The 115343-nt window shown below is 38.9% G+C and carries 81 protein-coding genes (2 of these 81 running past the window's edge); 33 read left to right on the forward strand and 48 right to left on the reverse strand.

Annotation, left to right across the window (positions count from 1 at the left end; translation table 11 throughout):
* The 4 genes in view from BMY50_RS01645 to BMY50_RS01660 are tightly spaced (at most 22 nt apart) and all read left to right on the forward strand, a layout consistent with a single transcriptional unit that may run on beyond the window.
* Positions 1 to 2247, forward strand: partial view of a DUF1553 domain-containing protein gene (locus BMY50_RS01645; protein WP_093317386.1) — the 3' portion only. Its footprint begins 489 nt before the window's first position; 2247 of the gene's 2736 nt are visible here — the last part of the coding sequence; its start codon lies beyond the left edge, outside the window; it ends in the stop codon at positions 2245 to 2247.
* A gap of 4 nt (positions 2248 to 2251) precedes the next feature.
* Entirely contained in the window at positions 2252 to 3760 is a 1509-nt protein-coding gene (locus BMY50_RS01650; protein ID WP_093317391.1) for a DUF1501 domain-containing protein, read from the forward strand.
* A gap of 22 nt (positions 3761 to 3782) precedes the next feature.
* Entirely contained in the window at positions 3783 to 4703 is a 921-nt protein-coding gene (locus BMY50_RS01655) for a sugar phosphate isomerase/epimerase family protein (protein WP_093317399.1), read from the forward strand.
* A gap of 4 nt (positions 4704 to 4707) precedes the next feature.
* Positions 4708 to 6108 (forward strand): c-type cytochrome domain-containing protein, encoded by a 1401-nt coding sequence (locus BMY50_RS01660; RefSeq protein ID WP_093317401.1) that lies wholly within the window; start codon positions 4708 to 4710, stop codon positions 6106 to 6108.
* Between the two features lie 12 nt (positions 6109 to 6120).
* Here the strand turns inward: BMY50_RS01660 and BMY50_RS01665 are convergent, their stop codons facing one another.
* Positions 6121 to 6969 (reverse strand): helix-turn-helix domain-containing protein, encoded by an 849-nt coding sequence (locus BMY50_RS01665; RefSeq protein WP_093317404.1) that lies wholly within the window; start codon positions 6967 to 6969, stop codon positions 6121 to 6123.
* A gap of 150 nt (positions 6970 to 7119) precedes the next feature.
* Between BMY50_RS01665 and BMY50_RS01670 the strand changes: the two genes are divergently transcribed.
* A complete protein-coding gene (locus BMY50_RS01670; RefSeq protein ID WP_093317407.1) occupies positions 7120 to 8130 on the forward strand; it encodes a zinc-binding alcohol dehydrogenase family protein in 1011 nt (336 codons plus the stop codon).
* Positions 8131 to 8541 (forward strand): DoxX family membrane protein, encoded by a 411-nt coding sequence (locus tag BMY50_RS01675; RefSeq protein WP_093317410.1) that lies wholly within the window; start codon positions 8131 to 8133, stop codon positions 8539 to 8541. It begins immediately after the preceding gene.
* A gap of 71 nt (positions 8542 to 8612) precedes the next feature.
* Here the strand turns inward: BMY50_RS01675 and BMY50_RS01680 are convergent, their stop codons facing one another.
* Together BMY50_RS01680 and BMY50_RS01685 are read right to left on the reverse strand one after the other, a co-directional pair.
* Positions 8613 to 10097, reverse strand: coding sequence for a SusD/RagB family nutrient-binding outer membrane lipoprotein (locus tag BMY50_RS01680; RefSeq protein WP_093317413.1), 1485 nt, complete (start codon positions 10095 to 10097; stop codon positions 8613 to 8615).
* Positions 10098 to 10108: 11 nt separating this feature from the next.
* Positions 10109 to 13345, reverse strand: coding sequence for a SusC/RagA family TonB-linked outer membrane protein (locus BMY50_RS01685; RefSeq protein WP_093317416.1), 3237 nt, complete (start codon positions 13343 to 13345; stop codon positions 10109 to 10111).
* A 388-nt stretch (positions 13346 to 13733) separates the two neighbouring features.
* Here BMY50_RS01685 and BMY50_RS01690 point away from each other — a divergent pair, with 388 nt between their 5' ends.
* The 3 genes from BMY50_RS01690 to BMY50_RS01700 all read left to right on the forward strand — a co-directional run bounded on the left by BMY50_RS01690 (position 13734) and on the right by BMY50_RS01700 (position 16798).
* Complete coding sequence (locus BMY50_RS01690) at positions 13734 to 14174, forward strand: RrF2 family transcriptional regulator (RefSeq protein ID WP_093317420.1); 441 nt, start codon at positions 13734 to 13736, stop codon at positions 14172 to 14174.
* Between the two features lie 76 nt (positions 14175 to 14250).
* On the forward strand, positions 14251 to 15465 hold the full coding sequence (hmpA, locus tag BMY50_RS01695; protein ID WP_093317423.1) for an NO-inducible flavohemoprotein: 1215 nt from the start codon (positions 14251 to 14253) through the stop codon (positions 15463 to 15465).
* A gap of 184 nt (positions 15466 to 15649) precedes the next feature.
* Positions 15650 to 16798: a trans-sulfuration enzyme family protein gene (locus BMY50_RS01700; protein ID WP_093317427.1), complete on the forward strand. Its 1149-nt coding sequence runs from the start codon at positions 15650 to 15652 to the stop codon at positions 16796 to 16798.
* On the opposite strand, the gene BMY50_RS01705 is transcribed toward BMY50_RS01700, so the two are convergent.
* From BMY50_RS01705 to BMY50_RS01765, 13 genes are all read right to left on the reverse strand, one after another.
* On the reverse strand, positions 16763 to 19486 hold the full coding sequence (locus BMY50_RS01705; protein WP_093317432.1) for a CHAT domain-containing protein: 2724 nt from the start codon (positions 19484 to 19486) through the stop codon (positions 16763 to 16765). The two genes, BMY50_RS01700 and BMY50_RS01705, sit on opposite strands and share 36 nt — an antisense overlap.
* Before the next feature lies 1 nt (position 19487).
* Positions 19488 to 19877 carry a hypothetical protein gene (locus BMY50_RS01710; protein ID WP_093317435.1) on the reverse strand — a complete coding sequence of 130 codons (390 nt, stop codon included), beginning with the start codon at positions 19875 to 19877 and terminating at the stop codon, positions 19488 to 19490.
* Positions 19878 to 19902: 25 nt separating this feature from the next.
* The gene (locus BMY50_RS01715; RefSeq protein ID WP_093317438.1) at positions 19903 to 20619 is read right to left on the reverse strand and encodes a tetratricopeptide repeat protein; all 717 of its coding nucleotides are present in this window, start codon (positions 20617 to 20619) and stop codon (positions 19903 to 19905) included.
* The gene (locus tag BMY50_RS01720) at positions 20603 to 21229 is read right to left on the reverse strand and encodes an RNA polymerase sigma factor (protein WP_093317444.1); all 627 of its coding nucleotides are present in this window, start codon (positions 21227 to 21229) and stop codon (positions 20603 to 20605) included. The genes BMY50_RS01715 and BMY50_RS01720 overlap by 17 nt, the downstream gene beginning before the upstream one ends.
* A 271-nt stretch (positions 21230 to 21500) precedes the next feature.
* Complete coding sequence (locus tag BMY50_RS28660) at positions 21501 to 21845, reverse strand: four-helix bundle copper-binding protein (RefSeq protein ID WP_093317451.1); 345 nt, start codon at positions 21843 to 21845, stop codon at positions 21501 to 21503.
* A 348-nt stretch (positions 21846 to 22193) separates the two neighbouring features.
* Positions 22194 to 24590 carry a sugar-binding domain-containing protein gene (locus tag BMY50_RS01730; RefSeq protein ID WP_093317457.1) on the reverse strand — a complete coding sequence of 799 codons (2397 nt, stop codon included), beginning with the start codon at positions 24588 to 24590 and terminating at the stop codon, positions 22194 to 22196.
* A gap of 13 nt (positions 24591 to 24603) precedes the next feature.
* The gene (locus tag BMY50_RS01735) at positions 24604 to 26304 is read right to left on the reverse strand and encodes a RagB/SusD family nutrient uptake outer membrane protein (protein WP_093317461.1); all 1701 of its coding nucleotides are present in this window, start codon (positions 26302 to 26304) and stop codon (positions 24604 to 24606) included.
* A gap of 18 nt (positions 26305 to 26322) precedes the next feature.
* Entirely contained in the window at positions 26323 to 29490 is a 3168-nt protein-coding gene (locus BMY50_RS01740; RefSeq protein WP_093317465.1) for a SusC/RagA family TonB-linked outer membrane protein, read from the reverse strand.
* Positions 29491 to 29642: 152 nt separating this feature from the next.
* Positions 29643 to 33785 (reverse strand): hybrid sensor histidine kinase/response regulator transcription factor, encoded by a 4143-nt coding sequence (locus BMY50_RS01745; RefSeq protein ID WP_093317469.1) that lies wholly within the window; start codon positions 33783 to 33785, stop codon positions 29643 to 29645.
* A 216-nt stretch (positions 33786 to 34001) separates the two neighbouring features.
* Positions 34002 to 35690, reverse strand: a complete 1689-nt coding sequence (locus BMY50_RS01750; protein ID WP_093317473.1) for a RagB/SusD family nutrient uptake outer membrane protein — start codon at positions 35688 to 35690, stop codon at positions 34002 to 34004.
* 32 nt (positions 35691 to 35722) lie between these two features.
* Positions 35723 to 38686, reverse strand: coding sequence for a SusC/RagA family TonB-linked outer membrane protein (locus BMY50_RS01755; protein WP_093323466.1), 2964 nt, complete (start codon positions 38684 to 38686; stop codon positions 35723 to 35725).
* Positions 38687 to 38702: 16 nt separating this feature from the next.
* Positions 38703 to 39986, reverse strand: a complete 1284-nt coding sequence (locus BMY50_RS01760) for a glucuronyl esterase domain-containing protein (RefSeq protein ID WP_093317478.1) — start codon at positions 39984 to 39986, stop codon at positions 38703 to 38705.
* 330 nt (positions 39987 to 40316) lie between these two features.
* On the reverse strand, positions 40317 to 40910 hold the full coding sequence (locus BMY50_RS01765; protein ID WP_202907724.1) for a hypothetical protein: 594 nt from the start codon (positions 40908 to 40910) through the stop codon (positions 40317 to 40319).
* A gap of 322 nt (positions 40911 to 41232) precedes the next feature.
* Between BMY50_RS01765 and BMY50_RS01770 the strand changes: the two genes are divergently transcribed.
* Entirely contained in the window at positions 41233 to 42021 is a 789-nt protein-coding gene (locus BMY50_RS01770) for a carbon-nitrogen hydrolase family protein (protein ID WP_093317483.1), read from the forward strand.
* A gap of 584 nt (positions 42022 to 42605) precedes the next feature.
* Here BMY50_RS01770 and BMY50_RS01775 read toward each other — a convergent pair.
* From BMY50_RS01775 to BMY50_RS01790, 4 genes are all read right to left on the reverse strand, one after another.
* Positions 42606 to 43337: a LytR/AlgR family response regulator transcription factor gene (locus tag BMY50_RS01775; protein WP_093317488.1), complete on the reverse strand. Its 732-nt coding sequence runs from the start codon at positions 43335 to 43337 to the stop codon at positions 42606 to 42608.
* A 68-nt stretch (positions 43338 to 43405) separates the two neighbouring features.
* Positions 43406 to 43993: a Crp/Fnr family transcriptional regulator gene (locus tag BMY50_RS01780; protein ID WP_093317493.1), complete on the reverse strand. Its 588-nt coding sequence runs from the start codon at positions 43991 to 43993 to the stop codon at positions 43406 to 43408.
* 82 nt (positions 43994 to 44075) lie between these two features.
* Positions 44076 to 45395 carry an OmpA family protein gene (locus BMY50_RS01785; protein ID WP_093317498.1) on the reverse strand — a complete coding sequence of 440 codons (1320 nt, stop codon included), beginning with the start codon at positions 45393 to 45395 and terminating at the stop codon, positions 44076 to 44078.
* Positions 45396 to 45709: 314 nt separating this feature from the next.
* A complete protein-coding gene (locus BMY50_RS01790; RefSeq protein WP_093317501.1) occupies positions 45710 to 47995 on the reverse strand; it encodes a hypothetical protein in 2286 nt (761 codons plus the stop codon).
* Between the two features lie 238 nt (positions 47996 to 48233).
* Here BMY50_RS01790 and BMY50_RS01795 point away from each other — a divergent pair, with 238 nt between their 5' ends.
* The gene (locus BMY50_RS01795; protein WP_093317506.1) at positions 48234 to 48725 is read left to right on the forward strand and encodes a DoxX family protein; all 492 of its coding nucleotides are present in this window, start codon (positions 48234 to 48236) and stop codon (positions 48723 to 48725) included.
* A 98-nt stretch (positions 48726 to 48823) separates the two neighbouring features.
* On the opposite strand, the gene BMY50_RS01800 is transcribed toward BMY50_RS01795, so the two are convergent.
* Entirely contained in the window at positions 48824 to 49618 is a 795-nt protein-coding gene (locus BMY50_RS01800; protein ID WP_093317509.1) for an SDR family oxidoreductase, read from the reverse strand.
* A 127-nt stretch (positions 49619 to 49745) separates the two neighbouring features.
* On the opposite strand from BMY50_RS01800, the gene BMY50_RS01805 reads away from it, so the two are divergent.
* The 6 genes from BMY50_RS01805 (at position 49746) to BMY50_RS01830 (ending at position 57262) form a co-directional block, all read left to right on the forward strand.
* A complete protein-coding gene (locus BMY50_RS01805; RefSeq protein ID WP_093317513.1) occupies positions 49746 to 50111 on the forward strand; it encodes a winged helix-turn-helix transcriptional regulator in 366 nt (121 codons plus the stop codon).
* Between the two features lie 96 nt (positions 50112 to 50207).
* A complete protein-coding gene (locus tag BMY50_RS01810; RefSeq protein ID WP_093317516.1) occupies positions 50208 to 52364 on the forward strand; it encodes a GH92 family glycosyl hydrolase in 2157 nt (718 codons plus the stop codon).
* Between the two features lie 270 nt (positions 52365 to 52634).
* The gene (locus BMY50_RS01815; RefSeq protein ID WP_093317524.1) at positions 52635 to 53882 is read left to right on the forward strand and encodes a ribulose-bisphosphate carboxylase large subunit family protein; all 1248 of its coding nucleotides are present in this window, start codon (positions 52635 to 52637) and stop codon (positions 53880 to 53882) included.
* 1 nt (position 53883) lies between these two features.
* Positions 53884 to 55281, forward strand: a complete 1398-nt coding sequence (locus tag BMY50_RS01820) for a four-carbon acid sugar kinase family protein (protein ID WP_093317528.1) — start codon at positions 53884 to 53886, stop codon at positions 55279 to 55281.
* A 13-nt stretch (positions 55282 to 55294) separates the two neighbouring features.
* On the forward strand, positions 55295 to 55957 hold the full coding sequence (locus tag BMY50_RS01825) for an aspartate/glutamate racemase family protein (protein WP_093323472.1): 663 nt from the start codon (positions 55295 to 55297) through the stop codon (positions 55955 to 55957).
* Between the two features lie 9 nt (positions 55958 to 55966).
* Positions 55967 to 57262, forward strand: coding sequence for a bile acid:sodium symporter family protein (locus BMY50_RS01830; RefSeq protein ID WP_093317533.1), 1296 nt, complete (start codon positions 55967 to 55969; stop codon positions 57260 to 57262).
* A gap of 47 nt (positions 57263 to 57309) precedes the next feature.
* Here BMY50_RS01830 and BMY50_RS01835 read toward each other — a convergent pair whose 3' ends face one another.
* Positions 57310 to 57807, reverse strand: a complete 498-nt coding sequence (locus BMY50_RS01835; RefSeq protein ID WP_093317538.1) for a DinB family protein — start codon at positions 57805 to 57807, stop codon at positions 57310 to 57312.
* 179 nt (positions 57808 to 57986) lie between these two features.
* On the opposite strand from BMY50_RS01835, the gene BMY50_RS01840 reads away from it, so the two are divergent.
* On the forward strand, positions 57987 to 58445 hold the full coding sequence (locus BMY50_RS01840) for a YciI family protein (protein WP_093317543.1): 459 nt from the start codon (positions 57987 to 57989) through the stop codon (positions 58443 to 58445).
* A gap of 72 nt (positions 58446 to 58517) precedes the next feature.
* Here the strand turns inward: BMY50_RS01840 and BMY50_RS01845 are convergent, their stop codons facing one another.
* On the reverse strand, positions 58518 to 59006 hold the full coding sequence (locus tag BMY50_RS01845; RefSeq protein WP_202907725.1) for a hypothetical protein: 489 nt from the start codon (positions 59004 to 59006) through the stop codon (positions 58518 to 58520).
* Between the two features lie 293 nt (positions 59007 to 59299).
* Here BMY50_RS01845 and BMY50_RS01850 point away from each other — a divergent pair, with 293 nt between their 5' ends.
* From BMY50_RS01850 to BMY50_RS01860, 3 genes are all read left to right on the forward strand, one after another.
* Positions 59300 to 59635: an ArsR/SmtB family transcription factor gene (locus tag BMY50_RS01850; RefSeq protein WP_093317551.1), complete on the forward strand. Its 336-nt coding sequence runs from the start codon at positions 59300 to 59302 to the stop codon at positions 59633 to 59635.
* The gene (locus BMY50_RS01855; protein ID WP_093323474.1) at positions 59622 to 60113 is read left to right on the forward strand and encodes an SRPBCC family protein; all 492 of its coding nucleotides are present in this window, start codon (positions 59622 to 59624) and stop codon (positions 60111 to 60113) included. The genes BMY50_RS01850 and BMY50_RS01855 overlap by 14 nt, the downstream gene beginning before the upstream one ends.
* A gap of 120 nt (positions 60114 to 60233) precedes the next feature.
* Positions 60234 to 62264 (forward strand): ATP-binding protein, encoded by a 2031-nt coding sequence (locus BMY50_RS01860; RefSeq protein ID WP_093317554.1) that lies wholly within the window; start codon positions 60234 to 60236, stop codon positions 62262 to 62264.
* Between the two features lie 22 nt (positions 62265 to 62286).
* On the opposite strand, the gene BMY50_RS01865 is transcribed toward BMY50_RS01860, so the two are convergent.
* Positions 62287 to 63813 carry a glycosyltransferase family 39 protein gene (locus tag BMY50_RS01865; protein ID WP_093317557.1) on the reverse strand — a complete coding sequence of 509 codons (1527 nt, stop codon included), beginning with the start codon at positions 63811 to 63813 and terminating at the stop codon, positions 62287 to 62289.
* 220 nt (positions 63814 to 64033) lie between these two features.
* Between BMY50_RS01865 and BMY50_RS01870 the strand changes: the two genes are divergently transcribed.
* The 3 genes from BMY50_RS01870 (at position 64034) to BMY50_RS01880 (ending at position 66257) form a co-directional block, all read left to right on the forward strand.
* Positions 64034 to 64363, forward strand: coding sequence for a hypothetical protein (locus BMY50_RS01870; protein ID WP_139202164.1), 330 nt, complete (start codon positions 64034 to 64036; stop codon positions 64361 to 64363).
* 210 nt (positions 64364 to 64573) lie between these two features.
* Positions 64574 to 64819: a Blp family class II bacteriocin gene (locus tag BMY50_RS01875; RefSeq protein WP_093317564.1), complete on the forward strand. Its 246-nt coding sequence runs from the start codon at positions 64574 to 64576 to the stop codon at positions 64817 to 64819.
* A 193-nt stretch (positions 64820 to 65012) separates the two neighbouring features.
* A complete protein-coding gene (locus BMY50_RS01880) occupies positions 65013 to 66257 on the forward strand; it encodes a hypothetical protein (RefSeq protein ID WP_093317568.1) in 1245 nt (414 codons plus the stop codon).
* A 199-nt stretch (positions 66258 to 66456) separates the two neighbouring features.
* Here BMY50_RS01880 and BMY50_RS01885 read toward each other — a convergent pair whose 3' ends face one another.
* The 5 genes from BMY50_RS01885 to BMY50_RS01905 all read right to left on the reverse strand — a co-directional run bounded on the left by BMY50_RS01885 (position 66457) and on the right by BMY50_RS01905 (position 72239).
* On the reverse strand, positions 66457 to 67716 hold the full coding sequence (locus BMY50_RS01885) for a glycoside hydrolase family 76 protein (protein WP_093317573.1): 1260 nt from the start codon (positions 67714 to 67716) through the stop codon (positions 66457 to 66459).
* Positions 67717 to 68104: 388 nt separating this feature from the next.
* A complete protein-coding gene (locus BMY50_RS01890; RefSeq protein WP_093317576.1) occupies positions 68105 to 69199 on the reverse strand; it encodes a metallophosphoesterase in 1095 nt (364 codons plus the stop codon).
* Between the two features lie 90 nt (positions 69200 to 69289).
* Positions 69290 to 69820: a molybdopterin adenylyltransferase gene (gene mog, locus BMY50_RS01895; RefSeq protein WP_093317579.1), complete on the reverse strand. Its 531-nt coding sequence runs from the start codon at positions 69818 to 69820 to the stop codon at positions 69290 to 69292.
* A gap of 77 nt (positions 69821 to 69897) precedes the next feature.
* The gene (locus tag BMY50_RS01900; RefSeq protein WP_093317582.1) at positions 69898 to 71160 is read right to left on the reverse strand and encodes a DUF819 family protein; all 1263 of its coding nucleotides are present in this window, start codon (positions 71158 to 71160) and stop codon (positions 69898 to 69900) included.
* A 26-nt stretch (positions 71161 to 71186) separates the two neighbouring features.
* The gene (locus BMY50_RS01905) at positions 71187 to 72239 is read right to left on the reverse strand and encodes a dipeptide epimerase (RefSeq protein ID WP_093317585.1); all 1053 of its coding nucleotides are present in this window, start codon (positions 72237 to 72239) and stop codon (positions 71187 to 71189) included.
* Between the two features lie 516 nt (positions 72240 to 72755).
* Here BMY50_RS01905 and BMY50_RS01910 point away from each other — a divergent pair.
* Both BMY50_RS01910 and htpG read left to right on the forward strand, forming a co-directional pair.
* Entirely contained in the window at positions 72756 to 73307 is a 552-nt protein-coding gene (locus BMY50_RS01910; RefSeq protein ID WP_093317588.1) for a hypothetical protein, read from the forward strand.
* A gap of 157 nt (positions 73308 to 73464) precedes the next feature.
* Positions 73465 to 75354, forward strand: a complete 1890-nt coding sequence (gene htpG / locus BMY50_RS01915; protein WP_093317591.1) for a molecular chaperone HtpG — start codon at positions 73465 to 73467, stop codon at positions 75352 to 75354.
* 72 nt (positions 75355 to 75426) lie between these two features.
* On the opposite strand, the gene BMY50_RS01920 is transcribed toward htpG, so the two are convergent.
* The gene (locus tag BMY50_RS01920; protein WP_093317594.1) at positions 75427 to 76875 is read right to left on the reverse strand and encodes a glyceraldehyde-3-phosphate dehydrogenase; all 1449 of its coding nucleotides are present in this window, start codon (positions 76873 to 76875) and stop codon (positions 75427 to 75429) included.
* A gap of 157 nt (positions 76876 to 77032) precedes the next feature.
* Positions 77033 to 77893, reverse strand: a complete 861-nt coding sequence (locus tag BMY50_RS01925; protein ID WP_093317596.1) for a sigma-70 family RNA polymerase sigma factor — start codon at positions 77891 to 77893, stop codon at positions 77033 to 77035.
* 475 nt (positions 77894 to 78368) lie between these two features.
* Between BMY50_RS01925 and BMY50_RS01930 the strand changes: the two genes are divergently transcribed.
* Positions 78369 to 79568 (forward strand): acyltransferase family protein, encoded by a 1200-nt coding sequence (locus tag BMY50_RS01930; RefSeq protein WP_093317600.1) that lies wholly within the window; start codon positions 78369 to 78371, stop codon positions 79566 to 79568.
* 108 nt (positions 79569 to 79676) lie between these two features.
* Here the strand turns inward: BMY50_RS01930 and BMY50_RS01935 are convergent, their stop codons facing one another.
* The 12 genes from BMY50_RS01935 to BMY50_RS01985 form a co-directional block, all read right to left on the reverse strand.
* Complete coding sequence (locus BMY50_RS01935; protein WP_093317604.1) at positions 79677 to 81170, reverse strand: sodium:solute symporter; 1494 nt, start codon at positions 81168 to 81170, stop codon at positions 79677 to 79679.
* Positions 81171 to 81222: 52 nt separating this feature from the next.
* Positions 81223 to 82038 (reverse strand): N-acetylmuramic acid 6-phosphate etherase, encoded by an 816-nt coding sequence (gene murQ, locus BMY50_RS01940; RefSeq protein WP_093317607.1) that lies wholly within the window; start codon positions 82036 to 82038, stop codon positions 81223 to 81225.
* A gap of 90 nt (positions 82039 to 82128) precedes the next feature.
* A complete protein-coding gene (locus BMY50_RS28390) occupies positions 82129 to 82782 on the reverse strand; it encodes a polysaccharide deacetylase family protein (protein ID WP_238383645.1) in 654 nt (217 codons plus the stop codon).
* Between the two features lie 50 nt (positions 82783 to 82832).
* Entirely contained in the window at positions 82833 to 84647 is a 1815-nt protein-coding gene (locus tag BMY50_RS01945; protein WP_238383646.1) for a glycoside hydrolase family 9 protein, read from the reverse strand.
* Between the two features lie 3 nt (positions 84648 to 84650).
* Entirely contained in the window at positions 84651 to 86486 is a 1836-nt protein-coding gene (locus tag BMY50_RS01950) for an outer membrane protein assembly factor BamB family protein (protein WP_093317610.1), read from the reverse strand.
* A 9-nt stretch (positions 86487 to 86495) separates the two neighbouring features.
* Positions 86496 to 87737: an exo-beta-N-acetylmuramidase NamZ family protein gene (locus tag BMY50_RS01955; RefSeq protein WP_093317612.1), complete on the reverse strand. Its 1242-nt coding sequence runs from the start codon at positions 87735 to 87737 to the stop codon at positions 86496 to 86498.
* A 59-nt stretch (positions 87738 to 87796) separates the two neighbouring features.
* Entirely contained in the window at positions 87797 to 89515 is a 1719-nt protein-coding gene (locus BMY50_RS01960) for a RagB/SusD family nutrient uptake outer membrane protein (RefSeq protein WP_093317615.1), read from the reverse strand.
* Between the two features lie 10 nt (positions 89516 to 89525).
* Complete coding sequence (locus BMY50_RS01965; protein WP_093317618.1) at positions 89526 to 92825, reverse strand: SusC/RagA family TonB-linked outer membrane protein; 3300 nt, start codon at positions 92823 to 92825, stop codon at positions 89526 to 89528.
* 705 nt (positions 92826 to 93530) lie between these two features.
* A complete protein-coding gene (locus tag BMY50_RS01970; RefSeq protein WP_093317620.1) occupies positions 93531 to 95165 on the reverse strand; it encodes a SusD/RagB family nutrient-binding outer membrane lipoprotein in 1635 nt (544 codons plus the stop codon).
* Positions 95166 to 95182: 17 nt separating this feature from the next.
* Positions 95183 to 98266: a SusC/RagA family TonB-linked outer membrane protein gene (locus BMY50_RS01975; RefSeq protein ID WP_093317624.1), complete on the reverse strand. Its 3084-nt coding sequence runs from the start codon at positions 98264 to 98266 to the stop codon at positions 95183 to 95185.
* Positions 98267 to 98653: 387 nt separating this feature from the next.
* On the reverse strand, positions 98654 to 99958 hold the full coding sequence (locus BMY50_RS01980; RefSeq protein ID WP_238383647.1) for a RagB/SusD family nutrient uptake outer membrane protein: 1305 nt from the start codon (positions 99956 to 99958) through the stop codon (positions 98654 to 98656).
* A gap of 31 nt (positions 99959 to 99989) precedes the next feature.
* Positions 99990 to 103067 (reverse strand): SusC/RagA family TonB-linked outer membrane protein, encoded by a 3078-nt coding sequence (locus tag BMY50_RS01985; protein WP_093317629.1) that lies wholly within the window; start codon positions 103065 to 103067, stop codon positions 99990 to 99992.
* 321 nt (positions 103068 to 103388) lie between these two features.
* Between BMY50_RS01985 and BMY50_RS01990 the strand changes: the two genes are divergently transcribed.
* The 3 genes from BMY50_RS01990 (at position 103389) to BMY50_RS02000 (ending at position 106425) form a co-directional block, all read left to right on the forward strand.
* Positions 103389 to 104132 (forward strand): DeoR/GlpR family DNA-binding transcription regulator, encoded by a 744-nt coding sequence (locus BMY50_RS01990; protein WP_093323476.1) that lies wholly within the window; start codon positions 103389 to 103391, stop codon positions 104130 to 104132.
* Between the two features lie 165 nt (positions 104133 to 104297).
* On the forward strand, positions 104298 to 104573 hold the full coding sequence (locus BMY50_RS01995; protein WP_093323478.1) for a hypothetical protein: 276 nt from the start codon (positions 104298 to 104300) through the stop codon (positions 104571 to 104573).
* Positions 104574 to 104802: 229 nt separating this feature from the next.
* The gene (locus BMY50_RS02000) at positions 104803 to 106425 is read left to right on the forward strand and encodes a S41 family peptidase (protein ID WP_139202165.1); all 1623 of its coding nucleotides are present in this window, start codon (positions 104803 to 104805) and stop codon (positions 106423 to 106425) included.
* A 39-nt stretch (positions 106426 to 106464) separates the two neighbouring features.
* Here BMY50_RS02000 and BMY50_RS02005 read toward each other — a convergent pair whose 3' ends face one another.
* Genes BMY50_RS02005 through BMY50_RS28065 form a run of 3 tightly spaced genes read right to left on the reverse strand, consistent with a single transcriptional unit; the run spans position 106465 to position 111231 of the window.
* The gene (locus BMY50_RS02005; protein ID WP_093317634.1) at positions 106465 to 107415 is read right to left on the reverse strand and encodes a M28 family peptidase; all 951 of its coding nucleotides are present in this window, start codon (positions 107413 to 107415) and stop codon (positions 106465 to 106467) included.
* Positions 107416 to 107469: 54 nt separating this feature from the next.
* A complete protein-coding gene (gene smc, locus BMY50_RS02010) occupies positions 107470 to 111009 on the reverse strand; it encodes a chromosome segregation protein SMC (protein ID WP_093317637.1) in 3540 nt (1179 codons plus the stop codon).
* Positions 111010 to 111057: 48 nt separating this feature from the next.
* Positions 111058 to 111231 (reverse strand): hypothetical protein, encoded by a 174-nt coding sequence (locus BMY50_RS28065; RefSeq protein ID WP_162276509.1) that lies wholly within the window; start codon positions 111229 to 111231, stop codon positions 111058 to 111060.
* 109 nt (positions 111232 to 111340) lie between these two features.
* On the opposite strand from BMY50_RS28065, the gene BMY50_RS02020 reads away from it, so the two are divergent.
* The gene (locus BMY50_RS02020) at positions 111341 to 111745 is read left to right on the forward strand and encodes a hypothetical protein (RefSeq protein WP_093317642.1); all 405 of its coding nucleotides are present in this window, start codon (positions 111341 to 111343) and stop codon (positions 111743 to 111745) included.
* 64 nt (positions 111746 to 111809) lie between these two features.
* On the opposite strand, the gene BMY50_RS02025 is transcribed toward BMY50_RS02020, so the two are convergent.
* Together BMY50_RS02025 and BMY50_RS02030 are read right to left on the reverse strand one after the other, a co-directional pair.
* Positions 111810 to 112589, reverse strand: a complete 780-nt coding sequence (locus BMY50_RS02025; protein WP_093317645.1) for a nitrilase family protein — start codon at positions 112587 to 112589, stop codon at positions 111810 to 111812.
* Positions 112590 to 112694: 105 nt separating this feature from the next.
* Complete coding sequence (locus BMY50_RS02030; protein WP_093323481.1) at positions 112695 to 113846, reverse strand: methionine aminotransferase; 1152 nt, start codon at positions 113844 to 113846, stop codon at positions 112695 to 112697.
* Between the two features lie 235 nt (positions 113847 to 114081).
* On the opposite strand from BMY50_RS02030, the gene BMY50_RS02035 reads away from it, so the two are divergent.
* Together BMY50_RS02035 and BMY50_RS02040 are read left to right on the forward strand one after the other, a co-directional pair.
* Positions 114082 to 115053 carry an ABC transporter substrate-binding protein gene (locus BMY50_RS02035; RefSeq protein ID WP_093317648.1) on the forward strand — a complete coding sequence of 324 codons (972 nt, stop codon included), beginning with the start codon at positions 114082 to 114084 and terminating at the stop codon, positions 115051 to 115053.
* 13 nt (positions 115054 to 115066) lie between these two features.
* On the forward strand, positions 115067 to 115343 hold the start of the coding sequence (locus BMY50_RS02040; RefSeq protein WP_093317650.1) for an ABC transporter permease. It continues 599 nt past the right edge of the window; 277 of the gene's 876 nt are visible here — the first part of the coding sequence; its start codon is at positions 115067 to 115069; its stop codon lies beyond the right edge, outside the window.

Raw genomic sequence — 115343 nt, forward strand, 5'->3', positions numbered from 1 at the left:
AAATTAACACCATCAACTGAAGCAGATAAAGCTACATTGTTGAGACGATTGAGTTTAGATCTGATTGGCATGGCTCCCCCAATTGAGCTCGCTAAACAGTATCTGGATGGAGCCCATCCGGATCAGGACTATGAAAATTTGGTGGATACTTTATTGGCCTCACCTGCTTTTGGAGAAAAATGGGCATCGATGTGGCTTGATGTGGCACGTTATGCCGACACGAAAGGCTATGAATCTGATGGCGAACGAAATATATGGAAGTACCGTGATTGGGTTATCCGTGCATTTAATGAAGATAAACCTTACGATGAATTTATTAAGGAACAGATTGCAGGTGATTTTTATGTAAACCCTACTGACGAACAATATATCGCGACGGCTTTTCATCGCAATACAATGACGAATGATGAGGGAGGTACCAGTAATGAAGAGTTTCGCGTGTCGGCCGTAATTGATCGGGTAAATACAACTTGGGAGGGTTTGTTGAGCACTACTTTTGCTTGTGTACAATGCCATAGCCATCCCTACGATCCGGTAAAGCATGATGAGTATTATAAGTTTATGGCCTATTTTAATAATACAAGGGATGAAGATTTGGCCAGCGAATACCCGTTACTGAAGCAGTATGATCCCGTTATGGAAGGGAAACTAGGGCAGTTGACTGCTTGGTTAAAGGAGAATGTTTCGGAAGCAAAATCAAGGGCGGTGTATAAATTTTTGAAAACAGGGCAACCAACAATCAACTCTACTACTACCGATAGTTTACGTAATGCGGTGATTGGTAATAATAACATTGCACTTTTTTTTCGGAACAATGGGGTTGCAAGGATTGCAGCGGTAGACCTGAATGGGGTTGACCAAATGCTCTATCATTTCGCTTCAAAGAGTCGTGGTGGCAAGATGCAATTGCATTTGGATAGTGCCAATGGCCCTGTTATTGGCAATTGGGCTGTACCGGGGAAAGATGGTTACCAGATCCAGGCGGTCGATGTGACGTCCCAACAAGGAATTCATGATCTCTATATCACCTATCAAAACCCAACAATAAAGGGCAACGAAAACGTGTTAGTATCTTTTGACTGGTTCTATTTTACGAATCAATTTCCTGGAAAGGGTAAACCTGATTACGAAAAACAGAAGGAGATTTTCTGGACGCTTCTGCAAGCACCGGCTAGTACAACGCCCGTAATGGTTGAAAATCCATCTAATCGCCTTCGTAAAACCTTTGTTTTTGAAAGAGGTGCTTGGACTTCGCCCGGCAAGGAGGTGGAGGCAGATGTACCTGCAGCTTTTAAATATGCAATGCCTAAAGGTGCTCCGAAGAATAGAATGGGATTGGCCATGTGGTTAACCGACAAACGAAACCCACTGCTTTCCAGAACGATGGTGAATCGTGTGTGGGAGCAGCTGTTCGGAACTGGTATTGTTGAAACCTTGGAGGACATGGGTACGCAAGGTATGGATCCCACACATAGGGAGCTTTTGGATCATTTGTCGTGGCAGTTTATGCATGATTATCAATGGAGCGTGAAGACCTTAATTAAGGAGATGGTCATGAGTGCTACTTATCGACAAGATTCCCGTCTGAGCGAGGAGCTTAAACAGAAAGATTTGTTTAATAAATTTTATGCCCGTGGACCAAGGATACGATTGAGCGCCGAACAGTTACGTGATCAGTTTTTATCGGTCAGTATGGCGCTTAGCCCCACAATGTACGGTAAAGGCGTTATGCCTTGGCAACCGGAGGGAATTTGGAACTCCCCCTATAATAGTGCAAAATGGCAAAATGCAACTGGTGAAGACCGTTATCGAAGAGCTATTTATACGTATTGGAAACGATCGGCACCATATCCTTCTATGATTAATTTTGATGGGGCACAAAGAGTGGTCTGTAGTCCGCGGCGAATTCGTACCAATACACCGCTGCAAGCCTTGGTGACCTTAAATGATTCGGCATACATAGATCTTGCGAGACATTTCGTAAATCGAATGCAGGATGAAGGAGGAGAGCAGGTAGAGCAACAAATTGCTAAGGGCTACGAATGGATGATGTATAAACCCATCCCAAAGGCGAAACTACAAATTTTCTCCAATTTATATCAAACCGCCCTGAACGATTATAAAGCGCATCCCGACCGTGTAGATAGCTTGTTGCGGGATGATAAAGAAAATGGTGCACAGCGTGCCGCTTTGTTGGTGGTGGCCAATACGTTGTTCAATCTAGATGAGGTAGTTACCAAAAATTAGTGTTATGACCCGAGAAGAACTGAATTTACGACGCTTGATGAAAGAAGCGAACCATACCCAATTGAATGCCTATACACGCCGCCACTTTTTGAAGGAAAGTGCAATGGGATTGGGCGCACTTGCTTTTGGATCATTGTTGGGAAGCTGTGGTTCTAAGCCGAATGAACCGAAACAGATTGTATTCGATCCGGCACATCCACTTTTACCTAAGTCACCTCCCTTTTTGGGAAAGGCTAAAAGTGTGATTTACTTACACATGGCGGGCGCCCCCTCGCAGTTGGAACTGTTTGATTACAAACCGGAGCTGGAGAAGATGAGCGGACAGGATTGTCCGGAGTCGCTATTGAAAGGAAAGAAGTTTGCTTTTATCACCGGTGTTCCGAAAATGCTGGGGCCGCAAGCGAAGTTTGCTCAACATGGCCAAAGTAGGGCCTGGGTAAGTGATAACCTTCCTCACTTTTCGACGATGGTGGACGAGGTAACCTTTCTAAAGGCGGTAACAACAGACCAGTTTAATCATGCGCCTGCCCAATTACTCATGCATACGGGTAGCGCACGTCTAGGCAAGCCAAGTATGGGTAGTTGGGTCACCTACGGCTTGGGAACCGAAAATCAGAATTTGCCTGGTTTTGTGGTGCTTACCAGTGGTGGTAGTTTTCCGGACGCAGGGAAAAGTATTTGGGGCAGTGGTTTCTTGCCTTCTGTTTACCAAGGTGTTCAATGTAGGAGTGAAGGAGATCCTGTACTATTCATAAAAGATCCAAATGGCATGGAACGGGATTTACGAAAAGCGACCATTGATGCGATCAATGCAGCTAATGAGCAGGAATATGCTTATTATAATGACCCGGAGATCCTCTCGCGGATATCGCAATATGAAATGGCTTTTCGCATGCAGGTAGCAGCACCTGAGGTGATGAATATTGATAACGAACCGCAATATATTCATGATATGTATGGAACGCAGCCCGGAAAAGCTTGCTTTGCCAATAATGTATTGCTGGCCCGCAAACTTGTGGAGAAGGGGGTTCGTTTTGTGCAGCTTTTTGATTGGGGGTGGGACGCGCACGGCGATGGACCGCAGAATTCGTTGAATATTGGTCTAAAGAATAAATGCCGTAGTACCGATAAGCCTATTACTGCCCTGTTACTCGATCTAAAGCAACGTGGACTTCTGGAAGACACCTTAGTTGTTTGGGGAGGTGAATTTGGGAGGACACCCATGTTGGAAAACAGAAACGGGGTGAAAAGTCCTTATAATGGCCGTGATCACCATACAGAAGCATTTACGATGTGGATGGCCGGTGGTGGTATAAAAAAAGGCTTTACCTATGGTGAAACGGATGAAATTGGCTATAGTGCCGTTAGCGGGAAGGTGGAGGCCTTCGATATTCAAGCAACTATTTTAAACCAGTTGGGTTTTAATCATGAAAAATTTACTTACGACTTTCAAGGCAGGCCTTTCCGATTAACGGATGTATTTGGGAAGGTAATCCATGATATTATTGCTTAACAAAATTAAATGAGAACCTAAGATGGCGCATAACCGACGACATTTCTTAAAGGCGGCAACTGCCGGCTTATTTTTACCTATGGAAAGCCTTTTAACTGATTTACATATGCCGATCCTCTCAAGTGTTGGTTATTCGCTTACCTTTATGGCCACAGATTGGGGTTTTCAAGGAAGTGTTGAAGCTTTTTGTGCGGCGGCAAAGAAAGATGGTTACGACGGCATCGAAGTATGGTGGCCCGGTAATATCGACGCTCAAAAGGCTTTATTTTCAGCGCTTGAGCAACACGGATTACAGGTCGGCCTAATGTGCGGTGGTGCCGGTTCCGATGCTGAACGACACCTGACCGGTTTTGTCCAACAAATTGATGCTGCCTCCAGCAACACTTATCAAAGGCCGCTTTATATTAACTGCCATTCGGGTAAGGATTATTTTACCTTCGCTGAAAACGCAGCCTTTATTGACTACACCGTGAAAAAGTCGAAAGAAACAAAGATTCCGATCTATCACGAAACCCATCGCGGTCGCATGTTGTTTGCTGCTCCTGTTGCACGACAATTTATCGAAAAGCATCCCGATTTGCGTCTTACATTAGATATTTCGCATTGGTGCGTAGTGCATGAAAGTTTACTGGAAGACCAGGAGGAGACGGTTAAGCTGGCACTCGCCCGAGCAGACCATATTCATACTCGTATTGGACATGCCGAAGGCCCGCAAGTGAATGATCCACGGGCGCCTGAATGGAAACGTACGCTAGAAGCGCATCTTCATTGGTGGGACCAAATTGTAGCGCGAAAGAAACAGAGCGGCGAACCCATGACCATGCTCGCCGAATTTGGACCTCCAGATTACCTACCTACCTTACCCTATACGCGGCAACCCTTGGCCGATCAATGGGCAATCAATGTTTATATGATGCAATTACTTCGAAAAAGATACCAATAGGCAGATGCAGCTTCTTAAAATTTCACAATTCTTAGGGCATTTTCATCCGGTTCTTGTGCACTTGCCAATCGGTATATTGGTGCTTGGTGGGCTATTTCATTTACTGAGCGCAAGCAATAGATACGCTTTTCTCTACCCAGCTGTTCGTATTACCTATTTATTGGGTGCGATTGGAGCCATTGTATCTTGTATTAGTGGCTATTTGCTCTCGCAAACGAGTGATTATGATGCAAAACTGGTAGGTTTACACCAGTGGTTGGGCATTGGCGTCGCCATGGTGGCTCTGTTGCTTTATGTACTGCTAACACTTCGTGTAAATGAGCTGCTTTTGCGTTTGCTGACTGTGGTGGTACTAATTAGTATCACGATTACAGGGCATTACGGAGGATCACTTACCCATGGTTCGGATTATCTGTTCACAGCCTTGACAGCAGACGTTTCCAGCGGCGTGGCCATACCTCCTGTGGCCAATATACAACAAGCAAAAGCATACCCGCAGCTCGTTGAACCCTTGCTTAAGAATCGATGCTATAGCTGCCATGGCGCCGAGAAGCAAAAAGGTAAACTTCGGTTAGATAGTAAGGATTTCATGATAAAAGGCGGAGAGGGAGGACCGTCACTTGTGGAAGGGAAGGCCGATGAGAGTGAGCTTATTAAGCGCCTGTTATTGCCTTTAGATAATGATGATCATATGCCGCCGAAGGAGAAGCCACAGCTTAGTCAAGAAGAAATTGCACTGTTGAAATGGTGGGTCAATCAAGGTGCTGATACCCATAAAACTGTTATGGATCTGAAGCCGACGCCGGAAATGAGCGCCATACTTCCTCTTTTCCAGTCGGGTGCCGTTAAACCAAAGGAAACAAAAAGCAGCCTGCTGGATAAAGAAGTGGAAGCAGCAGCAACTGAAGCCTTGAAAAAATTGAAAGATGCCGGCGTTGTGGTGCTGCCCATACATCAAACAAGTAATTATCTATCGGTAAATTTCGTTACAACAGATGTGACACCCGCTTTACTGGATGAACTTAAAAAATTAGATAAACAATTAGTTTATCTAGAACTAGCTTATACATCTCTAAACGATGAGGGTATGAAAACATTATCATCACTTAAAAATTTACTGCAGCTTAATTTGAGAGGAACGGCTATTACAGATAAGGGACTCGCTCACTTGAAAGACTTAAAACAATTGACTTTGCTTAATTTGGTTGAAACGAAGGTGAGTGCACAGGGTATAGCCCAATTAAAGGATTTTAAGAACCTAAAAAGTATTTATCTTTATAAAACGGGTGTCGATAAACAGGGACTGACATCTTTGAAGACCGTGTTTCCTAATAGCTCGCTTGATACCGGGGGATACCGTGTACCTACGTTAGCTAGCGACACTACAGTTGTTAAGGTACCTTAAATAACAATGAAATTATCCAATACGCTGTACTGATTTCGGACTGGTGCCATTATACTTTTTATATATTTTATTAAAATGGCTAGCGTCCGTGAAACCTAATCTGCTAGCTATCTCATTCACGTTATACCTGCCATTTTTTAATAATTGATCTGCCACTTTCAGCTTCGTTTGGATAATATGTTGTTGTATGGATAAACCGCTATGCTTTTTTACATAGATACTGATATAATTGGCTGACATCGCAAAGTGTTTAGCAATATGCTCCACGCGCATTTTTTCTGCATCCAAGGCATGAAGTCGTGTATAACTTAGAATCTGACTTAGTTTGTCTAATTCCGTGTTAATGGGACATTGCTCGCCAAATTGTGTGGTAGCTTGCGCTTTGGCAATCATCATCATTACTGCACCAAAAAGTTCAAGTAGCAGTTCACGGCTATATGAACATTTATTAGAAAATTCAGATAATAGGATTTGTAATAAGTTCTTCAACTTCTCTCTGTCGCTATTATCTGTTATTAGGTCTCCATTCGCCATAGAGGGAGCTTGTAGTAATGTTTTGACAATATTGAGCCACTTGGCTGTTTTGCTTCCTTCGAGCTTCTCTATGAATAATTGTTCTGTGAACTTCATAAATATGAATTGAGAGGGCGCCGCTATTTCAAAAGAATGAGCATCTTCTGGCCGTAGCAAAAACACATCTCCCGGACTGTATGGAATCAATGCATCATTCAGTATATGGTTACCACTACCTTGCTCTACAAAAATTAGTTCGTAAAAATTGTGATTATGTTTAGTAAATTCCCAGGTATCGCTATGGTACCGGAATATATTTAATGAATGATAGCTATTGAATCTTTCCATTGTAAACAATATATTTTTACAAACATACAATGAAATGATACCATACTTTATCGTGTGTTAGTCATAATTTTGTTTAAATGATTTTAGATGAATGGTACATCATGAACATGTTTGCCATATCACATTTTATTAGATAAAGGAGAATTTATTATGAAAGCAATAGGATTTAAAACTTCATTACCCATAACTGATAACGACAGCTTTATCGAATTTGAAACAGCAAAACCAATACCCGCCGGCCGGGATCTTTTAGTAAAGATCGCTGCGGTTTCTGTGAATCCCGTCGATTTTAAAATACGTCAAAACAGTGCTAAAGATATGGTTTTAGCATCTCCGAAGATTATCGGATGGGATGCTGTAGGGGTGGTGGAAGCAGTGGGAGAGGAAGTTAGTTTGTTTAAGATAGGCGATGAAGTATATTATGCTGGTGACATTACACGATCGGGAAGCGATGCCGAATACCAGCTTATTGACGAGCGTATTGTTGGTGAAAAACCAAAACCGTTAAGTATCGAAGAAGCTGCTGCTATGCCACTTACGGTACTTACTGCTTGGGAGATTATGTTCGATCGTCTTCGAATCAATGAGAAAGACAGAGGAAAATCCATTTTGATAATTGGGGGAGCTGGCGGCGTCGGATCAATCGCCATACAGATTGCCAAAAAAGTAGCGGGTCTTACCGTGATTACTACAGCATCAAGACCAGAAAGTGTAGCGTGGTGCGAGCAACAGGGTGCAGATTATGTGGTTAATCATAAAGATCTATTAAATGAAATACGTAAGGCTGGTTTTCGGTATGTAGATTTTATACTTGATTTTGTTGATACTAATTTATATTGGGATAGCATGGTAGAATTGATCAAACCACAGGGACACATTGCCTCCATTACAGGATCTTCCACACCGGTGATGCTCAATAAGCTTAAGAATAAGAGTGCAAGTTTCTCTTGGGAACTGATGTATACCCGTTCGACTTTTCAAACAGACGATCTAATTGAACAGCACTATATTTTAAATAAAGTAGCGGAGCTACTCGGTGACGGTACATTGAAAACAACGTTGAAAGAAACGCTTTCGGGCTTCACAGTTGATAATTTCAAAAGAGCACACCAGCAATTGGAAAGCGGAAAAACGATTGGAAAAATTGTAATAAAGTTTTAGATGGAAAATAATAAAGCATTGGCCTATCTATTTTTAAGGTTAGGTATAGGCATCAGTTTTTTGGGACATGGTATTGTTCGATTGTCAAAAATCCCGGCATTCCGTAGTTGGATGATCGGCTTGTTTAACACCTCACTCATGCCAGAGATATTTGCATATTGGTTTGCTTCGGTATTACCCTTTGTAGAATTACTGTTGGGTATACTGCTCATTATTGGTTGGCACACGAGGGTAGCCTATATCTTGGGCTCTGCGGTTATTTGTACATTAATATTTGGATCCTGTCTTATTGAAAACTGGGAAGCTGTTGCTTTCCAGTTAATATATGGGCTGTTGTTCTTCATCCTATTGTTTTACATGGAATACAATAAATATGCCCTTGAAAAATCTTTCAGTGGTAGAAAGGAATAAAAACAAAGAACCTGTATGATAATCATGATACAGGTTCTTTATATTAATCAGGTAATGTTTTGTTGTCAATATTAGTTAACACCTGTTCTGGTATCCCACCACATTTGTTGGCCCCAAACATAATCTTTTACATTGGTTAACGGTACATCTAGATTTTCTTTATTGAATAGATATTCATTGTTCGGATAGGGGAGCCGGAAAGGCTGATCATTGTGGGCATCCCCATATATAGAATTCAATGAAGGGTAGTTTGTTGAAGGTATGCCTGTTCGACGATATAACGCCCAAGCCTCGAAATTATCTTTGAAAAGTGCTACCCACTCGTCCCACCAGATACGCTCTTTTGTATTATCCCATTTACCTTTTCCAGCCAGATAGGCATCAGTGGCGGTTTGGTTAATGCCGTTATCTTCCATGGATAATCGTACGGCTTTTTCGTATGCCTCTTGCGCACTGATACCAACGGAATACCCTAACATCGCCGCTTCTGCCATGATATAATAACTTTCGCAGGATTTAAAGAAGGGTGTAAAGCCCGCAGCATTATTCATATATCGATCTCCTATATAAGAAATACGGGTTAATACTGGTGGAGGGGTTTTTGCACCATTCTGATAACCACGATATTCGCCATCTGACGCAGTATTGGCCACACTGGCGATACGGGGATCTTCCATTTCTTTTAGATGATCAATAAAGATATCGGCCATACCAAAATTGTTTACACGTGAATCTCCTGTATATCCTGTTTCATACCATGGTTCATAATAAGGTGCCGCACCAGGCCAATATAGGTAGCAATTCTCTGCATTCGAAGTAATTACGGGATATTTATCAGGCTGGGTGCAAATTTCTTCGATCGTGCTTTTGGCCATTTCGGGAGAAACACCAGCTATATGGATGGCCATCCGAAGTCGTAGCGAATTGCAAAAACGCTGCCATTTCTCCATGTCGCCCCGATAAATGAAATCTCCTTCTCCAACTTCATCGGTGCCGAAACCAGCTGCCATTTCATCGGCAATCGTTTTTAAACTAGTCATCACTGCAGGATAAATATCTTCTTGTTTGTCGTATTTTGCTTTTAGTATTCCACCCTCTTCTTCCCCTCCCTGAAGTGCTTCTGAATAGGGCACATCACGCCAGCCATCTATTAAATACTGCCACATATAGCATTGCCATAATCGGGCAACCAAACGAATGTTTTTGTAGGCGTCCGCAGCTTCTTCCGTTTTGGCCAGCAGATCCTTTAATTGTGTGTTGTTATAATAACACGCATACCAACGATTACCATAAGTATTGTTGGTAGGTACAAGTCCGCCCATATAATCCAAATACTGTATCTTAACGATATACCCGGCAAAAGTGCCATACCCATCAATATCACCTCCAAATTGTTCTCCGGAATTCCGTAAGACGTTTGCTAACATATTTGTTGGCGGTACGTCCGGTAGTGCATCTGGATCCGTGTTAACTTCGTCAAAAGTCCTGGAGCATCCACTTATCGCTGCAAATAAAGCAACAATAGCTATTGTCATCAATCTATTTTTTATTTTCATGATTTTCTTTATTAAAATGTAACCCCTAACTTCAATCCAAAACTACGGGATGTAGGTACAGACGCCTGTTCAAAGCCTACACCGCGACTATCGCTCGACACACCTCCTGTTTCAGGATCAAGGCGCATGGTATTTGATTTATGTACCCAGAGTAAGGCCAAATTTGATCCAATGAGTGATATATTAGCTCGTTTAATACCTTTAAAGCGTTGTAGATATTTCTGTGGAACCGTGTAAGTAATAGATGCTTCTCTTAACTTTAAAAAGGATCCATCAAACACATACATTTGGTCAATGCCGCCAGATTCATACCAAGTTTGAGCATCCGTAGCGATGGTGTTTTCTACCCAGGAGCCGTCTGCTGCTTGCATGGCAAAGCGTTCTTCAGGCATTACATCTACACCGGCAACGATTGCCCGTTCGCGTACACCGTTTTCAGCGGTAATTTCTGCAGTTCCCGCTACATAGCTATGGCTCATGGTTTGCGACCAGATATCGCCTCCTTTACGCATATCCAGCATAAAGCCGAAAGAAAAGTCTTTAACGGTAAAATCGTTACGCCAGCTTAGTAAGAAGTCTGGATTGATATTTCCCAAATTCTGACTTGCTTTACTTCTGACTAAACCATCGGAAGTTACTTTGATGGCACCTGCCATTGGACCGTCCTCCACGCGATCATATCCAGGACCAACCAACATTCCCCAGGGTTCACCGGCTCTAGCCATTGTAGCAATACCCCAAGTCCAGCCAATTTGATAATCGTTAACACCTAATTGTGGATACAGCTCGATTACTTTACTTTGATTTTTGGCGAAATTGACTGTGCTTCGCCAATTTAAACCAGTCTCTTTTTTAATAATATCACCATACACCATTATCTCAACACCCTTGTTTTGTATCTCGCCGGCGTTTAAAACCATCCTATTAAACCCTACAACATTGGAAGTACTCACACTCAAAATCTGATCCGTTGTTTTTTTGTAGTAGTAGGTGAAATCTGCGTGTAAGCGATTATTTAAAAAACCTAGTTCCGTTCCTACCTCCCAAGTAGCAGTGTTCTCGGGCGTTAAATTTCTGTTTGGATAGGTCATACTTTTGTACATCTGCGCTACACCACCAAAAGAATTGGTTTGGGCATAATAATACAACTGATTCTGATAAGCGTCCGTTCCAGCACCTATCTCAGCCCAGCTAGCCCGTAATTTCCAAAAGGATAAAGCTGTTCCGCTTAAACTCGGGAAACTTGTTGTTGGTAACCAACTTAAACTAATCGAAGGATAGAAAAAATCGTCTTTAACAGTTGAACTCCAATCATTACGCAGGCTGGCGTCTAAGTATAGTTGATCTCTCCATCCCAAAGATCCTGAAGCATACACAGAATTGGACCGGACGTGGGTGTGATCCATTTCGGTAATGGCATCTCCTTTTTTATTAGCAATGGTATAGACTCCCAACACCGTTAATGCGTCGGCCCCCTGCATTGTTCTTGACCATTTTGCGTCTCGATAGTTGACCCCTGCCATAGCAAATACGCTGAAATCCTTTAGCTGTTTATTGAAAGATGTAATAAAATCAAGGTTTAACTCCGTGTTATCCTGTTTAATGTCTCTGAACATTCCCTCCCGATAAGAGGTATTATAATAATTCTTTTCCAATGCTTTTGACCCGTAGTAATCAAAACCCATTCTACCTTCGAATTTTAAAAATTCAAAAGGTTGATAATACATCGATGTTTTTCCAAAAAAACGATCTCGCTGGAAGCTATTAGTATTTTTATATACATTAAAAAAAGGATTGATATGGTAACTTTGATTCCAATTATAATAGGTATAATCGCCTTTTTCATCCCGCTGATCCCAGTTGGCTTTTAAGCTGGCCATATCAACCTGACGACCGGACCAAATGAACCCATTGATTGGGTTATTTCCATCGTAACCTTGGTTTAATAAATTATCACTCTCGGTTCTTGAATAATTTCCCATCACGTCATAAGAAACCTTATCGCTAATGTTTGTGTTATTATTCAATTGTAGACCGTACCTTCGTTGGTCCGTATTTGGAACAGTACCTTGCTGGTCTCTGTACGACATTGATACACGAGTACTTGATTTATCCGTACGGGAAAGTAATGATACATTATGATTCATCGAATAGCCGGTACGCAAAAATTCCCTCACATTATTTGGATGCGAAATCCAGTCGGTTGCCTGACGCACCCCATCAATTACCGGACTATCAAACTGGGGTAATTTTAAGCCCATATCCAGACGAGGGCCCCAAGATTCATCAAAACCATCATTGACACTGTTTTCATCATTTCCAGTACCATCCACATACCTAAAGCTCTTTTGAGCGGCATAATCCTGATAGCTTAAACCGTCTTCATCCAGTCCATAATGATATTCATCACCATCATGCCCTTGTCCATATAAATTTTGTAGTTTTGGGTAAGTGTAAGCTCGATCTATAGTGAAATTGCCGTCATAAGCTATACTTACTCCATTATTGGCATTTTTTCCAGATTTGGTGGTAATTAAAATAACACCATTTCCAGCACGCATACCATAGAGTGCCGCGGAACCTCCCTTTAATACTGTTATCGTTTCGATATCTTCTGGATTGATATCATTTAAACCCGAACCATAATCGACGCCTTTATAGGTATTATCCCCTGAACGCTGACTATCACCGTTAATCGGCACCCCATCTACTACGATAAGTGGTTGTTGATCGGATTTCAATGACGAGTTCCCGCGGATCGAAATACGCGAAGAAGCGCCTACGGTTCCACCAAACTGATTCACTTGAACGCCTGCCACTTTCCCAGAAAGGGATCCCGTGACGCTTAGTTGTCCTGCTTTTGTGAGGTCTTCAGATTTCACTTCTTGAAGTGCATATCCTAGGGATTTCCGTTCCCTGGATATACCCAAGGCCGTTACCACCACTTCATCAAGCGATTCAGCATTATCACTCAAAACGATTTGCAGCGTTGTTTGCTTAGAAATCGGAAGCTGTTGTTTTTCATACCCGATAGCGGATACGTTAAGTAGGCTAGGCCCATCGTAAGTAATGGAGAACTCTCCATTAGGCCCTGTAGAGGTGCCTTTGCCATTTTCTAGGGTGATCGAAACCCCTGGGATTGGTTTTTTTTCTTTATCTACAACCGTTCCACGCAAAACAGTTTGTGCGTAGAGGACAGTAGATAAGAAAAAACTAGAAACCAAAAGAGTAATGGTTCTTTTTTTCATGTTGTTTAGTTTTTTGTTGAATTGGGTTGATGTTCTTTAATTTTTTGAAAAGTTTTAATCAAATTTATCGTTCTGTTGTTGCTGTTTGTTGTCGGATTTTATCTTAATCTTGCCTTATTTTAACCTGTTTTTAATTTTATTTTAATTTAGATATGATAATTATGCTGTTTAATGCGCTAATCTAACTGAATCCAATACGTAGTTGCAAACGCTAAAATCATGTTGTGCATTTTCTCATTCAAATGGTCTATTGGCGTTGATAAATAAATTAAGATAAAAAAGTCTTTTATTGTTTATCTTTTATATATTTGCTTATATATTGAATGTGTAGAGTGGTGGGCATTTACTTTTTTGAAGTGCATAAACATCCTCTTTATTGATTTTTATCATGGGCGTTTTTTCCAAAACCTGCGAGTATGCGATGAGGGCAGTGTTTTACATTGCGAGCAGTACCATTTCTGGCAACAGGGTTGGCATAAAAGAAATTGCATCAAAAATAGATTCGCCTGAGTATTTTTTAGCTAAAATATTACAAGACCTGAGTAGAAAAGGACTGATCAGTTCCGTAAAAGGGCCTAACGGCGGCTTTTATATAGAGGGTGAAGCATTGAACAGGCCCTTGGCCGATATTGTAACAGCCGTTGATGGAGATGAGATTTTCAATGGCTGTGGAATGGGGCTTGCACATTGTTCTGAAACCAATCCCTGCCCACTGCACCATGAGTTTAAGAAGGTGCGTAATCAGATTACTCATATGTTAACCATTACTACGATTGGACAGTTCAATAAGGAGCTAGGTAACGGTTTGATTAGCCTGAAAAAGAGCTGATTTTTTTATAATAATAAAAGATAAAAAGGTATTAATATATTTAAATAACATACATACATTTTAAACAATAATAGCAATGAAAACAGAACAGAAAGATCTCATTAAGGCAACCGTTCCCATTTTAAAAGAACATGGCGTTTTATTGACTACTCATTTTTATAATCGCATGTTTTCCCATAATCCCGAGTTGAAAAATATGTTCAACATGGGCAATCAGCAAAATAAAAAACAACAGACTGCTTTAGCAATGGCCGTTCTTGCCTATGCAGAAAATATCGAAAATCCTTCTGCATTATTTCCAGTAGTGGATAGTATTGGACATAAACACACGAGTCTTGATATCAGACCGGAACATTATCAGATAGTGGGCAAACATTTAATAGCGTCTATTGCAGAGGTGCTTGGAGACGCCGCTTTACCCGAAATTCTAGACGCATGGTCGGCCGCTTATAGTCAATTAGCACAGCTAATGTCAGGACATGAAGCTTCATTGTACAGTAATCAGGTAAAAAAGACTGGCGGGTGGACCGGATGGCGTCCTTTCTTAGTGAAGGATAAGACAGAAGAGTCTGCAGAGATAACATCTTTTTATTTATATCCAACTGATGGCGGAGCGGTTGCAGATTTCACACCTGGGCAGTACATTAGCGTGCGATTATTCCTTCCGGAACTAAATTTGTTGCAACCAAGGCAATACAGTCTTTCTAATACGCCTAATGGAACCTATTATCGCATTTCTGTAAAAAAAGAAAAAGGAAGTGTACATCCTGATGGTATTATCAGTAATAGGTTGCATGATACCATAAAGGTGGGTGATGTAATAGATGTTTCGGCGCCTGCAGGAAATTTTGTACTAAATGTGACGGTAGATACCCCCGTTGTATTTATAAGTGGTGGGGTAGGACAGACTCCTTTGGTTTCTATGTTGGAGACTTTAATAAAACAAGAACATCAGCAGCCTATAACGTGGATACACGGCTGTAGAGGCGAACATGTACATGCATTTAAAGAAACAATAGCTGCTTGGTCAGAAAAAAGTAATCAACTCAATAGCCATATTTTTTATGATGTGCTGGAGTCAGATTCAACTGATTCAAATATACACGAAGGATGGGTGAATTTAGATCTATTGGATGAAACGATATTGCAGGCAAAGACAAAGTATTACATATGTGGTCCGGCTACTTTTATTAGAAAACACTTTGAATTTCTCACAGCTAAGGGGGTCGATAAAAGTACCATTCACTTTGAAGAATTTGGCCCTGCATCATTGCAATTGCATGGCAACTAGCATGTCATTTCATTAGAAATATTGAACGTACAGGTTCTGATAGATCAAGCTCCGTGTTGTTAGATAGCTCTTTTATTGAAGGAACAAAAAGCTTATCTTAACAACCAATGGCAAGAAATTATATACCGTTGATGAAATATAATTAGGAGCTTGATTTATTGATTTTGAAATAAAAATTATATTGATGAAAAACTTTAAGACATTATGTATCCATCCGTTTGATAATAATCAGCGTGATGAAAATGCAGCCACTGTAGCTGTTCATCCAACAACAGCTTATAACTATTTGGACCAGGAAGAGCTGCAATATCCGGGCTTTTATTCTACTTATAATCAGAAAAGGCTTGCAAAAATAATTGCTAAGCTGGAGGAAGGGAATTGGGGGTTGGCATTTAGTTCCGGAATGGCTGCGATCAGCACGGCAATCCTATCAATGGTAAAACAGCACGAACATGTCATTTTTTCGAGGGACTTATATGGCGGTACTTGGCGATTTGCCGAAGAAGAGCTTCCAAAAAGGACCATCTCTTTTGATTATGCGAATAATTCATTTGATAGTTTTAAAGAGCTGATAAGGCCGAATACTAAACTGATTTATTTGGAGACTCCTTCAAATCCTTTATTGCGCCTTGTTCCATTAAAAGAGATTGCAGCTTTTGCACGTAAACATGGGATCATAACGGTTGTTGATAATACTTTTTCTTCACCGATTAATCAACGGCCACTATCATTGGGTATAGATATCGTGGTACACAGTGGCACCAAATATCTTGGCGGTCACAATGATCTCCCTTATGGAGCATTGGCCTCTGGAAATGATACACTTGAAGCTTCTGTGCTGTCTACTGCTAAAATGTACGGTGGGTCTTTATCTCCTTATCAATGCTACCTTGCTGAACGCAGCCTGAAAACACTCGCCATCCGTATTCAGCAACAGAATCAGAATGCATTGAAAATTGCGGAATATTTGAATGGTCACACACTCGTTGATCAAGTGTATTATCCTGGACTTACCTCACATCATGACCATCAACTTGCGTTGGACCAAATGGACGGTTTTGGTGGCATGCTGTCTTTCGAACTTAACATGGAGGCAGATAGGATTTATAAATTCTTAAAAAGTCTTTCGCTCATTCGCCCGGCTTTAAGTTTAGGTGGAGTAGAGAGTCTCATCTGCTCACCGGCTGAAACCTCGCATAAATCGATGTTAGCGCGTGATCGGTTGGAGCTTGGTATTAAGGATAACCTATTAAGACTGTCGGTGGGCATTGAAGATCAGCATGATTTAATTGCCGATCTAAAACTTGCGATGTCCCAAGCTGTGGCGGATTGAGCGCAGAGCGAACCAAATTCCTCCTAATAGCAGAAAAATGGCAGCAGTATAAAGGAACCATCTATTATTGTGTGGTTCTTCAGGCAAAGCATTACTAGATCCTAATAAGATAATACCTGCCCAAGCATTAGGAAGCAAGCTGCTCCGATCGGCTTTGCGAAGCCATTCTTGTTGCGTTTTTTGCAGGGCAATATCTAATGGTATTTGTTTACTGGCCTTGCTTAGGATTTTATGGGAAAAGATATAGGCGTCTTGATCATTTATATCCCACAGCGTGCTGAAAATGCTTGGTACACCAGTGCCCATGAAACCTCGGGATAGACTAAACACGCCTTCGCCTTTATAGGCTTTGCCTATGCCGGTGCGGCAGGCGGAAAGCATGAGTAACTGTGTTCGTACTTGTTGTTGACTAATATCTTTCAACGACAAACTGCTATCAGCCAAGTAAATGGCTGGTTCGGCAGACTTTTGGTCGGCATAAGCATGACTGATCAATTGTACCACTTTAGCCTGTGGCCATTGGTTTTCAAAACTTGATTTCCTTGCTTCTTCATTAGTTAAAAGCGAAGTAGAGTAAAACAATTTCCGATTGGCGTTTAAGGCATTTTCCGATGTAGACAAGCTGGCTAAGCTGCTTTTATAGGGGAAATGTACCGGTGCAACACCCAAAAAGTAAATACCCTCATTTTTTGCGGAGGACCGCCCCGAATTATTTATTAGGACCCTTGCCGAATAGGTATAGCTGAACGCATAGTGATTTACCAAATAGTCCGCTTGCTTTGCAGAAACACTTAATGCTGCAAAAGGAATAATGGCATTGCTAGTAGCAATAATTACGCGGGATGTTAAATAGGGTTTAAGTGGCGCAAATAATAATTGATAAAAGTAGTTAGAGATTTTTAGATATTCAGGGTATTGCTGATTAAGCAAGTGCCTATCACTAAGGAAAGCTGTCAACTGCTGCCCCTGTTTATTATATACATCAAGATCAATCTTTTTTAACAAACTAGTCTTTGGATTAATAACAAGGACATAAACACCATTCTTGCCCTCGTAATAGGAAAGCAAGCTCTGTTGGCCTCGTGCCAAATACGCTCGTACGACTGAAAGTTTTGGTACGTGATTATTATACCTATATTCATAATAACGAGGATAACGTTGTTCTAAACTCTTTACGTATTCGTCCAATGTTGCCTGCGCTTGGAGAAAATCGTTGAGGCGCTCGTTTGTTTCTTCACTATTTTGATAGTAACTTACTTGCATGCGCAATGCAGCTTCCTTTTCGGCTTCTTCTTTCGACAAGAAGCTCTTTGCAGCATTACTGTTGAGTTGATCGAGCAGCAAAACTGCCCGGCTTTTTTCTAAAAAGTAAAAAGCCTTTTCAAGATCATTTAAATGAAAACAGGTTTCAATGGCCCGCTCATACAAGCTGTTTAATTTTTCTCTCCAAAATAGTTTTGTGCCCATACCTTGATGCTGCCAGCGGATATAGTCTACTAAGGTGTCGAGTAGGAGATAAGTGTTTAGGGCGTAATCTAGATGTATTTTATTGTTTTTATCTAAGGATAGTATTTCCGCTTTATCTAAAAGAGGGGTAAAAGCATAGTCTTTTTGGGATAAATTTTTAAGTTGTTGTGCCGTTGGATTTTTAAAAGAATCTGTAGGGTTAAACACTATAGGAAGTAAAATTATTGCCTGTTGCAGATATTCTTGTGCCTTTACAAACTGTCTTAATTTTTTACATTGGGAAGCCTTTATATTCTGCAACCTGGACAGCGCATATTGATCACGATTATATGTTAAAGCTAATTGCTCAAAGCGTTGGGCATTTACTTTGTCATTTAGTAATCCCGAAGTGTAATACAAATCAACATATATTGGTCCAAGCTCGGCATAGTATTCCGTTTTTTTATAAAGTTTCGCTGCTTTCAAAAAATATAATAGTGCAGTATTATAACGTTGTTTTTTAATATTTATATCGCCAACTAATTTATAGTAAATGCCTTTTTCATAATCGGTGGCGTATGATTTAGCTAAATCTAGTAGCTTAGGTAATTTTAACTCTACCTCTCTTACGCTATCCAAAGCGTTTAGATTAATGCACTCCTCGTAAATGTTTTTAGTTAAATTAATGGAATCACCTGCTTGTTTAGCGATGCGTATACCATTTAACGCATATTCTAATCCTCTTTTGTAATCTTGGCTCTCATAGTATAAATGTGCCAGCGCTTGACATGCCAGCGCCGGAATTCCCCATTTATTAGGTTGCTCTAATCCCAATCTGTACGCTTGGTCATAATGCTTAATAGCCAACTCGAAATGGCCTTGTCGAGCTTTATAATATCCCAGATAAAAATGATATTTTGATAAGTAAGATACGGGTGTTCCTTTTGGATACCTAACACTGATCACAATGGCTTCCTCTAATAAAGAGACAGCTTGTTTGGTATTATTAGTAGCAAATAATGCTCCTGCATATAAAAAGAGCAAATTTGTGTAAGTGGTATCGTTCGTTATTTTTTGTTGAATACATTTGTTTTTAAGTTTTTCAAAACCAGCTACTTGATCTTTATAAGGTAAACTTACTAATTCATGAAAATGCTTCCAAACTTCTTGGTTAAAAGAAGTCTGGCATTTACTATGAAGAGTTACAGATAAGAATACCAAAATAAAGATCAGCCGGCGCACTTTATCTATTTCTAATAGTATCAGCTTTAAAGAGAACCAAATTTTTTAATCCGATTTGCTCAATAGTTATAGTGTTTTTGGATATAAAAACGGGATAAATGGGAGGAGGTGGCGGTGGAATGGGTCTGGAACCCATTGGCTTATTGGCAACTTCATCTTCTAATAAATGTGCCCCCGGAGCAGCAATTAAAAAAATATGTTTATTTTTATTCAATTCTTTCACCTCCACAGTAGCGTTCAATGCCCTTTTTCCTAGCAGGTAATTTACTTGCGCCTTTACTTGTTTGGCAGTAATTGCTTCCGAATACTGAAAGATGATCTGATCTTTAACCAGAAATTCGCTGTTTTTTCGGATTAAAGCATTTGGTAGCGTAGTTGTCAGGCTTTTCATAATTTAGGATTTAAGGTTATATTCTTTATTGCAATAATTTCAAGGCTTCTTGTTTTCCTTCCAGATTCTTTTCGATTACCTCATTTAACAGTTTTTTGGCTGCTTCTTGATCGCCCGGTTGATCGCGCAACAAATAGGTAATCGCTTTGTAGTATTTCCCCGGATTACTATAAAGCTGTGTTTTTGCAGCTAATTGCTGAAAATAGGGTAAGGCTTCATCATATTTTTGAAGCTGTAACTGTGCTAAACCAACCACTTTTAGCGCTTCAGCATCCGAAGGGTGCTGAATAAGGTAAATGACGGCTGAAGCAATCGATTCCTTGTATTTTTGCTGATTATAATTCTGTATTGCTCCCTGTAAAGATTGCTCTTCATCGCTCAAATGTAGGGGCAGTTCTTTTAGATTGTTGGCCAAGTAGTTTTCAGCGCGTACGGATAAATCTTTCTGAAAGGAGTTATTGAAATAGAATATGGAAAGGATAATCAGTAATACCGCTGCAGCGATCCCTATCCAACTGTTTCGCGACAAAGTTTTAGATGAATCCTTAGTAAGGGCGCTCCATTGTTGATGTTTCTTCTTTAATAAATCCTCATGGGCTGCTCGTTGTGCCGCCACACGTGCCTGTAGGTAAAAAGCGGTGTCGTCCGCTAAATCCGTATTAGCCGCCAAATCGGACTCAAACTGTTGCTTTTCTGCTCCCGTCAGTTTGGTATTGAAGTAGTGTTCAATCCGCTCTTCCATTTGTCGTTATTGTTAAGTCCTTAACTGTTTGATACGACTTCTTTAGCTTTTCCAGGCAACGAAGCCGGGATGTCTTCGCTACGGCTGCCGACTGATAGCCTAGCTCTATAGCAATTTCCTTATCATGATAACCGTCTCCCCATGCCGATATAATCTGCCGGCAACGATCATCCATCAATTGAATTCTCCTTTTTAGTGCAGCGACTTCATATTTTTCACACAATTGACGTATCGTGTCCTGTTGTCGATCTGGTAACAATTCCAAGTAATGATCTAGCTCTTCTTGGTTTCCTGTTCTTTTTTTATTTGCTTGTATTGCCCTCAAACTGTCAATACATTTATTTCGATAGATATTGTAAACATATGTTTTTAAAGAACTCCGTTGTTCAAATGTGCCTGCATATATATGTTTGATGGTTGCCAGTATTGTGTCTGAATAGGCCATAGCCGCTTCATCTTCCTGTAGTTTATGCTTCCACACAGCCTCTTTTATCAAATAACGGAATTTCAAATAAAGCTTATTTTCCCAAACTTGCCGCTGTGGATAGCCTTGTTGAATGCCTGTTATAAGATCTTCATCGGTTGCTTGTTTAGCAAATGTAAGCCACATGTTTATTAGCTAAATAACTGATTTAAAGTTAATAATAATCTTGATTTAAAAAAAGAATTTTCTTTGCAGCTTTTTTCTTGATTAGCCTTTTTGGTTGAAAATAAGTAATCTGATGCTAACAGCGGTTATCGTATATACTTAGTTGAAAGAATTCACTTATGTTAACTAAGTTTATTTTTCTTATACAAAGGAGGCCGCTCCAAAGGTGAAGTAAATTATCCTCAAAAGTTGGACACTATAGAGTACACTTCAAAAAGACGGCCTCTTTAGTTTAAATGACATGGGTCATTTCCTCACAGGCCTCAGCGCATTTTCGGCAGGCCTCAGCACATTCGCGGCAGTGTTCCATGCCCATTACGGCGTGTTTTTCACATTCTTCGGCGCAGGCTATACAAATTTCAGCGCAGATCTTACATAGTTCCTCGCTGTAATTACTTCTTAAGCTCATAACTTCTGCTGCTGAGCGGCAGATGGCCGCGCATTCCAAATCTAGTTGAATACACCTTTTAAGATGACCAATTTCTTCCTCATTTAAACATGAAATAGCACAATGACTGCACGTCACTGCACAGGCATTACAGGCCTCGATGCAGTGTTGATAATGTTGGCGTAACATAGTTAAACTGTTTAAGGGTTTAAAAAACTATTCATTACTCCGATTTGCCTATATCTGATTTTTTAATTTTGCTGATTTCTTTCTAGAACAATCGCACAGCTTCTCTCTCTAAATTTTAATACATTGGCTTATCCCGTATATAGTCTGGAAGAAGTTCGGGAATTCTAAATAATTCATTCAAGCTTATGCAATAGCGTGAAATAATCGATATAGCACTCATCTGATATTAATATTACATAACAGAAAAAGTTTTGTTTGAAAGAAATGAAAAAGCCGGTTTAACCAGCTTTGATCAAAGAAAGATAATCTATTCTATATAAATAGACTATCTTCTCTGTAGTGAGTAATTTATAAATCTACTGTGATTGCCGGAAAGGATTTGCTTTTAATATGTAGCTGAATTTTTTTATCTGCTGCTTTTTTATAAATGTATATTAACAGGTTGCCTTTGAATAAACAATTAGTAGGTGAGAGGTAGCTTGCTAGATTTTGATGATCGCTGTTTTCCATTCCCCGAAATTCAGCCTGTCCGTCAATTTGAACCTCGATAGTGTCATTTGCTGAATATACGGGATTATTATTTTCATCTACAGCAGTAATCAATATCTCCTTCAGCAGTGCAGATGGGTCAGTTTCTAAATCCTGATAAGTTAGTTTTACAGCCTTTTTTGAAGTTCGTATCTCATCTTTTGCAACTTCCACACCTTGGTTATAAGCTTTTGCTTCTAGCTTCCCTTCCTCAAATGGAATATCCCAATAAATAAAACCCGTGTTCACTATTTTCTTACTCTTTTTTCCAAGTGATTTTCCATTCAAAAAGAGTTCTACTTCCGCCGCATTCGAGAAAGCCGTCACCCGTTGTTGAGCACCAAAGTCCTTACTCCATACAGGATCAGCCTTCTTATGGCTCCAAATACCATTATCGTCACCATGAGGAACAGGCGAAGTTCCGATGTAGACCATTGGTTTTTCTGCCCATAAACTCTGCCTGAAATAATATTCAGGCTTCGGAAATCCAGCGAGATCTAATAAACCTGCTCCGTTACTTCTATTGGGCCATTTTCCTGCTTCTCCAAGATAGTCAATGCCTGTCCATAGAAATTGACCAGAAATATATTCATTGGTATCAACGGCGAGCCAGGCTTTATACTGCATGCCATTCTCACTACCATAGATAATACGCGCTGGATATTTGGCATGATCTTCCGCATATCGATATTCTTGATAATTATACCCTACAACGTCTACATTCGTAGGGTAGGAGGTTGTATTCGACATTACTACCCCGGCAAGAGCCGCAGTAATAGGGCGTGTAGTATCAATACTTTTTGCCGCATCAACTAAGCTTTTTGAGAGTGATCCGAGCCGACTCGCTGGTGGATGATCGGGCAGGTGGCCTTTTCCGTAGATCTGCGGGTTGTTGCCACCACTTAATACTTCGTGGCTATATGGATCGTTTGGATAGTCTACCTCATTACCAACACTCCATAAAATAATCGAAGGCTTATTACGATTGCGTAGGATCATATCTTTGACATCCTTCGTAGCCCAGTCTTTAAAGTGTTTATGATACCCGTCTTTTCCTGGAGTCCCGACATTCCAACCAGCGATCCATTTGTTTTTTCCGAACTCCCATTCATCAAAGGCTTCATCCATTACTAAAAAACCGAGTTCATCACACAAGGTATAAAAGAAGTCGGCATGTGGATTATGACTCATCCGTATAGCATTTACACCTCCATCTTTAAGGGTTTTTAGACGACGGCGCCATACGTTCTCAAATGTTGCCACGCCCAGTGCACCTGCATCATCATGAATACAAACACCCTTGAGCTTCATGCTTCGATCGTTTAAAAAGAATCCTTTATCGGCATCGAAACGAAACGTTCGAAAGCCAACTTTCTCTTGATATTCATCTACTGCTTTGCCATTAACCCTAACTTTTATCGCCAATGTATAAAGGTAAGGCCTATCGACCGACCAGCGTTGTGGCTTAGCTAAGGTAAAGGCCGTTTGTATTTCCTGTTGTTTATTTCCCGATAGCATTACTTCTTTCTTTTCCTGAGCAACCACCTTACCGCTTCCGTCGAGCAGTGTAACTTCCATCTCAGCTGAAGCTTTAGCAGCATGATCATTTTCTAGGTTTACGCGTACATGTCCTTTAGCTTCCTGATCAGTTACCTGTGGCGTAGTGAATGCTACTCCCCATGTGGCAATGTGCAGAGGATTTTGCTTCAACAGGTACACGTTGCGGTAGATACCTGAGCCGGTATACCATCGAGCGTCGGCGAATTCACGGTGATCTACTTTGACGGCAAGTACATTATTGCCGCTCTTTAAATAAGGACTTAAATCGTAGTAAAAGGAAATAAAACCATTAGGTCGTTTACCGAGATGATGGCCATTGACCCAGACTTCCGCATTTTTGTATACACCATCAAAATAAATAGTCCATTTAGTTTTTTCATCTTCTTTGGGAAGCTGAAAAGTTTTCCTGTACCAACCAATACCACCCGGTAAATAGCCTGTCGCGCTAGCCCACTGCTGTGCAAAAGGGCCTGCAACGGTCCAATCATGTGGCAAGCTTACGTCTTTCCATTTTTGGTCGTTAAAAGAAAGGGCAGCACCGTTGGTGACATCACCCAAATGGAATTTCCACTGATCATTGAACAGAATTTTGTTCTGTTGACCAATTGCCGGTAACCATATAAGGAAGCCTATGAGTAGGCTGATGAGCTGTTTCATAATAGCCTTTTGTTTAATAACCTGGATTTTGTTGCAATGTATTGTTAGATGCCTGAATTTCCTCCCTTGGTATCGGTAACCAATAATGTTTAGCGACAAAGCTCCTACCATCAAGTGCTACTTTCCGTGTGTAAGTCAAGGTATTACCGCTTTTGATAACATCTATGCCATATGCTGGTACATTTTCGGTCTGCTCCGCGATTTTCCAACGACGAACATCGTAAAAACGATGCTCTTCAAAGGCAAGTTCAATCTGCCGTTCATTGCGTATGAGTTCTCTAAATTCCTGTTGACCTACACCAGCGGGTACGGCAGGCATTCCCACACCTGTGCGGGTCCGAATCTGGTTAATCGCATCGCGAGCGGAAAGACTTGCGCCGGCCGGCACAGCATCCGGCCCTGATAACTCATTGGCCGCTTCGGCAAAGTTTAACAAAACTTCTGCATAGCGGAAATAGATCCATGGTTGTAAGCCTGCAATATTCCATGGATTATTGATAGGCATATCTTCATCCGTAAATTTCATTAAGTAATATCCGGTGCGACTGGTATTCCAATTAGAAGGACCATCTTTGCTGTCGCGTCCACCTGGGGTGAAAGTTTCTATATTTCGTTCCCGGTAACTGGCTCCATTGAATAAAATTGTTTGATAAAAACGGGGATCGCGATCAACATAAGGGTTTTGCGGATCATAACCTGATGTAGGATCACTAATAGCTTTACCATTCGCCATGCGATAGGCATCTACTAGATTCTGCAAAGGTACATTGCCACCCCAGCCATCATAACCATTTGGACCGTTAGCAATTTCTAAGGGCACGTGACGCGCACCAACCGAGTAGTAACGGGCAAAAATGATCTCGTTATCATCGCTGGTTTTGCGAAATAGCTGTCGGTAACCACTTTGCGAAATCGCATAGCGATTTAATGTGATGACCGCATTTGCTGCGCTTACCGCCGCTTCCCAAGTACCGGCATTGTACAGCGGACTGGCAGCATAAAGTGCTAATCGTGATTTAAGTGCTAGAGCGGCTCCTTTAGTTGCCCTACCACGTAACCAACTACCATTGTTACTTTCGGGTAGTACGGCAGCAGCCTCATCTAGCTGTGCGAGCACGTAAGCCAAGCTTGTTGCAATATCTTCTCTTTTAAAGAGAGAGGGGTCGCTAAAATCATCGGTGAGCTCCGTTACCTTATCGCCAATAAGCACCACACCTCCATAATTACGGATCAGGTCGTGATAACGGAATGCCCTAATAAATTTCAGCTCGGCTATAATGAGATTTTTATGTGCATCGCTCATGGGTACTTCATTGATATGTGTTAAGGCATAATTGCATTCGCGAATACTGCGATAACTTCGTTTCCATAAGGTGCCTGCTATACCGGTGTTTTCCGGTAATAGCTGTCCACGCTGAATGAACCAAGTATTATCATCATTGTTGTAAACAGATTCATCCGACAAGGATGACCACATCGCATATTCAAATCCTCTTCCGAAGCCGGGGGGGGTGCCTTCATTTTCTTTGTTAACAATTCGTACCCCAAGATAGCGATTTACAACAAAGGCTTCAAACAATACGGAATCGGCCAAGACGGCGGCATCAGATACTTTATCCGTAGGGGTTACATCAAGAAAATCCTTTTTGCAGGCGGTTGTTGTGAAAGCCAGAGCGGCTAAAACAAACAAATGTATTTTATTTATGGTATTCATGTTTTTAGCGTTTAAAGGTTAGAAACGTACATTAGCTCCTATGTTGATGATACGTTGCTGCGGGTAAAACTGGCCACTCTCACTCGATCCTTCCGGATCAAAGTCCTTTAATTTGGTAAGGGTGAAAAGATTAAATCCGCTAGCAAATACCCGAACGGATTTTAGGCCAACTTTACTCAAGAGTGTTTCCGGCAAAGTATAACCTAATTCTACACTTTTCAGACGAACAAAAGCTGTGTTAAACAACCAAAAATCATTCTTATATAATCCACCACTAATAGAAGAGGATGCTCGTTCGTCTACGCGGGGGTAGGAGCCATTCGGGTTTTCAGGGCTCCAGCGATTTTCGGCCCAGGTATTAAAGTAGTTGCCAATGGTTCCTACTTCGGCTAATATATATTGGCGTACTCTGCCTTGGCCTGCAAACACAGCCGAAAGATCAAATTGCTTATAAGAAGCGTTCAATGTTAAGCCAAAAGTGATCTGTGGAATATTACCGAGATCAGTCTGTACCATATCATCAGCCGTGATTACACCATCCTGATTGTAATCTTCCAATATTAAATCGCCAACTTTTGCTCCAGCAACATGCGGATAGGCATCTAAGTCTTCCTGACTACGGAAAATACCCATATTTCGATAAAGGAGATAACTGTTTAATGGACGACCTGTTAAACTTTGATAAGGTAATACGGCAGGCGACTCATCCCTAAATACGACATTGCTCTTAACATAGGTGATATTACCGGCTATGCCGAAGCTTACCGTTCCGCTACGTTGATAACCCAAGGTGGCTTCGATACCCTTATTATCTACTTTGCCGATGTTTTCGGATGGTACCAAGGGAATGTCAGATTCGTCTGCACTTGGTGTTGATGGGTCAGGATCATAAGGGTTAACAATACCTGTACTGCCAGGGATAGAGGCATTTCTAGGCAGTAAGATCTTCGACCTTTTTTCCATAAAATAAATGAATTCCAAGTTGAAGTTTTTCAAAAACTGTGCGTTGAAGCCAACATCCGTCTTCTTCGAAACTTCCCAAGTAATATTCGGATTGGCTAATTTAATTAAGTCGACTCCGGGGTAAATTCCACTACCCAAGGTGTAGTAGTTTCTAAGCTTGTAGTTGTTAATAAACTGATTTGCCCCTACATTATCACCACCTAGTTCTCCATAAGAAGCCCGTAATTTCAAATCATCTATAAAGTGTACCTGATCTTTAAACCAGTCTTCTTGTGAGATACGCCATCCTGCCGAGATACCAGGGAAATAGCCATTGCGCTTACCTTTAGGAAAAATAGAGGAGGCGTCAATCCGTAACTGTGCTTCTATTAGGTATTTTTCGTTGTAGTTGTAGTTAACCCTACTGATAAAGCTACTACGGCTTTCTCTCCAGCTTAAACCCGCATTTGTGCGATCTTCCAATGAAGTACCTCCTTGCGATAATTCTGGCGTCAGTGATGAAGGGAAATTGCGACGCCCTGCTTCCATTCTACTCAAGGTTCTTTCACTTTGTTCATAGGCTGCGAAAGCTTTAACATTATGCGCACCGAAACTACGTTCATAGTTCAATTTGATATGGGAGGTGGTTAAAGAAGTATTCTCCTGAAATTGATTTAACTGTGCTTTGGGTTCACCCACCGTGCGGGGTTCATAGATACCGTTGGTTGCGTTGTAGTTATATACAAGATAGGGTGTGATGAAATTCTTTCCTGACTCTTGTGAACGGTCGATTGCAAAAAAACCGTCCAACATCAATCCTTCCACCGGCAATTGGTAGGAAGCACGTAAGATACCATTGAAAATCTGTTTAGGGTTTTGGTTGGTTCCCCCTGCATCGGTAGCCATCATCACCGGGTTGTTGTTTTCAATGCCGGTAGTAGGCAAGCCATTGGCATAGCGCGGTAATACGGTGGGATAGGCACGATACAGGTTACGGAAAATGTCACCCGCCCCAGTTGTGGGGAATAAGCGCTTTTCTTCACGGCCTGCGAGCGACATGCCTACTTTAAAGCGATCCGTTACATCCAGATCAATATTGGAGCGGAAATTGTACTGCTTAAAATTGGTGACACCGTTTTTGAAAATACCATCTTGCTTAAGTGTACCTGCGGAAACGAAGTATTTAACTTTTTCCGAACCACCATTTACAGATAAATTATGCTGATTCTGAAGGGCTGTGTTGTCCAGCACTTCTTTCTGCCAGTCGGTATTAGGAAAATTTTCGGGATCTGAGCCATTTCTAAACTTTTCTATATCTTCTGCCGAGTAGAATTGAAAGAGGCCTCCTGCGGGATTGTTATAGTAATTGATCTCATTACGGATGGTGGCGTAGGTAGCCGCATCTGCCATCTTTGGTAAGCGGGTAGGAGAGGCAAAGCCTTGGTTAAAACTATAGGAAACGGTTGGCTTACCAGTACCTCCTTTTTTGGTAGTTACCAAAATAACCCCATTCGCAGCGCGACTTCCATAGACAGCTGCTGATGCATCTTTCAGTACACTTACACTTTCTATATCATTGGGATCGAGTCGTTCCAGACCACCAACCTGTCCGGGTACTCCATCCACTACAACTAGCACATCGGTGTTGCCTGTTGTAGATATACCGCGAATGCGTATTTGTGAGCCGTCGTATCCAGGCTCACCACCTCTATTGGTAGCTACTAAGCCTGAAAAGCGACCCGCCAGTGAATTCGATACGTTGGGTTGTGGACTTTTAACTATATCGGCTCCTTTTACTTCCGATATAGAACCGGTGACAGTGGCTCTCTTCTGCGTACCATAACCTACTACCACCACTTCATTCAATGCTTGCGCATCAGGTTGCAGAACGATCCGCATAGCTTGATTACGGACGATGTTTACTTCATGTGTAAGATAGCCGACATAGCTGATGACCAATGCCGTTTCGGTATTAGGTAGCTGGATACTGAACCTTCCCTGTGCATCGGTACTGCCACCGCCTTGCCCTCCTTTGCCCCGAATACTTACCCCTGGAAGAGGCATGCCTTTCTCATCTAACACGGTGCCTACGATAGGACTTTGTTGCTTCACGCCGACCTGCCTCGTTTTAATAAACGGATTGGCAGGAGCCGCTTGTACGTCGTAGCTAACTAAACTATAAATAGCCGCTAAAGTAAAGCATACACGTACAATTCCTCGTTTTTGATTGTAAATAGAATTCATAATACTATTGGTTAGGATAAACAGAACAGATTGAGCCGTTATATAAGGTTATGCTCTACCTGAAGGTTTATGAGGTACAAATCTCGTTTATCCCCCCTTAGTATGGTGAGGGGTAAAATAGAAAAAAAGAGGGGGCAAATATAATGATGGCCTTATTTTACATGATAAATGTTGTGAAAGGGTTTCCGATATTTTTTAATATATTCAGAAGGATTCATTTGATACTGCTTAGCAAATTGTTCTCGGAAATATTTAAGATCGCGCATCCCTACTTGGTAGGCTACCTCATAGATAGTAGCATCAGAGCTCAGGAACATGCGAGCAGCGATGTCAAGTCTAACGGTGCGGATAAAACTGTTTAGTGTAAGGTTGTGTATATCTTTAATTCGATTGCTTAGCGTCGCATAGGTGAGGCCACAAGCATCGGCTAATTTATGTACGTTGAAGTTGGTGTCGGTTAAGTGTTTTTCCACAATCTGCAAACATTTGTCGTGCAACTCTTGATCTTCGGCATTGATTCGCTGGAATTTGGCATTATCAGTGATATGGTGGAAAAAGTAATCTTTAAGATCATTCCTGTTTTTTAATACACCTTGTATTTTGGCAATTAGTACTTCCATATCAAAGGGCTTTGTAATATAGTCGTCCGCTCCACTCTGAATACCCTCCAGCTTTGTTTCGGTGTTATGGGAGGCCGTCAGCAGAATAATCGGAATATGTTTTCTAGTAAGGTCGTTTTTCAATTGTCTGCAAAAATCGATTCCATTACTCTCCTCCATTACAATATCACAAAGTATAAGGTCGGGCAAATTATCTTCTAGCAAATCGACCGCCCCTTGTAGCTCATTTTGAACATATACTTCAAAGTAGGGTGATAGCATCTTTTTAAGATAATCGGTTAAGCTGATGTCATCATCCACTACAAGTATTTTGTTAAAGGAATTGGCAGTTTTTGTTGTCTTGAAAGCCGGTGGAAATACTTCACGTTCGGTGATTGGAATGGCTGTAGATCCATGAGTCATCTCTTGAGTTGGCGTATCTGCCGGGTTTGTTTCAACTTCTTTTACAGGGAGTTCCACGTAAAAGGTGGTGCCTTTGTTCAATTCGCTTTCATAACGTATGCTTCCATCGTGTAATTGAATCAACGATTTTACCATCCACAAGCCAACTCCAAATCCAGATCCTAAGCTACTTTTAGCATACGATTCATGGTGCGCAAAGGGTTCGAATAGTTTATCACCTATACGTTTGTCTATCCCGCAGCCGCTATCCTGTATGCTGAGGAAGACCTTATTCATCTTATGATCAAGTATTAAATTAATTTCTAGACTACCTTCTTTAGTGAATTTAATAGCATTGAAAACGAGATTAAATAACACCATTTCCATTTTTTCACGGTCAATTAATAAGCAAAGCTCTTCCTGGCGGGTATGAAAAGTTACTATAAGGTTCTTTTGTTGTACTTGATGGTTAAAACAATTCAACACTTCTAGGATTAGGTTTACCAAATCAGTTGGCTGTAAATGCAGGTTCTCTTTGGTTAAATTATCTTTTCTAAAGGTAAGTGCTTGGTTAGCCAACCTTAACAGGCGGTTGGTATTTACATATAACGTATTAACAGAAGGATCTTGATTTAAATGGGAATCTTTTTTATTAAGCAATTCTTTAACAGGTTGAAGAATGAGTGTTAAGCTGGAACGAAACTCATGTGATAATCGTGTATAATAATTGATTTTCAACGAATTGATTTCCTGTTCTTTTGTCCGTTCAAGTTGACTAAGCTTTAGCTGATAATCTAGATACTGCTTTTGCAACTGATGGCGTCTATAATAGTATAAAGCACCCCCAACTAACAGTATGTACATAGTATAAGCCCACCAGGTTTTATACCAAGGCGGTAAAATCTCCAAATCGATGTTCTTTAAACTTTTGGGAAGAATATTACCTCCTTGCTCAAGGGCTACCTGAAACGTGTAATTGCCCGGTGGCAGATAACGATAAGTGACAGATTGTTCGTTACCAACATAGTTCCAATGTTGATCCAGTCCTACTAATTTATAGGCAAAGCGATGATCGTCTGACTGGCCGTATTTTAAGGAAGCATAATGCAAGGTAAAGGTCGATAAATTATAAGGCAAGGTGAGTTTCTTGGTATCGTTTAGCGATTGGTTTAACTCGTATATATCCTTTTCTTTACCTAATAAATCTAAACCTGTTAAGGTTATTTCTTGTTGAGGGGTTCTATATTTGACTAAGTTGGGATCAAAATAAGTGAGGCCACCTGTACCGGCAAAAAATAATTGATTCCGATGCTTACTAAAAATGGCCGCTCGCGGATTGAACACTCCCGCTTGGATTCCTGTTGTTGGACCATAATTGACAATAGCTTTTGAATGCAGGTCGATACTCGATAAACCTTTGATTGTACTTATCCAGCAACGTTTGTTTTGATCCTGCTGAATGGCTAGTACGGTGTTGCTAGCCAATCCGTTTTTTTCCTGAAAAGTATGAACTATGCGCCTTTTATTCATATCATATACCAAGAGCCCATTGCTTTCGGTAGCAATCCATAAATTGCCGTCTTCCAAGATCGCTAAATCGTATATTACTTCTGATTTGAGTTTATCGAAGACTGTTCCATCCGGCAAATAGGCATAAAATAGTTCTTTTTGTTGCTCAAAGTAAGTGATGCCAGCACCATAAGTACCAATGATGAGATTTCCCTTTTTATCCTCAGCAATTGATCGAATATCATTAGAGGGGATTGTGCTGTTTTGCGGCACATAGGTGCTGAATTGACGTGTTGATGGATTTAGCCTATTAATACCCCCGCCATTTGTGCCAATCCAGAGCTGATGCCTCTTATCTTCATAAATAACACGTACATCATTAGCACCTAGGGATCCTTCCTCGGTAGGATTGGCAGAGAAGTTAGTGAAGTTATCTGTTTTTAGATTGTAGCGGATTAAGCCGCCACGATAGGTGCCAAACCAAAGCTGGTTATTATGGTCTTTAAATGCAGTAATAATAGCATTGTCTGTGAGCGTATTAGGCGTTTTTTCTTTTTTATAGTGATTTAGAAGGTTGTTGTGACGATCTAATTTAAATATACCATGGCCATCTGTACCCACAAATAGATTTCCGGAAGCATCCTCAATCAAGCCGTAAAATCGTATGTTCTGATATTCGTTGGTATTACTAAGTTGCGATTTATGCAGATTAAAAAACTGGTAAATAGGTTTAGCGATAAGAAACACACCATCGCCGTAAGAACCCACCCATAAGTTTTGATCGCGGTCGAAAAAAAGACTGGTGATAGAACGTTTGGTAAGTCCATTAGGTGTCGAATCAGCATTGCTAAGTTGTGAGACTTTTTTGATATTTATAAGTCCATCGGTATTTTCGTCGAATGTAACATGGTAGCCCCCACCGTCGAGAATACCGAGATAGAGGTCTTGCCGCGTATTTATTGCAACGCTTAAATAATGACTATGAGGGGTGTGAAGTGCTGCGGCTGTAATCCATTGCCCTTTGCCATTACCACGGCGAAAAGTAAATAAGCCACTATCACTAGCTACCCAAACATTTCCAAAAGGGTCCTCAAAAATATGGTGTATGCGACTAAAAGGTTTTTCTCTTAAAGCCGTTTGTAAAGGAGCAAGCGGTTCTAGTGAGGTGTTATTTTGTTTAAAAACCTGTAATCCCGCATCTTGACTTCCTACCCATAATAAGCCTTTGCTATCTTCAAATAGAGCAGTAACCATGTTTGATCGTAAACCGGCAAGATTTTGCGTAGTATACCTTGTGAAAGCACCGGAGTCCTTATGAAAACGGTAAACCCCTAAACCATTAGCAGAAATCCACAATATATCTTGGTTGTTCGAATTGCTAATACAGCCTACGTCCATCTTATATTGACCTTTTACAGAAGCTAAGATTGGATAATGAGTAAAAGATTCCGTTGAACTATTGTATCTGCTTATCCCTTTTCTAGACGAAACCCAAAGTACCCCCTGCTTGTCTACCATGATCGTTTGTACATAATTTCCAAGTAGTCCTTGAGGAGAAGAAGCATCATAGCTAAAATTCTTAAAGGCCTTTCCATCAAAACGACTCAATCCATTTTCTGTAGCTATCCAAATGAAACCGATGCGATCTTGCTTGATATCCCGTATATTATTGAACGGTAAACCATTTTGCAAGGTGTAATTGTATTGTTGATAGATTGCACTGTCACCGACGGCAATTGCCGAAATAGGTAATACCAATAATAATAAATATAGTAGGATAGGCATAATTTTCCCCTTATCATTAACGGGATAAAAATACAAGAAATTTACTCATTTCGGATGATTCTTTATAGGTGGAATCGGTGGTATGAATGGATATATCTATTTTTTATTTGGTAAATGACATAACCCTGTACTTAATCAATAAAAGGGAAATAAAAATATTCTGGCAGTTTTAGGTTGCCAGAATATTTTATCTCTACAAGGGGAAATTATGACACACTAGTTATAACCTGGATTCTGCTTAAAATCGTCTTTGTTAAGAATGGCATCGAGTTGGCTTTGTGGTATAGGCCGTACCTGATGATACTCTTTGATATTGTTTTTTGCGTCAGGGTTATATTGCTGTACATAGGGCAGAAGTTGATGAGTTCTTTTTAAATCGAACCACCGAATCTGTTCGCCTGCCAGCTCACGTGCGCGTTCTTCTAAAATGAAATCGATATTGAGATCTGCTGAACTAATTTCCATGTCCTGTTCTTTCCCTGCTTTTGCCCGTGTACGCCGAAGAGTATTAATGAAGCTGAGCGCCTCATTCGGACTGCTTTGTAGGCTCGCTTCCGCAGCAATGAGGTAGAGCTCTGCCAGGCGGATAACGAATACATCCCTCGAGCTCCATTCTTGTGCTACGGTAAGTCTGGTTGGATCCATAAATTTAGATAGCTGAATAAACTGTGATCGCAAAGCAGGGGTACCATCGGCGCGGTATAAAGTATTCCGATCGTAAATCTTATATCTACCTTTTGCACGATTTGCTTGCTCGTTTGTTACGGGATCTCTTAGTGTTACAATGGCTGTATCTCCAAAAGCCATCTCTGGAAAAACTTGACTGTCCCCTTTTTGCATACCCGCTTTATTGGCTAGCCAAACGGTCTGAAAACTACCGTCATACCGTTGATCAACAGATGGGTTAAATAGCTGAAGAAGGTGTAATGAAGGCATAAAACGCTGAAAAGGACGACCATAATCAATGCTTCTTTGCAGGCCTTCCTGTCGATCATATACCATAATGAAATGTAAATGACTATTGTTACCCTTTCCTGCAACCGCTTCAAAATCACCATTTAACAGATCGTCATTCGTATAATTTACGTAGAAAAGAACTTCACTATTTGTGCTTCCTTCTGCATTGCTCATATCCCAAAGCGATTTATAATCATTAAACAAGGTATATCGCCCACTATTGATTAGCTCTTTTGCCAACGTCGCCGCTTCGGCGTATTTGGCGGCATTTTGGTATTGACTACCTTGCGTGAGGCATACTCGGGCCAGCAAAGCTTTTGCTGCATCTTGTGTGATGCGACCATCCAGCGATTTCCCCTCTTTAAGAGAAGCTATTGCGGCGTTGAGATCATTGTTAATCACGTCGTAAAAGGCTTCTTCCGAGGAACGGGTAGCCGTCGTGACGATCCCTTCTGTTGGATCGGTGTTGAGCACCACACCACCCCAGATCTGTACAATTTGGAAAAGGTAAAATGCGCGTAAAAAGCGTACTTCTCCTTCATATTGTTGTTTGAGGGTTTCACTCAAGGGGGATTCTGGTAAACGTACTAAAGCAGTATTACATACGTTTAGTGCGCGGTAATACATATCCCACATATCTTTTATATTGGTTTGTCCACCGTTTAAATCAACAGTGTAGTCGGATATCTGGTTCGCTTTGTTATCACCTCCCCGAAGCAAAAGGTCTGTGCCGGTTTCTGACAATCCCATACCATGCTCTTTTCCATACCATAGGCGTAAACCTGCATAACAGGCATTGACAGCGCTCGTTATTCCCGCTTCTGTATTGTAAAATGGATCCTCTGTTAAACTACTCTGATTCTTTTCTTCTAAGAACTTCTCGCAGGAACTTAATAGTAGCCCAGTCAGCAAAAGCATTAACCGGCTATAATTCTTTATCGTTTTCATATTTTTCTTATCGTTTAATCATTACATATTGACTATAGGTCTATATTGACACCAAATACAATGGTACGGGGAAGCGGAAAGCTGAGATCACCCCCACGTTCTGGATCGTAATCTTTAACCTTTGTAAATACAAAATAATTCTGTAAAGTGCTGTAAAATCTTATTCGCTGTACAGCCAGACGATCTAACCATTTTTTCGGAAGGGTATATCCTAACGTTATATCTCGTATCTTAACGAAAGAGCCATCTACGTAGCGTAAAGTCGACTGAAAAAGATAGTTACTGGTAGAATAACCGCTATTAGGTCTGGGATAATCATTAGAAGGGTTTTCCGGCGTCCAGTAATTTGCATTCGCACCATTTTCTAATGCACTTGGTTTATATGTTGCACCATATTCATAATTGATATATTGTCCGATTCGACCGAAAACGAAGACGGTTAAGTCAACATTTTTATAGGAAACGCTATTGTTAACGCCAAAAGAATAGCGAGGCACTTGCGAAAATACCGTACGGTCATCGGGATCGCTCACGCCATTATTGTTGCTGTCCTGAATTTTAATATCTCCCGGCCGATAACCTCCAAATGCTTGTGCGGCTTCTTCTTCACCTAATTGCCAGATGCCTGTTTTTTTATAATCGTAATAGATTTTAGTGGGTTCACCCACGATCCATGCGTTGGCTATATTGCGTGTAACCCCATCATTCAGCGCTACAATCTTTTCTCGATTCAGCATGAACGACCAATCAGTTGCCCAATTCCAATTTTCCTGTTGCACATTAATGGTATTAATTGCTACCTCGATTCCCTTATTAGCCGTTTTTCCCACATTTTGCATAACACTTGCATATCCCGTAGACGTTGGTAATAGGCTTGGCAATAAGAGATTGTCAGTTTTTGAATCGTACAATTCGATGGCACCGCTGATTCTGTTGTTGAAAAGGCCAAAATCAACTCCCAAATTCCAGGTTGCGGTGGTTTCCCAAGTAAGGTTGGGATTTACCAGATCGCTTGGCCAGTAACCGAAGGCTGCCGATGAAGCGAAGGCGTAGGCCGATTTCGACAATGATCCTAAAGTAGAATAGGGGGAAATAGCGCTGTTACCTGCTTTACCCCAACTCAATCTAAGTTTTAACTCATTGAGCTTACTGCCCTTTGGCATAAAGGGTTCATCGATAATACGCCATGCACCGGCTACCGAAGGGAAGTAGCCCCATTTATTTCCCTTTGAAAGAACCGACGACCCATCGGCTCTTAGCGATGCCTGGAAAAGATAACGATCTTTTAATTTATAGTTTAGTCTACCGAAAAAGGAAGCTAAGGCGATTTCCTCTAAACGGCTGCCAATATCTTTGGCCGATGTATTAGAACCGATATCGTAAAACCCAGTAAGGTCTGATGCTTGGTTATTACCATAACCCTCAAAAAGCTCATATTTTGATTTGATGGTACTGGTACCCGCGAGGGCACCGATATCATGATCGCCAAGGGTTTTATGATAATTAAGCGTATTTTCCCACGTATATTTTACCATGGTGGTAGTTGAATCGCCGGAAGAAGAGTTCCTGCCTACATTGGCTAAGGTGTTAGCTGCCCGAAAATAGCCATTGCGGATGTCTTGCACATCAATTCCGATTGTGCTCTTAAATACCAAATCTTTATGGAGGTTGATATCTAGATAACCTGACCCGAATAAGCGCTTATCATTAATATTGTTTTTGAATACACCGGCTTGTTCGTCCGCTAGTGGACTTATAAAAGTGCTATACCCTGGGGCGGGATAGAGGTTAAGTGTGCCGTCGTCATTGTAAGGTTTAGCTATAGGTAGATTTTTGTTAGCCATATTCATTGGATTATCCCGCTTGTCTTGGTTTTTAAAAGTGTACTGCATACTTAAACCGAGCTTAAAGATTTTATTCAACGTATGATCTACGCTTAAACGCCCATTATACCGTTTGAGCAGGTCGTTTTTAAACATCCCTTTATCGTGCTGATATCCCAAGGATATAGCGAACTGAGTTTTTTCACTGCCGCCATTCAGGTTCATTTCATAATTTTGCAGCATACCTGTATGAAATAGAAGATCTTGCCAGTTTACAAACTGTCCAGTACGAGTATATTCGAGCTCGGTGGCATTGAAAACGTTTTCATCAGGAACATATTCACCTTCGTTGGTAGTACGATAAGCCTCTCTCTTAAGTTGTGCATAAGTCGGGCCATCCATCATCTGCGGATAGAAAGGTTTGTTGTTAATGGACAGATAGCTGTTGAAGGAGATGTTCGTTCTACCGGATGCGTTACCCTTTTTGGTAGTAATAATGATGACGCCATTTGCTCCTCTGGTACCATAGATAGCTGTCGAAGAAATATCTTTTAATACCTCAATGGATGCAATATCGCTGGGATTGATATCTACAAACGAACCGTATTGGATACCGTCTACCAGCACAAGCGGTTGGTTGTCTGCATTAAGTGAGCGGTTACCACGTAATACGATTCCTACACTGGCTCCAGGTTGTCCTGAACTTTGCGTGATATCTAAACCAGCTACTTTACCTTGCAGGGATTTTAGGGCGTTTGTAGTAGGAATGGCAGTAATGTCTTTTGCTTTAACTGAGGTAACCGCACCTGTTAAATCTCTTTTTCGGACAGTACCGTATCCAACCACCACTACCTCGTCCAAAGCTTCTTCTGCACCTTCCAGCGTAGCCTGAATGGTCGTTGAGAAAGAGCTTAATTCAATCGATTTTTCATTATAGCCAACAGAGTACAATTGTAGTGTTAAAGGTACCTTGCTCTTTGTCTTTAAAGAAAAACGGCCGTTGGCATCTGTTTGCGTACTCTCTTGTCCACCTTTTATGCGTACAGTTACGCCTGGTAAGGTCTCTTTCGACCGTGCATCGCTCACGGTACCTTTTATCTCATTACTTTGAGCAACGCATAAACTTATAGGTGCCCAAATAAAAAAGATTAATAATAAACGTAGTTTAATCATTTTTGTGGTATTTAGTTTATAGAAATTTTTGAAGATATGCGATAAAGACTTTCCAATCTGAGGGAATGGTTCCATGTCCACCGGCATGCATATAATAACCTAAAGCTTGGAATGCTGAGGCCGTGTTGCCACTGTTAGGGAATGTCTTGAGCAAGGGGTAGATACCATGTAGTTGGTAGACGGGAACTGCAGCTTGGGCCGCTAGATATTCACCTTTTGGGTCTGACCAATAATCTTCATCTCCGGTTTGTAGTAGGAGGGGACGTGGAGCAATCAGAGCGATTAGCTCATGCGCATCGACTGGAAAAGCAGCTGCATTGTTTACATACTGATGTCTATTCGGTGCAAATTGGTAGAAATATCGGGACGTGTCTGTCATATGTGAAATACTTTCACCATATTCTCTTCTGCTTAATGCCGCGCCACCTTCGCCCGAACAGCTGGCAATAGTAAGTTTGATACGGGAATCTGAAGCACTTGTCCATAAAGCCGTTTTACCTAAGCGCGAAACGCCAAATAGTGCTATACGTTTGTTATCTACTTCGGGATCTTGACTGAGGCAGTCGATAATGCGTTGCGTCCCCCATGCCCATGCCGCTATTGCTCCCCAGGTATCAGCTTTTATCTGCTTCTTCTCCGTATCCATTAAATGATGCCTGATACCTTCTTTATGAATGGCGTTCTTGTAGTCGGGTTCGATATCGCCATAATAAAAAGTAGCAAAGCCTATGCCTGCAGCCAATAAACTATCGAGAGGCACCTGCGGTGCTTGTGCAGGTGCTAATAATCGTTCTCCAACTTTATTATATATATAGGTTGCTTGAATTGCAGAATCGGCCACTGCCCGGTTGTTTGCTTGAAAAGCAATATGCAATAAAAGAGGAGTTTTTCCTTTCACCTGTTTGGGTAGATAATAAAGTACATTTACGCTTTGTGTTTTATCATCACTTAAGTAAACCCGAACTTGTTTTCTGATTGCTTTATTTGATTTTGCGCTTCGGTTTTCTTCAATCAATTGCCATTCTGCGTTCCTAATGGCCTGTTTTGGAATCTGACCAAATTGATATTCTCCAAAAAAGTTTAGCAATTCTGTTCGGCGTTTTCCTTGCCAATCACTAATACTACGTACGGCTTTGCCATTATTGAAAACAAGTGGATCGGGTAGTTTATATTTGCCGACATGTGCTTCGCTATAATTTACGGGAAAGCCTGCTACAGTGTTTGCTAATCGCTGTTGTGCTTGTACAGTAAAGGCATAGCAGAGTCCTAACAGCATACTAGCTGTTTTATTTTTTATCATGATCACAATGAATTATACTGGTTTACAAGTGTATTGGTGGTGGGATTTTTTATTATAAAGGCGGGCCATCTATCGGATGAGCATCACCTAATGCACGTCTTTTTCCTCGAAAAGCGTCCAGTAATAAATCATTTAGAAAGGAGATTCTTAGCAATTTGTTTGGCATAACTGGTTTTATTTTGGTGGTCTATAAGTGTTACAGCTTCGATCCCGATTGAGGATATGCATGATGGCAAGTTAAAAAAACGGAAGGTATAAGTTAATATTTACTGGAAAAAACTACGCAATCGATACCAAACTTCTTTTGCTAAAATTGCTTATCATTTCATCTCACTGGATGTTAAAGAAAAGTCTATATATATAAGAAAGCTCGTAGACAAAAAACAGCAGTATAAGAATTGCGTGAAAGGTTTTATTGTTTGAATAGATGGCTATTATACACAGAATAAGATGTGTAATATTTCGTATAGGATATTCCCAATTATAATGCTGATGATAATAATCCTGCCCTTTAATAAAAGTATCTATAAAATCCAGTATAAAAGAGAACCCTAATACACCGAAAATCCACTTCTTCCTCGAAAAGAAATATTCTTTATATGATTTATATTCTCCAAGATTTCCAGGAATTAACAGTGCGCATAACACATAATAAAAACTGATATAGAAAAAAAGGAAAAAGTATTCGGCAAAGTTCCAATGCTTAACAATCCGCAATTCTGCTTCCCACCACCAGAAATGTATAATGAGCAGTAATACATAACCGCACCAAGTTAAATGGACCCAATAAGGCTTAATTGATTTAGGGTGTTCTATAAAGTTCACCATTCCTTTTAATAGGTGTGTAATACTTAACCCCAGTATAATAGCAATAATAGTTTTTACATGATCAAAGGTCATGGTAACCTGAAGCAAACTCAACATGGAATAAAATTTTAATAGATCCCTAGAAACGTTATCATAACTAAGTTTTTCAACGCATAATAGACTAAAAATACCATTTTTCTTGGATTATTTAGGCTATTATTTTTTTTTGATCCAATGCTTTAGAGCTGCACAACACAATAAAGTCATCATCCAGTATATATCGCTTTCATTTTTTTAAACTTGTAGCAACGAATTACTATTGATCCTATTTTCATATTACCTTTTTGATACATGATATAAACAACTATTCATTGTCCTAGTTTTGTTCTATCGTTCGGGATTTATTAATTTAGAACTTTCTTATCTTGATTAGTCTTTTATGAAGATAGCTTTGGCATCACCCCCTTTTCCTAAATCGATTAACGATGGTTTGTATTGGCTTGAAAAATTGGTAAAAAATGCTGCCCGCAAAAGGGCTGAAATCATTTGTTTTCCCGAGTCGTTTATTCCAGGTTATCCGGGAATGGGATACGCTATTGAGGAACGCTCATCAACAAAGCTTCAGCTGGCGCTGGAGAAGGTCTGCCTTATTGCAGCTGAAAATGCCATAACTATTATTGTTCCAATGGATTGGCATTTTGCCAATGGAATTTTTAATGTAGCCTATGTGGTTTCGAATAGAGGAGAAGTATTGGGGTATCAAACGAAAAACCAATTGGATCCTTCCGAAGATGATTATTGGACTGCGGGTACGGAACGGAATATTTTTGAAGTAGGTGGAATAAAAATTGGGATTACAATATGCCACGAAGGATTTCGCTATCCTGAATCTGTTAGATGGGCTGCACAGCAAGGCGCGCAGATTGTGTTCCACCCGCATTTTGTAGGAAGTAACATAGAAGGTGTACAACTCACGGAATGGGGAAATAAAGATAACCCTTATTATGAAAAAGCGATGATGATGAGAGCCTTAGAAAACACTATCTATTTTGCTAGCTCCAATTATGCTTCGAGCTACCCAGGCTCTGCCAGTGCTGTGATTGATCCAGACGGTGGTTGCCTTATACATGAAAAGTATGGAAATATTGGAGTCATCGTGGCAGATATAGATACTGCCCGAGCGACTGGTTTGCTAGCCAAGAGGTTTAAAAAAGAACTATATCAATAAGTAATCGGTCTAAACCGCTATTAATATAAATCGTCAACAATGTTATTCTATCAAGCTACAGCACGGTAGTTCGTAAGGTCATTAAGTGAATAAGCTATGAAGTAATAGAAGCCATCCGCAATACACAGCGCGATCGCTAACAAAAAGGCTAACGCTCACTGGCCTTGCAACCTATAATGAGCCTAGCCCCGCTATAGCTTCTTGCTAGGATGACTATAGCTTCTTGCTAGGATGGCTATAGAACGAGTATACAATCTTCCTGCACTGACCCTGCAACGACCCTACAATCATACTGCCTCAGTCCTGTCTAAGCCTTGTCTATATTATAGCAATTCGTTACCAAGGATTACACACTAATATGTAAGACTATGGCATGCTTGCAGGACCGACCTCATAGGGTGAGCGTGAAAAAGTTTCGAGTGGAGTAGGAGAATGATATGAAGGGAAGTGATTGTATACTATGATCTGAGAAGTTTTTTAGCGAAGATTGTGAAGTCGTGAGTTTTGACCCTTTTTGTCAAGAGCGCTCTATGCAATTTGGCGATGGCTATCCTTACTTTATCAAGCAAACAGAGAAAGGGTGGTCAAAAAATCAGCTGCTTTATTGCCGAAAGATAATTTCGTCCGACATTGATCTCAACATCGTTTGGTAAGGTCACAAATAATTTAGAGATGTCTTTATATAAAGTAATGATATGCTCAACATTAACAATATAGGAGCGATGTATCCGGATAAAACGGTTATCCAGTTTTCGTTCTATACTCCCGATGCCAAAAGAACTTAAATATGAGTGGTTATCAAGGGTGTAGATCCATGTATAATCTCTCTCTGCTTTAAAGTAGGTTATATCATGAATGGCAATGCTCTGAAGTCGCCTACCATTTTCAACGAGTATACGGGAAGGCAATTCGCTCTTCGCCAGCGAGTACAGAAGATTTCCGTTCATCAGCGTGATATCATACCATTTTAAATATTTTTCCAATGCAAGATATAAGCGATCCATGTTATAAGGCTTTAGCAAATAGTCGATGGCATTATGCTCAAAGGCTTTTATGGCGTGCATTTCTGCTCTACTGGTGAAAATTACCGGCGGCACATGATCCACATTTGCCAGTACCTTAAAGGCATTCTGCCCAGGTAAATCCGTATCTATAAAAAGCAATTGTGGCGCACGGGCATTAATGTATTTTACGGCTTCCAGGCCATTGGAGCATGCACCGGATACGTAAAACGAAGGGAAAAGCCGCATAGATTCGCAAATCAGCGTACGTTGTGTGTCATCAGCATCTACAATGAGTACAGATATCTTGTTCATGATGTTAGGTTGTTACAGCACAAAGATAAGGGTACATGAAACAGTCAGATCTGACATTTGTCAGGATCTTAATCAGGACGTTTAATAACTTGCTTTCTAATTCTGCTCAGGCTATCCTGATGGATGCCCAAAAAAGAGGCAATATATTTTAAAGGGATCGTCTGTACTACTTCGGGCTGCTGCTGAAGTAGTTTCTGATAACGTTCTTCTGCGGTAAGGCATACGGCATCGATCTGCATATCCTGCAACCAGCTTAACAGTCGGTGCATAATTGCCTGTTCAATTTCATAAGCCTTGGATACTTGCTTTTTAATGGCTTCTACATCTGTTTTGGACCACTCCAGCACTTCAATATCGGTTAATGTTTCCAATGCGCAAGATGATAGCTCACCGTTTAATAAATATAAGGGTGTTGAAATAAAGTCATTTGCCGATACTAATCCTAATGTGTAGTCGCTCCCCTCGTGTACGCGGAACAGCCTTACAATGCCCTCGTTAAGGAAAAATAGCTTTTTTACGATTTTTCCCTGATGCATGACGATGGTATGTTTTGGTATAATTCGATGCCCGGTTACGGAAGAAATCATTTGTACATCCTTAGGCGACATGGATATTCCCCGTGTTTGTAGATATACGCATACTTTTTTAAATATCATGACTATTTATAAGCTTATAGCGCTAGACGGTGATTATTGCTTATAAATATATCAATAATGAATTGAAAAAAAAATATTTGACTTATAGGCGTATAAATTCTACTCGTCTGTTTTGTGCCATTCCCTCTTTTGTTTTATTATCTCCCATGGGGGCAGATTCACCTTTTCCAAGGGCTTCCAGCCGATTGGCGGTAATACCATAGGTATTTTGCAGCTTCTCTTTTACTGCCTTTGCCCTAAGTTCGCTTAATTGCTGATTGGCTTGCTCTTCACCAACTGCATCGGTATGTCCGATAATCTGCACGTTCATATCTTGGTTTTCGGTTAACACTGTAGCGATGGATTTCAATACGCCTGATGAGCTTGCTTTGATATTGGCAGAACCGGTGTCGAAAAGAATACCGGTAGTGCTAAACTTACCTTCTTCTATCAGTTTATGTCTTGTGTCGGGCAAACCTTTTGCAATTTTGATATTGGAGATATACACACCTACCTGATCGTTCTGGTAAGGACTGCTGCTTAACTGGAAGAACAACTGATTGAAGATGCCGTCTATAGGTATGGCCTTAGGCACATCGTATATCTTTTCTTGGTCCATCCATATCCGTAATCGTTCTTTTTGACCTTGCATAGATACATGTACCACTGTACTGTACCAATTTTTGGCCAGGGTACTACGTTGTGGCGGACTATTAAAATGCCTTGTATACTTTTTATAGGTTTCCAGTACCAGATTGGCCCCATCTGAAAGTGGAGACACTTCCATGTAAAAGGATTTATCACCTTTCGGGTCAGATAGTAAGGGGTTCCCGGTGGGGTCCTCCTGGCCGGAGGCCAGCAGGCCAAAACGTACTGAAGGCGGTAACCATCCTTTGAAATCGAACTGTAGAAATAGATCGAATTCCACTGTAAAGTCGGATCCCAGCATTTTCTTATTGTCTGTCAAAGCGACTGTTCGCTGTGCCATGCGCAACCATTGGCCATCCATGCCATCCAGCTTTACAATAACAGAACTTCCGTTGCTATTCCAGTTCCTTGGTAATTCTCCAAGAGCCTCGTTTGAAAAGTCGTTAACATATAATACAGAATCACCGGGAACAAAGTCATACTTGCTGAATGCCTTTACGCTGGATGGTTCTTGGTGGCCATCGGCAGACTCCTTTTCGTTAGAAGCCTCTTCTTGGATGGTTTCTTGGGTAGTACCTGTTCCTCCAATGGCTTTATCTAAATGCTTGCCAACAGCTTTATCCGTTTTATCGAGGATTTTGCCTGTGGCCGCTTGAGTAGCCCTATCTTTTATTTTTTTAAATAGTGACTGCGCGTTCGATGTGCTGGGTAAGGTCATCATAATAGCGATTATGCCGAAACAAAGCAGGATATTTCTGAAAATGAACCTATTCATATGTATTGTCTTAACTAAACTATTATCAAAAATAGGATGCTTTTTATTTAAAATTCAGGTGTTTCTACCAACGCACATTTTAAGCTGACTAAACGACTATAATATCGACCAAACGTTAAATTGCGACGGCTAAAGTTAGGCACGAGAGACGAAACTCATCGATATACGGATCAAGAGAGAAAATCTAATTGCAAATTATCAGAAAGCAGTAGCAGTGTTATATTATAAGGCAGGAACGCGTTAGCGTAAACTTTATAAGGAAAACTGCGTGAAAGGCTCTAAGTCGATCAACTTAGAGCCCTTTATACTTTATATTAACATACCGGAAGTTGAATGGCTTTTAAACCAGAAATGCTCTGAAGATCTTCAACCTCAAATTGTCTTATTTCGAAACTCCTTCCCCTTTTATTTTTTAATCGGTTTATATACCCTAGGTATTCCATTTCTTCTATCTCAGAGCTGTATACGATGGTTATTTTTCCTTCTTGTACAATCCTTTTCTTTGTGTTTTTTATAAAGGCTTTATCAATTCTCTTCTTAACGATTTCATACCGGGCATTATAAGTGCCATCAACATCAAATCTCTTTTCATCCATTCTAAATCGGATTGAAATAGGTGAGTGATATACAAGAATTAACCCGGTAACTCCAAGAGGGTAGGGCAAAGCTGCTTTCTGGTTTTCATGCTTTTCAATCATATCGCTTAATGTCTCCAGTTGCCAGAATCGCAAAGCATATAAATGACGCGCCGTAAAACCTGTCTCAGGTGAAATACTTATACCTACATATAGATTATGATCAACGCCATCTGTTTTAAATCTTTCATAATAATGTGGAATTATTTGTTGGGCTTCCACCTGACTTTTATCTATTGTTTTGCTCAGCCTTTCATTAATAGTGGTGATGGTTTCGTCGTAAAGTCTCCTGTTAAGATGAAAAAAGCCGTCTTTCTGTAATGTGTTCCGGAAGTATTTCTTTATTTCATCCTGAAGATTTGACGCCTGTATACTTTTAAGGAGCGGATGTATTTTTTGCAATAAAAAAGTGGAAATCTCTTGTTCCGTAGATACTTTAAACGTTCCAGTAAGTTCAGAAAAATAACGTTCAGTTGCAATTGCCGCTTCCGAAAGATCAAGCCTCTTAGCATTCTCGGTTTTAATTTTTTCAAGAATATTGCGAACACTTATCAATTGTTTTTTTAAGTCTAACTGAATGCTTCTGTTTCTGGTTTCAGAAGAACCTTTAATATCAATTTGCCCATATAGCGGATATACATCATTGAAAATGATTTCATGTAATTTGTAATCATTGTTCTTTTCTTTTTTTTGAATATAGGCTTCTACTTCTTGTTTAAATCTCCAATATACACTTTTATGAATGGTTGTATATTGATCTTGGATGATGGCTTGCACACGATTTTGGTGTTCGGTGATTAACTCCTGCACCCCCTCGCTGAAGTAGGGCATAAATATTTCTAATTTCTGGGCATTTATACTATTAAGAATTCTATCGCGCGGGCACAAAATTTCAAGGATACCGATGACTTTATTGTCAAGAATGAGTGGCGCCAGTATCAAACTGCCTTTATATTTTAAAAATGTCTTTTTAAATAGGTTATCTTCTTGTAAATGGTTTACCTTATCTAAAGAAGCGAGTGCAAAATTTCTTTTATATGTAAAAAGTAATTTATGTAGATCTGCGTGAAGTGCATTAATGGCGATAAGCTCTGCTGTGTTTCGGAGTAAATAGCTTCGAAGATCAGGAGCAAAGGCCGGCTTACTGAATACATCTTGCTCTTCGTTATATAACATCAAACCACAGCTGATATCGGATACCTTATAGATGGTTTTTAATATACGTTCTGTGTTCTTTAATATGTTTTTAGCATTTTCAGTTGAAAAATTCTCTTTGAAGATGGATACAGCATTTTCTATTGTTGCGTCAAACAGGTTAATGATAGCAAAACCTTTTAAGATATAACTTTCGTTTGGAAATAATTTTTTCCAAAGGGAAATGTCATCAAAGTTATCTATCAGTTGTTCAATATCGGCTTCGGTTAAGGTGATTGATGTGGCTGTAGGAACGATGTCTAAAAAGTCAGCATTATATAAAATGCGATAATGTTTAATGTTTCCATTATTGTCCGGAACATCATAAAAAAGCGGTTTGCTGAAATCAAGTTGAGTTCCGTAAAGCTCATTTAATATGATACAACAGCTCATTATGTAGAATTCGTGCTCACCAAAATCTCTGATATTGATCTCAAAATCAGAGCCGGCCGCTTTTAAAATCTTTTCCAACCGCTTTGTGTGGTTAAAGAATATATTGGTATAAGGGATATTGACAGCTTTAATTTCGTTTTCACCCAGCAATGTTGGAAAGAGTGGCTTAAGTAACTCGGCTAATATAGATTTATGATTTTCGAGTTCCTCAGCATTTTTTATACCACTGCGCAACTGTGGATAGGTATGTACTCGTTGAAGCAAATACTTTTCCTGATCCTTTGCTTCCTGGGTGCTTACTTTTTCCTCCAAATCGCGGATAAGCTGATCGAAAGAGAGTTCAATCCGAAAGGGGGAATCAGTATTGGGCAATATCATGTTAAGGGATTTATTTGATTACAATATTATTCAAATTAACAATAGAGTACAATAGACAAAATTGAAAAAAATGTCAAATACTTTCTGTTTAAATTAGATTTTGCTAATACCCTACTTCGTAATAGCTTCTGTTTTAACAGAATTGATAGCATCTTTAGTATAAGGCTAAAAGAAAAATTCTTAACCTAGGTTCATTGTTTGAATTTATAATGTCATCGATCTTTGTGTAAAAAATATCATGGTTGAAATTGTTTTATTAGTGGTTTTTATTATTTCTTTGGTTGTACTGAAGATATTAAGAAAAGAGTATCAGTTTGCTTTGGCAGGGAAAATTGCGATGTCGGCCATGCTAGTGGTTGCCTTTATTGGGCGATTCAAATTTCCTCACGGACTAGCCATGATGTTGCCTGATGTTATACCTTATCGATTAGAAATGGTATATCTCACAGGGTTTTTAGAATTATTCGCCGCCGTAGGCCTTTTAATACCGCGTTTTCAGGCGCTGACAGCGCGATTGCTCATCTTGTTTTTTATATTGATATTACCTGCTAATATTTATGGGGCTATTCACCATGTAAACATAGAAACGGCTAGCTTTGACGGCCCGGGCCCGGTTTACTTGTGGTTTAGAATTCCCTTACAGCTATTTTTTATCGCTTGGGTCTATTTGTTCGCGCTAAAGAAATATTCCACAATTGCGATTAACAAAAAGCCCGCTCTCTTAAAGTAAATACAAAAAATTGCGGGCATTATACGGTGTAATTATTTTTTCAACAAAGGCTCCAGAAGTGACCATGCACAGTTCCTCTTTCGTTGTTTAATGATACACTAAATTGTTGGAATGGTACCTCCATCAATAATATATTCAGTACCACTTAAGTAGCTTGCTCTTGGGGATACCAGAAATCCTATTAGTTCGGCAATGTCCTCTGGTCTGGATGGTCTCCCCATAGGGATTCCACCTAAACTACTCATCACATTTTGTTTGGCCTCTTCGATAGTGATACCTAATCGTCCAGATATTTCTGTCATCATACCTTTGGCTCCGTCTGTTTCAATCCAACCGGGTGAAACGGTTAATACTCTAACGCCTTTTGGTGACACTTCTTTCGAAAGATTTTTGCTGTAGTTAACCAGTGCAGCTTTGGCAGCTGCATAGGGAAGTGTGGAATCATATAGTGGCAATCTTGCCTGAATAGACGCAATATGTATGATCACTCCTGATCCGTTAACAATCATAGAAGGTAAAAGCCCTCTATCAAGACGAACTGCGGCAAGTAAGTTTGTTTGTAGCATATCTTCCCAATTCTGATCACTTATAACAGCAAACCCTCCTCCTGGTGTAGTTGATCCTCCCATATTGTTTATAAGGATATCCAGCTTATGGTAAGTAGCGATAATTTCATTTATCACTTTAGTAGTGCCCGCTGATTGACTGATATCGGCAGCAATAAAATGGAAGTTTTTTTCAGCAAATGGCGGCGGATTTCTGGCAGTGACGATCACCGTTGCTCCAGCAGCGGCAAGTCGTTCCGCAATGGCCTTTCCTGTTCCCTTTGTACCACCTGTAACTAATGCTGTTTTTCCCGACAGCTCATTATTAAAATGATAATTTATCTGCATATTTATAATATTAAATTGTACAAATGTGACTTATATATACGGTGTTAACAAGTAGGGAAAACCGATTCATATAGGGATAAATTTTTCTCATTTGAATTTAAATAACGTTTACTACTATTTTTGTATTATGTATGAAAGAAAGATACAACCAAGTTTGAATTGTGGTCTCGATTTAATTGCTGAGGTCATTTATGGGAAATGGAAAATACGTTTACTTTGGTTTATCCATCAGGGAAGTAAGCGCCCGAGCGAACTTCAACGCAAAATTCCGGATGCTTCACGACGTGTGTTAAATATGCAGTTGAAAGAATTGGAAGAGCATGAATTGGTAGCCAAAATTATCTACCCACAAGTTCCACCAAAAGTAGAATACAATCTAACGACATTTGGGCAAACCCTTATCCCTGTTATTGCAGCTCTTGGTAAATGGGGCGATGAACATGAAGAACATTTGCGAATGGTAATTCTAAAAAACTTAAAAGGTCCTGCGTAAAATATGTCTTGATAAGATATGATTTACTGTAACATTTCTAACATATATAAGTTAAAATAGGTGTATTATATATATTTGGAGAAGAACCGAAAATAAATGAGCGTCTATACTAAAAACCTTTTAAGCTTTATATTGATACTGCTGCTTACACCAATAGCAGGTAAAAGCCAAACAGAAACCTCTTATACAAAATACGTAAATACCTTTATTGGTACGGCTCCTCTTACTGATCCTAAAATTCTTGGTTATGAATTGCCAGAAGGGTGGAGATCGTGGGCGGGACTTACATTTCCTGGCAGTTCATTGCCTAATGCGATGGTGCAATTAAGCCCTATTACTGAATACGGATCGGGTGCAGGATATGAATATGAAGATACTGTTATTTATGGCTTTACGCACACCAATAAAGGTCATTGGAATCTTTGTAATGTTCCTGTTTTGCCTCTTTCAAATTCCGATGGCAAATTTGGTTCGAAGTTTTCGCATAAAAATGAACATGCCGCTCCTGGCTTCTATCAAGTATATCTTGATGATTACGATGTTAATGTTAGTTTAACTTCTACATTACGATGCGGTTATCATCAATATGAATATAAAAACAATAGAGACCGTCAAATACTTTTTGATCTGGCAAAAGCCAATAATCGCGTATCAACATGGAGTATTGAGCAACAGGGAACGTCTGTTTTACAGGGGTATCAGCAAACGGGGGAAAGAATTTACTTTTATGCTGTCCTGAACACTGCTATTGAAAAATTAGAAAAAAAGGAGGAGGGTAAGTCTACAGGGTTTGCCGTGGCGCATTTAGTTAATGGAAATACAGGCCCCGTTGAACTTAAAATAGGATTGTCATTTGTAAGTGTTGAAAATGCAAAAGAGAATCTGGAAGAGGAGATTGGCGATAAATCTTTTACTGAAATTCGTAATAAAGGAACCCAAGAGTGGGAGAACCTGTTGTCGTCCATACAAGTGAAGGGTGGAACGGATAAACAGAAAGAAATGCTGTATTCTTGCTTGTACCGATCATTTTTATGGCCGGCGTTGCGCAGTGATGTAAATGGAGAATTTACGGATGCAAAGGAAAAAGTAGATAAAGCCGACTTTAATTATTATACGGAGCCTTCTTTGTGGGATACCTATCGGAATAAGGATGTGCTGTTAGGTCTAATTTCACCTCAGGTGACACTTGATGTTATTAAATCAATGAAGGATGTAGGGGACAAAACAGGATTTATTCCTACTTTTTTTCACGGTGATCATGGTGCCTCCTCTATTGCAGGTGCTTATTTGAGAGGAATTGATAATTTTGATGTGAGGGGGACTTATGAGATATTGTTAAAAAATGCTAATGTAGCGGGAGGTGCCCGGCCATATATTGAAGAATATATTCAGAAAGGCTATATCGCTGATCCTGATATTCCCAATCCGCATGTAGAAACAAAGGCAAAGGCAGGCGTCTCGAAAACTTTGGAATATGCCTACGACGATTATTCGGTTGCTCAATTAGCTAAGGAGTTAGGTGACACAGCCAATTATAGGATATTAATGGCTCGATCGAAGAATTATAAAAATATGTTTGATCCAACTACCAGGTTTATGAGGGGCAGATTAGAAAATGGTGATTGGATTAAGAATTTTAATCCGCAGTACCCTTACTATGAATATATGTACCGAGAAGCAAACGCTTGGCAGGTTTCTTTTTTTGCCCCGCATGACATGAAAGGATTAATTGCATTGTATGGTGGAGAAAAAGGATTTGAATCAAAACTGGACTCCCTGTTTACAGTGCCATGGAATCCTACCTACATTGCGAGAAATGTTGAAACAATGATAGGGCAATATTGTCATGGTAACCAGCCGGATCATGAGGCGCCGTTTGCTTATCACTTTATAGGGAAACCGGAAAAGTCTCAAAAAATAATCGATAATATTTTAAATAATCTATACGGAATCGGCGATGACGGCTTGGCGCTTTGCGGAATGGATGATGCAGGTGAAATGTCATCATGGTATGTGTTCAGTGCATTGGGCCTATATCCGTTTTCAGCAACTGACGCCGAATATATTGTTACAGCTCCGCTGTTTGATGAGGTGAAATGGAGAACGAGCAATGGAAAAATGCTAACCATTAAAAAGCCCGAAAAGGGAAGGGCCATCAGCGCTATAAAAGTGAATGGAAAACCAAATGAAGGTTATTTTGTGTCGCATAATTTATTTCGTAATGGTGGCGAAATTACTATTGTTACAAAATAATGGAAAGGCGGCTGTATCTGTTGTCTAGGAATTAGAGGGTGGTTAACCGCCCTTTAATAAGTAAAAGATAATATGCTACAATACCTTGCATATATGCTATAATACGCCTATTGATCTTGCTAATAAATTTGTCAGCATAAATCTAATCTATTTAATTTAATAATGATGGTGAATTATTTATGTAGTTCATCAAAAATTAAGGAGGATAGTTGCGCCTCAATTATAGGCACACGCTACCATTCGAAGGATTAGCTGGTTTAAACTTTATTTATGGAAAGAATTACGGCAAAGTATTATATAGAAACACCTAATGAACTTGAAAAGGCAGCGCATGTTTTGGCCGGTGAGCAATCATCTGGCACTTTTGTAAAGATTCCAGGCGAAACGGAAGAACTGAAGCAACGCTTTGCAGCACGAGTTGAAAACATTACTTTGTTGGAGTCTGTTAAGGAACCGTCTATTCCAAGCAATAAAGTCGTTGCTACTTCATACCATCGTGCAAATATTGAAATTTCTTGGTCGATCGAAAATTTCGGTTATAATCTACCCTTATTGTTATCCACTTTGCAAGGTAATTTGTATGAACTGAGTCAGTTTACCGGACTGAAATTGATGGATATTGATCTACCGCCTTCTTATGAGGAACACTTTAATGGACCTCGTTTTGGTATTGCAGGCTCAAGAAAAAGCATGGATGTATATGACCGTCCTATGATTGGTACCATTATAAAGCCTAGCATAGGAATGTCGCCGGAAGAAACAGCTGTTTTAGTAAAAAAGTTGGCAATCGCAGGTGTTGATTTTATTAAGGATGACGAATTACAATCATCTGCTGCCAATTCAAAGTTTGAAGATCGAGTAGATGCGATCATGAAGGTGATTAACGATCAAGCGGATAAGAATGGGAAAAAAGTTATGTACGCTTTCAATATCAGCGATGAATTGGATAATATGTTACGACGGTATGAATATGTACTAAAAGCGGGGGGTACTTGTGCCATGATCAGTGTGAATAGCGTAGGACTTACAGGTGTGAAGAAAATATGTGATCAGGGAAAATTGGTTATTCATGGACATCGTAATGGTTGGGGGATGTTAAACCGTCACCCACTATTAGGAATTGAATTTACAGCCTATCAAAAATTATGGCGTTTGGCTGGTGTCGACCAGCTCCATGTGAACGGTATTCAAAATAAATTTTGGGAATCGGATGATTCGGTTGTACGGTCAATTGAAGCATGTTTGAAACCCTTATTTAGAGGTGAGACGCTTCTCCCCGTAATATCATCGGGCCAATGGGGAGGACAGGCTTTCGAAACGTATAGCCGTACAAAAACAACCGATTTACTTTATATGGCAGGGGGAGGAATCATGGCGCATCCAGATGGACCTGCTGGAGGTGTAATGGCATTGCAACAGGCATGGGAGGGGGCAGTCAACGGCTTAACCTTGGAAGAAGCAAGGCATCAGTACGCAGAATTTTCTAAATCGGTTCAAAAATTTGGTGTTAAAGCATAAGATGATAGGCAAGCAAGCTCTTTTATTGGCTTACTACGGTGATGATTTTACCGGTTCAACGGATGCCCTGGAATTTCTTAGCCGTGCTGGCGTAAATACAATACTTTTTATTGAACCACCTACACAAGAGAAATTAGCGAATTATAAAGAGGTGCAAGCGATCGGTGTAGCTGGTGCGAGCCGAGCGATGCCACCATCTGTAATGGAAAGGGAATTGTTTGAAGCATTTACAGCTCTGAAGATGCTTGGCGCACCACATGTACATTATAAGGTTTGCTCGACATTTGATTCTTCTCCAACGATTGGCAGTATCGGTAAAGCAGCAGATGTGGGGAAACAGGTTTTTAATGCCGCATTTATTCCATTGTTGGTGGCGGCACCAGCGCTGGGCAGATATTGTGTATTCGGCAACCTTTTTGCGCGTATGGGTATTGGGAGCCAGGGTGAAATATATCGATTGGACCGTCACCCTTCCATGAGCCGCCACCCGGTTACACCAATGGAGGAAGGCGATTTACGCCTACATATCGCTAAACAAACTACACAACGCATTGAATTGATGGATATTTTAACCATTAAATTCAAAAAAGAACTAGCCTACGAAAAATTGCAACAGTATATAGACAAAGGTAGTCCGATCGTTTTGTTTGATGCTTTGTATGTAGATCAGTTATTACCTATTGCACAATTAATGGATGACTTTGCTGACGTAGCTAAGCCATTATTCTCCATAGGCTCGTCGGGTATCGAAATGGCTTTGGGAGAATATTGGAAAGAAAAGGGATTAACGCGAGAAAAAAAAAATTGGGAAGCGGCCGGTAGAGCTCGAAGCATGTTGGTTGTATCCGGTAGCTGCTCGCCCGTTACAGCTGAACAAATAAACTTTGCCCTGGAGCATGGTTTTGTAGAAGTAGCCATTTCCGCGATAGCTACCGCTTCTTCTGTAAATGGAGGCGTAGCTCTACAATATTATGTCGAGCAGATAGTTGGACTTATTCAAAAAGGCCATGCCGTCATTGCACATTCTAGCTTAGGTAGTCATGATCCGAGAATCGAAGAAACATATCATGTCCTAAGCGAACAGGGCCTTACCGATGAAGAAATACGGGCAAAAACAGCACTGCTTTATGGTGAGATTTTGGGATTAATTGCTTTAGGTGTAGCTGAAGAAATACATTTGCAACGCTTAGTGATTGCTGGTGGTGATACGTCTAGCTTCGTTGCTCGTACAATGGGTATCGAGGCTGTGGAGATGATCGCTCCTGTTTCACCGGGCGCACCTTTGTGCAAGGCATACGCACCTGAGTCTGTTGTAAATGGCATAGAGGTGAATTTTAAAGGCGGACAGGTGGGGAGCAAAGATTATTTTATAACTGTACTGGAGGGGAAAACCTCATAAAATTTGAATGAAAATGGAATTGAAAACATTAGGACTTATTCACACATCAGCTACTTTGATACCTGTTTTTCAACAACTCTGCCAACAATATTTGCCTGGTATAACGATCTTCAATATTGTTGATGACAGTTTGGTCAAGAATATTATTGCAAAAAACGGCGAAGTAGGGACATCGATTTATAAACGTGTAGCAGATTATGTCGCTTCGGCTGAAGATGCTGGAGCGGACTATGTGCTGGTAACTTGTTCTTCCATAGGTGCGGCTGTAGAGGCCGCGGCTGAGAAGGTGAGCATTCCGGTATTGAGAGTAGATCAACCCATGGCTGATCTGGCGGTACAAGCAGGTAAGCGCGTAGGGGTCATTGCAACACTGCAGACGACTTTAGAACCTACCAGTGATTTAGTAAAACGTCGAGCCGTCCTCGCTAACAAAGAAATTGAATTGACAGCCAAACTATGTGAGGGAGCCTTTGATGCCCTTATGAGTGGTGACACAGCAAGGCATGATACATTGGTTGCTAATGCGCTGCGTGAACTGTCTAAGCAGGTGGATGTGATATTATTAGCGCAAGCAAGTATGGCGCGCGTGGTAGACACATTAAGTAGTGAAGATAAAAAAGTGCCTATTGTTGCTAGTCCGCCAAACGCCATTCAATACATTGCCAATTCACAATAAACCACTAACATGAAGCTATTGCAAAAAATCTGTTTGAGTATAAGTTTCTTATCGCTCATCGTTTTATTGAGCGGACTGATAATGCACAGTATGTCTGTCTGGCAACCGGCAGCAGTTTGTATGGTGGTTACATTTGCCGTTGGAATAGGGGGGATTGAAGCCCTGAAAAATTACCAATATACCGCGTGGATCATTGTGGCTGTGGTTGCTGCAATGATTTATCCACATGCATTTTTAAAATGGGGAAATGTTGACCTTCGAAATAAGTGGCTCATTCTGATTATTGTACAGATGGTTATGTTCGGAATGGGAATACAGATGAGCATTCGTGATTTTTCAGGATTGGGCAGCACAGGTAAGGGTGTATTGATAGGTCTTATCTGTCATTTCTCTATTATGCCATTAATTGGTTTTCTATTAACGCGTATGTTTGATTTTGATGCGGAGATAGCAGCCGGTATTATTCTAATCGGTTCTTGTTCAAGTGGATTAGCATCTAATGTAATGGTTTACTTGGCAAAGGCAAATCTGGTATTATCTGTTACGGTTACGGCTATGGCTACCTTGGTTGCTCCCTTTTTAACCCCGCTATTAATGCGCTTATTAGCCGGAACGCTCATTGAGGTTAAGTTTTTACCGATGATGCTGGAGATTATCCAAATTGTAATTGTCCCTATCGGTGCCGCACTTTTACATGATTACTTAAAGCAAGCTTCATCGAAAGGCAAGCGTGTAACTGCTGGAATAGCAGTTGTTTGTATATTATGGTTAGTCTGCCAGTATTTATTTTTATGGGATCAGTTGAATAACTATCTATCAGTCCCTTCAATGCAGTCTCTAACGGTATTTAACTTTTTTACAGGAGCCTTTATTGTGGGAGCATTATATCACCTGCTTTATCTGAAGTTTAACCATATAGATCAGTACGTTCCTTACTTGTCTATGTTCGGCATCGTTTATTTTACGACGGTTACAACAGCCGCTGGGAGAGATAATTTGTTGCATGTAGGCTTGTTGTTATTTCTGGCCTCTGTGCTGCATAATGGTGCTGGGTATTTCTTTGGCTATTGGCTTGCTCGCTTATTTAAGCTGGATAAAAATTCGGCTCGTACGATCGCTTTTGAAGTGGGACTGCAAAATGGTGGCATGGCTTCAGGTCTGGCAGGTAGCATGGGTAAATTGGCCACTGTTGGATTGGCAGCAGCAGTATTTAGCCCATGGATGAACATCTCTGGTTCTTTACTGGCAAACTATTGGCGTAAGCATCCGGTAGATACTTCTAAAACGAAAACTGAAAATATTTAATTTTCAGTTTTATACCGTAATTGTATACTTAAATTATGCACAAAATATCAGAATGTGGTATCTGCCGACGGTCCGTAGATTGAAGGTACGCTGATATCATTTAATCGCATGTACACTGTGAGTTGCCCTCGATGATGAACTAGGTGATTTATGGTAGATTCAATGCTTTTACGTTTAGATGTACTAAACATTACCTGACCATTTGCCTTTAATTCGAATTTACCATCAAGATCTCCGCTTTTAATTGAATGCAAAGCTATCTTGGCTTCTTCTACGTTTTCATCAAAATGATTAACTAGGTCTTGCGAATTTTGTGGTTTAAAGTGCTCAAATGTTGCATAGTCAATATTGTTATTCAATATCATATGTGTTATCCATTTTGGAATTTCCGCAACTAATAAAGATAAATAACCCAATTCCATTGATCTTGAATGGGGTTTCCATGTGAATAGTTCTTGTGGAATACGCTCTAAGCACTGTCTTGTAGCAGTTTTCTCGGCCTCTAATTCTCCAATAAAGGCCTTAGCAAAAGTAATATCGTCCATGGCATTAATATTTAGGTTTTAATTCAAGCTATTTAACAATCTTATTAGTTAATAGTTTGAGAGGAAAACTAATTATGTACTACAGATTTCTTGAATAAATAATGTTTCGTTAAATCAATGATTTTTTACAAGGAAGCGACTTCCCTTTGTCCCAATTTTGTAAACAAAAAACATAAGACATGAAACTACCTCATTTATCTGGAATAATGGGCTTGGTGTTACTGGGCTTTTATTCGTATGCTCAAATTGACAACTCCAAAACAAAAATGAAAGAAATGACCAAAATGAAAGAATTTAGCCTATTGGTGCGGGTACCATTAAATTATTCGACCGAACAAGCGAAAGCCGTGGGTCCGGAATGGACTAAAGTGATTGATAATTGGAAAAAAGAAGGTGTATATGTGTATAGCTTTGCTTTTCCCGGTGAAAGTTATGTTGTGGCGGGAGTCGGTAAATTGGTGAAAAAAGAACCTGTTGTTGCTAATAACTTAAGAGTAGTAAGCAATGTTATTCTTCGTGCCAGTGGTATAGAGAATGCACTTAAACTCGCTAAAGACTGTCCGATTCTAGTATACGGAGGGAGTGTTGAAGTACGGGAAATCCCTTCAAGAGCTACTTTTCCAATTGAAAATGATTAATTTATCTGTCGAATATTTTCAATTTTTTTGGATGATGAATGACAAGGGCAAATGTCATGAGGTTTGCTCTTGTTATGTTCTGGGTTTAAAAATAAAACGACCGGTTAAAAAGGAAAGGGGTAATCCTATCATGAAGATCAGTATCAGCAGTTCTTTTACTGCATGAAGGGTATCGAAAGGACTTTTTGGTGTATGACTAAGTGGAACAACGATCAAATTCATAATGGCCCATATAAAAATTCCATACACGATTCCAGTAAAAATTTTATGGTTTGATAGTGATTTTATATGGTAGTAGAGTATGCAAAACAGTATTGTAAATGATAATGCTATAATATAGTGAAGCAACAAGCCCATTAAAATAATAGCGGTACCACCGGCAAAAGCATCGGTCCCTAGTATCCCGCTGCTTATATATTTGAAAATCACCATGGGATTCTTACCTGTTGAAATATAGTAATTTGTCAATGCAGCAAGTATATCAAATGTGCCGACTAGCATGCCGATGTAAAACACTTTTAATCCAATAGCCATAGTAGAAAATGTCGTCTTATTCTCCATAATATTGCTTTTTACTACTCTTACTATATCAGGGTTAGCCAGTACAATTGTACGTTTATAATTGTTGGTGAATAGACATTATGCTTGATCCACTAACAATTATAAGAATTTATTTCGATATCCTAACAAAATTTAGTTGAGGTAATGAATATCTATTGTTATAGGTACCAAGCATTGTTAAACTTATTTATTTCCATTTTTATCGGCTACAAAAATTAAGCAAATTCATTTTTCTTGAAAAATATTTGCGCAATCAAATGATTGCATTATATTTGCAACCATATAGTTGCATTATGATAACAAGAAGAGATGTATTTCAGGCCATAGCAGATCCAACGAGAAGAGAAATTATTCAGCGGCTTGCAAAGGAGCCTTTAAACTTAAACGCTATCGCCGAAGATTTCGATGTTAGCCGTCAGGCGGTGTCAAAACATATTCAGATTCTCACAGAATGTGGTTTGATCATTATTACTCAAAAAGGACGGGAACGATTCTGCGAGGCCCAACTTGGAAAATTGACTGAAGTAGTTGATTGGGTGGAACAGTCTAGGAAGCATTGGATCAACAGATTTGAAAAATTAGACAAATACTTAAACGAATTAAAAAACAATGATAATGGAACAACTTAAAAAAGAACTTTTTATTACGCATCTCTTTGATGCTCCTAGAGAAATGGTATTCCGTGCCTGGACAGATCCGGAACAATTAAATCATTGGTATGCTCCCGATGGTTGTACTATTGAATTTAAAACTATAGAGGTGAAGGAAGGTGGGACCTTCCATTCTTGTATCCATGATCCCATTCACGGGGACTGTTGGATTAAGGGTGTTTACCAGGAAGTTATCTTCCCTGAAAGATTGGTTTTTTCTATGGTGTTAACGAATGAATACGGTTATTCAGTTGAATCAATTGAGGTAGGAAAACCGGATGATTGGCCAAAGGAGACGATCACAACGGTTACATTTACTGCGATCAAAAACCAGACAAAGCTGTCTATCCACCAAACTGTTCCAGAAGAAGATGCTAAACAAACCGGGGCGTACCAAAGCTGGATTAAGATGTTCAATCGTTTAAATATTCTTTTAACAGCGTCTGAAAACGACTAAGAAAAAGGAGTAACTCAAAGCAAAAAAAATCTTTATAATTTTTTGCTAATTTTTTTAGTATATTTGATTCATCCAAGAATGTAAAATAAATCACGGTATTTAAGAGTCTATAGCTAATATATGGAGAATAAGGTAAATATCAGTAACAATAGCGTTGAATCTGCAGGGATTACAAAGGACTATAAAGAAGCTATTGCAGAGTTTGTTTGGAACGGCTTTGATGCCAACGCGTCAATGGTTAATATTGTCTTTAAACCGAATGAAATTAATTATATAAATGAAATATCAATTGTTGATAATGGCTCCGGTATCAACCTGGCTACCTTAGGTAACACATTTGGTTCTTTTCTCGATTCGGTAAAAAGATCATCTTTTAATAGATCTTCATCTGTCAGGGGTAAAAAAGGGAAGGGTAGGTTTTCCTTTATAGCATTTGCTTATAATGCGTTGTGGTCAACCACTTTTTTATACAAGCAGTCTAAAAAGCTTCTTGATTATGAAATAACAATAAGTGCTGCAAATAAAGATATTTATATAGATGAGCACAAAAAAATCTCAAAAAACAAACATACCGGTACAAGTGTCAAACTCTACAATTTACATGATGTAACGGGTTCTTCCTTCGGTAGTAAAGAATTTATTGATTACCTTAAATATGAATTCGGTTGGTTTCTCTTACTTAATAAAAGTAAAGGACTGAAGCTATGCATAAATGGTGATTCATTAATGTATGAAGATATAATTGCGGATAACGAGATGCTTACAAGGATTGTATCGAATGCTCTTAATGAAGAATTCAATTTCAGGATAACGTATGTAAGGTGGCATGAAAAAATAGGCGATAAGTTTTATTACTATTTTTTAAATACAGCCCAGAAAGAACTTTTTAAGCAATTAACATCTTTTAATAATAATGCAATTAACTTTTACCATAGTGTATATGTAGAATCACCTTTTTTTGACAATTTTGCACCTTCTGATAGAGAAAACTCAGAGGGGCTCTTTGGCGCTAATTTAAGCAGTGCGGTTTTTAAATCATTGATAAAAGAGCTTCAGTCGATTATCGAAAATAAACAGAAAGATTTTATTCGTTCTAATGGTGCCGATGACCTGATTGGGAATTTTGAACGTAAAGGTGTCTTTTCGGCCTTTAAAGACAATAAGTATGAGCAGGATAAGAAAAGGGAGCTCGTTGAGGTAATCAAAGAAATATACTGTATACAACCGAAAATCTTTAAAGGATTAAACGAAACGCAGGAGAAAACAAGTGTTGCGTTTATTAATCTATTATTAGATTCGGATGAAAGAGAAAACATACTTTCTATACTTGAAGGGATTGTCAACATTACAGGCGAAGAACGGGAAAGCCTTGCGCTTTTATTGAAGAAAACTTCTTTTAATCGTATAACCAGAACCATTAACTTGATCGAAAATAGGTTCAAAACGATTGAGTTGTTGAAAAAACTTGTGTTTGACCTTAAACGATTTACTACCGAGCGAGATCATATACAACATGCTATTGCGGAGAATTATTGGCTTTTTGGTGAGCAATTTCATTTAGTTACCGCTAACGAAGGTTTCGAGCAACTCTTGTACAAGTATTTAAATATGGTTGACAACGAACATGTAAAGAGGAAATTGAAGCCATTAACTGATAAGGAAAAGAAGAGAAGACCAGATTTATTCATCTGCCGTCAAAGAAGTGTACCCGATCCTACATACCATGATGATGAATTAGAGGAGAACATTATGGTTGAACTAAAGCGTCCAACGGTAGTTATCGGTAAAGAACAATTACGACAAATAGAAGATTATTTGGATTTCATCACGAGGCAGGACGAATTTAATTCGCAGACAAGAGTATGGAAGTTTTTCGTGATAAGTAATAAGATCGATGATTACGTTGTGAAGCAGTATCAGGAGTTCCAAGATAAGGGCAAGCGTTATTTAGTGAAATCTTGGGGTAATCTGGAGATTTTCGCCATGACCTGGGACGATTTATTTAGAAATTTTCAGGTCAAGCATAGGTTTTTATTGGATAAGCTGGATTTTGATAGAAAAGCGATTGAAGAAGAGCTTAAATTCAAAGGAATAGCATTAACGGCGGATGTTGTTGCAGCAGCGGTAGTGCAAAGAAAAGAAGCGTTTTAATCAACTTTTACTGAAGACAATGTTAGCGGTAGTTGATATGCTCGTTAATTTCCTTTTTAATTCTTTTGTTTATATCAATCTTGGCTCCCTTAAAAACGAATATTGTTGTTCCATACTCTCTAGCAAAAGGGTTTATTATGGAATCTGTCGCGGAAGCACTGTTGAAGAAGGGACCGGTTTCCGCTAGTTCATTATTTTTGCCTTCCAAATTTTTAATGCGTATAAGATTGAGATATCTCTTGTTAAGATCAAACCAAGTAATGTAATCTGAATTGAAGGAGACGGCTCTGATTTTTTTATTTTTTGCATAGTAATTTATTGCTCCCGCTTGCCCGTAATTGTCGCAAAGAATGAGTGTTTGATCTTGGTTAGGAAGTTTTGAATAGGCTGCTTCAACTTTTTGTGCTAATTCTTTCCATCCAAGCATGTCTGCGAAATCTTGAGGTAAGGAATGATCTTTACCGTCTTCCCAACGAAGTAAACCAAGTGCTTTATACGAATCGGCATTTTTTAAGATATAGTGAGGGCTTTTATTAGGAAAGACTAGGTTATACATTGGTATGAATAATATAATAGGTATCAATATCGCGATTACCTGCAAATATCTTTTCCCACTTGTTATTAAAATTTTGTCAAGGTATGCCGAACCAAAGGAAATGTAAATGGGGTATAGCCCAATAGCATAGTATCCCTTTGCTCTTAAATAGGTGAATATAAAGAGCGTGAAACAAAATGACCAGAAAAAAAATCTATATTTCTTGAAGGGTGCGTAGACTAATAAGGCATATAGCGCGGCAATAATCACAAATAAGGAGCCGATAAAAAAAAGGAGCTGATCTTTAAAAAAATCCCCTCTGCCTACATTCACCAATTGTGTATCAGTCAGTTCTTTCAAGTGGTGGAAGACGGTAAAGTTATGGGTGTACTGCCATAAAATATTAGGTGAGATGAGTAGAGCACCCAATAAGAGAGAAATGTAAAACTCTCTTCTGAGAAAAATTCTCCGATGTTCAGTTAGTAAAATCGCTGGAAAAAGCCCAATGAGTAAAAAGACTATATTATACTTGTTTAAAAAACCGAAGGCAAATATAAACGCAGCGATAAGAAGCCATCTCGGTTTTTCCGAGTTAATGTATTTAATGAAGATAAAATAGAAGCTTGTCCAACAAAGGACATCCAGTGAGTTTGGCTGATAAAGGATATTTAATCGCAAGAGAGCAGAAAAAAGTATCGCGGTTGCTCCTAGAATTAACGCAAATAAACTTCCATTTAGTTCCTGAATGGCTTTCCATACCACTATTATTGTTAGCGCCCCAAATAAAGCTGGAAAAAATCGGATCCAAAATACGGTATTTCCGAAAAAATAGATAACGCTTGAGATCCAAGACGTAACAGGTGGAACTGATAAATAGCCCCAAGCTAGATGATGCGCTTGATCAAGGTGTAAAAATTCATCTCGCTGTAATTCGTATTCCGGACTTATTAAAGTGTATTGCAGTAAAAATTTTGCAATCACAAAGCAGAATAAGATCGCTTGCTTCTTTGTCATCAAAGGTTATGTGTTGAGGTCGCTACTGTTATCAAATATATGTAAATTCTGTGACGTAATAAGGGGCCAAAGATTTTATTGATTGCTACATCTTCTTAAGCGCATAGGTTTTCCTGTATACAGGAAACTATTTAAAAAAAACAATTAAAATGTTACAGATTATTCATATGTACTAAATAAACTAATGTTAATCAAAACGGTCCTATTAAAAACTTTAATTATGAAAATACAGAAAATAAATTTTTTATGCTATTTGCCATTTATGTTTTTATCCTCTTGTGTTACAACTTCATATATAGGCGATAAACTAGTTCCTACTAATAGAGTGGATGTCTTTTATTCAGCGAAAGATGTAAAAAAGGATTACAAAGTGATCGGACATATATCGTCTGAAACAGGAATGGGAGAGGAGCGAGCCAAACAAATGATTATTGGAAAAGCAAAAATCGTTGGTGCAGATGCAATTATTATTACGGGTATAGATTATACGGGTGGGGAGGATTCATCCCCATATAGCAAAGCGGAGGCAATTAAGTATCATGATGACTAATCGCATTTTGACACCACGTTATGATAATTATCTGTCTGACCTGAAGATTTTTGACATGGTGAAATTATAAGGAAACTCAAATGAAATTCCCATATTCCGCTATATTATTATACCGGAATACAGGTATTGTTATAGGCAATATTATCATCTACTTTTATCTAGGGAATACCGAAACCCTTAATAGTAGGTCTAATTAATTGAAAATTTATTATGAAAAATTTATTTGATTTCAACGAACTAAGTGATCTAAGCCAAGAAGAATCCGTACAAATTTCTGGTGGTGGTAACGCAAAAGCATGCGCCGATTCAATGCTGAGTGGCGGAATGAATGGTGCCGGTATAGGCGCGATGTTCGGTGCTCTTGGTGGTCCAGGAGGTGCATTGATAGGTGCTGGAATAGGCTCCCTAGTAGGAGGTGCACTTGTTGCACGCTACTATAGCGTTTGTCAAGCTTAATATACAAAGGCTACAATATAGTTGAAGGGGTGTAGAGCTCTTCACCCTTTCAATTGTTATATTGCCTCATATCGAATTTCTCTTGTCTTACATTTAACCTTTATCTTAGCTGAGAAATCTTTTTTGAATTTATACGGTGATACGGCATTATATAATTTGCTTAGGTACTTTTTTCAGTCTATGCATATGGTCCTTGACAGGAATAGCTCAAACCGACAAATGGACCGGTACATGGGAAATGCACTATAAGCCTTGGCCACATATTCCTGCAATTGAAATGGAACTGCGAATAGCCAAGCCTGTTAAAAATATGTTGTACCCTGCTAAGTTAATACTCTCTTATCGGGGCTTTCGTGGCGAGTATGAACTATTATTGGTAAAAAAAAATAATAATGAGTTAGGTATCGGCAGAAATAAATATCCGTTAATAGAGAAACCTTTTGACCTAGGGCCATGGATGATGTACTTAAACGGTAAACTAAGTTACCACACAGGTATACCTTCCGATTCATTGGTGCTTCAGCGACTTTGGATAAATAATTTCGGTGTTTTTATGAAGGGATTGTATGATGATGAATTATATACGAATCAAAAAGCATTCTTACGTAATTTTCTTTATAATGAAGGGATAACTCTTTCAAAAAGAGATGACATAGCGTGGACAGATCCCCATATTTCACGTATCGTTGATACGGATACTATTTTTTATGGAGTTTATGACCCGATTGAAGTGAAGAAACCAGCGATACTACTTTCCATGCAGGATGAAGAACGTTATGATCGCGATACGGTGACCGTTGTACATAATGGTAATTTGCTGGCAAACGGACTTGCATTAGAACAAGCTACTAAATTGAATGAATTGGTGTTGGACTCTGGGGAAAATTATATTGCTTTCTTTGCTGAAAATTATGGTGATATCCCACCCAATACAGCTAATTTTCTATTAACAACACAAGGAGAAAAGGGTGGGATGTACTCGTTCAATTTTGCTAACAAATCAAATGTTTTTTCTACAGTAATGGTAGCAAGACTTCAATATAAACCAGTAAAAAATATTATTCAAGAAGATGTTGAGGAAACACGAACGGCAGGTCGGCGTGATGTTCGTATCGGTACCATGGTGGTTCACGATGAAAAATTGACACTTGAATTATGGGATGAACAAGTTGAGGATGGCGATATCATCTCCTTGTATGTAAATGGTACTGAGGTAATAAGTAAGGTAGAAGTACGCAAACGTGTGAAACGATTTACTATTAACCTTCAACCAGGACGTAATCGTATTTTATTTTTTGCTGAAAATCTTGGCTTAATAGCTCCCAATACGGCTGCTCTAAGGATGAAGGCAGGAAGTGTAGAAAAAGCACTACATCTAAGTACAGACATGCAACAAAATAATGTACTAGAAGTGACATGGAATAAAAAACTACCTTAGTCTACTAATCGTCCCTCCGCGCATTAAGCAATCAATTAGTCGGCTTCAGCACATCAAAAACGAAGAACCCATCATAGCTGGTGCGTGCTGAATAAGAAAAGCCTGCGTATCACACGCGATAGCAGGCTTAAGATTCGTAATCTCTAATTTCTTCTAAATTCTAAGTAACTGATGAACTCTTACTTACGGTTAGAAACTTTTATAAACCATCTCTCTCTAAGGCGGCTAACCTAGCCAACATCTCTAAACAAGCCCCTTCGTGGAGAATTTCCCAACTAGTTTGCGTAGTGCCGCCCCTAAAATCGCCATTTAATAGATTTATACCAGGATTTCGGCAATCAGATAGCCAAGCATGCGTTAATGTTTTCTCATAAGCTGTTACATAAGTTCTATCGTTATTAAGTTTATACAACTCAATAAATCCTCTGAACATAATAGCCTGAAACCATACATGGCCAGGTTCTAAAATCTGGAAAGATTCTCCTAATACAGCCGAATTAAATGGAATAAACCATTTGTTGTAAGCAGCACCTGCTATATTTTGAGCATCTGTAAGGTATTGTGCTTCATGGGTAATCTTGTACAAAAGTGACGCTGCCTGCATAGGTTGCCCTGAATTATACGAGTATTTTTCTTTTGCAATCAGGATTTCTGAATTCGGGTCATTTTCATCCGCTAATCGAGCATTATCCCAATATAAATAATCATTTGGGTCTTGCAAAGTTTCTTTACACCAGGCGTATAAGTCTTTAGCACTTTGTAAGTAAGGGGTCTCTTGTGTCGCCTCATAAAGCTTCGCTGCTAAAACAGCCGCTGGTGCTGTAGAACAAGTGTGCTTCGATTTAAGACCTTCTTTCCAGTAAACGCCACCACCCATAATATCGTCGGTACCAGTCAATATAAAATTCCATACCAATTTTGCTCTGTCAAGATATTTACTGTCATTTGTAAGCATATAGAGGTCAACCATGTCAATTCCCACCCAAATATTATCATCAAAGTAGCGTTCATCACCTTCCCCAGGATATACAGCATAAGCCTCTGCACCGCCATTTCTAGTATTTCTAAATTGATCAATAGCTGTTAGTAATCGATTGTCATAATTTGATTCATATTTTGATTTATAGTCTGGAAATCCTTCAGCCGCTTCTTTAATGGCAGTATAGCCAGAGAAAGCAGCACCGTGACCCCATATAACAGCAGCTCCATCCCAATACCCATCTGTACGTGGATAATTTGTGCTCCAGATATCCCTAGGCATACCATTTAAATATAGCTCAGTAATAGAAGAGAATAAAGTGTCTGCTCGTTTTAAAAATATCGGCGCAACTTTTAAACTGTTGGCCGCATTGAGCGCAGTATTTGTTGGACTTAGTTTGGAAGTATCTTTACTGCATGATACAAAAACAAGGGAATAAAGCAGAAACGCTAAAAGGATTGTACATGTTGAATTTTTCATTTTATTTTGTTTTTAGATAAATAGTATATTTAACGTAAACAAGGAAATGATACGGAATCAGGTATGATTTAACCTAAAAACCTCTCCATACAGATATATTTAATCTTGTTTATAATGATCTTTTTTATAATTGGTGAACAATCTGTGAGTTTGTTAAACTGTTCTTTTTATTAAGTCAAATATAAATAAATAAATGATAGATGCATTACTAAAACGATTTATTCTGCAACATACGATGTTCTGATTACAAGATGGCTTAATAAGATAGTAAATATTTACTATATAATAATTGGTGCTCAAATTACTTGTAAATAAGAGATTGAACTTTGTTTAACTTATTTACCATTAAAATGAAATCCCAGCAGAACTCCTACAGTTGGTATGATTATTAGTCGGATTTTTCTAATAAATTCTTTAAGTCATTTTCTTCAAGTACCAAACGTTGTGGTTGCTTTCCATCTATACATTTCCATTCTATAAGTTTTATAGTATGCCTGTCTAATTCAATTCCAGTAATATCGCCGTCACTATAACAACAGCAACCCGTGTTGAAATAAGTGTCTTTTGAATTTTCTAAACGAGGAGAGGTCTCACCACTTACTTTACCTGCTTGTAATATTGCTTCCAGTTTTTTTACTTGCTCTGCATCCCCACTTGCTCTGGCAATATCTAATCTTTTATAAGTACGTTCGAGGTGTGTTAATGAGTTGAAAACAGGTTGGTGCGTATGTCCAGTAATTAAAACAAGATCTTTTTGCTGGGCGGTCCATTCATACATCATCATGTTATGTGCCGATTTTAATTGCTGATCATTGGCTGGTGTGTTGGGATTTATGCGTAGATACGATTGCAATGGTCCCCAAATGGTGGATACAAACCATTTACTGAACCAATTTCCATCACTTTGCAGGTCGCCTTGATGGCCATGTGTTAGAAAAATAGAAAGCGCTCTTTTGTCAATTTCGGCAGACAATAATACACCGGCATATACCGGAATCTTTTTGCCGTATATTTTTTCCAGCATAAAGAAAGCGAGGGGATCATTATCCCAATACAGATCATGGTTTCCCCAAACTTTTATAAACGCATTTCTATCTACAAAGCGTTTCTCCATATCAAAGCTTACCTTATGGTGCTTTATAACCGAAAAGATATTATTTTTCCATAGTTCTTCACTGTCACCTAGACTACAATAGGTATACAATTTGTCATTATAGTAGGTAAGTGCTGCTAGATAATTTTTCTCTGCTAATAAAAAATCATCTCTGTAATCCTTTGCGCCTTTATGATGATCAGAAAAGATAATAAATTTGTCATGCTGGTTAAGGTCTAACAGTAGACCTTTTTTCGTTTTATTTTGTTGAATGTTGTTAAGCAACGATGATAGAGCGTCATGTATTCTTAGTTTATCAGGCCTTGAGGCATATTTGTCAGCAAAACGAATAATGGGCTTTGTTAACAGTTTTTGTAGCAGTTTTTGCATATACACTTAACATCTCTGTGAAAATAATGTTCGTCAAATAACATAGGGTTTTATTTTTTAAGCTTCGATAGGTTGATCTGTTATCTACTGTTATTTAGGCCTGAAAATTTTGATCTTATCTTCATTACATTCAATAAAGGGTCCGTTTAGGAGGTCAATACAATAGGGAACCGCAGGAAAAATAGCCTCTAAACAGGTTTTTATAGATGCTGGTTTTCCTGGTAAGTTAACAATGAGCCCTTCATTTCTAATACCTGCCGTTTGTCTTGATAAAATGGCGGTCGGTACTTTTTCCAGACTTACTTTACGCATAAGTTCGCCAAAGCCTGGCAGCATCTTGCTGCAAACGTTTTCTGTTGCTTCAGGTGTGACATCGCGTAAACTCGGACCTGTTCCACCTGTGGTAACAACCAAGCAACATTTTTCTTCATCGATTAAATGAATTAGATTTTGCTCAATTAAGATTTGCTCATCTGGGATAATTCTAATGACCTTTGTCCAATCAGATTGAATAAATTCACCCAACGTTAGCAGAATCTGCTTCCCGGAAATATCATCGTATATTCCGGCACTGGCACGATCGGAGACGGTTAAAATGCCAATTTTAACTGGTTTCTTCATTTGTTTATTTATTAAAGAAAGTTACTACTTTCGCCTGAATATATAAAATGGAAATAAGTTTTACAAGAGACAGTTTTTTAACCTATTAGGTAAGAAATATACTGTAGAATCAGTCCGCATATATATGCCCCATAAGTTCCAACTGCATAGCCTAAAACTGCCATTAAAACTCCAACGGGTGCTAAATATTTGCTGAATGCAGCAGCCACAATAGGGGCTGACGCAGCACCACCTATATTTGCTTGACTTCCTACTGCAACAAAAAAGAAGGGTGCACGAATTATTCGAGCAACAATAAGCATTATGACGATATGTGTTAAAATCCATATAATGCCAACCAAAAAGAACTTCGGATTATCAAAAAGTGCTTTCAAATCCATACTCATACCGATGGTTGCCACTAAAATATACAGAAACAATGAACCAATGTTAGATGCACCATAATTTTCTAATCTTTTAACTTTGGTGAAAGATAGTAACATACCCAATGTAGTAACTAAAATTATTAACCAAAAGAAGCTGCTGGTTAGCGAGTATTGTGCACTGGAAGGATAATTGACTTCGAACCACGGAGCAATCACATCGGCACATGCATGTGAAACGGCTGTGACACCAAAAGCAATACCCAGCAAAACCATCCAATGGCGAGTATCAGTATTTGTTACTTTCTCTTGTAGATGTAGGGCTTCCATTCGTTCTTCTAATTGGCTTAAGGCACTATTATCTGCCCGTAGCCATTTGTCAATTTTATCTTTACGTTGGGCCCCATAAAGCAGCAGACCCATCCAGATATTAGCTACAAGCACGTCAACTGCAATCATTTGAGCGAAGAGTGTTTTGCTGGCTCCAAACACTTCCAACATAGCCGCTTGATTGGCACCACCACCGATCCAGCTTCCGGCAATAGTGGCGAGACCGCGCCAAGTGTCTTCATTACCGAAATGTAGAATATCGGGAAATGCGGAACCGACAATTGTAAAAGCAATAGGCCCGCCCAGCATTACACCCAAAGTGCCAGCAAAAAACATAATGACAGCCTTAATCCCTAATCTGCGTAGTCCTTTTATGTCTATGCCAATTGTAAGTAGTAATAAACTAGCTGGCAAAAGATAGCGGGATGCCATGTTATATAATGACGATTTTTCCCCAGATATCAGGTTAAAAGTATTGAGTAAAGCTGGTATAAAATAACATAAGAGTACAGAAGGTATAATTTTGTAAAAACGGTTCCAAAAACCACTTTTTAAACCTGAAGTATAAAAAACGAGCGCCAAAATGATCATTAAAATACCAAAGACCACCGCGTCGTTAGTAATTAATGGGCTGCTGATTTGTTCCATAAAATCTATAAAAAGCTAATAATTTTTTAATTGTTTTCAGTTGAGAAGGATTCAATAGCATTCCAGTCGACATTTTTTAATCCAATACCAGGCGTGTTATCAACGTGAATAGCACCGTTTCTACAAGGAAAAGCACCGTAAGGGTCATTGGTGACACCTAAATTTCCGTCAAGATCGATAAATTCTGCTAAACTTCCTAACTGAGCACCGGCTGCAATTGCGCAGGAGGTTTCCGACATGCAACCAATCATTGTTCGAAGTCCTTTTTCCTTAGCTGCCACCAGCATATCGAAGCCCTCTTTAATGCCTGTCGATTTCATCAATTTTACATTAATACCGTGATAAAATAAGGAGGCATTGTTAATATCAGCTAGGCGTTGAATACCCTCGTCTCCAATAATGGGTAAGGCACTGCGATTCTTAAGCCATTGCATACCCTTATGATCATGTTTCGGTAGAGGTTGTTCAATAAAAATACAGTTTTGCTTGGCCAGCCAGTCAATAAACCGAGCAGCTTTTTCAGTGTCAGTCCATCCTTGATTGGCATCGATGTATAAAGGTTTGTCAGTTGCGCCACGGATGGCCTCAATGATCTTGAGATCATGATCAGTTCCTAGCTTTATTTTTAAGTACCGGAAATCTTCCGCTTCTGCTACACGTGATGCCATTATTTCAGGGCGTTCAATACTAATAGTTTTAGCCGTGTGGAGAACATTTGGGGTTAATCCATAGAGTTCGTGAACAGCCTTACCTGTTACTTTTCCCCAAAGATCATGTAGTGCGATATCTATTGCTGCCTTGATAGCTGGGTTGCCGGGAGCGATTGCATCTATATAATCTAAAATAGGAGCTAGTGGAAACGGTTTTTCAAATAAGTCAAAATTTATTTTATTTAAAAAGGCGGTTGCAGTTTGCATGTCTTCTCCATAACGTGGTGGCATAGCCGCCTCGCCAAACCCATCATAGCGTTGATAGGAAATTTTTACTAACATGATGGGGGTCCCTGTTCTTACGTTGTCGGCAATACGAAAGGGGTACTGCATCTTCAAAAAGTAGGGTTTGTAGGTTAGTTTTAACATTAATAAATAAGAATTGTAGTTTGATGGCTGAATTTATGAATTATTTATCTAAAGGGTATAATGAATTAATTTTAATTGCTCAATTGAATTATCATTGTCGGCTACTTTGTTAATATGAATTAATAAGTAGTTTGTCAAATTTTATTGCTTATTTAAAGTGATTTGTCCTGGTGAAAAGCAAATGTCGTCTTTTTTTAAGGATTATAGGTGCGGGTGATTAATAAAATTTGTCTTTTTTGTAGTTAAAGCCTTTCTAACTTGGTTTTCGTTGTAAAAAATATTTGCATGCCAAAAAAAAGAGAATAATTTTTATCAAATTATTCATTTTTAATTGAGAATTCTGAAAAACACAAAAATTACTTGATGAAGAAAACAAAACATAATTTGGAATCTAATGGTATTTTAATGTGATTTGGTAGGTTTTTTGTGGTTAAATTGCTATATTTGAGAAGATAGAAGCAGGGTGGGAGCTGCTTCATTATTGTACTTATTCGTAAACAATTAAATTAAACTGAGATGGTAAATTTTGTGATGTTATTATTTGCAGGAATATTTGCAGATACAAAAGAGCAGGAACATACTGGAGGATTTGTGACAGACCCTAATGGGAAATATGTGGTTTTTCAGGAAGAAAAAAAAGAATTTGAAAGCGATATCGATCTTCAAGATTATGTGCTAGACTTTTTTGATGAAAAAGAAGTTGAGATAGAAAAGGAGAATACTCAACGGGTGAAGATCAGTGGTAAAACAATGCTTAAAAGGCATGCAGGCATAGGTAATTATATTGCCGGAGATTTGAATTATAATATGACATTTGAAAAAACACAAGATGGATATCGTTATTGGTTTACAGATTTGTCATACCAACCATATGTGAAGGATAGATATGGTAAGATTGTCCCGGCAAATGCAAAACCAATCCCTTTGGAAAAAGAAATGAGTAAAATAAACAAAGGTGTTTGGAAAAAGCAGCGGGAGTTTGCCTTCCAAACTATGAATGAGTTTGCCGGAAAATTGAATGATTATTTAGGCAGGGTAGATGCACCCAAGGTAATTGCTATTAATTAGGAGATCAATTTTCTTGAAGATTGAGAAGCCAGATTCAAGTTGAATCTGGCTTTTTTGTCAGTTATTGCCTGTCATACTGGCGCTTGAGAGCATTTGGAACATTGCTTGTGGGGAGTGTTTTGATTAATTGAATTATACCATCAAAATATAGAATAATATGCAAGAAAAAGGAAACATCTCGATCCATACCGAGAATATCTTCCCGGTAATTAAGAAATTTTTATACTCCGACAATGAAATTTTCTTACGTGAACTTGTTTCAAATGCAGTTGATGCAACACAGAAGTTAAAAAGATTGGCCTCTCTTGGACAATATCAAGGGGAAGTTGGTGATGTAACGATAAATATTTCTTTTGATGAGCAGGCGAAAACTATTACTATTTCCGATAAGGGAATCGGTATGACAGCTGAAGAAGTAAAGAAGTATATCAATCAAATTGCGTTTTCGGGTGCTACTGAATTTATGGAAAAATTCAAGGAAGCAAAGGATGCAAATGAGATTATTGGTCGCTTCGGACTAGGTTTTTATTCAGCATTTATGGTAGCTGATAAAGTTGAAATCCAAACGCTTTCTTACCAAGAAGGAGCACAAGCAGCCAAATGGGTTTGTGATGGAAGTACTTCCTATGAAATTAGTGATGGAAATAAAACCGAAAGAGGTACAGATATTATACTGTACATTAACCAAGAAGCTGAAGAGTTTTTAAATAAGTCTAGACTTGAAGAAATTTTAAACAAGTATTGTCGATTTTTACCTGTGCCAATTAAATTTGGAACAAAAACTAAATCTGAACCTGATGGAGAAGATGAGGAAGGTAAGCCTAAATACAAGTCTGTAGAAGAAGATAATATCATCAATAACACTAGTCCTGCTTGGACTAAATCACCTGCTGAACTAAAAGATGAAGATTATTTGGCCTTTTATCGGGAGTTATACCCTTTCGCTGAAGAACCCTTATTTTGGATTCATCTGAATGTTGATTATCCTTTCAATTTAACTGGAGTTCTTTATTTTCCTAAAATCAAGAACGATTTCGATATTCAACGGAATAAAATTAAACTTTTTTCCCGTCAAGTATTCATTACGGATGAGGTAAAAGATATCGTACCCGAATTTTTAATGCTATTACATGGGGTGATCGACTCTCCGGATATTCCATTGAATGTTTCGCGGAGCTTCTTACAAGCAGATAGCAATGTAAAACGCATAAGTAATTATATTACCAAAAAAGTTGCTGATAAACTGAATGAGCTCTTTAAATCAGAACGTAAATCTTTTGAGGAGAAGTGGAAAGATATTGGGCTGTTTGTTAAATATGGTATGGTAAGTGAAGATAAGTTTGCCGAAAAAGCGAATGACTTTGCTTTATTACAAAATTTCGATAAAGAGTTTTATACACTTAAAGAATACGCTGAGAAAGTAAAGGATCTTCAAAAGGATAAGAACGATCAAATAATTTATTTGTACGCTACTGATGCTGCTAAACAGGATAGCTTTATTTCGGCTGCTAAGAACAAAGGATATGACGTCTTGTTATTAGATTCGCCAATTGATGGCCATTTTGTGAATTATCTTGAACAAAAAGCCGAGAAAACACAGTTAAAGCGAGTGGATTCTGATGTGTTAGACAAGCTTATTCAAAAGGAAGAAGATGCAAAATTGGAGCTCAGTGAGGAAGAAAGTAATAACGTGAAGGCTTTGTTTGAGAATGCTATCAAGAAGGATAATATGCAGGTGGAAGTAGCTGCGTTAGCAAGTGATGAGATGCCTGTGACGGTAACAATGGATGAGTTTATGCGTAGAATGAAAGACATGGCACAGAATGGTGGCGGCGGAATGAATTTTTATGGAAGCTTGCCAGATAATTATAAAGTTTCTGTTAATGGCAATCACCCGCTTATTAAACGCATTTTGACTTCTGCTGACGACACTGAGAAGGAAAACTTAGCTAAACAGGCTTTTGATTTAGCTTTATTGTCTCGTGGCCTGCTTACAGGTGCAGATCTCACAAATTTTGTAAAAAGGAGCGTTAGTCTTATAGATTAATTCACCTAAATAAATAATAAAAAAAGCTTAACCCTGGGCATACCTGAGTTAAGCTTTTTTTGATTTGTACCTTTAGTAATAAGTTAAGCGTACTACACCTGCTATTTTTTTTGCTAACCGAACAACCTGTTTACTGTATCCATATTCATTATCATACCATACATATAACACTAAGGATTTACTGTCTGGGCCTATAAGTGTGGAAGGTCCGTCTATAATTGCTGTGTGGCTATTGCCTATAACGTCACTGCTTACTAGTTCTTTCGAGGAAGAATAATCAATTTGTTCCGATAACTCTCCAAATAATGCTTCATTTTTTAAGATTTCTTCAAGTTTTTCCAACAATATCGTTTTGTGCGTACTTAAGTTAAGTATAGCTAGTGAACCATTAGGTACGGGTACCCTAACAGCACTTCCTGTCAATTTGCCCGCGAGGTTTGGTATAACCTTATAAACGGCCTTGGCAGCACCTGTTTCAGTAATTACCATATTTAAGGCAGCTGCTCGTCCTCGACGTTCTTTTTTATGGTAGTTATCCAAAAGATTCTGATCGTTTGTATAGGCATGTATGGTTTCTACGTGACCTTTTTGTATCTTAAAGTTATCATTGATCAGTTGCAAAACAGGAACGATGGCATTGGTGGTACAAGATGCGCAAGTGAAAATATCCTCTTTTTTAAAGTCAACTTTTTTGTCGTTAATTCCTACAACTATGTCTGGAAGATCTCCCTTACCGGGTGCTGTTAGCAACACCTTGCTTATTCCTTTGGCATGTAGATGTTTGCTTAAACCAACTCGATCTCTTAATGTACCGGTGTTGTCTATTAGGAGGGCATTATTAATGCCGTATTTTGTATAATCGATCTCCTCCGGATGATCACTGTTTATAATATGTATACGTTGTCCATTTACAATGAAGCAATTATTGGGTTCGTCAATAGTAATTGTACCTTTGAATTCATGGTGTATAGAGTCCGATTTTAATAAATTTGCACGTTTAGATAAATCTTCTGTCTGAGAGGTTCTGGCAACGATTGCTTTTAGCCTTAATTGCTCTCCTTTACCTGTTTGCGTGATAATCTCTCTTGCTACTAATCTCCCTATTCTACCAAAGCCATAGAGTACGATGTCTTTAGGTTCAATTGAGTGCTTGTCTTTGCCAATATGAGCAGCAAGACGCCTCATTACAAAATCATAAACGGTGGCATATTTGTAATGGCTATCTGTCCATTGCGCAGCTAACGTTCCGATATCAATTCTACTAGGTGCAGAATTGCTGCTTTTAATGGCTTTTGCTATTTCTAGTGTGTCAAAGATGGATATATCTTTATTGCTGATTTCTCGTGCATGTTGATGTATTGCCAGTAACTCACTACTAGCTATATCAACTAAGGTTTTCCTAAAAAGCACCAATTCAATAGACCGCTCTAACCATAGATGCCCTACAATTGCTATCAATTCAAGTGTTTTCTTCTCTTTTTCGATCCAGGTTTGAAATTCTGTTTGGTTGATATTTGTCATTATGAAATTTAAATGGTTTATTATTGACAAATATATAAAATTTAGTGATTTTTGAAGGTATTTTTTATTAAATTGATAATATTGAAATGTAGGCGTAAAAAAAAGCATCCGCCATTTGGAGGATGCTCTCAGTTTTTATATCAAGAAATTTAAAAGCTTATCCTAGATAAGACTTTAATATTTTACTACGTGAAGTATGGCGTAAGCGTTGTAATGCTTTATCTTTAATTTGTCTTACACGTTCGCGCGTAAGATTAAAGGTCTCTCCAATTTCTTCAAGCGAAAGAGGATGGTTTGAGCCTAAACCAAAAAATAAAACAATTATTTCGCGTTCGCGTTCAGTTAAAGTAGCTAAAGACCTTTTTATTTCTTCAGATAGCGACTCATCTATTAAGGAGCTGTCGGTATTTGGATCGTGATTTTCCAATACATCTAACAACGTGTTTTCTTCTCCTTGAACAAATGGAGCGTCCATTGAAACGTGTCGGCCTGAATTGCTCAGTGTATCTGAAATTTTGTCTACCGTAGTTTCAAGTATGTCTGCCAATTCTTCAGGTGATGGTTCGCGTTCATATTCCTGCTCTAAGCGAGAGAAGGCTTTGCTTATTTTACTTAATGAACCCACCTGATTCAATGGTAAACGCACTATACGTGATTGCTCTGCGATAGCTTGTAAGATAGACTGACGAATCCACCAAACAGCATAAGAGATAAATTTAAAACCCTTCGTTTCGTCGAAGCGTTTTGCGGCTTTGATTAAGCCTAAATTTCCCTCATTAATTAGGTCCCCTAAAGTTAAACCTTGGTTTTGGTACTGTTTTGCTACTGATACGACAAAACGTAAGTTTGTTTTAGTTAAACGTTCTAAGGCTGCTTGGTCGCCTTCTCTGATCTTTTGAGCAAGAATTACTTCCTCCTCTGCAGTAATAAGGTCAACTTTACCAATTTCATGCAAATATTTATCTAACGATTGCGATTCGCGATTGGTAATTGACTGGGTTATTTTGAGCTGTCTCATTAATTATTTATATGCCCCTTTCTTTTATAAAGTGTGCAAAAGTACAAAAATTATTTTCTTAATAACGATTGAAAAGCAAAAAAGTTATCTGATTTTTAGGGTTTTATCAATTTTTTTCTGCATAAAATACTCAGCAAAAAACGAGCCAAATAAACGTGAAAAACGGTGATCCAAGCCCGAATGGCTATTGATTAAGTATTTATGAAATGATAATGACAAAATAATTTAATTATCATTTATTTCGTTACAATTATGAACTTATCTAATAGGTTAATATAAAAAAAACACATTGATTTGAAACAAAGGTTAGCAATACTGACTTTGTGTCATCAAACAAAACATTTTCATGGTGAAGGATATCGTTATGAGTAATGCGTTTTTTTGCGTTTTTGTTTATTAGAATTGCAATTTTCAATATTAGTGAGTAGTTTTATGTTAAGCAAAAGTAACTTCATACCAATAACTGATCTTTGTTATGTCGCAACGATATTATTCTTTAGATGTTTTCCGTGGCGCAACTGTCGCTCTTATGATTTTAGTCAATAATCCAGGGAGTTGGAGTTATGCTTTCTCACCGCTTAAGCATGCTCCTTGGCATGGTTGTACAGCCACAGATCTGGTGTTTCCATTTTTTTTATTTGCAGTTGGTAATGCTATGGCCTTTGTCATGCCGCGCCTAATGGATGCTGGCACCCATATATTTTGGAGAAAGATAGTGAAAAGAACGATCTTGATTTTTTTAATCGGCTTATTGCTTAATTGGTATCCTTTTGTGCAATGGACCGATGAGATATTAGTTTTTAAATATTGGGTCAATCCCACCGATGCGGAGAGTGGAATACGCATTTTTGGCGTATTACAGCGGATAGCTTTGTGTTATGGCATTGCTTCTATTATAGTATATTTTTTAAAACCAAAGAGTGTTATAATCGTAAGCGGACTTATTTTACTGATCTACTGGTTTGTTTGTGTATTATTTGGTGGTGTAGATCCTTATAGTTTAAAAGGTTGGTTTGGCACAGCAATAGATGAAAAGATTTTAGGGATTGCACACATGTATAAGGGAGAAGGTGTGGCTTTCGAACCAGAGGGAATTATAAGTACGTTTACAGCCGTTGTACAGGTGATAATTGGTTATTTAGTAGGAAATTATATTGTAAAATATGGGAAAGGATTTGCAAGCGGAAAAGAAAAACAGCACACATATCGAGTAATTAGTACACTTGCGGTTGTCGCGGCATTATTAACGTTAGCTGGTTTGACCTGGGGTTTGGTATTTCCTATTAACAAGAAAATTTGGACAAGCTCTTACGTGCTCTATACTAGTGGTTTGGCAATCACAACATTAAGTGTTTTGATTTGGTTCATTGAAGCGAAACAGATGAAGAATGGATTCACTAAATTTTTTGATGTATTTGGTAAAAATCCACTATTTATTTTTGTAATGAGTGCACTTATTCCTAAAACCTTATCATTGATACGAATTAATAATGGTCAAAATGCAGAGGGAAAAATCTTATATACTTCTCCGCTCAGATGGTTTTATACAGAGGTTTGCGCAAAGTTTCCGGGACCGCCGGAAGTTGGTTCATTTATATACGCCATCTGCTTTCTTACAAGTCTTTGGCTTATTTGTTATATAATGGATAAAAGAAACATTTATGTAAAGGTGTAGGTTGTTCGTTATTGGTTGCCAGTTGTTTGTTGTGAGTTGTTAGGGATGCTAATGAAAGTACAAAAGTTAGCATGGTAGACTGGTCGGACCGACCTCATAAGGCAAGCGTTAAGAAAAGTCTTGAACTTCTTCTTTATTCACTTTATTATTTTTACTAGTGATCAATAGCATTAGAAACGTTAAAAAACCATTAATTAAGATGAGCTCAAATCCCACTATGTATCCGATACTATTTTTCAGCCAGTAATCAACGCCGTAACAGAGGAAAGGTGAAATTAGACATATATACGGCACTAATTTATCTGTAACTGCACGTTTCGTAAACATCCCAAATCCAAATAATCCTAATAAAGGACCATAGGTATAACCTGCTGCAACAAATATAGCTATTACGACGGAATCGTTATTAATAAGACGAAAAATCAGAATAACGCCCAACATGAGTAAAGAAAATATAAAATGAACCTTGTTCCTTGTTTTAACTAAAGCAGGGTCATTTGGATCTATCTTTTTATTGAAGTTCAAAAAATCTACACAAAAAGAAGTCGTTAAAGCTGTTAACGCGGAATCCGTTGTAGCAAAAGTAGCTGCTGTAAGGCCGAGCATAAATATGATGCCTGGAACAACAGCCAAATGATTTAGCGCAATTTCGGGATAAAGGTGATCTGGCGTCTTCAAGCTTGCTATGTCTATATGGTTATTGCTTGCATAGATATATAGTAAAGCTCCTACTGATAGGAAAAACAGATTGATAAAGATGAAAATAGTTGTAAAGGTCAACATATTCTTTTTCGCTTCACCTATTGTTTTCATACTTAAATTTTTCTGCATTAAATCCTGATCTAGACCGGTCATCGCAATGGTTACAAAAATGCCTCCCAAGAACTGCTTCCAAAAATTGGCTTTGCTTCCCATGAAGTCTTCCCAAAAAAACATTTTCGAATAACTGCTGGTTTTTACGGTTTCAATTGTTTGTATCAAATTGAGATCGAGGCTGTCGGCAATAAAATATATAGAGAGCACAACAGATAGCAATAGGAAAAAGGTTTGAAGCAAATCAGTAATAATGATGGTTTTTAAGCCTCCTTTGTGTGTGTATACCCATATGAGCATCAGGCAGATAACAATCGTTAATGCAAAAGGAATATTCCAGGCGTCAAATATAAACCGCTGTAAAACAATTGCTACCAAGTACAAACGAAAAGCGGAGCTTATTGTTCTAGATATAAGAAAAATCATTGCACCTGTTTTATAGCTATAGTAACCGAGACGGTGTTCCAAATAAGCATAAATAGAAACTAAATGCATTCGATAATAAAGGGGCAGCAGAACGAGGGCAATAATAATAAAGCCTACCGCATTGCCTAATACAAACTGGAAATATCCAAAACTGCCATTGCCGACTGCTCCAGGAACAGATATAAATGTAACTCCCGAAAGTGCCGTGCCTATCATTCCGAATGCTACCACATACCATTTTGAGTTTTTATTGGCTATAAAAAACGTTGCATTATCAGATGACTTTCTAGAAGTTAAGTAAGCTATTGCTATTAATATTCCAAAGTATATTAATAGAAAGCTAAGCAAGGTTATGGGAGACATGTAAGGTTAAATTTATGATTTGCAATTTAATTAGAAGTTACATTTTCGATACTTAAGCCTTAATGTTCTGTGTTTGTTCTATGGCTTTACGGACACTTCCGTACTTTTCCAATAATTCATTTGCCTTTTCTTGACTTACACCAGTTTCCTGCATAATAATGCGGGCTCCTCTATTGAACAGTTTGTGATTGGTAAGTTGCATATCCACCATCTTATTGCCCTTAACCCTACCTAGTTTAATCATGATAGAGGTGCTGAGCATATTTAATACTAATTTTTGCGCAGTGCCTGCCTTCATGCGTGTCGATCCGGTTACGAACTCAGGTCCGGTAATAACCTCTATGGGGAATTTGGCTACTTTTGCAACGGGTGTATTGGCATTACAAACTAAACAACCAGTGGTAATTCCTGCGTTATTAGCGGCTGCCAAACCACCTATAACGTATGGCGTGGTGCCAGAAGCGGCTATTCCTATAATAACATCCTTGTCATTAATACTATGTTCCTGTAGATCTTTCCATGCTTGTTGTTCATCATCTTCGGCAAATTCAACAGCTTTTCTGATAGCCGTATCGCCACCTGCTATCAGTCCAACAATCCAGTCAAAGGGCACACCAAAGGTTGGAGGGCATTCAGAGGCATCTAATATTCCTAATCTACCGCTTGTGCCAGCTCCTATGTAAAATAGTCTACCACCTTCCTCCATTTTTTCCACTGTGACATTTACCAGCGCTTCAATCTGCGGAATAGATCTTTCAACTGCTTGCGGTACCGTTTGGTCTTCTTTATTAATATTGGTTAATAACTCGTTAACCGACATTTTTTCTAAATTGTTGTAATGAGATTCTTTTTCAGTTGTATTATCCATCGCTTTTTATACTGTCAAATCTTTTTTATAATATACCAAAAATATGCATTTTTATGCGTTTTTATATTTTAAAACTAAAAAAACATGCATTTATTGTTCCAATAATTCATTTATTTTTTTAAACTGGTAACCTTCAGTCAATAAACTATCAAGCAGCACGGGGAGCTTATGATAAAATTTATCTTTTCTTTGAGGCCCTGCGCCCAAGTGTATCAGCATAATAAAGCCATTGAGTCCATTTATCTGTTGCTTGTAATAGGAAACAACAGATGCTAAAATTTTATCCGACGGGCGATATCTTTTTCCCATTTCAGGGAATGTATAATCAGCCGTTGTGAGCGTTCCGGGCGTAAAGTTAATTAATTGTAAGGCATGATTACTAGTCCAAACATTTATTTCTTTATTGTACCATTCATATGGTGGAAGAAAGTAAGATGCATTTTCTTTACGAATGCCGAAAGAACTCATTTTCTTATAAACCTCATTTAGGTCTGTATCAAACTGGGCTTTGGTAATAAGCAAACTATCTCTTTTATTCCAATCGCAATACAAAAGGTGTTGATCAGAATGCGCACCCAGATAGTGTCCCGCATTTATCATATTCTTTATAAACGGATAATTCTCGGAATTTGCATAAAATCTTCCTGTCAAAAAGAAGGAGGCCTTTATTTGATATTGATTCAATATTTTGAGTATTGTGTCAGTACCTTCATTAAACTCATCTCCCGAAAAAATTAGACTCATATTCTTTTTTTGAATATCACCCCTATAGATAGCCCCATAGCTATCTTTAATTACTTTTTTGCTTGAGCTTCCTCCAGCAGCTCGTTTTCTTTTGCAGCTAAAAGATAAATGAGAGCCGCGGTACCGTCCATCGTGGGCTCATTTGTACTGTAATCACCATAATCGTCATGATAAACTGCAAGATCTGATTGAAATGGTTCATATTCATCAGATTTGACGAGTTCTATCCCAATTAATCCATTGAAGATATTACCATATACCGGGCCATCAACTAAACCGCCATCAATAGGGAAATTTTTTAAATGTGTAAAAGCTGAATGTGGATCTTTTGGCGTGTCACCCCAAGACGGTAAGCCGTAGACCATGCTTGTTCCCCAGGGATTACAGCCGAATAGCCAGTCTATATTTGCCTGCGCTAACGCCGCATAGGAATCATCATTTGTTAGCGTATTATACCATAAACATTGTATCGCTAATGAAACTGTTAGATTATTGCTGCACCAAATAAAAGGTACTCCTCTAAAAAAAGCGTTTTTCTTTGCCCTTGCCCATACTTTTTCAATCCCTTCTTGATAATATGAAATAATTTCTTCACGATCTTTTCCGGTTAATTTTTTAGCGAGCTCGTAATGTCCAAGATTGATGAAGGGATACCACTGATAATGTGAGGCAGTATCTTTCTCAAACCAAGGTGTTATCTTTTCCTGTTTAGCATATTCCAAGGCCTCCTGCTGAAACTTAGGCTCTTGCGTAATCTGCCATTGAGTAGCAGCAGCCAATTCCATATCGTCTACCCAATTTTCCTCAGCATAAATATAGGGTGATTTTACGGAAACCGTTTGGGTCACACCTGGCTTTATTTTGGCAAATTGATATGCGCTTATTGCTTTGTTTCTTAGTAAATTAGCATAAGATGTGTCTATTTGATTAAATAGAAGACTAGCCACGTTGAATGCACTGGCGAATTTTGCAGCAGTAGAACTTGTACCGGTTGTATTATTTAAAAATTTTCCGCGTTGCTGAGGTTTTCCATCTATAAAATACACAGGTCGTTCATGACCACGCCCATAAAGGCTGTCTTGCGCAGGCATACGCATGCCCGCGTGATCTCTATCATCAGCTATTTGGTTGAAAAGTAGGTGAGGTGCTGGATGCATTTTTAACAGCCAATCTAACCCCCATTTAGCCTCATCTAATACATCTGCAATACCGTTTTTTCCATCCAAGCCACCGGCATTTTTTTGATCACTGAAGACGCCTTGGAAGTCACGGTAAGCAGCGAGAAGATGATAAGTTGCATTAGCCGATGTTGTTGAATATTGCAAATAATCGGATGCATCATGCCACCCCCCAACGACATCAATTTTTGTACTATCAACTAATCCTGCTGTTGCAGCATATAAAGTAAAGCCGTCGTGTGTATGGCAGGAATCCTTTAAATAAGGGTTGTAACCACTGCGTTGCTGGCGCATATAACGAAGTGCAAAATCTGCAGTTCCTTTATATACATCCGGTGCAATGCGAAATGTAGGCGACTGAACGTTACCCGCTTTGATATAGTATGTGCCAGTGTCAGAAAAGGATGTGAAATCTAACCGATAGGTTTGCTTAAATGGACCGTATGTTCCATATTCATTGCCTGCTTGTTGTTTGAATACAATTTTGTTCGTTTTTGCTTCTATTACCGTAAAATCCGAAATAGAATGAGCGGTGAGCGCTCCCCAAACGGCTATTTTCATCCCTTTTGGCGTATAGCCTAGTTGATTAATTCTAATAACGGATTCTTGCGTTTTCTCTATTGGCTTTTTTACCGTGCAAGCATACCAGCTCAATAACCCCATTCCTATAAATAGCCATCCTTTCATGTATCAATAATTTAAATTTACAATCCTACCATCCATCGTACTAACAATAATTTGATTTTTTTTGAGTGCTAAAATAGGGTTTACTAAGCAATTGGATATTTTATACTGCCAGATTACCTTTCCCGATTGACGGTTTACTGCCGATAATAAGCCGGAGTTACTTGGAACAAATATTGTTTCGTTATTTTCAATAATAGCCGTGGGGGCCAGTTCATATGGGAGTTGTAAAGATGATTCCCACTCAACTTGCATGTCTTGGGCTTTTGTAGAAATACCTATAAGTTGCCCATCCATTGTTTTAGCATAAACGAGTGAGCGATCACTCGACAGTCCAATTGATTCCCGTACACGATATTCTTCCATTTTTTTTCGCCATATAAGCGTTCCGTTGTTTGCTTGCAAAGCAGTCATATATCTATCGGGGGCTACAATAAAAATTCGTCCATTGGCCGCTACCGGATAGCATGCGGCAGGAGATAGCATTCTGCTTGAAGCGCCATTGCTCCATTGCCATTTTTTAGTGCCTGTCTTAGCATCCAGCGCATAAAATTCATTTCCCCAGGTACCGAAATAAATTGTTCCATTGTAATACAAAGGTTTGGTCGAAACAAAACCCTTTAGTTTTTCGAAGCTCCATAGGAGCTTTCCGCTTTTTATATTGATAGCCCTAAATATGCCGTCTGAAGCACCAATATAAGCTATCCCTTTATGAATAACGGGGGAACCTAGCACCGCTTTATCTGCTTTAATTTTCCATAAAAGCGTTCCGCTTTTGGTATGAATGCCATAAATAAAGTTATCTGAAGAACCGACCACTAAAATGTTTTTCCATACGGAAGGAGTTGAATATATCTTTCCAGCGGTTTTAAAGGTCCAGATTTTCTTTCCGTTTTTAAGGTTCAAGGCATATACTTCACCATTTGTATTGCCTATAAAGACGGTACCTTTACCTTGGGCTATACCGGCACCTATATCACTATTGTCTTCAAAAACCCACTGCTGTTTAACTTTATTGTATTTTTTGTTGACAGCGTAATTTGGTCTTGCATATTGCAGCGAATTTTTTTCAAAGTGATGATTAACTAATTGAATTGTGTGCCAAGGTTCTTGAGTCGCACCGCCGGGGTTTCGTTCCTGATAAACGGCTTTGGAGGGGCTTATCGTTACTATATTATATCCACCACTAGGGCTTTTAGCGCGTAAGTTCGACCGACCCATAACACTAGGTATTCCCTCGAAGTTGTATGCTTTATTTATATGGCCGTGGCCACAGAGAAATAGACGAACATCCTGTTTTTTGATGCGATCTAGGGCTTCATACCAATTGTTTAAAGAGGAATCTTGGGGGTAGTGATTTACGTATATTAAAGGTAACTGGGTATCGACCTGTAATATAGAATCGAGCCAAACTAAATTTTCTCTTGGTACCTGTCCGGGGCTCATACGCATATTTGGGCCTGAGTTGGTTCCGGCAAAGCGATACCCATCATAGGTAAAATAAAATGTTTCGGAACCAAAAATATTTCGAAAACTATTGCCCCCACTTTCGGACCAATTGGTGTCATGATTACCAGGTATTACATAGTAAGGGATAGCAATGCTATCTAGTATTTGCTTAGCAAGTTTCAATTCTTCATCTGCACCAAATTCCGTAATATCACCAGAAACAATAACAAATTTTAAATCTATGTTTTCATTAATATCCTGCACCGTTCTTCGTAGATCATCGGCTCCTGTTTCGCTGCCAACATGTGTGTCTGTTACATGAGCAAATTTAAAGTCTTGCGTGTAGCCTTTACTTGCGATGAAGCAAAGTATTAATAAAATGAACCGTTTCATCTGTTAGTTTTATTCGAAGTCAGCATACAGGAGATATCTTTTGCGCATCTTTTTGTACGCATCTAATTCAGGCTTCCAACTCTCTTTTATTTGATCTTCGGTCAGACCCGAACTGATTTGTTTGATCAACTGATCATTGCCTGCCAGTTTGTTGAAAAAGTCGGGCCTTGCGAAAAACTTATCCGCCATGCCGGCCTTCTCAGCAATATGATAGAAGTCAATCAGGTATTTCAAAGTAAAGGTGCTTTTTTTGGGGTCTTCCTTTCGTAGATCTATGCCATAGCATAAATTATCTTGTTGTTCAACGTGAGCACTCATGCCGGGTTTTGTACCGGGAGTAAATGTAAAACTACCAAAGGAGGGGTTAGGATAACCTAGCACCTGAAAGGGCCAATCAGTACCTCTTCCAACGCTTATATCAGTGCCTTCAAATAAACATAGTGACATATATAAACGTATGGAGATATGATTTGGTAGACTAGGGGAAGGGATTATTGGCAGCTCATAAGGTGTTTTATGGTCCCAATTTTTAACCGGTATGACAGTAAGATCACATTTTTTCTTATTATCTAACCAACCTTCTCCGTTAATCATCTTTGCTAATTCACCTACTGTTAAGCCGTGTATCATCGCTATTTTATGAAAGCTAACGCCCGATTTAAATTTGTCATCTTTCCTCACAGGGCCATCTACCTGATCACCATTTGGGTTCGGTCTATCCAATACAATCATTTTTTTACCTTGGTTAGCACATAATTGCATCACACGATGCATAGAGGATATATAGGTGTAAAACCGAGCACCTACATCCTGTAGATCAAATATCATCACATCAATGGAAGCAACAATCGAATCCGCTTTTTCATTTTTACCATATAAACTATGTAGTGGCAACCCCGTTTTTTCATCTACATCATTAGCAACCTTTTCTCCTCGTTCGATGCTTCCTCGAAAACCATGCTCTGGGGCAAAGGCAAATTTCAGATCTATATTATGTGCCATTAACACATCTACAAGGTGTTTTTTCTCCGGGCCTACAATGGAAGTCTGATTACCCATTAGTCCGACTTTTTTGCCTTTAAGCAGCGGGAGATAAGTGTCAATCTGATCGGCCCCCGTTAGTATTTGTGTTTTATGTTTAGTTGCAGTAGTATTTTCGAAAACCTTTTTCGTTTTTGAAGATCTTTGCGTGCAGCTTGCTTGTGTAAATAGAATAGACGCTATTGTGAAAGTGAGAATATATTTTATCATGATATAATAAATGATGCAATGGAGTAAGTATAAGAAAAATACTCCATTGCGTGAAATGATTACCAGCCTGGGTTTTGCGTTAGTTCGGATCCGTTCTCACGGTATAGTGTTATTTGATCGATAGACAATGGCCATAAGTACACTTTATCGTTGTCAAAAATACGTTGTGACTCAGCTCTGAAAGCGGGAATAATATAGCCGATATCGCCACCTCCTTCCAATACCAAATTGGCTACCCTACTTTTTCCATCACCGTCTAAGTAATCATTTTTATTGATCCAAGCGCCCCGATTGATCGTTATGTTGTTTCTAGTGTCTGTATAGTTTAGTTTTTTCCAACGTCGCAAATCGTCAAATCTAAAGCCTTCCATCATAAGCTCCGCCCTACGTTCACGCCTAATTTCCCATAAGATAGAAGATATTTCAGGGTCTTTTTTAGGATCAGAATAGGGAATATTATTTACCATAGCCGAAGAACCCGAAACCTGCAAATTAGGTAGTTTATTGGGGATCTCTCCTCTACCGCGAAGTACATTAATAGATTTGTCTAAATCCTCTTGTGTGATGGTACCAAGTTCAGCACAAGCTTCGGCATAGTTAATTAATACTTCACCATACCTGATAACCGGCGCATCGGTAGGATTTCCACTTAAGTTTCCTTCTGGAAGATCCTTTATAGATTCGTTTAGAAATTTATGCACGGAATATCCGGAAGTGGAATAATTGGTTGCGATTCCTTGAAGCCTCAACTCTGGTATAACTGTTCCAGCCATTCGAGGATCTCTATCCTTCAGCACATTACCGATTGATTGATCACCTTGATATACTTTAGACAAAGCGACTGGAAGCCCGTCAGCACACAAGTAATTTTCAAGTGCATTTTTGGAAATACCCGCTTGAGATTCTTTGTTGTTATTGCTATGTAAGGCATGAGTTAAAATACCCACTGCGTATTTTCTATATAGAATCATTTCCGGACTTGAACTCAAATCAAGCGCATTGAACAAGGAACGATAATCTGGCCCAAGCGTATACCGACCTGATAACATAAGTTCATTTGCTGCCCATTTAGCAGCTTCCAAGTATGTTTTTGCTTTCTCTTGATCTATGTCATGATATTTCAGCCACGTTCCTTGAAATAAAAATACGCGTGACATAAAAGCTAATACCACATCTTTGTTTACCGTTAGTCCTTTTTCTCCATTTTCAACCCGTACGTTTTCTGCAGCAAATTGAAAATCTTCCAGCATTTTATCTGTTACGAATGTCCGTGGATCCCTCTTTTTATAGAGTTGCTCCGTGTCCAGGTAATCTACAACCTGATCGTACCAGGGCATATCACCAAAGCGACTCACGAGCCGATGGTATTCCATTGCTCTAAAAAAGCGGGCAATCCCTGTCCAGTGATTTTTTGCTTCATCATCCATGGGGACTTGAGGTATTCCAGCTAACATAACATTTGCTCTTCTAACCCAATCAAATGTCCAATCAGCAGCAGCAGCCGATGAAGGAATAATTTGGACAAACTGAGCAGGAGCGGAATTGGCAAAATCATCGTTTAGACTCTCTCCTGAAAAATAATTTCCCCAGCCATTGCCCGCGCCATAGCCTTTGAAATATCGCTCATAAAAGCCATATGAAAATGTTTCTACATTGTTTTCGCTCGACCAATAATCATTATTGGTTAGTTCATCAAGCGGATCCCGTTCGAGGAAATCTTTTTTACATCCTGCGAAAAAGAGGATGGCTAATAAATATATTATTACGTTACTTTTCATCACAATAATTTTATAAGGTTACTTGAACACCTAATGAATACGTTCTTCTATAAGGATAAACTCTTCCAAAAGAATTTGGATCATTTAGGCCCCATGAAGTATAATCTGTCTCCGGATCAATCGGAATGTCTACATTGTCAATCAATTCGAATAAGTTCTCACCGCTGAAAAAGATACGTAAGTTTTGAATTTTTGCTTTGCTTATTAATTTTTGAGGAAGTGAGTACCCAACCGTTAGGTTCTTCACCCTCAGGTAAGACATGTCAAGCAGGTATTTCGTTTGTACGAGAAAATTTTTATTGCTTCTATTCTGCTCGTGATCGGTAGGACGCGGGTAAAAGGCATTTGGGTTTTCAGGTGTCCAGTAGTCCAATTGATGCTGGTACCATCCTTCTGCTGCTCTAAATCCAGGAATTCCCATAGTACCAGCGGCCCATAGATCACGTTTGCCTACTCCTTGTAAGAAAAAACCAAAATCAAATCCTTTATAGCTAAAGTCCATTCGGTAACCATATTGCCATCTTGGAGTGGAATTTCCTATAATTTTCTGATCACCAGGATTATCAACGGTGTTTTCTCCATCACTAATCACACCATCACCGTTTAAATCTTTATATTTAATGTCACCAGGGCCATAAAAGAACCAAGGACTGGTTCCTTCAAACCGCTGTTGGGAGGCTATGCCGTCTACTAAAATATAATGGCCTCTGTCATCGGTTAATAAATTGCCGCTCGCATCCTGTTGAAAATCGTCTCTGGTGAAAAAGCGATCGGTTTCATAACCCCAAATTTCACCACTTATTTGCCCTTCATAGATAGGTGAGGAGGCAATTGTTTGTGTGAAATTCTTCGTTGAATTACCCGGAAATTCGGTCACCTTTTCCGTAAAATCACTGAGTTGGCCCATAGCGCTTATATTCAATCCATTGTCGAACGTATGATTATAACCGACCGTCAATTCCCAGCCCTTCGTTTGCATCTTCCCGGCATTCAGAATAGGGGCTTTAGCTCCGAAAGATGAAGGGAGTGTTAAACTTTCGCTTAGCATATCGCTAACCGTACGATTGTACCAATCAAAAGTTAAGTTGAGTTTGTCGTTAAAAAAATTGGCATCAAATCCGAAGTCGGTAGTGGTTACCCGTTCCCATGTTAAAGTTGGTGCTACAACATTCGGGTTTTGGAAGGTCGGTATGAACGCATCACCAATGAGCCACTTGCCGGCTAGGTTGCTGGTTGGATAGGCAGGCATAATGGGAAGAAAGACATTTTCGCCGATATTTTGATTACCAACACTCCCATAAGATCCTCTTATTTTTAAGAAGCTTAAATAAGGTTTGGCAAAGTCCATGAATTTTTCTTGCGAAAGAATATATCCAGCAGATAATGAAGAGAAGAAGGCCCATTTATCGTTCACAGGGAACCGAGAAGAGCCATCGTATCGGCCATTCAGTTCTAATAAGAATTTGTTTTGGAAAGAATAATTAATACGTCCAAAATAGCCTAAAGTTGACCAATGCCTAGCTCTTCCACCCACTGTTTGTGCACCCGCAGCTAAATTGAGTTCTCCTTTTGATGGATCCATCAGCCCCATCCTTTGGGAAAAATGATTACCGTTCTGAAATACTTCCAAATTTGTTCCTAACAATGCCTTAAAAGAATGGTCGCCATATTCTTTCGCATAGTTTCCATAAGCATTGAAGACGTGTCGATCTTCCCAGCTGGAATTTCTGCTAACCCGATCGTGCGCTGGCGTAGTATAGGTTTCTAAGGTCATGGGGTTTCCATTCCAATAATTCCATCCTTTTGCCGAACCTCCTATAACATGCTCCATGTCGTTCAATTTGGTATACGTATAATCGGCGTCAATAGTGAAACCAGGTAATACTTTAGCGGTTCCTCCAACGTTGATACGGGTCATGTTCGACTTTGTACTGTTCATGTTTGCTTGTTCTACATCAGTAATGGCATTTCTAAACGGTTGCCCTTGATAGGTTCCATAAGGAAATGTTTTAGGCCATCGATATAAATAGAACCAGGGGTCATAGACATCTCCGTTATATGAATAGGGCTCTGTTAATTTGGAGTTTGAATAAAGTACTTTTGTTCGCGCATCTAACCATTTATTTACAGAAGCGTTCACGGCTAAATTCAAATTGTACCGATCGTATTGATCTGGATTAACTTTGAGTACCCCATCCTGATTTAAATATCCAAAACCCATGTTATAGTTAATTTTATCACTTCCGCCGCTAATACTTAAATTGTGATTTTGTTGGGGCGTATACTTTTTCATATACATGCCGGGAGCATCCCAGGGCCTATAAAAAAATAAGGCACCGTCTCTTACTTCAAAATCACGACCTTCAACCATTTCAGGTCCTAAATCTTGCCCACCGTATAAAGTTTCCCATTCCTGCATTTTTTGGATCGCCAATTCGTCGAAGCGAACGCCCAAACTCGAGAAAAAAGGCTGCGAAGGATTTCTTCGCAAAGCAGCATCTAGCGCCATGCGGGTGCCACCAACTGCATCAGCAATTTCAGGTGATTTGGTCGGCTTTTGTAAAGCAAAGTTGTTTGTATAGGTGATTCTGCTGGGCGTATCTCTCTTTCCAGATTTGGTAGTGATTAAAATAACTCCCCATGCCGCTCTAGTACCATAAATAGAGGTAGAAGCTGCATCTTTGAGAACAGATACCGTTGCGATATCATTCGGATTTATCATTTGTAAGGACGGAACCTCCACATTATCTACTAATATTAAAGGTTGGGCTCCAGCGGTGCCTGTGTTTATGGAACCTCTTGCTCCTCTTAGTCGTATCGTTGGATTTGTTCCTAGATTACCGCTCGGAGTGGTAATGGTAAGCCCTGGTACAGTACCTTGTAAAGCGCGTACGGGGTCGGTTACCGGTCGGGTTTCAAATGTCTTTTGGACATCAACAGTAGATACGGCGCCGGTTAAGTTCGCCCTCTTTTGTGTGCCAAAGCCAACTACAACAACTTCGTTAAGTGAAGTTTCGTTTAAGTTCAGTTGAACATTGATGGTATTTTCCCTGCCTACCACGATTTCTCTTGTAGTTGAACCAATATAGGAAAATACCAATGTCTGGCCTTCCTTGGCATTTATGGAATAAGAGCCGGCATCATTGGTTGTAACACCTTGATTTGCCTCTTTGATTTTTACAGATACACCTGGAAGGGGAAGTTTGTCGGTCGCAGAGGAGACTCTTCCTGTGATGTTTCTTTCTTGCGCAAGCGTGACGGCCGACGCAAAAGATAATCCCATAAAAAACAGGAGTAGTTTTTTTTTCATTTCGGGTTGATTTTGATGATTAATAAATAAGAATAATTCAAGTTCATATGATAGTGAAATAGTTTGCAGCAATAATCAAAAGCGGTTTAAATGCTTATGTGCCATAAATAATATCCCTTATCTGCTTAATCGGTTACGGGGCCGCATAAACATGTGGCCTAATAATTGGCTATTCCGTACAATGATAATCAATATATTGATTTATTGCAACTTTATGCATTTTTATTACTACTTACTTTATAAATACGTCATAATTCAACTACTTTATTGCAATAGTATGCATTATTTATTTTGTTTGTATGTTGTTTGTGTTACCGTTTTATTAAATAACTAACGGGTAGCCACTAAGCAGGATACAAATAAAGTTTGTAAGACGGATGTGCTCGAATTTATCACACAGATTATCTAAAAGGGCGGGAGAGGGGGGAGCTTTTTCGGGTGTATATTTGCTTAGATATTGAAATCAGTTGCTATTTTTTTAGTCTGTACCTTTCAATTGTAAATCTGCAATTCGTTTGCGATACGTGATGGGCTTATCTATAATTCTGAATGTTTGCTTGGCGCAATTAGAACAGAAAACAACAATTAAAATAGATGCCCGGATAGTGAAATATTTCATCTTTTAATCACTTTATAGTTTCTTTCAAATGTATAAGAGGGCGTTTTTTAACGTCCCTCTTAATTCTATTATAGATTTCTAAAGTATTAAGGTTGGTCCCACCAAACGGGTTCATTTAAGTAAATAGGGCTCGATGCATTTGGATTTGCTTTTATTACTTGTTCTATATTGTAGTTGATTTCATAACTAGGTACAGCAAACCTTCTTGGCCAATCCGTTTGGCTTGGATAGGCTTCTACAAATGTATGGGATGGTCTCTTAAAACCTTTATATATTCCTATAGTTTCATTATATGCACCGGAGGCGTCAGTGCAATAATTCATTCTACGAAGATCTGACCAAACTTCGGGGGAATAAGATAGTGCTATATACTTTTGAATCATGATGTGACTCAGCGTTAGATTACCCGAGTTTTGCACAACGGATGTGCTATTCAGAAACTGTTCAGTAAGTTCTGCGTTAATTTCCATAAGGTTCATGTGTGAACGGATTCCTGCTTTGTAAGCGGCTAAAGCTTCAGCGGATTGACCAAGGCGTAATCTGACCTCTGCTTCGATAAAACGCATTTCTGCATTCGTTAATAAGAGCCCTTTACCTCCCCGTTTTGTGTACCAGGAGCCTGTAGACAAAATGCGATTGCCTGCTTGAGGCTGAGCGGGATCCCTTCTGAGCTGAACATAAACAGAATCTTTATTTGAAAAACTGTTTGAACTACTAATATATGAATAACTACTAGGGCCCGTTTTTGGCAAATCGGACGACATGTCTACCAATTGTGTGGTTATTAGAACGCCCTCTTTGTTTTGCATGCTAGGAATAAGTAAATCTATCCGCGGATCTGCTACATTGTTATTTCCATTGGGAGCACCTAAATAATTGTTACTTAGATAATCATGGTATAATTTTGTGATGCGGCCGGTCGACCCAATATTTACATATTGTAATGATGCTTTACTATTGTCGACAACCCCCTCCTCATCAACATATTGAATAACCGAACTTTGGTCATCTGTTTGCGGGGCTGCAGCTAATGCGTCTAGAACAGCTTGAGGATTATAGTCAGATTTCTTTGTCAAATGATTTAAAAATCTGGCTTTCAGACCGTAAGCTAAACGGATCCAGTTATCTACTTTTCCATTATTCAGAATATCACCTTCAGCTAGATCCGGTGCTGTAACTTCCTGTGTTTTTTGTAGGTCTGTAATTGCTTCATCTAATAGCGCCAGGATTTTCTCCTGAACATATGCGCCATCGTCAAATTTTGGAGTTAGATTACCAGCCACATCAAACTCATCGTAAGGAAGCATGCCATAGAAGTCAGCCAGATAGCCGAAACCCCATGCTTTCATTATTTTTGCCGCACCAACATAGTGGTAAGCACCCACTTTTTCGGAAGCATCGATTAAGGGTTGTATATTAACGGCAGTATTTACGTACCAGGATTGCCAAGGCCAATTAGCGCTTGAAACATTTGAGTACCATCTAGTAAGGTTCCAGTTGTTATTGTTTGCGTAAGTAACTGCCAGCTGTTGGGCAATAAATGCTACACGTGTACCAGCGCTTTCATAACCGTCTGCAAACTGAGCAATAATAGGAGGGAGGCGTTGTTCTGGAGTAGGTACAGTTGAATTTGCGCTACTTGGATTTTCATTGATATCAAGCCACTTTTTACAGGAGGTAAAAATTAGCGAAATTAGGAGGATATATATCGTCTTTTTCATTGTAAAATTATTAAGGATTAAAACCTAACATTTAAGCCCAAAGCGAAACCAGCGGTTGCCGGTACACCAGCGTAGTCAATTCCAACCGAACCTGAGCCAACAACACCCGCCCCAGCAGCACTGGTTTCCGGATCCATACCTGAATAATTGGTGAACAATAATAAATTAGTACCGGTCGCGGTGATTGTTGCTCCCTTTAGCCAGCTAGCCTTATTTAATAGGCTTTGAGGTAACGAGTACGCTAATGAGATCGACCTCAAACGTAGCCAGTTTACATTTTCTATAAAGTGAGGAACGTTGTTTGCATAAATGTCTCTATAATATTTTTCGCTTGCAATGACCTCTCTTGATACCGCTTCGTATTGGCCGGTTTCCGGATTCAGAGATTGGCCTGTAAAGGTTACTGTGTTTCCTCTGTTCTCAGTTAATTTACTGATGCCATTTACCGTCATTAAATATTCGGTAGCATTGTAAATATCGCCGCCTTTACGGAAATCGAAAAGAAAGGAGAAATTCCAGTTTTTAAAGGTGAAATTATTGTTAAAACCGCCAATAAAATCCGGTTCTCGATTTCCGATATATGTAGTCGTTAATGTGCTGGTTAGCGGATATCCAGTATTCCAGTCAAGTAAAATATTTCCATTAGCATCCGTTTGCCATTTTGAACCGCTTATACCCATAAAGTCACCATTGCCAAAAGAAGCTGCTTTACCATTCCCCACTTGGACGTCCGTCACATATAAAATGGGCAGTGAGCCCGGTAGTTCCTTTACGATGCCATTATTATGGGAAAAGTTAATCGTGGCATCCCATTGAAAATTATCTCGTTTTATGGGTGTCGTATTTAGAGTGATCTCGATTCCTCGATTTTCTAGTACACCCGTGTTAACGGAACTCAGAATATAGCCGGTTGCATTACTTACGCGTGGAGTTAATATTTGGTCAACACTTTTGTTTTTATAATAAGTGAAATCAAGTCCAATCCTGTCTTTTAGAAATCTTAAATCGGTTCCAAACTCAATGGAAGTCGTCGTTTCTGGCTTTAACAAGTCATTCCCACGAGACCAATAGTTCCTATAGCCACCCCCAATTGTTAATTCAGGGCCAAAGAGATAAGTTGCTGTTTGATAAGCCGCCGCATCTTTTCCTACTTGCGCGTATGATGCTCTTACTTTTCCAAAAGATAAAACATCGTTTTTAGGAAGGAGTTCGGTAAATACAAAACTTCCGCTTATTGCAGGATAAAAGAAAGATCGGTTCTGCAAAGGTAAAGTTGACGACCAGTCGTTCCTACCTGTGAATCCCAGGTAAACCATGTTCTTATAGGATAATCTAAAATCACCATAAACGCCAAGTAACCGTTTTCTGTTAATACTTTGTGAGTAATATTTGTTTTCGTTGGATGCGTTGTTAATATCAATAAAAGTTGGGATTTCAAATTGTTCTGCCCGCCTGGAATTAGAGGTTAATTTAGTGTCTTCAGTTGTTGTTCCCAAAACGACGTTAGCATCCCAAACATCGTTAAATGTTTTATGAAAATTTAACATTAAGTTGGAATTAATGTAATTGTAAGCACGGTCCGTTTCAGACAACATTCCTTTTTGCCAAGCAAGTTTAACGCTTGATCCAGGAGAGATAAGACTACTGAAATTAGTCGTGTAATTATCTATCCCTAGTCGGTAGGTTGCATCAAACCAATCCGTGATTTTAACATTTGTGTAAGCTGTAGCAATGAAGCGATTATTACGATCGCTTTGCGGGTTTTTATTTATGATCCAGTAAGGATTGTCGGTATTATCTTCTAAGGCAACATTAGGAAGAAGTAGGTTGTTCGACCCATCTGCACTAAGCCAGTTTTTCATATTGTTATTTCGTGGCCATGATAAGATACTTTCCATGTAGCCACTACCGCTTGATCCCCAGAGGCCGCTGCCTGTTAGTGTTTTCTGCGACTTACTTACTGCATAGGATGCATTGACTCCAAAAGTGAAAACGCCAACTTTCTGCTCACCATTAAAACGTACAGTCGACCTTTTAAAATTAGTAGTCGGTACAACCCCCGATTGATTAAGGTTGGATGCTGAAAGGAAGAAGTTGTTTTTAGCGGTGCCGCCCGAGATATTAAAGCTATTATCGTAAGCATGCGCCGTTTCAAAAAAGTCACCCAGGTTATCATACATTGTTTCACCAGTTTCAAACTTATCGCCCCAGGAAAGGGCGGTTTGGTCAGTAAAGTTGCCGTTATAATAAGAGCCTTGTTTGTAAAGGCTCTGTTGATCAGGTAGCCGATTCACCCAATTAGACATAAATCTGGATGTAACAGAAGCTGTTGCTGCGCCTTCTTTCCCTTTCTTTGTCGTAATAATAATGGCCCCCGCTGCTGCTCTCAGCCCGTACAGGGCGGCTGCAGCGGGTCCTTTTAATACAGAGATCGACTCAATGTCTTCTGGGTTAATATCCATTGCTCTATTGCTGTTGGTAGTAGAAATGTTTACAGAACCATCAAAAGCGCTGTTATCACCTTGGCCAGTGGAATTATCCATCGGCATGCCGTCGATTACAAATAGAGGTTGATTATCTCTTTCCAGCGAGGTACCTCCGCGTAGAACAATAGAAGCGGAAGCGCCGGGTGCTCCTCCGGAATTAGTAACATTAACACCGGCAATTTTACCGTTTAAGGAGTTAACGATATTTGGATCTTTGTTTTTTAATAGTTCATCAGATTTGATGTCTTGAGCGGAATAGCCAAGACTTCTAACCTCGCGTTTTATTCCCATCGCTGTAACGACTACTTCGTCCAGATTCGACGAAGAGGGTTGGAGGCTTGCATTGATAATGCTATTTGATCCTACTGTTATTTCAAGTGGATCCGAACCAATATAAGTAAAAAGCAAAGTTTCACCTTGGCTCGTTTGAATGTTATATAATCCTTCGCTATTTGTTTGCGTTCTGACGGAGGTACCTTTTACCGAAACCGTAACACCGGGGATGGGTTGGCCAGCACTGTCTGTTACCTTTCCCGCAATTGTCTTTTGTTGCGCCAGCACATGGGCTGATACAAAAAGCATTCCCATAAAGAATAGGAGTAGTTTTCTTCTCATGTTGGATAATATTAGTGGTTGATATATAAAGATTAATTAAGTTCATGTTTTTACTGCATTAGTATGATGGCTGTAATACCCCATAGTACAGCTCTTATACTTAAAAATACCCGAACAGTTTATTGGTTTATTTTTTGCTCTTTATACAGAGAAATTGGTTATTAGTACAAGATTATCAATAATAATTAGAATATGCAAATTTATGCATTATGATTTTATATTTAACGCACAAACGTGCATTACAAAACAGTTAGTTATATCCAAAAATGCTTGTTTTACCTATTTTAGCATTTTTATATTTGATAAAATAATAAAAAATTTGGATTTATTGAGATGTGAAAAATAAGCAGATCGAATAGAACTTCTCGACCTGCTTATTTTTAATTCCTAAAAGACAGGGTCACTTGGTGTATTCGTATTATTATCCCGTTCAACAAATGGGTAAGGGAAGAAATTACGTTTCATTTCATTCTGTGGCCGATTAAATCTACGCATGTCTTCGAGTTTCAACCCAGACATAAATAGCTCGATACATCTATTTCTATAAATTTGAGTCAAAAGCTCTTCATTGCTGATGCTAGTCAGTGCGGGTAAATCGGCCCCTACACCAAAGATATCTTGACCAGGCATTTTGGTAATGACTTTATTTAACTCAACTAGGGCCAGATCGTATCGGGAAGTACGAGCATAAGCTTCTGCTTTAATAAGAAGCATCTCTCCAGGCAAGTAAACAGGTATACGGGAGGTTGGCGTAAATGCAAAACCTTTAATACGCACAGCTGGCGGGATAGGGTTGTCATTTTGTATATAAAATAAAACCCGTTTGTCTGCCATTTCGGGATATAAGCCTTGCGGAAGCCCTAAATTGACGTCCTTCGGTTGAAAGACATTATTCGTGGAGGTAGCAAAGGTGTATATGGGATTGGACGAAACGTTATCGTAAGCGAACATTGATTTTTTTGTCAAATCAACAGCATTTGCAGCTATCAAAGCATTTTCATAGTCTCCAACATATAGCGAATAACGCGCTTTAAGCGCATTCAATGTATTTAGAATATTAATGCTACTATCTGGAAGATTTATTAGAAATGCATTGCTTATTTCATCGGTGGCCGTATAATTTAAAGCGCTATCAATGCTTTTTATGGCTTCCTTGTATCCGTCCATTCTGTCTATAAAGGGTATATTTCTGCCAATACCTACGGGTACTTTTTCCCAGTACATTGATAGGTTTCCCATTGATAAAGCTTTGGAAATAGTGGCATATGCAATTAAGCCGCTTGCAAGGTTTTTATCACTTAAGTTCTTGGCGTTTGCAATTACCAAGTTAGCGTCATAGATAATTTTATTACTACTGGTCCACAAACCTGCTAAAACTGTATTTGTTCCATCTACAGTGGCCCCCCCTGTACTCAGTTGCAGCTCAGGAATATTTCCTTCATTTCGTAGCAGTAGTTCATTTGTCACAAATCCATTAGCTGTTACATAGTTATAAATATTACTGGTTCTTTCAAAGCTGTATCTCCTTTGGAGACCAATACTGATAGTTGTTAAGCCTTGAGGTGATGATAGTGCATCATCATCCAACGCCCTCGAAGGATCGATGTAATCTTTCGTACATGAAAAATTGATATAAGTAAGCGCTAGGCAACATAATATAGTTAACGCTCGTTGTATGTTAATTCTGTTCATCTCGGTCATTTTTGAGGTTTGCTAATTAAATTTATAATTTCACCTGAATACCTAATGTAAATGTTCTAGGGATTGGAATGGCACCAAAATCTATTCCTCTGAGTATGGTCGACTGTCCTCCTGCATTGACTTCAGGGTCGTAACCTTTATATTTGTCGAAGGAGAGTAGATTTCTGCCGCTGGCATTGATGGTCAAGTCTTTGAAAAATTTAACCTTGCCGAAGTTATAACTTAAAGAAACTTCTCTCAGCTTTACATAAGAACCGTTATCAACGCGCCATTCTTCAACAGCGTATGCACCTGCAATATAACCCCTAGGTAGCTCGCCCATTTGTTCTTGCTGTGCCATTAATCCATTTCCCACGCCCTGTCTGGTTCTCCAATCAGCATTCCAAACATCAACACCTCGTACAGCATCAAATTGAAGGTGCAGGGATAGTTTTTTATACGTGAAATCGTTCACAAAGGTTAATGTATAATCTGGATTTGGATCACCAATTACCTTACGCAAAGGGGTTCCGGTAGGCATGCCGTTTTCATCACGTTGTGGGGTTATCTCGATGCCGTTTTGAGTTCCGCGCTCAATCATTGGGATTCCTTGTGCATTTGTTAATAAGCTCCCATCAGAATTTCTCGCAAAAAATGTCCCATAAAATACACCGATTGGTTGTCCGTCAATAATAGCAACTGGTGCCCCCGGGTTGGTAGTGAATAAGCGTAAACCGCCAACATCCAGGGCTTTATTGCGATTGCGACTGTAAATAACAGAGGTGTTCCACGAGAAATTAGTGTTTTTGACAGGAGCGCCATTCAGTACTAATTCAATACCTCGGTTCTGCAAGGAACCAACATTATCCAAAAAACTGGAGAATCCTACTGTAGGTGCTTCCACCCTGGATATCAATAAATCAGTTACTTTTTTATTGTACCAGTTGAAGCTCAAACCTAAGCGATTGCTAAAAAACGACAGATCAGTTCCCAACTCAAGCTCTGCCTGTCTCTCGGGTTTTACATTTTCATTTGCTAGTGTAGCGCTTGAGAATAACGATACTCTACTTAAGAAAGTTTGAGAAGAATAAGCATTGTAACGATCGTAAGCTCCTATTCCTGTTAAGTTTCCGGATTGTCCATATGCAGCTCGGACCTTAAATAAATCCCACCATTTGCTCATAGCAGCGTTTTTCCAGAAATCTGCGGACGACAATACATAGCTACCACTTCCTTTTAGGTAAACTTGTCGGCGGTTATCTTTACCAAAAACGGATGACTCGTCCACCCTAATTGCACCTGTAAGAAATAACTGGTCCCTGTACTTAAAGTTTTGTTGAAAGTAAGCTCCGCTTACGGAATATTCCGTCCGGGCATCCATACCCGGTAAAATAGCACTAGCAGCATTCACTGTTTCAATGAAAGGTGCTAACCCTCTTCCATTCAGCATATTATATTTTGATTTTTCATACTGATAAGAAAAACCCAATTGAGAGGTCGAAGAAATTAAATCTGAAATATCTGCCGTAAAGGTGGCGTTAAATTCGTTATTGATGAGAAAAGCAGAGTTGCTTGCAGTACTGGTATAGCCGTTGAGTGTGGGAGCTAGGTTTGCACCACCTCCCCAGAAATCTGGATTAGCATTGTAGGTATAAGGTGGAATATAGGTAGTACCCGTTTGGCCAGTATTATCTACACCCACTGTAAAATCAAGTGATAAGTTTTCAATGGGAGTGAGCTTTAACCCTAAGTTTCCTAACACACGGTTTACTTCTTGGCGTTGCTTGATATCTTCAATAACTGACACCGGGTTTATTCTTCCTCTTTCACCTACCGATTTTAAATTGCCATCTGCGTCCCGTGTAAAGATGTCATGGTAATTCGCTATGATATTGATTGAATTGAGCGGTGAGTAAAATGAGTTTCCATCTGGTTTCTCGTCTGCGCCACTATTTGTATAGTTCAGCCCGGCTGTAAAGCTTATCCAGTCGGCAAGTTTCTGATCAATATTGGTACGTAAACTGAACCTTCTAAAATTTGTATTTCTAACAATTCCCTGATTGTTAAAATACGATGCGGAAACATAATACTTGGTGTCGTCTTTTCCCCCTGCAACCGAAACATTGTTATCCGTGCCACTAGCATTTCTGAAAATGTAATCTTGATAGTCATAGCGGTTAACTGGAGAAGTTGTCGTAAGCGCTGTATTCAGTACATCTTGCGTTTCTAAGTCGACCGAACCCCCAAATTTTACGGGCGACTGGTTTACTGCTACTTTTTTCCGTAAGTTGCTATTCATGTAGTTGGTAGAAAAACTAACTACTGGAGCACCCAACGAACCTCTTTTAGTAAAGATCTGTACAACCCCGGCATTTGCCCGTGAACCATAAATTGCAGCTGCTGCTGCACCGTTCAATACTTCAATTCGTTCAATGTCTGCAGGGTTAATATCAACTAGGCGATTTTGACCGATACTTCCAACGAAGTTGCCGCCGTCATAACCGGGCTGTGTATTAGTAACGCGTGTGGTGTTATTATTTACGATAATACCATCTACAATGTAAAGCGGTTCGGAAGACGAATTCACAGAACTTATCCCTCTTAATCGCACAGAAATCCCGCCTGCGGGGTCTCCAGAATTTTGCGAGATTTGAGCACCTGCTGTTTTTCCTTGCAAGGATGATAACACATTTCCACTTCTTCCTTTGGTAAGGTCGTCACCCTTTATAGAACTGATGTAACTTCCCAGTTGTTTCCGTGTGGTTCCGGCAGAGGTGCCTGTTACAATTACCTCATCCAGGCCTACCAGATCAGCGCTTAATTCGCAATTTAATACGTTGTTGCCTGTCGCAAGAGCAATGTTTTTGGTTTCGGTTTTATATCCCGTATAGGAGAATATAATTTCCTGTTGTTTTACAGATTCATTTAAGCTGAGCGTAAATTTTCCATCCACATCGGTGGAAGTGCCTAAATTAGAATTTTTTATTTTCACAGATACACCTACTAAGGCTTCCTGCGTGTTTCGGTCTGTTACACGACCGGAGATAGTTGTCTGTTGTGCCTGCGCAATCTGGCAGCAAAACAGACAACCGATTAGTAATAAATAAATCGATTTGGCCATAAACAATTAGGTTAAGTGTTAAAATGGGACATTGGAATGCTGTGCATAATGTAATGCTGATTAGTTTTTCAGTATTAATTCCCCAGAGTTTAAGAGATGCGCTCAGCACGTTTTTCAGTTTTAAATTGGATAATACAAGTATAGGAAAAAAAATTATGTTTGCAATATTTTGCGTTTTTTATTTAAACTAATACCTAAAAACGCATATCTAATGATTTCCTTTTAAAACGCTCGGTATTTCAGGAGTTGTTAAGCAATGTTAAGCAGCTATTTGAAATCATGATAAAACCATTATATTTACCTTTAATTAATCAATTCCTTATGTTAAAAGAAGAAAGACAGGCATTTATTATCCATGAAGTTAACTTACACAATAAAGTGTTATCATCCGATTTAAGTGTACAGCTTAATGTTTCTGAAGATACTATCCGGAGAGATTTGAATGAACTTGCTGAAAGTGGAAAGGTGCTTAAAGTATATGGGGGTGCATTATCCAAGTCATTTCAATACCCCTTTCAAGACAATGAAGTATATGCCCGGGAATCAAAGAAAACAATCGCAGAAAAAGCAATAACACTTATTCAGGATGGCATGACGCTTTTGTTAGGGGGAGGAACCACCATGCTGGAGCTTGCACGTATGATTCCGGAGAAAATGCAATGTACCTTTTTTACCATTAGCCCGTTGGTAGCATTAGAACTAGCTGAACGTTCTAATGATGATGTGATTTTAATAGGAGGGAAGTTGGCAAGAAGTACTAACATCACGATTGGTTCTCAAGTGATTAATCAACTATCAGAAATAAGGGTCGACCTTTGCTTACTAGGGACGAATAGCTTATCGGTAGAAGATGGAGTTACAGATTCTGATTGGGAAGTAGTACAGATAAAAAAAGCAATGTTGCGTTGTTCACAGAAGACTGCTATTCTCAGTATAGTAGAGAAATTAAATTCAGTCCAAAAAATGAAAGTTTGTAATATAAATGCAATTGATTTTCTTGTAACCGACCTTGATCCTTCACATAATAGCCTAACGAGGTTTTCGCAGGTGGTAAAAGTCATTTAATTGACATATCTAATATGTTTTTAATGAGCTTTTAATGTAAAGCTTGTAAATTAGGTTTAAAATATCTTCTTGTAACAGCTTTATTTCCTGTTATCCTTGAGGATATACGCCAGATTATTTAATATTGTTATAATAATCAACTAAAAAACTAAAACAATGGATGCTATGAATACAATCGTTGCCGAATTAATTAATAAAGAGGATATTAAGAATCATAAAATAATTGATGCACCTGAAAGTCATGTGAATGAGCTGAGGTATAAACTACAAAGTGCAGTAAGGTTGGGTAACGAATTTAAGTCAAAATCAGTCATTACTTTTAACACAACAGATGGGGCTAAAAGGGTGGAAACAACTGTATGGATGTTAGCCGAAAATTATCTTCAACTAAAGAACGGTATTATGATACCCTTAAGTAGTTTGTTGGATCTTGACTACTAAATACAAATTTTCCTTAAACGCGTTGTAGGCTTTAGTGTATATCTTTTAATGCTAAAGTCTACAAAATAATGATATCCGCTGATTTTTGTTCAGAATTTCTCAGATTCTGATAGTCTCCTGCACAAGTGCACAACAAGCAATCGTCAATTTTGTTAAACTTTTCATTAAGTACCCAAATAATTTTTAGTTGTTGTATATTGCAGCTGTTTTATTGCTTACGCAAGTATATATGAATTCAAGATCATTCAACCAATTGATTCAGTATGCGCTTTTCTGTTTTGTATTTTTAAGTGCATGTAAGAAAGATTCTCCAAATCTGGGTAACACGAAGCAAACCCCAACAACAGACAGGGTAGCACTTACCAATGATTCCATTTTTTTGTACGCAAAAGAAATTTATTATTGGAATGACAATCTCCCTAGCTACGACGATTTTAATCCGAGGCAATATACCGCTGGCAGTACGGATTTGGCTAAGTATGAAATAAATCTATTAAATATTGCTGGATACTCTTCTTCAAATAAGTATGATATTCTAAGCAGTAATAATAAGGACGAAACCAAGTTTTCATACATAGAGGATGTTTCAGGGAATGGCGGAGTAAGCGCTGGTATAAGAAATCTCACAAGCAGCGTTAACTTACAGGGAGAGGGGAATGATATAGGGATCTATTTTGTCGGAGCCTACGGCCCAAGCGACAATGATTATAAAGTGTTTATCCAGGCAGTCTATCCTGGATCACCTGCCGCTAAAGCTGGTCTTACTAGAGGGGCTACAATTACAAAAATAGGTAATGAAGTAATAGGCGATAATTTTGATCTTGATCAGAACGCTATTAATCAATTATTGAATGATCCATTTTCCATAAGAATTGAAGGTGAAAAGGTTGACGGAACTGCTTATGCGGTTAGCTTAGCAAAAACGACCTATGATAGCAGTCCGATTTATAAGGATACTGTCTTATCTGCAGGAGGCAAAAAAATAGGTTACCTTGCTTATGCCCGTTTTTCGAATGATGATAATTCCTTGGAACCACTGAACAATGTCTTTCAGAAATTTGCTACACAGGGGGTGCAGGATCTTGTTATTGATTTAAGATACAATGGTGGAGGATATGTGACAACGGCGCAGCATCTGGCAAATTTAATAGTGCCTACTGGAACCACAGGAACGATGTTCGTGGAGCAGTATAATACGACGATGCAACAGGGTAAAGCTACCATACTAAAGAATCAGCCAGTACGCAATTCGAATGGTGATATTATTGGAAGGGATACTTATGGCGACTATGGCTATGATCTTAAAACAAATACAAAACCGTTTGAAAAGAAAGGGAATTTAACTGGTGTAAAAAATGTAGTCTTTTTGGTCACCGGTAGCACAGCGTCCGCAAGTGAATTAGTCATAAATTCCTTAAGGGCTGTTCCGTCTCTTACTGTTAAGCTTGTTGGAACAACTACCTATGGTAAACCAGTGGGTTTTTTTCCTGTTAGATTAGAAGGAATCTACGATCTATACCTGGCAAGTTTTTCGACAAAGAATGCTAATGGTGAGGGAGATTATTATGATGGCCTTACCCCTGGTAACCAGATTGCAGGTAAAATTATGTTGGATGGTCAACAGCAAGATCTAGATACTTTCAGTGATTATGACTTTGGTGATACACATGAGCTTTATTTGGCAGAAGCCCTTAACCAGCTTGGTGTAGTGTCTAGTACCTCTACCAGTAATACAGTGATGAGTGTCAGGACAAAGCAGGGGGGTACTTCACCAGCATTAAATCTAATGAAAGGAACAGCGAAAAAGAAAGAGTTTAAGGGGATGATAGAAACGAGAATAGGAAAAAACTAGTTAATCTCGCTAAGGTTACAGCTTCCCTTGATGAAAAACTTATTTCATAATTTTGTTCTTGTCGATCTGTATTTTACTGGAAAGTTTCCCATCAATATTCTTAATCACTGCTAGAATTGCTTTTGTGGCACCTACAAAAAAATCCTGATTAATATTTTCAAAGTCATCAGTGGGCTGATGGTAGTCCTTATGGTCTTCTACTCCGAAGTAAATGAAGGGAATGTTTTTAGCATTAAAGGCACCCTGATCACTTTGATTGGTCCAATCATCATGGCCAGTTTTAGGATCATCGTGACCTAAAGTGATTTTTATACTTTCATGATCGGTGATAATGTATTTCTTTAGTTCGGGATGTGTAAAAGTACCGCAGGCGTAAAGTTCATTTTTATCATTGTGTGCGATCATATCCATATTGATGTTTAATTTTATCTGGTGTAAAGCAACAGGTGGCGCATCAACAAAGGCCTTGGCACCTTTTAATCCCATTTCCTCTGCATCGAATGCAGCAAATATTAACGTAAAGTTGGGTGGATTTTTTGAGAAATATTCAGCGAAATGTAGTAATGCTGCAACGCCGGAGGCATTATCATCTGCTCCATTATAGATCTTATTTCCTTCTGTTCCCAAGTGGTCGTAATGCGCAGAGATAACGATACATTCCTTTAATTTGCCTGGAATATAACCAAGCACATTTTGTCCTGTGAACTGTTTGCTATCTTTCGCTTGAAACATAAACGGTTGCAAGTAGTTAGACTGATCAGGAAATGGCTTGATACCTAGCTTTGTAAAACGCTCTGTAATGTAAGCGCGTGCTTTTTCTGCACCGGCAGTACCTGTTTTTCTTCCCTCATAATTATCTGAAGATAAGGTTTTTATATCGTTTAAAAGTGTTGTATGCAGCTGTCGGTCATCCTGTTGTTTAACACTTGCGCAGCAACTCATCGCAAAAAGCAAAAATGCAAATGGAATTTTCTTTAAGATAGTAGGCATTTGTCGTCGTTTATATAACAAACATAATAATTTTTATGATGTTTAGCTACCTAATTAAACTTGACGCATATCGACTGCCACTACACGCGATACACCTTGTTCTACCATCGTAACACCATAGATGATGTCTGTGCTGGCAATGGTACGCTTATTATGCGATACAACAATAAATTGGGACTGATTAGAGAATTTGCGTATAATATTGTTGAATTTATCAATATTGGTGTCGTCTAATGGTGCATCTACCTCATCGAAAATGCAAAAAGGTGCTGGTTTCAATAGATAGAGCGAAAATAAGAGAGCTGTTGAGGTCAATGTTTTTTCTCCACCTGACAATTGATTGATAGATAAAGGACGTTTCCCTTTAGGACGGGCCATAATTTCAATATCTGATTCCAAAGGGGCATCGGGATTGCTTAACACCAGGTCGCAAGAATCTTCTTCATTGAAAAGTGATCGAAAGACTGTAATAAAATGTTCACGCACTTGAATAAATGCTCCCATGAATTTATCACGCGCATTGTCATCAATTTCTTTAATGGTTTCCAACAGGGATGTTTTGGCATCGAAAAGATCTTGTTTTTCCTTTTGGATGAACGTATAACGTTCGTTCATTTCTTGATAGGCTTCCATAGCCATAGAATTAATGGAGCCAAATTCCTCTAATTGTCTTTTTAGTTTTTCTGTTCGGCTTTTCAACTCTTCTTCAGTGCCAATATCGTCTGCTAATTCATTCTCCAATAAATCATTGATATCAATACTGAATTCGACCGATAAACGCTCTTTTAAGGCATTTAGATCTAATTTTAAGTTAGTTTTCTTGTCTTTGATTTCATTCGTTAATACTTCTACCAGTTCCTTACGCTTGCGTAATTCCGTGATTTCTTCTTCTTTTTTATTGGTTTCACCCCGCATGGCATAATACTGCTGCTCTGCCTCTTGTAATGCTTTCTCAAATGCATCTTTCTGCGCATACATGGCGATCAAATCCTCGTCAGAATGGTCTACGTGCTGCAAAGTGTCTTGTATAGCAAGCTTTACGGATTCATATTCTGTGGTGTATTGTGTAATCCTTTTTTCGAGATTCTCTTGCTGGCTTTCTCTATATTCAAGATCCTTGTTTATACCCGCTACTTTATTCTGCTGCTGGTGAAATTTAATGTTTTCTTGATTATAAGCAGACGAAACGATCGTTAAACGTTCAGATAACTCACCATAATTTTCCTGAAACTGATGTAGCGCCTGGGCCTTATCTAGTTTTTGAAAATTGAGTGTTTCTAGTTTTGGTTCGGCTGCCAGCAGGTCGGCCGAAATACTTTTAATTTTCTCTTCTATGTCTTGTTTACGATTCTGACTGTTCTGTATGAAGGAAACGTACTGTTCCTGTTTTGTTTTTACAGAGATTAATTCATTACTTAAGCGATTTAATTGTTGCTTCGTTTCTTCTAAATGCGCTTTTTTTGTAGTTGTCTTCAGATCATTTAGCAGCACTGTTTCAAGATTAATGTCTTGTTGAACCTTTTCTAACGAAAGGCTAAGTTGTTTAATCTCCTTATTTAAATTATCAAGATTTTTGGCCCTTCCTATGCGTTTTCCTTCGAATAAACCTACTGAACCACCACTCATGCCTACACGGAATTTTGAAAATTTACCGGTTTTATGAAGGATCGTTATCAGCGCATCAGGTAGATTGGTTTCCAGATCGTTCTCATCGGTCGTTTTTAAGATATAAACGTTGTTTAACAGCAGTTGAATGAGTGGAAGATACCGCGCTTCTGTATCGATTACCGAAAGTGCAGGAATGAGTTTCTCCTCATCATAACTTTCCGGCTTTATTGTTTGTTTGTCGATAGCTTCTAATACGAAAAAGCCTGCGCGGCCTCTTGAGGCATCTCCTAGTAGCTTAATAGCTTTTACCGCTTCTAGTCTTTCATTTACCACATAGTGATTCATGACCGGTTCTAAGAAGTTTTCTATTGCGACCCGATACTCCTCTTTACAGAAAAGAATATCCGACAAAAGCGGAAATGGTTTTGTCCAGCCCGCATTTTTTCTTAGAAAACGAATTGATTCTGGAAAACCTTCTAAATTATCAACTAGCGACTTTGTTAAGTTATATTCGTTTTGCTTAGCGTCTAATGTCCTATTGTCACGAATCGTCTGATCTTTATAAGCTTGTATAAGCGACTCTTTAGCGGCAATTTGCACGGTTAGCTCTTCTTCAAAAGCAAATGTATCATCATACGCTTCTTGAAGCGTTTCTACTCGATTTTCTAAATCTACTACTACCTTAACGAACTCGTTTAATTCTGTTTCTTTTGCCTCTGTGTCTACCACATTGCGCTGACTTTCCTGAGCCAAGGCATCTTTTTGAATATGTAGTACGGCAATGTCCTTCTCTAGTTTATAAATTTCGTTTTGCAGTTCATTCGTTTCAAGTGTAAAAGCGTCCAGTTTTGCCTTTGCAGTTTGTTGCTGCCCTCTCAATTCATCTACTTCTTGCTTTTGTTCATCTAGGGAAGTTTTGACCTCTTCTAACTTGGTTTGTTCAGAAAGCTGTTCTTCATGAAGCCTCTTAATGTTGTAAAGTACGTGGTTAATTTGCTGCTTATCGTTCGCTAATTCTTTGCTGAGACGTTCTTCTTTGTCATTAAGGTTTCTTAACTGCTCGTTTTTTACTTTTTTTTCACTTTCGTAAGCCCTGATTTTTGAAGTATATTCATTGGCCGCTTTCTGCTGAACGGAAAGGTTTTTTTCCTCAATAAGGCAGTCTTGTTTCAATTTCTGCAAAGCAACTTCCAGCGCGTCTAATTGGGCATTGATGGCGTTTTTTTCCTTATCTTGTAATTCCTGTTGTTCATCAAGCCGTTCCAGGGATTCTCTAAAATTTACAATGCGGAAGGAGGCTAACGATACGCTTAGTTCCTTATACTGATCCTTGAGCTTATAATATCTTTCGGCTTTTTTGGCTTGGTTTTCTAAGGTTTTGAGATTTTTTTCAATTTCAAAAAGTAAATCTTCTACACGACTAAGATCGGTCTCTGTTTCCTTTAACTTGCTTAATGTTTGTTTTTTACGTACTTTATATTTAGATATTCCGGAGGCTTCTTCAAAGAGCGCTCTCCTGGAATTTTCCTTGTTGTTGATAATTTCATCAATCATTTTTAGTTCAATGATTGAATAAGAGTCGTTTCCAATACCGGTGTCTAAAAATAAATCGGTAATATCTTTTAAACGACATTGAACATCATTTAATCTATATTCGCTCTCACCTGTTCGATAGAGCTTTCGTGTAATCGTTACTTGCGAAAACTCTGTCGGTAAAATGTTCTGTGTATTGTCGAATGATAATGAAACCTCAGCTAGATTAGCCGATTTACGTGTTTTTGTTCCATTAAAAATAATGTTTTCCATCTTTTCAGAACGGAGATTTTTTGTCTTCTGTTCTCCAAGAACCCATCTTATTGCATCGACGACGTTAGACTTACCACACCCGTTAGGTCCAACAATAGCCGTTACACCCTCGTTAAAATTGATGGTTATCTTATCGCCAAAACTTTTAAACCCTTTTATCTCTAAGCGCGTCAGTTGCATTTAAACAGAACATTTTTTTGTGGGTGCGAATTTAATGAATTGAACCAATTAATCTACCTTTCTTGTTTTTTTTCTAACGGAATTATTAGATGGCTCAACTAAACCTGCTTCGTCTGCAAGGGCGTAAGGAGCGTTTAAAGCATTGGTTAATAGCCTGCTTACATTTACCAAGATGTTTGTTAGACAGAGATATAGATAGGATAGGTTATTAAACGTTTTCATATACTTGATTTTCATAATAAAGGGATGCTAAATTAAAAAAAATAAAGTAATCCTTAGCTATTAAGCATATAGCTAGGAGATTTGATAATTATTTATTAAGTTTATACCCATGGAGACAATTTTTCCTTTTGTAATTGCTGCACTATATTTTGCTTTTCAGATTTATTCAAATTTTAAAAAAGAGCAAGAAAAAGCAAAAAAACGTGATCCTTCGCAAAGACCTGTGGGTGAGCAATCGCCTACGTATAAGGAAAAGCGCGATTGGGATAAGGCGTTACAACAAAAAGAGGTTGTTTTAAGTGAAACGCCTAAGATTTCAAAATATGAAGACTTTACCGGACTAGTTGAAGAAGTGGAAGAAGTGCGACGATCAAAAGAAGTGCACAGGTCTCATAAGCATAATAACCGATCATTTGAACCCAATCTGCAACCAATGGAGGAAAATCCCTATAGTGATTTTGACCTTCGAGATGCCGTCATTAAGGCTGCTATATTAGAGAGACCGTATAAGTAGTCGTAGGTTTAGTATCAAGACATAAGTAGCAAGTATCAAGATTCGCCAAAACTCATATAGACAGTTAATCCGCAATAATTACTTTATCAGCATCTTGAAGAAAAGGGAGTTTCTCCCTGATTTTTTTTAGATCATCTGGATAAAGTGTGAAGGTATATAGATCTTCGTCTTCCGGTTTATAATAGACCACTCCGCCATCGGGAGCAACGCAGGTGGAAGCACCTGAATGGTATACTTGATTTCCATCATAGCCAACCCGATTTACTCCAATAGCATACGACTGGTTTTCTATCGCTCTGGCAGGGATCAATGCCCTCCAATGAGAGATACGTGCATCGGGCCAACTTGCAACGTAAAGCAGAATATCATATACATTATTAATATTTCTACTGAATGCAGGAAACCTTAGGTCGTAACAGGTTTGTAGACATACACGCCAGCCTTTAATTTCTACAATAACTCGTTTTTTGCCAGGAGTGAAAACCTTATCCTCTCCGGCCATAGAAAACAAATGACGCTTGTCATATTTATGAAATGAGCCGTCAGGCTTCATCCAAATAAGACGGTTATAATAATACCCGTCCTCTTCAACAATTAAACTGCCTGTCACAATACAATTGTATTTTTTTGCTTGTTCCAGCATCCAATAGATCGTTTTACCATCCATTCTCTCGGCGCATTTATTAACGTCCATTGTAAAGCCCGTATTAAACATCTCAGGTAGTATAATAAGGTCCGTTTTTTCTTTAAGAGAGGATAACCGCAAGGCTAAATTCGATAAATTTTTTTCTGTATTTTCCCAAAAAAGATATGCTTGAAATATAGTAATTTTTAAAGGTGTCATGTTCATTTAACTAAAGTAAACCAAAAGTTTATTAATCTAAGTTTAAGATTGTCTTCGGCTTATATAATGCTATGTCTTATAAGCCGAAGATACAAAATTGTTTTCTTAAATTTTTATCTTCATTAATGATTCAATAGCTTTTTCTAGCGTTTCGCGTTTCTTAGCAAAACAGAATCTGATCAGATGTTTATCAGTTTTGTTTTTATAAAATGTTGATAAAGGAACTGCAGCAACGCCATGCTTAATAATAAGTTCTTTTGTGAAATCTAAATCGTTCAGCTGACTTATACTGTCATAATTTGCTAACAGAAAATAAGAACCTTCTGCGGGAAGTGCTTTAAAAGACGTTGCTTTCAATGCTTCAAAGAAATAGTCGCGTTTTTCTTGAAAGAAGTTTTTCAATGAGAGGTATTCGTCTTGGTCCTCCAAAAAGTCTGCCAAAGCATACTGGATGGGTGTGTTGACACTAAATACTAAATATTGGTGCACTTTCCTGAATTCGGCTGTTAGCTTTTCTGGGGCTAGGCAATACCCCACCTTCCAACCGGTAATATGGAACATTTTACCGAAGGAGGAAACAACAAAGCTTCGTTCACGCAGTTCAGGGTAACTGGAAACACTGATATGCTTTTTATTGTCAAAAATCACCTTATCATACACCTCATCACTTATAATGAAAATATCTGTTCCATTGGTAAGTTTAATAAGCTGTTGCATGTCCTGATCGGTAAAGATTCTAGCTGTTGGATTTTGTGGCGTATTAATAATAATAAGTTTTGTTTTATGCGAAAAAACCTTCTTTACATCTTCCCAGTTAATAGCAAAATCGTTTGGTAGCAATGTTACCGTCTTTACCATGCCCCCACATAAATCTATGGCCGGAGCATAGCTGTCGTATACCGGGTCAAAACAGATAACCTCATCATCTGGTCTGATAATACTTGCAATAGCAGTGAATATAGCCTGCGTAGCACCAGTAGTAATGGTAATTTCATTGTCGGGATGGTAGACAGATTGATGCAGATCTTCGGTCATCTCGGCAATTTTCTCCCTTAATGTATTTATTCCCTGCATAGGTGCATACTGGTTGTAACCTTTTTTCATATAGGTGTGCACCAGATTAATCAGTTTTGGTGAACAGTCAAAATCAGGAAATCCCTGCGATAGATTGATAGCACCGTACTCATTTGCCAAAGCGGTCATGGTGCTAAAAATGGAATTTTGGATATTTGGAAGTTTAGACAGAACGTTGATCATAGATTTTATGTATATACCTAAAATAATAAACTTTTGCATGTATTGAACACGATGCTTATATTTCCTCTAAATATCAGTTAGAAAGAAAAGAGGTCTGCTCTACCGAATGAGAACGGACTGAAATTGTAAATAAACACAATTTTTTATAAGTTTAATTGTTCAATTTTTTATTTGGCGTTGAATTTGTCAAGTCTATCGTATATTCTTGTAAATTGCAACTCATTAATAAACATCAATGATTTATAACAGAATTTTATCGGTATTATTGTTGTCACTCGGACTTTTATCCTGCAATAGCTCAAAAAGAGATAGGGGAGTCCCAACTGTTGGTTTTATCGAAGCTTTTGAGGATGCTACAATAACTGATGCACGGAAAGGATTTATGGATGCCCTGGCCAAGGAAGGATATAGTGAGAAGAAAAAATCTATAGCGGTTATACATAGAAACGCACAAGGCGACATGAATACTATGAATCAGATTGTGAGCTTTATGCAGTCGGAAGGGGTCGATTGTATAGGAACAAGCACCACGTTGTCGACTTTATCAGCCGTACAGCGCATAAAAGATATTCCTATATTTATGTGTGTAACGGCTATGCCCAAAATACTCGGACTTGAAGATGAGAAAGGGAAAAAGCCGGCCAATCTTTCTGGTGTGGGGGAGAACCTCAATTATATCGATACATCGTTCGCCATTATCAAGCACATTGTTAAACCACGAAAGAAACAATTACGGATAGGTATGATCTATAATCAAGCAGAACCTCAATCGGTTGATGCCTTTAATAGACTCGAAAAACTAGCGAAAGAACAGCAAGTTGATTTGATTGCTTTACCATTAAACACATCTGCAGATGCACAACTTGTTGTAAGAGGGTTGCTAAATAGACGAATAGATGCATTTTTTGCCAATCCTGACAATACTGTCTTTGCTGCTTTTGAGACAATTTTGAATAACTGTGATAAAAACAATGTGCCTGTTTTTACAAGTGAGGTAGGATTAGTGAAACGTGGTGCAGTAGCAGCATATGGTGCAGATATATATCAATGGGGATATCAGGCTGGTGAAATGGCAGCTAGTTTTTTAAAAAAAGGTAAACGTGCTGATCTGAAAGTGGAGGAAGTAAGGATTAGAAAACGTGTATATAACGAAGAAGTTGCTAAGCGATATGGGTTTAAATTCGATAATAATTTTGAAAGCCTTTAAATTTCTGTCTTAAATGGATTTTTATCTGGCGGCAATCTTGCAAGCGTTATGCTTTACACCCATGTGCCTTGGGATATATATAACACTCAAAGTGTTTAATTTCCCCGATATCACTACCGATGGAAGTTATACTTTAGGAGCTGTTGTATGCGCTTTAGGAATAAGTAACAGCTTGCCTTTGATAGTTATTGTACCTGTTATTTTAATAAGTGGTGCTTTAGCGGGGATCGCTACAGCGTTAATACACACTAAATTAAAAGTTAATGCACTGCTTTCCGGTATATTGGTGA

Source organism: Olivibacter domesticus, assembly GCF_900109575.1.
GTDB lineage: Bacteria > Bacteroidota > Bacteroidia > Sphingobacteriales > Sphingobacteriaceae > Olivibacter > Olivibacter domesticus.

Bases quoted from the DNA above. Each gene is read 5' to 3' on its own strand.
- BMY50_RS01855 (WP_093323474.1), top strand. From the start codon at position 59,622: ATGGAACAACTTAAAAAAGAACTTTTTATTACGCATCTCTTTGATGCT.
- BMY50_RS01960 (WP_093317615.1), bottom strand. From the start codon at position 89,515: ATGAAAAGTAACGTAATAATATATTTATTAGCCATCCTCTTTTTCGCA.
- BMY50_RS01850 (WP_093317551.1), top strand. From the start codon at position 59,300: ATGATAACAAGAAGAGATGTATTTCAGGCCATAGCAGATCCAACGAGA.
- BMY50_RS01990 (WP_093323476.1), top strand. From the start codon at position 103,389: ATGTTAAAAGAAGAAAGACAGGCATTTATTATCCATGAAGTTAACTTA.
- BMY50_RS01720 (WP_093317444.1), bottom strand. From the start codon at position 21,229: ATGTGGCTTACATTTGCTAAACAAGCAACCGATGAAGATCTTATAACA.
- BMY50_RS01780 (WP_093317493.1), bottom strand. From the start codon at position 43,993: ATGATATTTAAAAAAGTATGCGTATATCTACAAACACGGGGAATATCC.
- BMY50_RS01845 (WP_202907725.1), bottom strand. From the start codon at position 59,006: ATGGAGAATAAGACGACATTTTCTACTATGGCTATTGGATTAAAAGTG.
- BMY50_RS01935 (WP_093317604.1), bottom strand. From the start codon at position 81,170: ATGTCTCCCATAACCTTGCTTAGCTTTCTATTAATATACTTTGGAATA.
- BMY50_RS01830 (WP_093317533.1), top strand. From the start codon at position 55,967: ATGAAGCTATTGCAAAAAATCTGTTTGAGTATAAGTTTCTTATCGCTC.
- BMY50_RS01985 (WP_093317629.1), bottom strand. From the start codon at position 103,067: ATGGCCAAATCGATTTATTTATTACTAATCGGTTGTCTGTTTTGCTGC.
- BMY50_RS01970 (WP_093317620.1), bottom strand. From the start codon at position 95,165: ATGAAAAAGACGATATATATCCTCCTAATTTCGCTAATTTTTACCTCC.
- BMY50_RS01675 (WP_093317410.1), top strand. From the start codon at position 8,131: ATGGAAAATAATAAAGCATTGGCCTATCTATTTTTAAGGTTAGGTATA.
- BMY50_RS01860 (WP_093317554.1), top strand. From the start codon at position 60,234: ATGGAGAATAAGGTAAATATCAGTAACAATAGCGTTGAATCTGCAGGG.
- BMY50_RS02030 (WP_093323481.1), bottom strand. From the start codon at position 113,846: ATGATCAACGTTCTGTCTAAACTTCCAAATATCCAAAATTCCATTTTT.
- BMY50_RS01925 (WP_093317596.1), bottom strand. From the start codon at position 77,893: ATGAGACAGCTCAAAATAACCCAGTCAATTACCAATCGCGAATCGCAA.
- BMY50_RS01820 (WP_093317528.1), top strand. From the start codon at position 53,884: ATGATAGGCAAGCAAGCTCTTTTATTGGCTTACTACGGTGATGATTTT.
- BMY50_RS01805 (WP_093317513.1), top strand. From the start codon at position 49,746: ATGTATGAAAGAAAGATACAACCAAGTTTGAATTGTGGTCTCGATTTA.
- BMY50_RS01760 (WP_093317478.1), bottom strand. From the start codon at position 39,986: ATGATAAAAAATAAAACAGCTAGTATGCTGTTAGGACTCTGCTATGCC.
- BMY50_RS01700 (WP_093317427.1), top strand. From the start codon at position 15,650: ATGAAAAACTTTAAGACATTATGTATCCATCCGTTTGATAATAATCAG.
- BMY50_RS01810 (WP_093317516.1), top strand. From the start codon at position 50,208: ATGAGCGTCTATACTAAAAACCTTTTAAGCTTTATATTGATACTGCTG.
- BMY50_RS01950 (WP_093317610.1), bottom strand. From the start codon at position 86,486: ATGAAACGGTTCATTTTATTAATACTTTGCTTCATCGCAAGTAAAGGC.
- BMY50_RS01920 (WP_093317594.1), bottom strand. From the start codon at position 76,875: ATGACAAATATCAACCAAACAGAATTTCAAACCTGGATCGAAAAAGAG.
- BMY50_RS02005 (WP_093317634.1), bottom strand. From the start codon at position 107,415: ATGCCTACTATCTTAAAGAAAATTCCATTTGCATTTTTGCTTTTTGCG.
- BMY50_RS01890 (WP_093317576.1), bottom strand. From the start codon at position 69,199: ATGCAAAAACTGCTACAAAAACTGTTAACAAAGCCCATTATTCGTTTT.
- BMY50_RS01750 (WP_093317473.1), bottom strand. From the start codon at position 35,690: ATGAAAACGATAAAGAATTATAGCCGGTTAATGCTTTTGCTGACTGGG.
- BMY50_RS01775 (WP_093317488.1), bottom strand. From the start codon at position 43,337: ATGAACAAGATATCTGTACTCATTGTAGATGCTGATGACACACAACGT.
- BMY50_RS01710 (WP_093317435.1), bottom strand. From the start codon at position 19,877: ATGAAAAGCCTGACAACTACGCTACCAAATGCTTTAATCCGAAAAAAC.
- BMY50_RS01680 (WP_093317413.1), bottom strand. From the start codon at position 10,097: ATGAAAATAAAAAATAGATTGATGACAATAGCTATTGTTGCTTTATTT.
- BMY50_RS02000 (WP_139202165.1), top strand. From the start codon at position 104,803: ATGAATTCAAGATCATTCAACCAATTGATTCAGTATGCGCTTTTCTGT.
- BMY50_RS02025 (WP_093317645.1), bottom strand. From the start codon at position 112,589: ATGACACCTTTAAAAATTACTATATTTCAAGCATATCTTTTTTGGGAA.
- BMY50_RS01650 (WP_093317391.1), top strand. From the start codon at position 2,252: ATGACCCGAGAAGAACTGAATTTACGACGCTTGATGAAAGAAGCGAAC.
- BMY50_RS01875 (WP_093317564.1), top strand. From the start codon at position 64,574: ATGAAAAATTTATTTGATTTCAACGAACTAAGTGATCTAAGCCAAGAA.
- BMY50_RS01670 (WP_093317407.1), top strand. From the start codon at position 7,120: ATGAAAGCAATAGGATTTAAAACTTCATTACCCATAACTGATAACGAC.
- BMY50_RS01885 (WP_093317573.1), bottom strand. From the start codon at position 67,716: ATGAAAAATTCAACATGTACAATCCTTTTAGCGTTTCTGCTTTATTCC.
- BMY50_RS01825 (WP_093323472.1), top strand. From the start codon at position 55,295: ATGGAATTGAAAACATTAGGACTTATTCACACATCAGCTACTTTGATA.
- BMY50_RS01785 (WP_093317498.1), bottom strand. From the start codon at position 45,395: ATGAATAGGTTCATTTTCAGAAATATCCTGCTTTGTTTCGGCATAATC.
- murQ (WP_093317607.1), bottom strand. From the start codon at position 82,038: ATGGATAATACAACTGAAAAAGAATCTCATTACAACAATTTAGAAAAA.
- BMY50_RS28390 (WP_238383645.1), bottom strand. From the start codon at position 82,782: ATGAGTCTAATTTTTTCGGGAGATGAGTTTAATGAAGGTACTGACACA.
- BMY50_RS01900 (WP_093317582.1), bottom strand. From the start codon at position 71,160: ATGGAACAAATCAGCAGCCCATTAATTACTAACGACGCGGTGGTCTTT.
- BMY50_RS01910 (WP_093317588.1), top strand. From the start codon at position 72,756: ATGGTAAATTTTGTGATGTTATTATTTGCAGGAATATTTGCAGATACA.
- BMY50_RS01665 (WP_093317404.1), bottom strand. From the start codon at position 6,969: ATGGAAAGATTCAATAGCTATCATTCATTAAATATATTCCGGTACCAT.
- BMY50_RS01975 (WP_093317624.1), bottom strand. From the start codon at position 98,266: ATGAGAAGAAAACTACTCCTATTCTTTATGGGAATGCTTTTTGTATCA.
- BMY50_RS01800 (WP_093317509.1), bottom strand. From the start codon at position 49,618: ATGCAGATAAATTATCATTTTAATAATGAGCTGTCGGGAAAAACAGCA.
- BMY50_RS01815 (WP_093317524.1), top strand. From the start codon at position 52,635: ATGGAAAGAATTACGGCAAAGTATTATATAGAAACACCTAATGAACTT.
- BMY50_RS01715 (WP_093317438.1), bottom strand. From the start codon at position 20,619: ATGGAAGAGCGGATTGAACACTACTTCAATACCAAACTGACGGGAGCA.
- BMY50_RS01965 (WP_093317618.1), bottom strand. From the start codon at position 92,825: ATGAAAAAAAAACTACTCCTGTTTTTTATGGGATTATCTTTTGCGTCG.
- BMY50_RS01995 (WP_093323478.1), top strand. From the start codon at position 104,298: ATGAATACAATCGTTGCCGAATTAATTAATAAAGAGGATATTAAGAAT.
- BMY50_RS01955 (WP_093317612.1), bottom strand. From the start codon at position 87,737: ATGATAAAATATATTCTCACTTTCACAATAGCGTCTATTCTATTTACA.
- BMY50_RS01865 (WP_093317557.1), bottom strand. From the start codon at position 63,813: ATGACAAAGAAGCAAGCGATCTTATTCTGCTTTGTGATTGCAAAATTT.
- BMY50_RS02020 (WP_093317642.1), top strand. From the start codon at position 111,341: ATGGAGACAATTTTTCCTTTTGTAATTGCTGCACTATATTTTGCTTTT.
- BMY50_RS01685 (WP_093317416.1), bottom strand. From the start codon at position 13,345: ATGAAAAAAAGAACCATTACTCTTTTGGTTTCTAGTTTTTTCTTATCT.
- smc (WP_093317637.1), bottom strand. From the start codon at position 111,009: ATGCAACTGACGCGCTTAGAGATAAAAGGGTTTAAAAGTTTTGGCGAT.
- BMY50_RS01690 (WP_093317420.1), top strand. From the start codon at position 13,734: ATGGGCGTTTTTTCCAAAACCTGCGAGTATGCGATGAGGGCAGTGTTT.
- BMY50_RS01870 (WP_139202164.1), top strand. From the start codon at position 64,034: ATGAAAATACAGAAAATAAATTTTTTATGCTATTTGCCATTTATGTTT.
- BMY50_RS01795 (WP_093317506.1), top strand. From the start codon at position 48,234: ATGGTTGAAATTGTTTTATTAGTGGTTTTTATTATTTCTTTGGTTGTA.
- BMY50_RS01945 (WP_238383646.1), bottom strand. From the start codon at position 84,647: ATGAAAGGATGGCTATTTATAGGAATGGGGTTATTGAGCTGGTATGCT.
- BMY50_RS28065 (WP_162276509.1), bottom strand. From the start codon at position 111,231: ATGAAAACGTTTAATAACCTATCCTATCTATATCTCTGTCTAACAAAC.
- hmpA (WP_093317423.1), top strand. From the start codon at position 14,251: ATGAAAACAGAACAGAAAGATCTCATTAAGGCAACCGTTCCCATTTTA.
- BMY50_RS01660 (WP_093317401.1), top strand. From the start codon at position 4,708: ATGCAGCTTCTTAAAATTTCACAATTCTTAGGGCATTTTCATCCGGTT.
- BMY50_RS01740 (WP_093317465.1), bottom strand. From the start codon at position 29,490: ATGAATTCTATTTACAATCAAAAACGAGGAATTGTACGTGTATGCTTT.
- htpG (WP_093317591.1), top strand. From the start codon at position 73,465: ATGCAAGAAAAAGGAAACATCTCGATCCATACCGAGAATATCTTCCCG.
- mog (WP_093317579.1), bottom strand. From the start codon at position 69,820: ATGAAGAAACCAGTTAAAATTGGCATTTTAACCGTCTCCGATCGTGCC.
- BMY50_RS01745 (WP_093317469.1), bottom strand. From the start codon at position 33,785: ATGCCTATCCTACTATATTTATTATTATTGGTATTACCTATTTCGGCA.
- BMY50_RS01755 (WP_093323466.1), bottom strand. From the start codon at position 38,686: ATGATTAAACTACGTTTATTATTAATCTTTTTTATTTGGGCACCTATA.
- BMY50_RS01765 (WP_202907724.1), bottom strand. From the start codon at position 40,910: ATGTTGAGTTTGCTTCAGGTTACCATGACCTTTGATCATGTAAAAACT.
- BMY50_RS01730 (WP_093317457.1), bottom strand. From the start codon at position 24,590: ATGAAACAGCTCATCAGCCTACTCATAGGCTTCCTTATATGGTTACCG.
- BMY50_RS01790 (WP_093317501.1), bottom strand. From the start codon at position 47,995: ATGATATTGCCCAATACTGATTCCCCCTTTCGGATTGAACTCTCTTTC.
- BMY50_RS01835 (WP_093317538.1), bottom strand. From the start codon at position 57,807: ATGGACGATATTACTTTTGCTAAGGCCTTTATTGGAGAATTAGAGGCC.
- BMY50_RS01930 (WP_093317600.1), top strand. From the start codon at position 78,369: ATGTCGCAACGATATTATTCTTTAGATGTTTTCCGTGGCGCAACTGTC.
- BMY50_RS28660 (WP_093317451.1), bottom strand. From the start codon at position 21,845: ATGTTACGCCAACATTATCAACACTGCATCGAGGCCTGTAATGCCTGT.
- BMY50_RS01735 (WP_093317461.1), bottom strand. From the start codon at position 26,304: ATGAATACCATAAATAAAATACATTTGTTTGTTTTAGCCGCTCTGGCT.
- BMY50_RS01655 (WP_093317399.1), top strand. From the start codon at position 3,783: ATGGCGCATAACCGACGACATTTCTTAAAGGCGGCAACTGCCGGCTTA.
- BMY50_RS01840 (WP_093317543.1), top strand. From the start codon at position 57,987: ATGAAACTACCTCATTTATCTGGAATAATGGGCTTGGTGTTACTGGGC.
- BMY50_RS02035 (WP_093317648.1), top strand. From the start codon at position 114,082: ATGATTTATAACAGAATTTTATCGGTATTATTGTTGTCACTCGGACTT.
- BMY50_RS01770 (WP_093317483.1), top strand. From the start codon at position 41,233: ATGAAGATAGCTTTGGCATCACCCCCTTTTCCTAAATCGATTAACGAT.
- BMY50_RS01905 (WP_093317585.1), bottom strand. From the start codon at position 72,239: ATGTTAAAACTAACCTACAAACCCTACTTTTTGAAGATGCAGTACCCC.
- BMY50_RS01980 (WP_238383647.1), bottom strand. From the start codon at position 99,958: ATGAACAGAATTAACATACAACGAGCGTTAACTATATTATGTTGCCTA.